The sequence below is a fragment of the Rhodopirellula islandica genome (assembly GCF_001027925.1).
Taxonomy (GTDB): domain Bacteria; phylum Planctomycetota; class Planctomycetia; order Pirellulales; family Pirellulaceae; genus Rhodopirellula; species Rhodopirellula islandica.
Genome location: NZ_LECT01000015.1, coordinates 57,672 through 173,014, shown reverse-complemented (window position 1 = coordinate 173,014; position 115,343 = coordinate 57,672). Strand labels below are relative to the sequence as shown.

Below are 115,343 nucleotides of genomic sequence, written 5' to 3'. Positions count from 1 at the left end.
CGAACGCGTCTGGGAATCCGGCCTGACCGCCGACGTCGCCGCGGCGGGAATCCGCTACACCGTGCTGGACGATTACCACTTCAAATCCGCTGGGATGGCGGAAGAAGAATTGCGCAGCTACTTCGTCGTCGAAGACCAAGGCCAACTGCTTCGCGTCTTCCCTGGCAGCGAACAGCTTCGCTACACAATCCCGTTCCGCCCCGCTCACGAAACGATCGACTACCTGCGCGGGATCGCTCATTCCAATCCCGGTGCCGTGATGACATTCGGCGACGACGGCGAAAAGTTCGGCACCTGGCCCGACACCAAGTCGCACGTCTACGACGAAGGCTGGTTGCGTTCGTTCTTCGACGCGTTGACCGAAAACCAAGAGTGGCTGCACACAGTCACGTTGGCCGAGTCCATCCAAAACGCTGCTCCCGCCGGAAAGGCTTACCTGCCCGATTGCAGCTACCGCGAAATGACCGTTTGGTCGTTGCCCGCCGAGTCACAAGAGATTCTCGACGACGTTTCCCACGCGATGGAAGAAGACGAACGCTGGGGCCACTTGGAATCCTTCGTGCGTGGCGGTTTCTGGCGGAACTTCAAGGTGAAGTACGAAGAAACCAACGAGATGTACGCTCGCATGATGCACGTCAGCGATCGCCTGGCCAAAGCCGAAGCCAGCGGACACGACGCCGGTGAACTCGCCGAAATTCGCGATCACCTGTATCGCGGTCAATGCAATTGCCCGTACTGGCACGGTGCCTTCGGTGGGATCTACTTGCCTCACCTTCGCAACGCGATCTACGAGCACCTGATCCAAGCCGACACGCTGCTGCAAGAAATCGAAGGCACGCTGCACACGGTTTCAGCGACCGCGGGTGACTACGATTACGACGGGCAACAAGAGATCCGATTGTCCAACGAATCCATGGTCGCTTGGATCGATCCCGCCCAAGGTGGCCGGATGTACGAGTGGGACTTGCGAGGCATCAACCACAACTTGTTGGCCACCCTGCAGCGACGCCCCGAAGCCTATCACCGAAAAGTTCTGGCTGGGCCGAGTGCCGCTGGTGGCGATGTGGCCAGCATCCACGACCGAGTGGTGTTCAAACAAGAAGGCCTGGATCAAATGATTCAGTACGACCGTTACGCTCGCAAGAGCTTGATGGACCACTTCTTTGACAACGAAGCCACCCTGGAATCGGTCTCGCGTGGCGAATCACCCGAACGAGGCGACTTTGTCGATTTGCCGTTCGAAGCCAAACTGCGTCGAGGCAGCGACCGTGTGCAAGCTCAACTGCGTCGCGACGGCAACGCTTGGGGGATCCCAATCACGCTGACCAAAGCTGTGACGCTCCAACAAGACAGTGGCAACTTGTCCGTGACCTACTTGTTGGAAAACCTCCCGCCGGCCAGCCCACTGCACTTTGCCGTGGAATGGAACTTCGCCGGTTTGCCCTCGGGAGCCGACGACCGTTACTTCAGCGATGTGGACGGGAATCAACTGGGGCAACTCGGCGAACGCCTGGACCTGCAAGACGTTCACGGACTTTCGCTGTCGGATCGCTGGCTCGGCGTCGACATCGACTTGCGGACCGATCGCGAAAGCGGTGTGTGGGCGTTCCCCGTGGAAACGGTCAGCCAAAGTGAAGCCGGTTTTGAGTTGGTTCACCAATCGGTGTGCGTGATGCCTCACTGGATCATCACCGCGGACGCGGAAGGTCGCTGGGCGGTCACGATCGACATTGCCACTCGCTGTGAAAGCACGATCGAAGTCCAACAGCACGATCATGTGAACGTCTAAGCGGGTTGGCAGGAATGATGGGACATCGCCATGTGAGCCGTTTGGGCGTTAGTCCCGGTTGTGCGTTGAAAAAGTAAAAGGCTCACAAACCCGAAGACTCCTGCCTGCTGGCTTCGAAGATGGAAAAGTTGGTTCGTCAAAGATTGGCTGATCAGCGACTTGTTTTTTCGACAAACGATTTGGTTGTGATTTCGATGGGTCGGCACGAGCCCTTCGCCGTGCGAATTCGATTTCTCTTTTGAGGCAACGCCCGTGACGGCACGTTTGAAATTGGTGATGGACCCCGGCGAATCAACGCGTCGCCTTCGCGTCGGCATGCGGTTGGACAAATACCGGCTCGTCAAAAAGCTTGGCGAAGGTGGTTTTGCAACCGTTTACTCCGCGCACGACACGATCGAAGATCGTGACGTGGCGTTGAAGATTCCGGAGGCCGCGTCTTCGGACTCTCACCAATCGGCAGACGACCTGCAGCGTGAGGTTCGCATCATGGCGAGTCTTTCTCACGACAGCATTTTGCCGCTCAAGGACGCTCGCTACATCGACGGCCACTTCGTGATGGTGTTCCCGCTCGGGGAAGAGACCTTGCACGACCGCTTGAGTCGCCGCATGGCTCGCGCGACCACGCTCGACTACGTTCGCCAAATGACCTCGGCCATGGCCTACGCTCACGAGCGACGCATTCTGCACCGCGATATCAAACCCGAAAACTTCATCCTGTTTCCCAACTCAAAAATCTGCTTGACCGATTTCGGGTTGGCGCGGATTGAACGCGGCCGACATGCCGTGTCCGCATCGGGAACCCTCGGCTACATCGCTCCCGAACAAGCGATGGGGAAACCAACCTATCGCAGCGATGTGTTTTCGCTGGGGCTGGTGATCTACCGGATGCTGTCAGGTGCTCTTCCAGAGTACCCGTTCGAAGCACCGTTGCCGTCGTACGCCAAACTGCGTCGTGGCTTGAACCAGGAGTTCGTGGATTGGATCCGAAAATCGATGGATCCCAAACCCCTCAAACGCTTCCGTGACGGAGTCGCGATGGCCAACGCCCTCGACCGGATCAAATCCCTGACCGTCCCCGGCTCCACATCGGGAACCACCGTGACCCGAACCACCCGCCGCCGATCACGCCGCGTCGCGTAGCCGGATTCGCCAAGAATCCCAACGCGCCACAGTAGCCGGATTCGCCAAGAATTCGGATGGTTCCATTGCTCTAGAGGCCTCCCCCGTCGTGCAGCGCAGAGCGATGGAGTGTCCTTGACGCAGAGACGCCCAAGCCTCTGCGCCCCCGCGCCTCCCCGCCTCTGCGTCAAAACGGCTTCCCATTCGCGTTGCGTTTCGCGAAAAAACCAAGCCAGCACGCAAACAGTTGAGGACAACGGTTCTACTCTGGTGCACCCCAATGTGGCCGAACCACGATTGGTCTGTCAGGACTTGTTTTTAGGGTAGTGGACGAGGCCACGAGTCCTGAACTGGCGTCAAATCCAAGGACTCGTGGCCTCGTCCACTACGATCACCCCTCACTTTTAGCTGTGACAGACCAATCGTTTAGGATTGAGCCACCATCACAAACCTGCTTGATCCAGCCTGCGACCACCGACAAGAGCCCGAACAGAGGACTCGTTGCCTCGTCCACGACGTCCGCGATTGGCCGGCGTTCAATACCCAAGCCCTGGCCCGTCCAAGCAGCTCGTCGGCACGCTGCCGCCGCGGACCTCAAACATCGGCCCGAACTTCGCCATCCATTCCGCGTTGCCCTCGGGGCAATACTGACGCCCATTGCTCTCCACCGCGGCCACGCCAGGGATATGAGCCGACAGCGACGCCGAGTGCAGAAGCGACGCCCCCACACACGTCAGATCCTGCACGCACAAGAACAAATTCTCGTGCACCGCGACCGCCCCCAGCAACAACGCTTCCGCGTGCCCCTTGCACGCCTTCAGCGCAATGCCGCTGTACCCCTGCGAGACCGCCAAGTGCAAACTTTCCAACCCCGTCAATGACTCATCGATCACAACGGGAATCCGCGCCGCCGCTTGATGCATCGTCACCGCGCCCGGCCGTTTCAAATCACGATGCGTCGGCTGTTCGATGTACTGAATCCGCTCAAACGCTTCCGGACATTCGGATTCCAAGCGGTCCAACAAACCCAGCACATACGCTTCGTCCTTGCAGCGTTCGTTGAAATCCAACGAGAACCACCACGGCTTGCCCGTCGACGCGCCGCGGTCAGTCGTCTCATTGGCGACTGCGTTGATATCACGAACACGGCGGAAATCCCAATCCGCATCGTCGCCGTTCAGCTTGATCTTCAAATGAGTCAACTCATTGCGAGTGATCCACTCGCCGAGCGTTTCCGGCAACCCATCGCCGACAGGCTTCGTCAATTCAGCCTCCGTCAACGGATCCAACGCCCCGACCAAGTGATACAGCGGCAACGTCGCGACGGGTGCCTGCGAGATGAATTGATCCAATCGCAAACCCGCGTAGCGATCGTCGCCAGTCATCTCAGCCAAATCCGGTGGAAGATGCTCCGCCGACAGCAATCTGTAACTGCTCTGCCCGGCCGCTTTTCCGTGAGCGTCAAACAAAGCGGCTTCGATCGGCGACGCGGCCAACAGGATCGCCAGTTCCGGAATCGGCGACGTCAGCTCGTGACCACTCGCCACCGCTTCCACCAACTCGTCGCGGCGACTCGCCAACTGCAAACAAATCTCCATCGGGTGGCCGGTCAACGTGCCCGACAGCTCATTGGCCTGCGCCGCCATCCGGCTCGCCAATTCCATCACCACTTCCAACTTCGCGGCATCCGACAAAGCCGCGTCCGGCCACGCCCAAGTCACTCCCATCGTCATGCTGCCCACCCCGATCTTGTCGCCATCGGCGACTTGACCGGCTTGGTTCGTCGCGGTGCACTCCGCCGTCAAAACCGTCACCTCCTCCACCACTCGCCCGCCGAATTTCATCGGCGTTCGGTAGCGATAGGACTCGGATTGCAACGTGAATGCGAACTGTTTCAGAGCGGTCGGGGCAGGATTCACGGGGAAAGAAAGTGGCTTTGGAGCGGACAAGGCGGGACTCGAGGTGGAAGGGACAAAGTGATTTCGCCAGCAGTTTAACGCACCCGATCGCATTTCAGTGACCTCCGGCAATGCAGAATTTCGGCGAAACGATTGCCTTCGCTCGCCGATCTGGTTTACAATGAAACGCAAGTGACCTCCTAAGAATCAACGTCAACTCCTAGGCCGGTCCGATCGCCCCGCCTTCTATCCCAACCCACCTGCCCACCACCACGCCATGAACGCATCTCGATCAAGCCGTCCAGGGAACTTTTGTGGTCGCACCCGCCGCGAATTCGTGTGGGAAACCGGCTGTGGATTCGGTGCAGCGGCACTGAGCTCGATGCTGGCTTCCGATGGATTGTTGCCACAGGCATCAGCGGCGACGGCATCCCCCGTCGCTGGATCAGCCGGACCGATGGCGATCAAACCACCGCACTTCGCCCCCAAAGCCAAGACGGTGATCTTTCTGTTCATGTATGGCGGGCCCAGCCACATCGACACGTTTGATCACAAGCCCGCGATGAAGGGCATGGATGGCAAAACCGTCGACGTCAAAACCTTCGGTCGTGGCGGGCACAAAGCCGGTGGCCGAATCGTTGAGCCGCGTTGGGATTTTGCCCCGCACGGCGAGTGCGGCAAAATGGTCAGCACGCTGTTCCCCAACGTCGCCAAGCATGTCGATGACATCGCGTTCTTGCATTCCATGACCGCGGACTCACCGATCCACGGCTCCGCCATGCTGATGATGAACAGCGGCAAAATCCTGTCGGGCTCGCCAGCAATGGGATCGTGGTTGACGTATGGTCTGGGCAGCGAAAACCAGAACATGCCGGGCTTCGTCGTCATGCTGGATCACACCGGCGGCCCAATCAGCGGAGCGAAGAACTGGTCGAGTGGCTACATGCCCGCCACCTACCAAGGCACCGTGTTCCGAACCGAAGGCAATCCGATTCTCGACTTGAACCCGCCTTCGGATTTCCCGCCCGGACTGCAACGTCGCCTGATCGATTCCATCCAAGACGCCAATCGTCGCCACTTGGGTCAACACGTCGGCGAAGAACCTCTGGCATCGCGAATTTCAAGTTACGAACTGGCGTACCGAATGCAATCCGCTGCACCAGAAGCCGTGGATCTTTCCGACGAAACGGCAGAAACGCTCTCGATGTATGGGGTGGACAACCCCAAGACACAGGCGTTCGGCAAACGCTGCTTGTTGGCCCGCCGACTGGCCCAGCGAGGCGTCCGGTTCATCCAGCTCTACAGCGGCGGTGCCCACAACGATGACAACTGGGACGCTCACGGCGACCTCGAAATCAACCACAACAAACACGCCGGTGCGACCGATCAACCCATCGCGGCGTTGCTGGCCGATTTGAAACGAACCGGCATGCTGGATGAAACCTTGGTCGTTTGGGGCGGCGAATTTGGACGCCAACCCACCGCGGAATACGCCAACGGCAGTGGCCGCGACCACAACGCCTACGGATTCACCATGTGGATGGCCGGAGGCGGAATCAAGGGCGGAATCAGCCACGGCACCACCGACGAACTTGGTGCCGCGGCCGTCGAAAACCCGCTGCACGTTCGCAACCTGCACGCCACGATCTTGCACCAAATGGGCCTCGACCCAAACCGGCTGTCTTACTTCTACGGCGGCCTCGATCAAAAGCTGGTCGGAGTCGAACACGTCCGCCCCATCCACGAGATCATCGCCTAACCCACCGCAGCCGAATCCGCCCGTAGCCGGATTCGCCAAGAATTCGGATCACCACCGCCCCTCCGTCCCAACCCACCCCGTAGCCGAATTCGTCAAGAATTCGGACCACCACTGCCCTGGGCTGTCAAAAGGTTGGTATTGACACGGAAAATGCGACGTTGATTTTTGTTCTGTCCTACGCCCCAACGGGGCAGCTCTAAGATAGCCCCAGGCATCGCCTGGGGTTTCGTTACGGAGATTCCGACACCAGCCCCAACGGGGCGGCCCTAAGAAAGACTCCCCAAAACCCGCTAGGACCGCCCCCGTTGGGGCTTTGTAATCTTGGTCCCGCCACAACCCAGGGGCATCGCCTGGGCTGATAAAGATGAAATCAACCAGGCGATTTGGGCGGTTTCCGACGAATGGTATTGATACGGCGCTTGTCGCGATTGAAAAAGTGAAAGTGCAAATTGGCAATTGTAAAATGCCGGAATGCGTGGATGAAATCGCATCAATTTGCATTTTTCAATTGTCAATTTAACTTTTTCAATGAGCTGCATTCGGTTGGCGCACTGACCACCCTGTCAAGAATCCGGACCACCACTGCTCCTCCATTCCCAACCCGCTGCATCAACTCCCCCGCACTGCCCCCATCAACGCTGAAAGCGTTTCATCTCACCCGCCAGCCCTGAAACAGTTGCACCAGCCAGCTTGATCCCCGAAGATGACGGGGGAGCCCCCAGCAACACCCAAGCATTGGAACCGGATACCGGTCACCCAAGCGGACGAAGTCCATTTTCACGGCGCACCGATGGAACGCATCGCCACCCAAGCTCACGCCCCGCATTGGGATACTTCCGGGACAGCGCAAAGGGCAGATACACCTTGTCATATCCCTCCTCCAAATCTTGCTGGTGTCGTTGAGTCGCCCAAGCAATTTGACGCTTCAAATCTGGAATCACTTGTTTCGGCAAGAACGTCATCCGGTCTTTTTGCCCCTTGCCGTTGCGAACGAGCAAGCAGCCTTCATCAAACCAGACATCCTTGATCCTCAGTCGACGACATTCTTTATGCCGATTCGGGTCCGATCGCTTCAAAACCAAGTCGCGATAGCACTCCGGTGACCGCACCGCTTGCCATCGCTGCCACGCCGGCGCCCCGGCCTCCAGTAAAGAACGCAAAAATCGCAGGACCGTCTCACGATTCACGGGCAGTTCGTTCGTCAGCCCTTTGGGATGCGTGAGTGCGTACCGCCGAAGCCACTTCGGAAACCGTATTCGGTCACTTTTGCTGACATCGTCCGCCGACGCCACGTCCACCTCAAAGCCCGCTAAGCAGGTACGCAGGTGTCATCGGGTATGTGAGCCGCTGGCGTTAGCCACGGTTTTCACGCACAACCGGGGCGAACGCCCAAACGGCTCACATGGTTGTGCTTGATCACTCCTGCCGACCTGCTTAGTGGGCTATTTTTAAGGTAGTGGACGAGGCCACGAGTCCTGAACTGGCGTCAAATCCAAGGACTCGTGGCCTCGTCCACTACGATCAACGCTAACTTCGAGCTGTGGCAAACCACTAGAACACGAACACGAACTCGTTCCAGTTCAGCACGCTCAAGGCGTACAGTGCGTTTGCCCGATCGGGGCCGACCTCGTACTTGGTGATCAATTCGTCGATCAGTTCGACGCCTTCTTCGATTTCAATATCGAGTGCCGGACGCATCAGGACTTGTTCGATCACGGCCGCGACAAACGATTGGGCGTTGGCTTCGCCAGGCAGTCTGGCATGAACGGACTTGGCCAGTTTGTTGGCTTCTTCGTGAATGAAGTCGCTGTTGAGCAGCGACATCGCTTGCCCAGGTTGCAGAGTCGCAAATCGGGCTTCGCAAGTCGTGTCCGGTTCGGGAAAGTCGAATGCTGAAAGGAGCGGAGTGAGCAACGAGCGTTTGACGTGGATGTAGACGCTGCGTCGGTTGCGTTCTGCTTCACTGGAGTTTCCCCAGCCCTGGCCGGGCTTCGACTGGCCAGCCATGACTTCCGCAGAAAGGGTTGGGTAGAAGCTCGGCCCGTAGCTTTCGCGGTTGAGTGAATCGTTGACGGCCAGGATCGAGTCGCGAACTTCTTCGGCGCTCAAGCGTCGAGCATCGAATTTCCAGAACAGATCGTTGCCTGGATCGATGGCAGCGGATGCGTCCTTGATCTCAGAGGACATCTGGTACGCTTGGCTGGTGCAGATCAAGCGGTGCATGTCTTTTAATTTCCAGCCGCCATCAACCAAGCGGTTGGCCAGGTAGTCCAGCAACTCCGGATGGGTTGGGGGAACACCGAGGCCGCCAAAGTTGTTTGGCGAGCGAACGATGCCGCGGCCGAAATGGTGCTGCCAAATTCGGTTGGCCATCACGCGAGAGGACAGTCGGTTTTCAGGGCTGGTCACCCACTCGGCAAACACACGCCGTCGTTCGTTGGGAGTCATTTCCGGCGGCGATTCCTGAAAGACTTCCGGGAATCGTGGTGTCACTGAATCCGTCGGGGAGTGTGGGTTGCCTCGGAAAAGCAAGAACGTTTCTTCGATCGGGTGCAGTTTGCCGAGTCCGAGAACCTGTTGGCGATCGGGGAGTTCGTTGCGTTGCTTGGCGATCAGCTTGAGTTCTGATTTGATCTCGTCGTATCGTTTGCGTTGTTCTTGGGTCAGCAGCGGACGAAGCTTGTTCTTCAAGATGCGATCGCGTTGACGCTTGGCGCCTTCGGTGGCCCGTTGATCGGGAGCCGACATTTTGGTGATGCCGTCTTGTTCAATTTGGGTGGCCTCTGCTTCCAGTTTGCGTTGCTGGTCATCCAGTTTTGCGTAGGCTTCGTTCAGGCCTGGCGCTGAGACATCGATTTGGTTGTTGCTCACTTGGTCGCCGCGAGTCCCATACCGGCTGATGTCCGCGAAGAACGCCAGCATGCCGTAGTAGTCTGTTTGCGGGATCGGGTCAATTTTGTGATCGTGACAGCGAGCGCAGTTGATGGTCAGACCCAAGAAGGTTTGTCCGGTGACGGCGACCAGATCGTCCAGTTCGTCATAGCGAGCTTGCAATGGATCGGCGGGTTCGTCGTCCCAGATGCCCAGTCGGAAGTAACCGGTTGCCGTCAGCGATTCCGTCGTGACTTCGTCCAGCAGGTCACCTGCGAGTTGTTCCTGCACAAATTGATCGTAGGGTTTGTCTTCGTTGAATGAGCGAATGACGTAGTCGCGGTATTTCCAGGCGTTGGGTTTGGGATTGTCTCGTTCAAACGAGTTGGTTTCCGCGTAGCGGACCAGGTCCAGCCAGTGGCGTCCCCAGCGTTCACCGTAGTGAGGCGACTGAAGCAAGCGTTCGACCAGGTTTTCGTACGCGTTTGGATCGGAGTTGCGGACGAATTCGGCGACCTCCTGCGGTGTGGGTGGCAATCCTGTTAAGTCGAATGTCACTCGGCGGATCAGGGTGTGACGATCCGCAGCGGCGTTTGGCGTCAGGCCCGCCGCGAGCAGTGAGTCCAGCAGAAAGGCGTCGACCGGGTGGTCTGATTTTTGCCAAGCTTGGACGACGGGATCGATTTGGACCGCTTGGTCGTTGGAGGTTGCCTGAGCACGGAGGTTTTGGATCGCGTCGGTCATGCTGGGTGGGGGCACGTCCTGGACTGGTTCGTAAGCCCAGTGCTTGGTGAATATCGCACCTTCTTCGATCCAGAGCCGAATCCGTTCGACCTCGGCTTCACTGAGCGGTTCGCCTTCTGGTGGCATCAATTCGTAGTCGTCGTTGGCCACGATTCGTTCCAGCAAGTGACTGGAATCTGGATCACCGGGCACAATCAGACGCTCCCCCGAGTCGCCTTCCACGAACGAAGTTTCCGCTTGGTGCAGTCCCAGTCCGCTCTCGGCTTGGTCGGGGCCATGGCAGGAATAGCATCGTTTGGCCAGCAGCGGTTTGATGTCGTTGGCATAATCGACCTCAGCTTGGGCTGGCAGACTGAATAAGAACGTGCAGCCCACGGCGACCCAGACCATCCGGGCCATCGCTTTGGCTGGTTGGGATGACCGGAGGAAGTTGAGGGGCGATTCGGCGAGCATGAGGGCGGGGCCGCAAATTGCGTTCATGCGAGACTCGTGAGGGCGAGATGGGCGGGAGGGTTGGTTGTGACGCTATTTCTTAGAAGGGATCGCGTCAGACGCAAGCCAGTATATCCTATCCGCGGTCGTTTGCGAAACGAAAGATCTGAATTGGAACGCTCAATTGGGGATGGCAAAAAAACTGGTTCGCTTATACTCTGCGCGCTTTCTGAACCAGCCAACCGGATGTTTTTCCGGTCAGCCCGTGCCTGACGACGTAGCGTGCGGCGGATTGTGGACCAGCGGGAGTCCCTGTGATCGGTCCCCAACCCCTCTGACGCCCGTCGTTTTGGGGCTGTTTTGAAGTGTTGGTTCATTCACCACGATTGAGAGACAGAAGCAGTGTCACAAGTTGAAACGACAAAGTTGCCTTACAAGGTCAAAGACATTTCGCTGGCCGATTACGGTCGCAAAGAAATCGAATTGGCCGAGAACGAAATGCCGGGTTTGATGGCACTTCGGAGCAAGTACGGTGCGGAAAAGCCCTTGAAGGGGGCCCGCATCGCTGGTTGCTTGCACATGACCATCCAAACCGCGGTTCTGATCGAGACGTTGGTCGAGCTGGGAGCCGAGGTGACTTGGAGCAGCTGCAATATTTTCAGCACGCAAGATCACGCTGCTGCTGCCATCGCTGCCGCTGGAATCCCTGTTTACGCCTGGAAGGGCATGTCGGACGAGGAGTTCGATTGGTGCATCGAGCAAACGTTGGATTTCCCCTCCGGCGAAAAGCTCAACATGATCTTGGACGATGGTGGTGACTTGACCGCCATGGTGCACGATCGATTCCCTGAACTGCTCGACAACATCCACGGAATCAGCGAAGAGACCACCGCCGGCGTTCACCGCCTGGAAGTGTTGAACAAAACGGGCAAGTTGCGTGTGCCTTCGATCAACGTCAATGACTCCGCGACCAAGAGCAAGTTCGACAACCTGTATGGTTGCCGCGAATCTTTGGCGGATGGTGTCAAGCGTGCGACCGACGTGATGTTGGCCGGCAAAGTGGCCGTGGTTTGCGGTTACGGCGACGTTGGAAAGGGCTGTGCACACAGCCTGAAGAGCTATGGCTGCCGTGTTTTGGTCACCGAAGTCGACCCCATCAACGCATTGCAAGCGGCGATGGAAGGCTTCGAAGTCACCACGATGGAAGAGGCCTGCAAAGAAGGTCGTTTGTACGTCACCACGACGGGCAACAAAGACATCATCTTGGGCGAGCACATGAAGCAAATGCCCAACGACGCGATCCTTTGTAACATTGGTCACTTTGACACCGAAATCGATATCGCTTGGGCTGAGCAACAAGTTGCCGACGGCAAAGCGACGTTGAGCGAAATCAAGCCATCGGACATTGGTGCCGTGGACCGCTTCACGTTCAGCGATACCGGCCGAAGCATCATCATCTTGGCCAAGGGCCGTTTGGTGAACTTGGGTTGTGCCACCGGGCACCCCAGCTTTGTCATGAGCAGCTCGTTCACCAACCAGGTGCTGGCTCAGTTGGAGCTTTACCAGAACCGTGACAACGACAAGTACGGTGTTCAGGTTTACTTGTTGCCCAAAGAGTTGGACGAAGAAGTTGCCCGCCTGCACTTGGACGCTATCGGCGTGAAGTTGACCAAGCTGACTCAAGAGCAAGCCGATTACATCGGTGTGCCAGTGGAAGGTCCCTACAAGCCCAATCACTACCGCTATTAAGCCGCGAATTTTCGCAGGTTGAACGGATCAAAAAACAGCCGGCTGGATTTTTCCAGTCGGCTGTTTTCGTTTCTCAGCTGTGCGATCGCGTTCAGCTCGGATCGCCAAGGCGATGGGCCATTTTTCACAACCCGAATGCGTCAGCGAGGGACCGGGAGTTGTTCACGAAGTCCCTCGCTGACGCATTCGGGTTATGAAACCGCCTGCAAGCACGGCAGTGAGGTGCTTCGCCGCGTTGTCCGGTCGCTGTTCTGCCAGGTTGCTTCTGTATCGGGTCGCTGTTGTCTCGGGGCGCGTCTCGGCTGGTTCGGTGGTTCTACAATTCGGCGGCTTCGATCGCCAGTTTCACATCTTCGTTGCCGTAGATGATGGACAGAAAGGCGGGGACGTAGCGATCGACCATTGCACCGCCCACGTACAGGATGTGGTCCAGCACATCGTCGTCGGGAAAGTCGTCGCTCAGCGGGATCGATGTTTGGTACCGCAGTTCGCCGTCTTCCATGTCGAGCTCGAAACTTCCAATTTTCAGCCCGTAATTCGCGCGGCAGACGGCTTCGGCGATGGAGCGTCGGTTGTTCTCGGGGATTTTATTGGCCGGGTGAGAGAAGGCCTGAATCAGAGCGTCCTCGACCACAATCAGCACACGAATGTCACCGTGTTTTCCGTCGAACATCATTCGGAAGAAGTTGTTTTCGCTGTCCTGTTCGTAATTGATCCCTCCACGGTCCAAATAAGCTGAGAACTGGTCGACTTGGGCAGACATCCCGGCGGCTCCTCGCTGGAGTTGGTTCAAACAGAAAGACGGGCCAGCTCGGCCAGGCTCCAGTCTTTCGACGGTGTTTTGCCTTGGATGGTTCGCGACCAGGGCAGCTTCGTTCCCGATTCATCATGACGGGCAATCCGAGTGGAGTCGACCCACATCAGCAAACCCCCTGACAGTGGCGTCGTTTGGTGGGACGCAGCGGGTGGTGTGGGGGGCGGAGGCCGTTCATTTCCGCTGATCGGCACGATTTACCCAACGAGCCGGATGGATTGGAACCAAATGGGCTCGAAAAACGTCGAATGGAGGACGTGAAAGTCCCCTTTTCATTGAGGCGTGTCGTCATTGCTGCGGCATCGACTCGCTCGGCAAGCGTCAAAATCGAAACATTCCACACGGTTTTCACGGAGAAAACGGGGGAAGTGTCGGTTGAGTTTGGATCCTCGTCGGTGCTGCCTTTAACCTGAAACGATGCGTTAAACCGTACCGGTTAGCTTGACCGGCGCGGCTGTGCCGAAAAACCTTGTCACAACGACTGCCTGTCGTCGAATAACCACCGATATCCCCCAGATTTTTGGGCCCTGGACTTTCAGGGGCAGCGACCAAGTCTGGAACTCCTTCAGCTGAAGAAAATTCCGCCGATGAACTTCGACAATTCTTCTCGCCGTCCATCCGAATCCAAGCGATCGTTCCGAACTCAAGTTCGGCACCGTTTGATGTCTTGGATTCAAGGAACGTCCCCTTCCCCTGTTGGCGAGGCTGTCCAGCGAGGACGCTTGCAGTTGGAATCGCTGGAAAAACGTCAGATGATGGCGGGTGATGTCGAGCTTTTCGCAACCGAAGGGTTCTTCGGTTCAGCGGGCGAGTCGTCGGCTGCCGTGGAGAGTTCGTCCACCGATCGCGGGACGTCAGACCGAGCTGCCGAAGGTGAGCCCGGCCAAGACTTGGTCCAATTCGCGAAGGACTTGGATGCGGCCGGGGTGACTTTTTACGGTGCTCACTGGTGCCCTGCATGCACGCAGCAAAAGCAATTGTTCGAAGATGGTGGCGATGATCTGCCGTTCGTGGAGGTCACGCTTCCCGATCGAACGCAAGATTCGCAGTTTGCATCGTTGAACATCAGCGAGTATCCAACCTGGATATTCCCCGATGGAACTCGGCTGACGGGGGTTCAATCGCTGGAAACCCTGAGCACTCGCAGCGGCGTCGCCATTCCGACGTCGGACAACGAAAATCCATCCTTCGAGACCATCGACGCGCAAACCGTTGAGCTTGGTTCGCCGCTGCATATTCCAATCGATGGTTACGATGCCGAAGGTGGTCCGCTGACCGTGACGGTTTCGGTGGCCAATCCAAGTTTGGTGGAAGCGACCGTGCTGAGTGGGAACCGCTCGCTCCGTTTGGACATGGACGGATTTGGAGACATGGTCTTCGAATTGTTCGAACAGCGTGCCGAGCGTCCCACCGAACGAGTCATTGAGTTGGCCAACAGCGGCTTTTACGACGGGATCATTTTCCACCGAGTCGTCAACGGTTTTGTGATCCAAGGTGGAGATCCCACCGGCACTGGAACGGGCGGTTCCGACCTGGGTGACTTCGATGACGAATTCCATCCTGATTTGCAGCACAACCGAACGGGCGTTTTGTCGTTCGCGAAATCGTCGGATGACACGAACGACTCGCAGTTCTTCATCACGGAAGTGGAAACGGATTTCCTCGACTTCAATCACTCGGTGTTTGGGCAGTTGGTCGAAGGAGAAGACGTTCGTGAAGCGATCAGCAACATGCAGGTCAACAACAGCACGTCGAATGCTCCCACAACCGACATCGTGATCAACAACGCGACGATCTTTGATGACACCGAGAATTCGGTGATCATGTTGAAAGGATTGGGGGGCACGGGCAGTACCACTGTGACGGTGACCATCACCGACTCGGATGGAAACTCCTATGATCAGGTGGTTCCAGTGACGATCACGGATCCAGCATCGGATCGTCGCAACGCTCAGCCTTACCTCAAGGACATCAGCGTCCCGGCATCCTCCTCCAAGACAGCTCCGGTGGAGTTGCAGTTGGAGAGCTTTGACCTCGAGGACGATGCGGTTCAGTACTTCATCAGCGGTGGCGTGACCGGAGGCACCGCCACGGTCAACGCATCGACCGGACTGCTGGAAGTGACACCCACCGCCGGCGTTGCGGGAACGCAAACGGTATCGCTGACCGTGGGAGTGGCAGCCGCTGCGAGCACGGATACGAGTTCCGACTTGCAAAGTTTGGTGTTCACTTTCACGGACGACAACACGCAAGCACCGGCGGCGCCGTCTTCGCTGGACCTTCGGTCGTCATCGGACACGGGGAACAGCAGCGGTGACAACTTGACCAACGCGGCGTCGTTGACCTTTGATGTCAGCGGTGTGACCACCGGGGCGACGGTTCAGATCATCAACACGGCGGACAACACGGTGGTCGGTGTGGGAACCGCCTCGGGCGGATCGGTCGCGATCACGACCAGCAACTTGGCCGCGATTGGCGATGGCACCTACAGCTTGGCTGCTCGTCAGATCGTCAATGGTGTGACTAGCGGCACGTCGACGGCATTGTCTGTCACGCTGGACCGCACGGACCCATCGTTCACGTTGCCAGCCAACTCGTCCACGGGCAATGTGGGAGCGGCTTATCAAGCGAACCTGTCCAGCAGCGAAGAAGGCAGTGGTGCCACTTACAGTTTGACGGTTTTCCCCGCTGGAGCCACGATCGGTTCGTCGACAGGGATCATCAACTGGACGCCCACCGAAGCTCAATTGGGATCCAATGACTTCACCGTCGAGATCCGTGACTTGGCCGGCAACACTTACACGGAGTCGTTTGCCGTCACGATTGCCGAGGAGGCTTTGGCGCGACTGGAGGTGCGGCTGACGGACTTGGATGGCAACACGATTGACTCGGTTGATGTGGGGCAAGAGTTCTTCCTGCAGTTGATCGGTGTCGACGCTCGGCCACGCGAGGATCTCGGCGGGATCTATTCCGCTTATGCGGACATCGAGTTTGATTCCTCGATCGCTGATTTCGTCGTAGGCACTTCGATTGAATACGACAGCGACTTTGACTTCTTGCCTCGGGGCACGTTGACCAGCGGGCTGTTCAACGAAATCGGATCGGCGAGCAGTCGATTCTCGCCGACCAATGAGGAAGAGTCCGTGATGGCGACGGTTCGCATGGTCGCGATTGCGGACGGTTCGCTGACGTTCACGACCAACCCCGCGGATGTGAGTGCCAACGAGACATTGTTGTTCTTCAACAACGATCGCTTGCCCGCCGGTTCAATCAACTATGGCAGCACCACGCTGACCGTTGGTGACGTCAGTGCGAACAATCCACCCGTGGGCGTGGATGACACGTTCACTGTGATTTCGGGATCGGGGCAGAACACGTTGGACGTGTTGGCCAACGAAGCATCCACCGCTGATCCTGGCGAGACCCTCAGCATCACGGCTGTTGGCACCGCCTCCAATGGTGGCACGCTGAGCATTGCCTCCGATGGTTTGTCGATCAACTACACGCCTCCAGCCAGCTTCATTGGAACCGACACGTTTCAGTACACGCTCAGCGATGGAACCAGCACGGACACCGTTCAGGTGACCGTGAACATCCAGAGCGATGACAACGCGCCGACCGCCGTCGATGATTCTTTCCCAGCCTCGGGAACGATCTTGGAAGACTCCGCAGCGGTGACCTACGACGTTCTCGCGAATGACACGACCGACGCGGACAACGAATCGTTCACGATCACTGGCGTGGGGTCGGCATCCAACGGTGGTCAAGTTTCGATCGCCAACAGCGGAACGGGACTCTCCTACGAACCCGCAGCGAATTTCAACGGCACCGAAACGGTGACCTACACCATCCGAGATACCGGCGGTGGACTGTCGACGGCGACAGTGACCTTCACGGTGACCGCGGTGAACGACGCGCCGGTTGCCGAAAGCATCACTGTCGATACCGTGCGGGGCACCAGCAACGAGGCCGTGATCACGCGAAGCGATCTGCCGACCAATGTCGATGTCGGCGAGGTGTTGCAATTCGTCAGTCTCAGCACGCCAACGGCGGGCGGGACGGTGACCGTGAGCTCGGACGGTTCCAGCGTGTTGTACACGCCACCAAGCGGAACCTTCACCGGCACCGACACGTTCACTTACCAAGTACAAGATGCTGGTGGACTGTCCAGTTCCACGGCCACGATCACGGTGAACGTGGCGGACTACTTGGCCCGGACGTTCAACTTCACGTTTGATTCGATCGGTGCGTTGTCGAGCAGTTTCTATGACGCCGCCATTTTGACTGGCACCAACGCTCGCGGTGAAGCGGTTTCAATTCCACTGTCGGATTCTTCCGTCGTGGTCTCGGGTGGCACGGTCAGTGTTCCGGATATGTTGCCCGGTTCGTACAAGCTGAGTATTCCTGCGGTGCCGTTCTTTGAAGGTGGAGAAGAGGCTCGCGAGATCGACATTGAAAGTGCTGCGGATGAGTCCGACGAAGACGTTTCGTTGAGCTTCGGGCGATTGCTGCCGGAGTACATTCGAGTGAACGACTGGTTCGGATCCGCACCGGCGCTGCGTGTCGTCGCGGCAGTTTTGCCTGGCAGCAATGCCTTGTACATGCAGTCCAGCGACGCGGCGGATTCACGTTTGAGCGAGTTGGAATTGTCGCTCAACGCAGCGGCCACCAGCATCACGGTCAATGCGACCGAGTCGACCACCACCGATGGAGCGACCACCACGGCTCAGGTCAGCGGCATCGCGGATTTAGCCGATGGCAACGCCTTGGAAGTTCGCGGCCAGGTGGGTGATTATCGGTTGGTGATCCTTAACTTTGACGAATCAGGCTTTGAACTGGAAACACCGTCGTCCAGTTCCACGGCAGCGGCGAGCACGCAATCGACGCAAGCCGCAGGGGAACCGTTGGCATCAGCCGTGACCGTTGCGGATGCGATGGTGCCTGTCAGCGACCTCGGAACCACGCGTGTGCAAAGCAGCGTGGAACCGTCCGGCGAGCCCATCGAGATCCTTTCTGAGGGGTCTCAAAAGGTGGTTGCAGGGGCCGATGAGGCCAGCCAAATCGATGCCGCGATGCCCGATGTTGGCACCAGTTTGACACGAATTTCTGGCACCGAAGAGGTGGTTGCCAGCGGCGTCACGGGCCAACCTCAATTGCTCGGCGAAGCCGTCGATGAGGTCTTGACAGGCACTTCTGGGGCAAACTGACCCTGATTCGACCCTCGAAAACCGAAAAAGGCTGAAAATCACGGTGTTTTCGGCCTTTGGAAGGGTTGCGGCCGGACCATGCGGGACATAACACTTGTGCCGCATCGGAGGGGAATCCCAACGTTCTAACTCCTATTCACTATTTAGTTCACCCATTTTTGCAGGTGCCGCTCATGGCCAAAGTACCGCCCAAACCACCGACGAAGACTCAAATCATCGCCAACATTGCAGAAGAGACCGAACTGACCAAGAAAGACGTTGCTGCTGTCCTCGATTCGTTGGCTGGTGAAATCGAGAAGTCGCTGCAAAAGGGTGGCCCCGGACAATTCGCTATCCCCGGTCTTTGCAAGATCGTGTTGAAGGACGTTCCCGCCAAGCCAAAGCGAAAAGGTCGCAACCCTGCGAACGGCGAAGAAATCTGGTTGGCACCCAAGCCCGCCAGCAAGAAACTGACCATCCGCCCACTGAAGGGCCTGAAGGAAATGATCTGATCGGTGGATCAGCTTCCTTCGAAGTAAGAATTGGCTGCCCTGCAACGTGTTCTGCGTTGCGGGGCAGTTTTCGTTTGTGCTTGGTTTGTGTGAGCCATGAGTTTCCGTTGGACCTCGGTGGGCATTGATCGGGATGCCAGCGAGACGCAATCCCGCTATACTTCATCCACTTTTCATCCGTGATCTTTTCTCGGCGGCAACATGATCGAAACCTCCTCGAATGCCACCGCCCCTGACGTGGCCGCGAAATCTGTGAACGAAGAATCCCCCGCCGAATCGACGAACGCCCCACTCGAAACTGGTCCCGGATCGATGCCTCAAAAGAAGGCCACTCGCGGCCGGATGGGCAAACTGAAAGGGGTTCGGGTCGCCGGAACGGGATCGTACGTTCCCGAACGAATTGTCACCAACGAAGACTTGGCCGCCTTGGGTTGCGACAGCGACTGGATTGTTCGTCGCACCGGCATCCGGCAACGTCGACATGCCGAACCCGAGCAAGCGACCAGCGACCTATGCTATGAAGCCGCGCTTCGCTGTCTTGAGAATGCCAAGGTCTCGATCGACCAGATTGATTTGATTCTGGTTGCCACCATCACACCGGATCATCCCACGCCTTCGACCGCGTGCCATCTGCAACGCCGGCTCGGGGCGGTCGCACCGGCGATGGATGTGGGCGCCGCATGTGCTGGATTCATGTACGCGTTGGTCACCGGAGCGCAGTTTGTCTCCAACGGCAACGCTCAAAACGTGTTGGTCATTGGTGCGGACTTGATGAGCCGCACGGTGGATCCCGAGGACAAGAAAACCTACCCGTTGTTTGGTGATGCCGCGGGCGCGGCCTTGTTGGTTCCTTCCAACGAGGATGACGGCCAGTCCAACGATGGCGAGAGTGCCTCCAGTGACTCAGGCATCCAAGACACAGACATCCAGACCGACGGGTTTTTGGCGTATCAGCTCGGCAGTGAAGGTTGCGGTGGCGAGATGCTGTGCATCCCTGCTGGTGGTTCGCGAACGCCAATCGCGTCCGGCACCGATCCCGCCGCCAGTCGCTATTTGCAGATGGATGGTCGGGGCGTGTTCAAGTGGGCGGTGCGAATCTTTGACGAGAGCGCCAAAGATGTGTTGAATGCAGCCAATGTTTCCTCCGATCAACTTGGCTTGGTTGTCTTGCACCAAGCCAACCAGCGAATCATTGACTCCGCGGTGTCGGATTTGAACGTGCCGCCTGAGAAGGTGTTCGTGAATCTAGACAAGTACGGCAACACGTCGGGAGCGAGCATCCCGCTGGCATTGGACGAAGCCGCTCGCGAGGGACGCTTGAAAGAAGGCGACCTGTTGTTGCTGTGCGGGTTTGGTGCCGGATTGGCTTGGGGCACCGCACTGCTGCGTTGGTAGTCAGTGCGACCGCTGGCGATCACGCCCGGGGGTGAAATTCTCGGTGCACGCGTTGCAATCGCGAGTGTTCGACGTGGGTGTAGATTTGGGTCGTTTGGATGCTGGCGTGTCCGAGCATCTCTTGGACCTGCCGAAGGTCAGCACCACCGGCCAGCAAGTGCGTCGCGAAGCTGTGACGCAAGCTGTGCGGGCTGATCTCGTCTGAGATCCCCGCCCGCTTGGCATAGCGTTTCACCAACCGCCAGAGTTGGATTCGGTCCAGTGCTTTGCCGCTTCTTGAAAGGAACAGCTCGTCGACTTGACCGGGGTTGCGGTCCGCCAGGAGTTGCCGGCTCTCTTCGAGGTAAAGCTGAATCGCTCGGATTGCGCCGCCGCCGATGGGGACCATGCGTTGTTTGTCTCCCTTCCCGTGACAGCGGAGGGTGCGTTCCTCGAGCGTCAAGTCTCGAACGCGAAGCGTGCAGACCTCGGACGCACGGCAACCGGTTGCGTAGAGCACTTCCAGCAACGCACGATCTCGCTGCCAGAAGGAATCGGATTTTTTAACGGCGGAGAGGAACGCCTCGACTTCGTTGGGCGAGAGCACGCCCGGCATGCGCTGCCAAGCCTTTTGCGTCGCCAGCAGTTCGGCCGGGTTGTCGACCGTGATGCCTTCGAGTTGCAAGTACCGGAAGAATGTCCGGATCGCCACAATCGCTCGGGAAATGGACGCGGGAGCCAGCCCTTCGCCGTGCAGTGAGGCGACGAAGTCCGACAATTCGGTGATCGTCAGGTCCGCGGGGCGGCGTCCGTCCATCCAGGTGACAAACCGTTTCATGTCTCGCCCGTAGGCGGAGATGGTGTTGTCGGCGAGATGACATTCGCGTTTCAAGTAAACCAAAAATTCATCACAAACCGCTTGACCGGCCGAAGGAGCAGCCGATTCTGTCTGTCCAGTCTGCAATTGCTGCAGTTTTGTGCGTCGTTTAGCCACTCTAGTGGTGCTCCACGGCGTTCAGGGATGCACTGTGGATGTGCACTTCATCGAAACGTTTCCAATGAGTTATCGTCTTGGAGGCGTGTTGCCGCCAATGTCAATTCTTCTCGAATCATCTCCATCGCAAGATTCTTCCCATGAAAGTTTTCGTCGTCGGCGGTGCCGGGTACATCGGGTCCCACGCGGTCGCTTTGTTGCTCGATGCCGGTCACGAAGTGGTTGTGTTTGACAACTTGTCACGCGGCCACGCCAAATCGGTCCCAGAAGGCTTGCTGGTCGAGGGAGACCTGAGCGATCAAGCGAAGCTGACTTCGCTGTTGAAGGAGCACTCGATCGACGCGGTGATGCACTTCGCCGCGTTCGCCGAAGTCGGTGAATCGGTCCGTGATCCGGCGATCTATTACCAGAACAACGTCGTGGCAACGTTGTCCTTGTTGGAAGCGATGCGAGCAGCGGATGTCAAAAACATTGTGTTCAGCAGCACCACGGCGACCTACGGGCAACCTGACACGGTGCCGATCCCAGAGACCACGCCGCAGAACCCAATCAATCCCTACGGGTTCTCGAAGTTGGTGATTGAAAAGGCGTTGGCGGACTACGCTCATGCCTACGGGTTCGCCTACGCGGCGCTGCGTTACTTCAACGCCGCAGGAGCACGCCCAGACGGAACGATTGGCGAGCACCACGATCCCGAGTCGCACTTGATCCCGATCGTGTTGCAGGTGGCTTTGGGGCAACGTGAATCGATTTCGATTTTCGGCGATGATTATCCGACGCCAGATGGCACGTGCATCCGCGATTACATCCACGTCGACGACCTGGGAGATGCTCACCTGCGGGCTCTCGACCGGTTGGTTCCGGGGGAAGGCATCAAAGTGAACCTGGGGACTGGCCGAGGCACCAGCGTTCGAGAAATTGTCGATGCATGCCGGTCCGTGACCGGGCATCCGATCCCTGAAGTGATGGGGCAGCGTCGCCCAGGAGACCCAGCGGAGCTGATTGCCGACGCGAAATTGGCGGGGGAAGTGCTGGGCTGGAAACCCCGCTACACCGAGATCCAGGACATCGTGAAGACGGCTTGGAATTGGCATCAAGCACACCCCCAGGGTTACGACACGGTTTGATTGGATCGCTCTGAGAGCTGCTCCGACTGGTTGTCGTTGTCGAATTGAATCATGATGATAGAAGTCCCGGCGGGTTTGGTACGCCACGTTCTGTTTCATTGTTAAGTCGTTGGCGTCAATTCGTTCATGTTTCCATTGCGACGTTCCACAAAAGATCCGTCGGTGGATTGGCCGGCGTTGTTGTCTTTGTTGGAAGACGATGATCGACGAGCGGCGGTGGCACGCATCGCGCCCTCTGAGGGGCGAGAAAGTTATCTGACGGCGCTGCGGCGGATTGAGAACGCTCAATCCCTCGCCACGTTGGCGGCCGGCCGGCGACTGCACACGGCTTCGAAGTTGGTCGACCGACCCACGATCGCTGTTTCAGGGATGTTGAACAGCGGCAAGACAAGCCTGGTCAGTTCGTTTCTCTCATCCGCTGGGCAACGACGCACGTTGCGTGGGACCAGCAACCGGCAGGGGACACATCGGTTTGTGCTGTGGCTTCCGCAGAGTTGGCGATCGGACGTGGAACTGTGGAGTTTGTTGATCACGCGAATTGGCGATTCGTTGGGGAACGCTCCCGAGGAATTGGCTCTCGATCCAGAGCAGGCGGCAGAACAGTACAACAACCGAGACGGGGACGCGTCGTTGTTGTCGGTTCCGTTGCTCGCGACCGACCCGGGGCTCGATGAAGTGGGCGTCGGTTTGCTGGATTGTCCCGACATCGTTTCTGACGAGGAGTTCGGATTGGGGTCGCCCGAGCAACGACGTGAGTTGTTGGGCCGTGCGGCGACGTTGTGTTCTGCGTTTTTAATTGTCACTGGAGCGGAGTCTTCACGTGACACGACCTTGGCGGACTTGCTGCGAATCGCGTCGGATTTGATGCCCGGTGTGCCTCGCATGTTGGCGGTCAATAAAGTGCGGCCACGCCAAACACCGGATCAGGTTCACGAAACATTCGATCCGCTGGTCAAGCGGTACGGTGTTGCCACGCTGTATGCCGCCTACGATTTTGATGTTCCATCGAGTCGTCCGTTCATACCGATCGTGGGCGAGCAGCACACGCAGCGCGATGCGATGGTACCGGCAGAATCTGATTTGCAACGCGAACACGAACCGGAGCCACTTCCAGTCTTTTTCGCGGTCAGTGAAGACCCTGACAACAATCCACCGGCGGTCATCGAAGAGGATCGTTTGTTGCAGACGTTGCCGTCCAAACTGGATCGCGGTGTGCTGTTCTCGCAGTTGCATCAGGCTCTTCGTATCAACCTGGAAGATGCGATTTGGAATCAAGGCGTCGAATCCATTCGTCGTGATGCTGACGAGTCCTTTGAGAAAACTCGCCAGTGCCAACAGGTGTTGTTGGACTCGGCGCTGGAGTACTTCGCTCATCGAAAGATTGGCGGTGAAGTGATCGAGCTGCGATTGCACCAAAGCGAACGAATCATACGACAGCTCAGTGAATCATTTGCAGCCACCGCGCCGTGGTACGCCCGCTGGGGCGTGCGGCTCAACTCGACGCTCCGACGAGTGGTCGGCGGGGCGGGGGACTTCATTCGCAACCTGACACCAACAGCGGTTTCGCGGCGCGCTGCGGACGACATCAAGGGGCGATTTCGAAGTGGCGAATACGGTGGCTTGATCGAACCGACGGGATTGATCAACGAGATCGAACGCCACGGGGGAACGACCGTGCTGACGCATCTCGCGTCCGAATCCGGTGGTCGTTCAGCGTCGGAGGCCGAGGTCTCAGTTTTTCGGGAACCTGTCGAGCGAGCGGTTCTGCGATTCGAACAAGACGACTTCACGACGTTGGATCCTCGACGACTCGACACGGCGGTTCGCCAAATGTGGGCGGAGGTTCCCGTGCATCGGAAAATCGCGACCGGGCTGACTCCACTGGCGGCACTGTTTGCAACCTTCGGCGCAGTCCTCATGATCCCGGTCGACCTGGGAGCCAATGCGATTCTTGCAGCATCGATTCCGGAAATGCTCGCCGCCGCAGGACTGACCATCATGTCGACGATGTGGGCCGCCAATCGCGGAACGCAAGATGTCAGCCAACAAGCCGCCCGGCAACAGTTGGCGGATTTCTTGGCCGTGTTGTGTGACGAACTGGGGGTGGCCCGGCCAGATCCACCGATGGACGTGCGAGTGGGCAACACCAATGTGACGTTGCCACCCTCGCGAATTACTAGCGGCGAGCCACCTGAGAAGATGGTGTCATTGTTTCGTGTGCGGGATGAGTTTGTATCCGAGCTGAAGCGATTGCTGCCCCGACCCACGGGGGCGAAAACGCGTGCCGGTGACTCGTCCAACGAATCAGGAGCCAAGCGATGAATGCGGTTGTGATGGATGACTCGGGGGATCGGTTCTTGCAGCGAGTCCATCGCGCGGCTGATCGTGTGCTTGGGAACAGTCAAACCGGCCGAGAGATCGGCGAGCTTTGTCGCGATCACGCGGAAGCTCGCGAGATGATTTTGACCGATCGGGTGTCCAGTTCGGTGGTGGTGGCCGTGGTGGGAGCCACCGGTCAAGGCAAGTCTTGGTTGGTCCGGCAAATGATTCGTGGTGGTCCGGTCGATGCCATTCGCAGTGGCAATTCGCTGGACGAAGCCACGGAGAAGTTGACTTGGATTGGTCCCAAACCGCCCGCTGACTTGGACGCTCGCCACGAACGGTTCATCGCCTGTGACGCCGGGAAAATGCGATCGATCGGTTCGCCGTACTTGTTGGTCGATGCTCCAGGGGCAACCGACGACCGACGAGCAATCGCTGGCGTTGCCCAGCGAGCTTTGTCGACCGCGTCGGTTTTGGTGATGGTGGTTCGTCGTGATCAATTGCGGAGCCAAAGGGTTTCGGGGTTGGCAGCGGCCTCGGAAGGTTCCGTTGTGATTCCCGTGGTCAACATGGCGGACGTCCATGATGATTCGCTCGATGCCGACGTGGAGGCGTTGGTGGCTCGGTTGCGATCGACTGCCCCGCAGAGCCAGATTGCTCCTGCCGTGATCGTCCGTGATTTTGAAATTGATGAGCAGGGCGAAGACGAAATCGGAATTCAGTTGGCGGAAACATTGGGACGCCGAATCGAGGAAGCCATCTGTGAGTCGGGGGGAGGCGATCAGCGTCGCAGCACACGGTTGTCCGCGCTCGACGCCCGTTTTTCTGCCGCAGTCGCTTCGGTGTTGCAAACTCAGTTGCCAGAACTGACCAACGCGGTGGACCGATTAAACGCGGAAGCCACTCGGTTGCCATCGGAAGTGGCCGGGACGCTGCTCGGTGGGACGACGCCACTGCGGGCTGCGATCCGGAGTCGACTGCGATTGTCGTTGATGGCGGACACCGCCGCGATTTGGTTCCCCTATCGAACGGTGTTGTCGCTGTTGAACTTGACCCATGGAGCCTGGGATCGTGTGCTGCTGTCGTTGTCGGGGTCCTTGCCCTCGTTGATCGGGGCGGTCTACGCCGGAGCCCGTAATCTGAATGATCAACGTGCTGCGGACATGGACTTGCGCAGTGGGTTGCGGCAGCGAACAGCGGCGTCGGTCGCAGATCGACTGGGGCCCATGGCGCGGCGATTTCGAGCGGAGTTGAATCAGTTGCGTCATGGTTCCATTGAAGCCGACCTGGAGTCATCTCCCGACACCCCGGTTGCTTCCTTGGCGGGGATCGAAACGCTGCAAGAGTCCTCGCAGAAATCGTTTGATACTGCGATCACTCAGGGATCCACGACGACTTGGTTCGCCAATGCCGCTGGGCTGGCCGGGACACTGCTGTTTTGGTTGTTGATGACCGGGCCGCTCGTGGCGCTCTATCGAGGCTACTTTGACGCCAGTTATTCGACGATGCGAGATGTGCTGCAAGCCGAAGGCGTGGCCGGCGACTTGAACAAGTTTCCCCGCCCTGACATGTCGATGATGCTGACCAGTTTGTTGTTGTCGGTGTTGCCCATGGCTGTTTTTTCGATGTTGATTTTGTCTTGGGCGCAAGCCAAGGGGCGAGTCGATCGGATTGAAAGTCGGTTGCGAGACGAGCATGAACACTTGGTTCAGAAACTGCAACGTGATGGGGTGCTGCGGTTGGCGTGGAGTGATCCACTGCTCGCGGATGCAGAGTTTTTGTTGTCGGTGGGCCGAACCGGGGAGGAGGGGCAATGATGGGAACCGTGCTTCGCGATCTGAATGACAACATGCTTTTCTGGCAGCTTCTGTTGCAGGGAGAGGTGCCGGCACCAAAGCCGGATTCCATTTGGTCGATTGTGACCAGCGGTGGAATCCCGGGCTTGATGATCTTGTTCGTGTTGCTCGCCTTCAGCATTGCGGCGGTCTACTTGGTGGTCGATCAATCGTTGGCTCTGCGGCGTCGTGATGTTGTGCCGGACAAGCTCAGTGAAGGAGTCGCAACGGCGCTCCAGTCGTCGCGATTGGCGGAAGCGGAAACCTTGCTGCGTCAGAATCCAAGTGTTCTGGCGGGGGTCATCGCGGTTGGATTGAACCATCGCGAATATGGATGGCCGGAAGTCGAAAAGTCGGTCGAAGACGCGCTGGTGGATCAGTCCTCTCGCATGCTGCGGCGGATCGATTATCTGGCGATGATTGCCAACCTGGCTCCGATGGTTGGGTTGCTGGGAACGGTGACCGGAATGATTTTCGCGTTTCGCCAAGTCGCCGCGACTCGTGGTGCTGCTGGTGCGGGAGATTTGGCAGAGGGGATTTATCAAGCACTGGTCACAACGGTTGGTGGATTGCTGGTGGCGATTCCAGCACTTGCCGCGTCGGGCGTGCTGCGAAATCGAGTGGACGCGTTGTTGTCCGATGTCACAATGCATGCGGATCGAGCCTTGGCACCGCTTCGCCGCCGTGCTGCGGCGGCGTCCCGACTGGTCTCAGCCAGCACTCCTGGTGGCGGCCGGATTGTCGCCGTGCCGCCTGCTCAAATGCCCGGCCGAAAAGCACCGCCTCCCGAACAGGATGGAACCCGATGAATCGACCAACGGATGGATCAATGGTAAAGCGAATGGGCCAAGGATCATGGAGCCAACAACCGCTTGCTCAAACAAAGTGCTGGTGTGGCAGGATCGTGCCGGGAATCTCTTTGGCACTGATCGCGACATTGGCGATCGCTCAGCCACCGGTTGATGATTGGAAAAAGTTGGAGTTGCCAACAGTCGACACGCCGGTGGTTCCGTCTTCCGACCGGGCAACGGAGAAAATCCAAAAGGCTCTTGAGGGCGTCGCTCCCGTTCCAACCGGCGATGGGATGTTGGATGACGTGTTGAACATCATTCAGAGACGTGGAAGCGTGCTGGATGGGTCGGTCTTGGATTCCGAAATCGATCCGCTTTCGGATCCGGCTGATCAGCGGTCAAAGGTCTCTGGAGCTGGCAAGAATGATGTCGATTCATTGTCTGGTCCCGCTGCCTCGTTTCGTTTGGCTGAACAATTGTTGGCGACCGCACGAAGATTGGAGAGGGCGATTCCTTCTGAGAAAGCCGAACGAATTCCGCGAATCGTCACCGGCGAAGATCTCGCGAAACCGCCGGTCGAAATGCTGCCGGTCGAGACTCTTGTTTACCAGATGCGGTTGCGTGCGGTTGAGCTGATGAAGAGTGGTTTGGAAGCCTCCCGCGAGTAAACTCGAAGATCCCGCCTCGCCAAGGACCGGATCACTTGTCGGTTGGTTTGATCTGTCCTGCCCCACCCTCCCCTTTCCTTCCCTGTTCGGCCTTCATGTTGCTCGCCCTTCGAAATCAACTCAAGCGACCGTTGACGCTGGTCTTCGTTTCCGTGGTCGTGTTGATCGCTGGCGCGGTTGCCGCGGACTACTTCACGGGACTGCCTGATTCCGCCGTGGCCACTTATGTCGGCCGAGATGCCTGCGTCGAGTGTCACCAGACGGAGTCGTTGGCCTTTCAGGGTTCGCATCACGATTTGGCCATGGACGTGGCCACGGATGAAACCGTGCTGGGCGATTTCAACGACGTGATCTTCGAGCATGATGGATTACAGAACCGGCTGTTTCGTGACGGTGGACGGTTCATGATCCACACCGAAGGTCCCGATGGTGAGATGCAGGATTTCGAGGTGAAGTATGTGTTCGGAGTCGATCCGCTTCAGCAATACATGGTCGAGTTCGATCGCGATCCGAAGGCCAGTGAGGATGAGATCGGACGCCTGCAAGTCCTGCGGATCAGTTGGGACACGAATCGAAAAGAGTGGTTCTACTTGCGTCCGCCGGACGTGCCGGAAAAGCTCGAGCCAGGCGATCCATTGCACTGGACGGGCGTGGCCCAACGTTGGCAAACGATGTGTGCCGATTGTCACTCAACGAATTTGAAAACCAATCATGACGTCGGAACGCTGACTTATCACACGACGTTTTCGGAGATGGATGTCAGTTGCGAAGCCTGCCATGGTCCCGCCAGTCTGCATGTTGAGATGGCGCGTGGGAATTCGTTGTTCTGGGATCGGCACCACGGATATGGTCTGGCCAAACTCAAAGGGGAAGATCCAACCGGGCAGTTGGAAGCTTGCGCTCCGTGCCACAGTCGACGCAGTGTGCTGGACGCGGACTATCAAGCGGGCGATCCGTTTTGCAGTCACTTCAATTTGGAACTGCTTCGTGGTGACACGTACCATGACGATGGCCAGATCAAAGACGAAGTCTATGTGTATGGATCGTTTGTGCAGAGCAAGATGTTCCACAAGGGAATCCGATGCACGGACTGTCATGACCCGCACTCTTTGGAACTGAAGCATCCTGGCAACGAAACCTGCACGTCTTGCCATCAGCACGCAGCGGGGAAATACGATGTGCCATCGCACCATCATCACGCGGTGGGTTCGGAAGGTGCAAAGTGCGTCAATTGCCACATGCCTCACACGACGTACATGGAAGTCGACCCTCGGCGCGACCATAGCTTGCGAGTTCCCCGGCCGGATCTGTCTGTTTCCATTGGGACGCCCAACGCATGCAGCAGTTGCCATGTGAAGGATCAGCTCGAAAGCATTTCCGCGGACAAACGTGACTCGCTGACGCTGTACCAAGATTGGCTGCTGGCCGCTTCGGAAGGCGACGAGGAGGTTGCCGAGGCGATCTCGAAAACCGATCAGTGGTGCGACGAAGCTTGTGAGAAGTGGTATGGCGACAACCGTCAGACTCCGGCGCACTATGGCGAGATCTTGGCGGGACTGCGAACGGGCGACTCTGCCATCGTTTCCAAAGCACTGCGGTACGTGACACAGCCGCCGGAGATCGCTCCGGTGCTGGCACGTGCGACAACGCTGGATGAATTGCTTCAAAACGGTCGTGGCCGAGAGGCGATCTCCGCTGCGAAAACGGTGCTGAAGGATCCGAGTGAACATCCGATTCTTCGGGCGACGGCGGCGCGCGTGATGGGAGCAAGCAGTCCATCGGACGCGGTGAAAATTTTGACGCCACTGTTGAAGGATCCTTCTCGGTTGGTTCGCAGCGAAGCGACCAAGGCATTGGTTTCGTCGGGCGGCTATCAGACTCTTTCGGGAACCCGGCAGAAGCAGGCTGATGCAGCGATCGATGCGATCAAAGAGGAGCTGATGGTGGCTTCGGATCGAGCTGGTGCTCACATGGCGTGGGCCTCACTCAGTGAACAACGCGGGGACTACTTGGAAGCGGTGCAGTCCTATGAGAACGCGATTCGGGTTCAGCCGGAAATGTCCGGTCCGCGGACGAATTACGCCGCAATGCTGGATCAATTGGTGGCTGCCGCTGGCCAGTCCCGAGCGGCTCAATCAGCGATTGTGCAATTGTTTGGTGGCAGCGGGACGCTCGATGCGTTGCAGAAGCAGGCCTCTGAGAAAGCCAACCAGCTTCGACTGGATGAACTGCCTTTGTTGGGGCGAGACGCCAAGTTGGCTTCTGACAACGCCGACGTTCAGTACCGATACGGACTGGCGTTGTACTTGTCCGGTGATTTGCCCGCGGCGGAAAAACAACTGCAGCGAGCCGCCGAGCTGGCTCCCGACGTCGAGATCTTTTCGACCGCCCTGAAATTGCTACAAGAACGGATGAACGAAACGGGGCAGTGAGGAATGGATTGTCGTTGAAGGCCAACTGGTTCACGGGTGGCATTCGAAGGTACCGCCCCGCGGCCGATGAGTGGGGGCGAAGTTGCCGAGCGACGAAGGTTGGGCGGTTTCTCCAGCCGGCTGCCGCCGCTCCGCGGCTTGCCTGAAGGGCTGGGTGCCCCCGGACCTCGGGTTGAAACCCGAGGCTTTCGGATTTCACCGCTCCGCGGTTCTGCCTGGCAGTGCGTCCACCTCGAGGAAAACAAGTGGAAAGCAATTTCGTCCGCTAGGCAGCGATGAAACCGGTAAGGTGGCTGGCACCTTGCGCAGTGGCTGGCACCTTGCGTAGTGAGGCGGCAGGCCGTACGTGGCTCAGGGGCGGTCGGTGGCGCTGTGGACCTGAACGTTTGCTCAGGCGAGCCTTTGATGACTTGGGTATTCAGTCGATTGACCTGATTGCTTTTGTGTTCGGCGGTGCCTGTGCGGCACCCCTCTTGTGGCGTTTTGGTGGATGGTTTTGTTGGGAGGGAGGCTCTTGCGCAGAGGTGGTGCTATTGTGCAATCCCAAATTTCCTTGCATTGAGGGCTGGTGTGCTCTAGAACTTCTTGGGTCCTGGTTCCACCCAAATGGGAGACAGAGGAATGCGATTCAAGAGCGGTCAGGAAAGTGACGCCGGTAACGAGGTTCAGAAACTGTCCCGCCGGCAGTTGGTCCACCGGCGTTTGCTGCGAGTGGAGATGTTGACGCAGCGGCTGATGCTGGCGGCGGACGGCACGCTTGCCGACCCAACTCCGTTTCCCCTGTCATCCGGGGTTCAAACGTCTGACGCCTACCTTTCCCGTGGTTGCCCGGAAGGGACAATCATGACTCCCGCCGATGGTTGTCGGCCCGATACCGGTGCGGGGACTCCATCATCAGATGACATGACGTCGTCATCTTCAGCGACAATGTCTGGGACCTTGAGTAGTACGATGTCTTGTGGTGACGCGGTGGACTCAATGGGCACCGGTTCGCCGACCTGGCAGGAATGGGACTGGTTGGCTCACGTTGGCTCGTTCGACCGCGTGAGCACGGGGGGCGTTTGTCAACCAACTGATTTTCCTCTACCAACGCTCACTCCAACGCAGTGGACGGATCCTGGCGAGTCGGGCCCAGACGACAGTCCTTCTAATCCGTCAGCAACTTCACAGCCTACTAGCCAGGGTCCCAGTCCCACATCAATTCCAGAATACCCCAGCGACCCAACTGACGGCGGGCCAACCGGTGATGGACCAACCGGTGACCCGACTTCTCCGGACCCCACGAGCCCACCGGATCCTACCTCCTCCGGACTTCCGGAGAACGATCCGAATCCAACCCAACCGCCATCGCCGACAAATTGGCCGGTCCCGCCGGGGCCTGAGCCAGTGCCTTCGCCCTCACCCTCGCTTACGCCGAACCCGAGTTCAACGCCTTCGTCGTCATCCTCGTCGTCATCATGCGAGGGTGACTTCGCCATTGAAGACATCGGACTTTATAACGTTGACCCGTCCAAGGGGCTTCGTGAAGGTGACAGCATTGAGTTGCATGTGACCCTGGAGCCATACTGTTCGAGTCGAACTCCGGACCTGACCATCAAGATCGACTCTGATTTTGACGGCACGTTCAGCGAGGCTGAAATCACTCGTCATCGCTCCGAAGACTATATGTTGCGGCATGGTTTCACTAGCTTCTACGCCTACGCGGTGTTCAAAGACGATGGTCCATCCCCTGGGAACGCGACCCCGAGTGACGAGGTGCTGGTGGAGGTTGCCTTTGGTGAGGATCAAAGAAGCTACACGCTTGAAGTCGCAAACGTTCCGCCGGCGATGTCAAACTCCCCTGTGTTTCACGCAGGGGAAACAGAAGAAGGAATGCAATACTACGAAATGACCGCATCGTGGCGTGATCCGTCGGCAGAAGAAGTTTTCCTTCTTTCCGTCGAATGGCCCGACGGTGTTGTTTCAGAGCAGGCATTCACGCCCGATGACTATCGAGACAACCTGGGTTGGTACCAATCCGTCACGGGCAAGGTTCGGAGGTACTTCGAAGAGGGCGAAAGTCGACCGGGCTTCTATCCAGCGACCGTCACAATTGCTGATGATGACGGGGGTGAAAGCACTGTGGTCATGCAACAAGTGGAGCTTTCGCTGAACCACAATGATAGCAACGAGAATGACCAGGACGACATTTTTGACTATGGAGGTGTTTCCGACCCCGATTTGTTGCGATTCAACTTCGGGCAATTCAAGAATGAGCTCATGGACGAGGAAACAGGATACTTCTTTTTGTATCACCCCGACCAGACCATTCGGCTGTGGGACTCACCCACGAAAGAACAACGAGTGATGGGAAACGAGTCCATTGGTCCCTATCAGAATGGTTCTTCTGGGTTCCTTGACGACTATGCTCGCGAGGAAGGTCCGCTTCCTTACACCCTGGTCTCGTACAGTGACCAAGACACACTTTACATGGAAGGATTTGAGCTCGGGTCCAGTGAAATTGAGTTTTACTGGGCATGGGATTACGACAAGGCGGCGGAGAGTCACGGCGGAGACTATGTGGGCCAGCCATATCATCCCGTCGTATATGGTGGGAAAATCAAAGCGACATCTTGGGGGATCGACTACGACACTGACAGTGACAATCAAGGTGTGATTGAATTTAGCGAATGGGAGGACGAACTTGAAGACAATGACTATGCGATTGGGAAGATTCTTTGTCTGCCGGATGGTGTCACTGCATGCCGCAACAGGCCATTGGCGCTTTCTGTTTTGAGGATGCCTCCTGGTTTAAGCGAAGCCAACGGTGCGGTCCGCGTTCGATTCGATGAACTCACCGGCAAGACATCCTCCGGTGAAATCCGAATGACAGTTGGTGGGGTGCTGCTACCGAATGCAATTCCAACGGCGATCGAAGGCGGCGGCACAGTGATCACTCCAGGTCATGCGTACGATCTGAATCAGTTGTTGTACAACCAGAACACCGGGCAAATTCACGTCTATCTCCAAGCTTTGACAGCGAGTGGTGGTAATCGAATGAAGAAAACGATTGAGATGTTGGGCAAGCCGGTTGATCGGATCAAGGCAACGGTCGCAGTCCCGGGGCGAGGGGAAAGGACGGACACCATCCGGAGAATGAATGTCGAACCACAATCGTTTTACGAACACCTCAATCGCCGCGACACAACTGGCATGGAGGACCATGGAACCAATGGCCAAGCCATTCGGTCTCTCCTCGCTTCTCAGTTGGTCTACGATCTCAAGGGCAGCACGGATTGGTCCCTGCGGATGTTAGGGCGAGAGGAAATGGAGTTTTTGAAAATCCCTGAAGATATTCAAGAAGCCATTCTTGATCACAATGTTGATGGACTGAAGGTCGCATTGTACATGGACTATGTGTCCAAGTCATTCATCGTGTCTTTTGCTGGTACTGAGAAAGAAGAAGCCGATTTTTATACGGATATTAATAACGCGCAGGGTGAGTGGACGGATCAGTACCTGAAAGCCTTCGAGATCGGACACTATTTCAAATTCTATTCAGCGACGCAGAAGTATTCCGTTTTGTTTACTGGCCACTCGTTGGGAGGGGGCCTTGCATCAGCGGCTTACGTAACCTCCGGCTTCAATGCCGACACGTTCAATGCTGCCGGGCTTCGGCGAGAGGCAATGTATCACCAAGATGGCAATGGGAATGTCCTGTTTGGTGCCGATGGGGAGGCTACGGAATTGTACCCTGGTATGAAAGAAAGGTACTTAAATGCAGCACATACGGTTGAGCGATACTACATGGAACATGATTTTCTTAGCTATTTTCAAAACCATTACAATACAATCCTGGACGACATTCGGGTCGTGAGCAATGTTGCGGTTTTGATTGGGTCGGGGCCATTGGCTCACATTGGAAAAGAGAAGCTTCTTGCTTGGGTTCAAGACTTGTTCCACCCGGCACTCGGGGCACCATATCAAATCGACGGGCCCTACAATCTCGACTTGAGCGGACGGATCAATTGGAGTTGGTTGAGTTTTGTTCCGGTTGAAATGGGTCTGAGTCACAAGGGTACCGTCCTAGATTACGGCGTGTTCACCGAAGAGGACGAGTCATTGCCCTTGGATGCGGAAGATCGCCTTCGCTGGAACATACTGGGAGAGTTCAATGCGTTATGAGAAATTTCCGTGGAGATGTTTAGTCCATGTTCTGGTGGTCTCGCTGGGGGGCTTGGCGGCGCAGGCAGATGATGGATCAGACAACACGGCGAAGGAGCAGGAATATCGGCGGGAGTCTGGATTGCTTGCCGGAAATTATTTTCACCATCCGCTTGATATTCAATTGTGCGAGGCGATCGAGGCCAATGACTTGACGGCAATCCGCTCGGCGATTGCAAGTGGTGCGAATGTCAATGCCTCGGGTCTTGGAGGTGTGTCCCCACTGATCTGGTCCAGTCTCTACCAGCGATTTGCGAGGTTTGAGTTGCTGCTGGTCCTTGGGGCTGATCCGAACGCACCCTTCACCTCGGAACCAAGTCTTTCAATTCACCGCAGCGTCATGCATGATTTTCCAGGGGAAACGGCGACTTGCTTTGCTGCGAAGACGGGGTACGACGGCTACCTGGAGTTGGTGCTGGAACATGAGGCTGATTTGCGAACCATGGATGACAGTCGGCGGTCGATTCCGTTGCAGATCATGTGGGCCAGGGGCGGGAATCGAATGGGGCGGATGAATGCGTTTGTCAAGCACGGAGGAGATATCAACCTCCCGAGTGGCTGGGGAAACAATGAAACATGCTCCGTCCATGCAATTACTCGCGAGGCTTTCAGTCTTGCTGTGATGTTATTCGAATTGGGGGGGGATCCCAATCTTCCAGTCCGTTATGGACCTGGATGGGGGCTGCCGATTGATTTAGCGGTTTTTCCTCTTTCGGACGATTCTCTCGTTTTTTCAGTGCCGTTTCCCATGACTCAACGGACTCACGACCGAATTCTTCAAAATCGGCGAGCATTGAAGCGATTGATCGCTTTCCTCGAAGCCGCAGGGTTTTCGTCCGAGGAGGCAATCCAGCGGGCAAGAAAACGGTTTGACCCAACATACGGTGACCTGAGCCCCGACGGGATTGCTGCATTGCTTGCCTCGACGGAGATGATTCCGAGAGAGGAAGAGCACGTGACGACCATCAAGGACTTGAGAGCAAGCAATGTTCCGTTGCAGGTGATTCGGTGGCGAGAAGATACGAGTCATGTTGGTGAGCGGGCGCGAGGTGACGAAGGCATTCAGCGGCCGCTGTTCCCACTGACCGAAGCCAAATTTCGTCAGCACTACGGCGTGCGCGCCGAGCGTTTCTTTCAATCGCCCAGCACGTTGGAACTGTGTGCTGCGATCATCGCCAATGATCCCGGTCAAATTCGTGAGGCAGTGAAAAACGGCGCGGACGTGAATGATGTTGGGTTTGCGGGAATGACGCCACTTTTGTTTGCTTTCCCGTTTCAACGGACGGAAAGAATCCAGGCGCTGTTGGACTTGGGGGCCGACCCAACGTTGAGATTGACGAGTTACACCGGGGTTCCAGGATTGACGATGCCGGGATTGAGTGTGCTGACCGAAGCGTCCACGTCGTCATCAGCCGAAATTTTCGAGCGAATTGTGGCGTCCTGTGAGAGTCAAGGTCTGCACTGGACCACCCATAAACATTGGAGTGGAATGCCAATGTTGCATGCGATCGTTTCCGGATTGGAGTCGGAGCGGATCGCAAAGATCAAACGATTCCAGGCTGGTTCGGGCGATCTGCATCGACTCAATGAGGATGGGTGCGACGCTGCGATGCTGGCTATCTTTTTGTCTGACTGTGCAACTGCCCAGCATTTGATCGAGGCGGGGATGGATTTGAACCGACGGAATCAAGCCGGGGATCATCTCCCAAACGTGTACTATCGCTATGAAAGCGCGTCTGCAGTTGAGAAGCACAATGCGGCCCAACTGAAATTTGAGACTCGGCTGGTTGCCCCGGCAAAGGAACTGAAAGCACTGTTCCAAAGGAAGGGATATCGATTCGATGACCAAGCAGGGCGGATCCGGAGGGGCGAAATCGAAGATGACATCAGGCGGGAGGCGGATGAGATCGGAAGAAAAGTCAGGGGCAACGCGGAGCGACTGCGTTTCAATTGGTACCCACGTCAAGAGTTTGTCGGGTCGGGTGACCTTTTTCGTGACGATCGCTATGACTTACGGAAGGTGTTCGACTGTCAAATGCCGGTGGTGCCGGAGCATGTGCCAGGGCAACTCGCCTCCAAGGTTGGCTTGGATCCAAAGGCGGTCCAGGAATGATTCGCTGGTTGGCGTCGTACCCGAAGTCGGGGAACACCTGGGTGCGAATTTTCTTGTGGGCCTATTGGAATGATGACGGCACAGACAAGGAGGTGGCCCTGGACCGGATCCCCGAAATCTCGCATTCGGAAAGTCGGCTGAAACGTTACGAAGAGCTAGCGGGCCAGTCGATTGCATCGTGGAACGCGGCGAGGGTCGCATCACTGCGATTTGCCGTTCAGAAATCGGTCGCTATGCAACTGAAGCCGCACCAAGTTGTCAAAACGCACAGTGTCAGAGCCAGGATCGCGGACGTGCCTTTGATTGTTCCGCAATGGACGGATCGTGCCATCTATCTGTTGCGTCATCCGATGGACGTGGTCGACTCGTACGCAGATCATTGCGGACTCTCAATTGATCAAACGGTTCGAATGATGTGCAATCGAGCGCATCGTGTCGGCGGGGATGGCAAGATGGTCGTCCAGTACCTCGATTCCTGGTCTGAACACGTGCGGTCTTGGACGGAGAATGTGTTTTTCCCCACGCTTGTGGTTCGCTATGAAGATCTGGTTGCAAACCCAGGTCGATTCTTCGAAGCAATCCTTTCGTTTCTAGGATACCCTGTTGATGAAGATCGATTGCAACGGACGATTCAGCGAACGTCCTTGACGAGGCTGCAAGGACGCGAAGCCAAGGACCATTTTTGTGAACTGAGCGACCGTAGCGCTGGCGGTCGCTTTTTTCGGCATGGCGTTGCCGGGCGGTGGATGTCTGTGTTGTCGGATGAACAGGTGAGTCGAATGGATGCCGACCACAGCGAGATGATGCTGCGTTTCGGGTACCGGAGTGACGGCATCGTCCCGGAGTCAGACGTGCACGTCCTTGGAACCGATTCGTCACCCAGTCGGGTCGAACTGCCGATCGACCATGGTTGCAACGCGGCGTCAACGACGCAGGCGAATTCACTCGCGTCGAGCCATGCCATCCGGCGTTGGCTTGTCAGCAACCTGATCCGGGGTGTATCGCCAAGCCGTCTTGCAGAAATGAGTTGTGAGCATGGGATCGAGCCCGAGGAAATCGAAATCGAGCTGGATTTCGCTCTGCACCACCCGTACGTTCTGGGAGCTCTGGATGCTCTCTCCGTGAAGTCCTGCTGCAGTTGTGCCTCGGAAGGCTCGATGAATTCGCTTCAATGCATTTGCGAATGAAGTGACCATCCTTCAACTTTCAACAATTATTGGAACGCTACCTTTTTCCTCTCCACACGCCTCTTTCCCGCTATTTTTCGCTCACATCACCCGGAGTCTGAAACGTATCAAGGACTGGCAAACCTTGTTCGAGTGGATCGGTTAGCTGAAAGAAGTCCGAAACTGAGTCAAGCATCGACAGCGATGTGAGCTTTGGATCGATCTCTTGGTTGATGGAAATCCAATGCAACTGCACGTTTGTCTTGGTTTTGAATATTCGAATTTGCTTCGCAAGTTCCTCACGCGGCAAACCCTCCATGGCCAATGGTAGTTCCGGTCTATTGTGCTCGAATGATGCTAGTATTGGAACAAAAATGCCGCTGTTCTGTTCCCACCCAAAAATCTCCTTCGCCCAGCACATTCGTGTCGTCTCCAGCAGCCGAAAACCATTTGCTGTAGCTGGGCAACAAAGTGTTTGGGTCAAATCGGAAACTGTAACCGATGCCATTCTCAAACATCATGCGAAACGACATTGCATCGGCTGACGTGAACTTGACCTCGGATGCCTGTTTCGCGAACAAGGTGTACGATTCGAAGCTGTTATCTTGCCACAATCGCCCCCGTCGAGAGTCAAGGCTGGGGAAAAGCATGATGCGAACATCAGGCAAATGAAGTTGATCGAAGACCTCTTCACGCTTCACTCCGGTTTCCTTCACAACCGAATTTCCTCTTGACCCGAGCCGCCGGACTGTGTCTTCATTCAGCACAAATCCTTCACGAAACGAGTCGACCTTCTCACCCGTCATGCTTATCCGTTGCCCGCGACTAGCGAACAGATAGCGTTCGCTGTCGGAATCAAACACGATCCTCTGGAACGTTGTGACAACTTCAGGCGTTTGAAACTGCGACTCTTTCGTGATGTCTGTTCGAATGAACAGATCGAACTGTTCGATCGCTTCAAAATTTGTCCTTGCCGCCGAAAAATAGGAATCCAAAACCTCTCGCGGAGTCTGGCACCTTGCTTCACTAGAAACCAGCCAGCAAGTGCAATAGATAACAACCAACATCTGCAGGGGCAGTGGTTTAACCATGCGTCAGATCTCCGTTTGAGGAATTAGCTTATAACGTAAGGACTTGTTTTTCGAGGGGCTTAAGCAGGTCGGCAGGAGTCTTTCGGCATTTGGGCTGTTTCGGTAATCGCCGTTGCTCCCACGTATAACCGGGGCTAACGCCCAAACGGCTCACATGATTATGCCCGATCATTCCTACTGACCTGCTTAGGAAGAGGAAGAGGTGTCGGACACCGGAAGAGGAAAAGGTGTCGGACACCGAATTGGCTGATTAGGCAAGGAGAAGGGGGGATTCTTCTTCGCTTGGGAAGACCGAAACGAGCCGGCGCGGCCGGCCACTGTGTTCACATGCTCAGCTACAATAACGGAGTGAGCGAAACACGGGCGTACAACAACGACAACACGCTGGCGAGCATCAGCTTCAGCGGCGCGTCGATCGGCAACCTCAGCTACGGCTGGGACGCCAACAAGAACAAGACCAGTGAGGGGATCACGGGAACGATGAGTGGTTGCGGGTTTGATGTCGAAACGAGCGGCTGCGACGTCAGCCAATTCGGTGTTCGACACCTTTTCCAGTCCCGGGATGATGAGCGGACGCTCATGCTTCCGCTCACCAATTTAAATCGGTGACTAACGTGCTGGACATTGTTTCGCAAACGCGATTGTTTTTGTTGACAGCGAGTTTTGAGCGGCGTAAAACTCTCTCGCCTTGATTGGTGGTTTGGTGACAGTCAGTTGGGACTAACGGAGCGGCGCGGTGAATACGAGGATTCGGATTGCGTTTCTTTTGGCTTTGGTTTCCTCATGTTGCATGGCGCAGGATCGGGCCAAGCACAAAACCCTTGCTGTTTCTCTTCGCCAGACGACGCCATTCAATGTACAAGCGGCATGTGACGTTGACCTGTCAATAGCCACTGACAATGTCGTGCGGCTGGAGTTGAGTAACGAGACTGGAGGGATAATCTACCTGGGTAATCCCGAGACTTCTTGCGGATGCGTAGGGGTAGAAACTGCGCAGTCGCAACTCCGTCCTGGAGAGTCTTGTGAAGTGGTTGTAAAGCTACGCCCGGACGGGAATTATGCGAAGCACGTTTGGGTCCAAAGAATTACATTCCCGCCCCCAAAAGGGAAGGAGGGTCGTACGGCTAGCCTTGTTATTAGTTCAAAGCTTCGGGGCCTGCTTGCTTTCAACCCAACGAGTCTGGTTCTCATTGCGTCTTCTTTAGAGTCTCAAGCAGACGAGCCAGTTAAAACCAGCTTCAAGGTTCTGTACAGCTCGCCTAATGATCCGGAAAACTTTGAGTTCAGCGGATCGCCGTGGATCAATCTCTTAGACATTGATCAGAAGAAGCCGTTAGAAGATGGCGTGGCCGAATATGTCGTGCAGGCCAAGTCAAGTGAAATCCCGATCGAGGGCACTCATGGACATCTTCAGATAAAAGATAAACGCACCGGAGACTTCCGTGTTTTGCGGTTGTCAATGGTCCGGCGGCCGCCAATTAGGATCGTTCCTTCAATCCTCGTTTTCCGAGAGTCGCGTGAGGCTGGAAAAATGGAGGCCTATGCTTTGCTGATTCGCGAGAGTTCCTCCGAGACGGATCGACAGGCGAAGTCTGAACAACAAATGCCCGGCAAACGCGAGCATTTCTCAAGTGAAACCCCGGTTCATTTCACAGCCACTATCGGACGACAATCTGTTGAGGCCAGAGTGCTGAGTGGGGCGGAGAGTTTCCGAAGAGTGCATCTCAGCATGAGCGTTCCGGATTCTGAGGAATTGCTTGTCGATGGAGCGAAGCCAGTGATGAATTGGCGTGCTTTGTGGGGTGATCTAAGCGTGAACGAACAATCTGATGTGTTGTTTCCTTCGATTCCAAAAGGGAGGATGTGATGGCTGTAAATTGTGGACTTGTGTTTTTGGCTGTGATCGCGTTGGCGACTTCGTCGTTCGTATCGGCGGAAGTCCCGTGTTACGGAATTGCATCGCTAGGATGTTGGGAAATACCAGGTAATGACTACGTGGCCTGTGGATACACGCCATGCGAGAACAATGCCTGTCCTGATGATACCGTGGAGGAGGGGCCTACGATGGAGTATTTCGAAGAAACCGTTTCGGAAGCGGAGTTCGACCCTTTTGTTGATGACTGTTTGTACGAAACGTTCACTACGAACAATCAGCATGTTTCATGTCACTATTCCATTGATTGCGACAAATGCAAGGCAAGTCATACCGCCAATAATTGTCATGCGGACATTAGCTACATCGACGATGGGAACAACATCTTCATCACATACAGCATGTCAAAGCTGGTGGATATTCAAGGGGATGAGTTTTGTGAAGAAATGTGGTGAGCGTTGGGGATTCTCTGAATGAGAAAACGCCAAGTCCTTTGGATGACCTGGGATTCGATCTTGGGTCATAGAGGACACTGTGACCCCTCCTTGCAATTCCCGTCGTAGTGAAAAGGTTTACCAGTGAAGCATCTCTTACTCTGCATGCTCGTTCTGCTGACTGTCGTAGGGGCACAAAGAACGCACTTGCATGCTGATCCTCCGGTTTTTTCTGATGGTGATGCAGGGGAGTTTGCTGCTTCGCTGCTTGAGGGACTGATCGTGAATAACCAGTCAATCAAGTCATACTCGGTAGCTTTCTCGCTCGAATATTCTGTCATGCCCCCAGGTCGCGTACAGGTTCGCAATGAGTTGGTCCGATGTGTGCGTGACGCTAACCTCGGACGCGCGCTTCTGGGGCGAATCGTAGTTGCAGATGTGATTGGTGCGGATGGCAAGATGGAAGCGTCTAAGTCAACACATGTCTTGCAAGTTGGCGGGCGTGGAGAAGCCATTGTCATTGATGGCGTTGGGAAGCGACGACTGGATCTGCCTCCCAATATTCCATTCAGTCGATCAGTAGGGATGCCGACTTTCCATTCCTTGGGGGTGGTTGGCTTTCCAGATTCCAGCTCCCTGCATAGATCGAATCATACTGCTTGGATAAAGCAGACCATAGCGGAGGACGGATTTGAAGCAAAACTCAGTGGTGACGATACGGCAACAGTTACTCGTGTTGTCGTACGTAATGGCCAGGAGACGCTAGCACACGCCTGGATATTCGACATCAAAAACATCGTTCCGCAAAGACACAGAGTCTTTTACTTCGATACCAACTTGAAAAAGCGGGTGCTAAAAGAGGAGGAAGTCTACACTTGGAGGGACTTTGAAGGAGTCCAGGTTCCGTTGACAATCAGATATCAGAACAAGCAAAAAGCACGGGCTCCGGAGTCGGGAGAATTGGAGGAGTACGTGGAACTCACAGACACGGATTTCCACTGGGATTCTGTTGGTGGGGATCTGGAAGAGCCCCAGACATCTCTAGAGCAATTCAAGACAATTGAATCGGTTGCAGAATGGATCCATGCTGGGTTTCCAAAGGGCAATGCAGATTGAGGGCTACTGGAAGGTGTAGCTATTGAGGAAGACAGGGGTTTGGCACGAGGAATTCTGGTGGTACTGAATGGACGCGATCAAAGGTGTCGGACACCGAATAACCAGTAGGTGCACAGGGAATGAGGGGCAAGCGGTAGCCGAGAGGCTGCCGAGTTTCGTTGGCGAGACGTCTCAGCCAGCTCGCACCTTTCGCGAATCGGGTACGGCGGCGACCGTGCCAGCAACCGAACCTGGCGTGAGAACCCGTCGGATCCCAACCGCCAACACGACTGGTTGTACCCTTGCGATGGCCTGGACCGCTGGCAGAAAGTCGTGCCCTTGCAGCATCATCAGATCAATGTCGTTGATGTTCTCGCCACCACGGAAACAATGAGCCACGCCGTCTTGCAGAAATGAGTTGTGAGCATGGGATCGAGCCCGAGGAAATCGAAATGGATTTCGCTCTGCAACATCCGTACGTTTTGGGGGCTTTGGATGCTCTCTCCGAGAAGTCCTGCTCCCGTTGTGCTTTGGAAGGCTCGGTGAATTCGCTTCAATGCGTTTGCGATGGAAGTGACTGTCCGGATTGGGCATGATTCAAATGGGATTCATGCCAAAATTGCGAGAAGAAACCGGTGGGAAGTGGCAGGAGGCTGCTGTCGAAGCAGCGAATCAGGTAAAACGGGCGAGCGACGGCCAGTTCGCTGGATGACTTACACCTTGGACTTCAACACGGAACTCGATCATGCTTCACGCGATCATCATGGCAGGTGGCAGCGGAACTCGTTTTTGGCCTGCTTCTCGCAAGGCCAAACCAAAACAACTGCTTTCATTGGCGGGCGATCGCACGATGATCCAAGCCACGCGGGATCGGCTCAGTTCGGTGATTCCGGCGGAGCGAACGCATGTGTTGACTTCGGTCGCGTTGGTGGAGCCGATTGCGGAACAACTGCCCGAGCTTCGCCGCGAAACGATCGTGGGCGAGCCATGTCGACGTGACACCGCACCGTGTGTTGGACTGGCAGCTGCCCTGGTGGCTCACGAGGACCCTGACGCAGTCATGCTGGTCTGCCCCTCGGACCATGTGATTTTGCAACACGACAAGTTCGCCGAAGGCGTGCGTCGTGGCGAGGCGATCTTGGCCGAGCATCCCGATGCGATTGTGACCTTTGGGATCAAGCCGTCTTATCCCGCGGAGTCGTTTGGCTACATCCAACGCGGCGAAGTGATCGACGGCCACGAAGCTTGTCAGGTCAAGACATTTCGCGAAAAGCCGGATGCGGAGACGGCGAAACAGTATCTGGCCGAAGGCACTTTTTCTTGGAACAGCGGAATCTTCCTCTGGCGAGCTCAGACGATTTTGGATGCGCTCAAGCAGCACGAGCCCGAAATGTACTCGCACATCGAGACGATTTCCAAGGCCATCGGCACCGACAACTACGACGAGGTGCTGCAGAAAGAATTCGCGGCGATCGAAGGCAAATCGATCGACTACGCGGTGATGGAACGGCACTCGCCAGTCGTGGTCATCGAGGCCCCGTTTGATTGGGACGATGTGGGAAGCTGGCAAGCGGTTTCTCGCTTGCATCCGGCGGATGAATTCGGCAACGCAGTGGTGGGAACGCATGTGAGCGTGGACTCGACCGGTTGCATCATCCATGGGACGCCCGGCCACACGATTGCCACCATTGATGTGCACGATCTGATTGTGGTGCAGACTCCCGATGCGACCCTGGTGGCTCCCAAATCTTCGGAAGAACGCGTCCGAGAAATCGTCGCTGCCTTGCAGAATGGCGGGGCGGAAGAGCTCACCTAAGGAATCGTTCGGAATCAAGTTCGGCTGTAGCGGAGCGGCGTGAGCCGCACGGTGTGTCACCGGAGGGCTCGCGCCCTTCCGCTACTTTTGAATCCCGAAGTTGTTTCCGAATGGTTCCTCAACAGATCGACAGGAGTCTTTCGGCTTCGATCTGTTTTCATCCCGGTAGGGATTTCAGACGGTAGCCGGTGGTCGCTGCAACGCAGCAGACCACCGGAAAACGAGGGCACCCCAAACACTCCGCTTCCCGCCGTGGCCGAGGGACGTCGATTTTATGACTGACGTTCTTCGAGGCGTCCTTCTCCCAGGACCTGAACCGTGGAGGCTCGGACGGCTTCGTGAATTTGTTTGATGTGCTGGATATGATCCCCGGTGAGCGGCTTGACGAGGTAGTCCTTTACAAACGGGTACCGCATGGCTGGGTCACGGTCACGTGGATCTTCTGAGCTTGTGAGCATCGCAACGACCGGCAGGTTGCCGGGGTCCGTTTGGGAATACTCCTGCAAGAATTCGTGACCGTTCATCCGGGGCATGTTGATGTCAACCAGAATCACATCTGGTTTCGTCTCACCGTCTCGCAGGATTGCCAATGCCTCCAAACCATCGAAGGCGGTGGTGAGATCGACGGCTTCCCCGGCGCGTTTGAAGGCCATCTGGCAGAGGTAGTGGAACGCTTCATCGTCTTCGATGAGGAGGATTCGCACTGATCAGGCTCCCAGGCTGGGGAAATGGATTGTGAATCGGGATCCGTCTGTTGTTGGACGGTAACCGACCGATCCGTCGATCGAATCGACGTTTTTAGACACCAGATACAAGCCCAGTCCGCTTCCAGATGAGACGTGGGGGTGAAAGCGTTTGAACATCCCGAAAATCTGGTCGTTGAATTTGGGATCAATTCCCAGGCCGTTGTCGCAAATCGACAATTCAAAATCATTCTTGGCGGTTATCACTTCAATCGTGATTCGGGAGGTCTGTTTGTTGATGTCTCGATATTTGACGGCATTGCTAACCAGGTTCTCGATCGATTGTTTCAGGGGCACCCGTTTGGTTTGCACTTGAAGCTGTTCATCGCAAATGACTTGAAAGTCAATCACGTCACCACCGGGCAAATCACGGCTGTGTTGCACCGCCTCTTCGATGATGGAGCGGAGGGGAACGGTCTCAACGAGAGGGTCTGTCATGCTTTGTTTGACCAGGCTAACGATATCTTGAATCGTGTGGGACAGTTTCGTCAACGAAGTTTCAGCTCGGCGCATGGCTTCCTTGGCCTCTTGCGGATCATCTTCGTCGAGCAGCTTGATCGCGAGTTGCGAAAGGCAGCGTGATGACACCACTGGCGAACGAAGGTCGTGCGACATTCGGTAGGTGAACTCGATCAGTTCCGCGTTTGATTTTTCGAGGTATTCCAGGTTGTGGGTGACCAGTGCGACGGTGGGTTGGAATACGAACCAAACCAAGGCGAACAGGGTGCCCAATGAAATCAGGGTGAGGACTGCCTTGTAGGTTCCAAACGCCTGGATCCGGTTCTCTGCATCGGACTGGTGCTCCGTGACCACTTGATCCAGCAAGCCCAGCATTGGGCCATCGAAGGCGACGCGAGCCAGGTGATCCGTGACGTTTCGATTGCTCGTTGCAAGTGCTTCTTCAGCGCTGCGAAGGTAGTCTTTTATTTGGGAGTCGAGTCGACCTTCGCCCAGGTAAATCGCATTGCGTCCGGGCGAGGTCTGGACATCTTGGAGCAGGAACTCATGCGACTGCCGCATCAATTGAATCGAATCGCTCAGTTCCGTTCGGCAGCTTGCCTCAAATCGAGGGGAATCTGAAAGCAGCAGGGCGCGAGACGCCAGTGCAATGCGTTGAGACAGCATCCGTTGTCGACCGCTGACGTTGACCAGGAACGCATCTTCGTCCGCTTTCCGAATTTGTTCGGATTCGCAGATGAATGCGAGGATGATCGTCGCGAAAATGATGCCGATCGCGATGCCAAAACGCTTGATGAGAATCTGCCGCATTCTCAGGGCGTTGATTTGCTTGGTTGTCATGTTTTGCCCCAGGACGTGCTCTGCCGATCCAACCATAGCACACAAAAACACCAATCCATGGAGGGGTGTGAGGCAAGTCCTTTGGAGAGAGTCCAGGGGTGAAGAAGGCTGTATCGATTGGGGAGATCACACCGGCAAGGCAGCTGGAGGCGGCTCTGCCTGATGTCTCGCGATTGGGCTTGTCGCGAGAGGCCAAATCTCGCTATCGATCGGTGTGATGCCCTGGTTTCAGGTGCATCGCCGTCGGCAGGCTGGTCTGTGGACGGTACCTCCCGGTTTTCCGCGTCACACGCAGTGTTTTGATGAACGAACACACCGCCACCTCTCCGTCGCACGAAGGGACGCTGTCGTCTCTGGCCATGAAGCTCCTCTGGGGCGGTCTGGCTTGTCTCACGACCTTCGTCGGTTCTGCGGACGGCCAAGACACCTCTGCCAACACGGTCAACCAGCCCTACTTGGTGTTTGTGTCCGATACAGAGGCGCATCTTCGTTGTGGGCCGTCGGGCGAATACTACAAAACTGATCCTGTTCGGCACGGGCAAGAACTCGAAGTTTACGTTGAAACCAGCGACGGTTGGTTGGGCGTACGCCCGGTCGAAGAAAGCTTTTGTTGGGTCGCCGCGGATGCGGTCAAACTGAAACAAGGAAGCAACTCAAAGCAATCATCCGGGGCGGATGTGCTGGGGACGGCAACCGTCACCGAAGATAAAACGGTTGCTTGGATTGGAACCAATCTCGGACGAGCCCGCCGCTATCGATGGCAGGTTCAACTGGGCGAGGGCGAAGAGGTCACCATCGTTGGCAGCAGCCAACGCGAAGGCCCCGATGGACCGCAAACCTGGTATCGCATTGTGCCTCCTTCCGGCGAGTTTCGTTGGATTCACCAGGACCAAACGGCTGCCACGGCGGAAGCGTTGGTCGCGAGTCTGAAACGACCGGAGCCGGCCCAGCACATGTTCATTCCTGATGGCAACACCGAACCCGCACCAGCCGGGGAGCAACCGCGCATTGCCATGTCGCAATTCGAAGCGGACGTGGCCGACGAAGAGTGGGAATCGAGGACCGGCTCTCAATCTCCAACCGAAAGTCTGGAACGCTCTCACCCTCGCCGTGAATTGGCGGATCGTGTGGCTCGGTTGAGCCGCGGTGAAGAACAGGCTCATCCTGGCGCAGAAGTGGCTGCCAAGGCGGATCATCATCCTCGTAGCCTTTCAGATCGGATTGCTCGCGGCTTGGAATCACTGGTCGGTGGAGGCTCCAAAGACGTGGCTGACTTGGAACCTGTCACTCAATCGAGTCGTCGCATCCCTGATTTGGTACCGATCGAAGATCACCGGGTCGCCGGCGCAGGCTCAATGTCGCAAGCCATCGCCATGGTGGGTCATGAAGAACCAGTCCGCAGTGATGTCGTTGGCAGTGGTGTTGCTGCCAATCCGGGACCCACTGCTTCTCAATCAGCTGCAAACCTCGCTGCGTTACCATCGCTCGCTTCATCCACCCCTCCTGCCGAATCGAGCATGCGTGATTCACGAATGACGATCACGTCGCGTCCCCGGATGGTTGACGGAAACGGGGCCCTTGCAATGACCGGTGGGGGATGGGATCAAACATCGCCTTCGGGAATCCAGCAGGTCTCGGCAACGTTTCCTGCGGCGCCTCCAAAGTTACGAACCATCGCAGCGGCTCAAATCGAACAGGTCCAACGAGATGTCGCTCAAGCCGATGTGAGCATGTTGCCGGTTCTGTTTTCCAAGCTGATGGCGCGAGGAGCATCGGCACCTGAGGTGGCACTGGTAGCCGAAGCCGCTGAGCGATTGCAGTTGCATGCCTTGGCGACTCGTTGCCGCGAATATCAGGTGGTTGCTCAACGACGTGATGGGGAGACCGTCGTGCAGACGATGTCGCTTCCCACGCCGATGACACCCGTTCTCTCGATTCCTTCGCCAGTCACACCGATTTCCTCCATGGCGACCGCAGCGGCGGGAGTCAATGGTAGCCTGTCAGGTGCGGCGACGAATCCAATTCCGTCTCCGCAGCTGCCTCAAGAGATTGCAACGGTTTCCCATGAAGTGCCCCATGCGGCACCCGTTGCCTTGCCGGTTCACGAAGGAACGCTGGTGGAGGTTTACTCCGCCGATCCAAGTCGTCCCCCGTACGCCATCACGGACCGTGGCGGCCGAACGTTGGCCTATCTGACGCCAGCGCCCGGTGTCGATGTGCATTCGCACTTGGGAGCCACCATTCGAGTGACGGGCGAAAGTGGATATCTGAAGGGGATCGACACGCCTCACGTGTTGGCCACCTCCGCCGCTCGAATTGTTCGCTGAGCACACGAGTGGCAACCGAATCAAAACGAAAGCAGGCACGGTGAAAATCACCGTGCCTTGTTTCGTTTGGTCCATGACGGTTTAAACGCTCAAGCAGGTAGGCAGGAGTCGTTCGGCATTTGAAATGTCTAGGCAAACGCCGCTGCTCCCACGCAAAACCGGGGCGAACGCTGGGCTGTTCAAAATTTTGTGTTGATGGCTTCTTTTAAACGTCTGTTTCTATTCCGACTTCTGTCTTTCTTCATCCCGGTAGGGATGTCAGATGGTAGCCGGGGGTTGCTGCGTAGCAGCGTACCCCCGGAAAGCGAGCTTCCTAAAAACACTCTCCATCCCGCCGTTGTCGATGGCCACGGCGGGATGGAGAGTGGCGGCGTGGGGTTTGCATGTCCGTCGGTAGCGCTATCGCTTACCGACGGCTACCATCTTGCATCCCTACCGGGATGAAAACTTGCGCAAATGAATGGACACTCCCCCCAAACGTTCAGCAGTCCAGGCCAACGCCCAAACGGCTCACATGATTCTGCCCCCAGCATTCCTGCTTAGCTGAGCCAGCTGGGCAGTTGGCCGGCCTTGGGCATGTCGATGACTTGGCATTCCGTGATCGCGTCAATCGCGAGCAAGTCGTCGAGTGCCGCTGCGGGCACGTCGCCGTCCAGGCTGAGCACGCCAATGGCAGCACCACCGGGGGCATCGCCTTCGCGTCCGACTGCCATTTGGGCGATGTTGACGCCATGACTGCCGAACGTCATGCCGACGCGACCGATGATCCCTGGGACATCCTTGTGGACGAACACCAGCAGTTTGCCGTCCAAGAACGATTCGAGGCGGTACCCGTTGACCAAGATCAAACGCGGCATTTCGTGGCCGAGGATCGCGGCACCGGCTTGGACGGTTTTGCCGTTGCCGCTGACTTCCGCGGTGATGCTGCTGGTGAACGCGCCTTTGTCGCCAACGCGTTCGCAGGTCAGTTCGATGCCACGCTCGCGAAGCAACATTTCCGAGTTGATCACGTTGGCGTCTTCGACCACACGTTCGAGCAATCCAGCGCAGAATGCATTGTTGAGAACTCGCGTGTCTTTGCTGGAGACTTCGCCGCGGAACGTCAGGCGAGCGTGGTCGATGCCACCGCCGTGCAGTTGGCTGAGGAACAATCCCAAGCGGTGAGCCACGTTGAGGTGACCACGAAGCTCGGCCAATGTCTTGGGGTCCAGCGAAGCCACGTTGACGCTGTGGCGGATCTCACCGGTGCGGAGATAGTTCAGCAGCAGGTGAATGCCTTCCACGGCAACTTGCGTCTGGGCTTCTTCGGTGCTGGCACCCAAGTGTGGTGTGCAGACGACGCCGGGCATTCCGAACAGCGGGCTGTCTGTGCAGGGTTCGTTTTCGTAGACGTCGAGCGCGACCCCACCGAGCTGGCCCGATTTCAAGCCTTCGACCATTGCTTCGGCATCGTAGATGCCACCGCGAGCGACGTTGATGATTCGCAGGCCCGGTTTGACCTTTTCAAGTTGCTCCATGCCGATCAGGCCGCGAGTTTCGGGCGTCAGCGGCGTGTGGACGGTCAAGTAATCGATTTGCGGAAGCATTTCGTCGACCGTTCCGACGCGGCGAACCTTCAACGATTCGGCTTGGTCGTCCGTCAGGAAGGGATCGAAAGCGACCACGTCCATGTCAAACGATTGAGCACGCGAGGCAACTTCGCGACCGATGCGGCCCATGCCGACGATGCCCAGGGTTTTGCCGGCGACCTGGGTGCCCATGAATTTCTTGCGGTCCCAACGGCCTTCGACCAGGCTTTGGTTGGCCGCGGCAATGTTGCGGCTCATGGCGAGCAGCATGGCGAAGGTGTGTTCGGCGGTGCTGACGGTGTTGCCGGCGGGCGTGTTCATCACCACGATTCCGCGCCGCGTCGCGGCTGGTTTATCGATGTTGTCGGTTCCGACGCCAGCGCGAACCAAGGCTCGCAGACGCGTGTTGCCTTCCAGTGATTCCGGTGTGATGGTCACGCCACTGCGAAGGATTGCCGCATCGAACTCGTTGAGCGACTGGCGAAGTTCTTCGCCTTTGAGTTTGGTGCGAACTTCGTATTCGATGCCCTCGGTGGCTTCGAGCAAGTCGATGCCTTCTTGGGCGATATCATCCAGAACGAGAATGCGATGCATGGTGGGGATTGAGATTGAAGGTTGGGGATGGATGGTTCAGGGAGGCTGACTAGCTATTCTTGCTGGCGAAGTCGTTCATGAACGAAGCCAATGTGTTGACTCCTTCACGAGGCATCGCGTTGTAGATGCTTGCTCGGATACCGCCGACGCTGCGGTGGCCTTTGAGTGCGGCGAGTTTGTGCTCCGCCGCTTCCGCGATGAATTTCGCGGTCAGTTCGTCGCTGGGCAAGTTGAACGTCACGTTCATCAAGCTGCGGCAATTGGGTTGTGCGTGGCCACGGTAGAAGCCATTGCTGGAATCGATCGTCGAGTAGAGATGCTGTGATTTTTCGCGGTTGATGGATTCCATTTTTTCCAGGCCGCCCATGTCATCACGCAGCCAACGAGCGACTTTGCCGAGCACGTAGATCGCGAAGGTCGGCGGGGTGTTCCATTCCGAGTCGTTGTCGTGATGGTTCTTGAAGTGCAGGTAGCCGGGGATGTTGGGGTCGGCTCGGTCGAGCAAGTCCTTGCGCATGATCACGACAGACACGCCGGCAGGTCCTGCGTTTTTCTGAGCACAGGCGTACAGCAAACCGTATTTTTCAATCGGCAGTGGGCGACAAAGAAAATCGCTGGAGGCGTCGCTGACCAAGGGCACCGAGTCGGGGCAGTTTGGTTCGGTAGGGAACTGAACGCCTTGAATCGTTTCGTTGCTGCAGTAGTACAGGTAGGCCGCGTCGTCGGGGCACACCAATTCGGACGCCGAGGGCACGTGGTCGTAATTCGATTCCGCCGCGTCGAAGAGAACATCAACGTCGCCTTCTTTCTTGGCTTCCTTGATCGCTTTTTTGCCCCAGGAGCCCGTCAGGGCGTACTGGGCTCGTTTGCCACTGCCGCGAAGCAAGTTGGCAGGGATCGCTGAGAACTGCAGCGAGGCTCCCCCTTGCATGAACATCACCGAGTAGTCGTCGCTGACGTTCAACAATTCACGGATCGTCGATTCTGCATCATGCAGCACATCGACGAACAGCTTGTCGCGGTGGCTGATTTCCATGATCGACGCGCCCGCGCCGGGGTAACACAGCATCTCATCCTGAATTTCCCGCAGCACCGATTCGGGCATGGTGGCCGGACCCGCCGAAAAATTGAACACCCGTTCGGGGTTGCTGGCGGAAGATTGGCGGGTGGGAGTGGTTTGCACACCTTGGGCTGATGCAGTCATTCGAGGCGGCTCGGTTGCATAGGGGTGATGGGGAGGAGGTTCCGGGGCAAAACGCCTGTTTTCGGAACAAGTTTTGGCGGATTCTAAACTTCGGTGCCCAGATGCGGAAGCCAACCCGAAAGCTCGATGGCGGCGGAATTGGCGGGGAGCGACTCCGTCGCTGGCTGCGTCTCGCAAGAACAACTGGGGATCTGGCCATGCATTGCCAGGTGAGATGCCAGTCTGGACTCAATCGGGTGGGGACTTCGGCAGCAACTCAGAGATTCCCTCTGGGGAGGCGGGGGAGCCTTGGCTGATGGTCCGCTGGAGGGTTCTGCCAGCAGTCGGGGCTGGCAAAACAGAAGAAAAAGGCGGCGGAAAATGTTTGGGCCGACGAACTTCCAAACACGCCTGCGAAACGAACCCGACGCCAATTATGCTGGGGGCACCTTTGATTTGTGATCTCCGCTGATGTTAGTGAGCTAAATTCTCGTCACCATGCTGCAACTCACTCAGCAAATTCGATCGGCATGGAGGAACAGTTCGTATTTGTCCCTCACGTCTTGGTTGGTGGTCGCTCTGTCGACCTTCTTCGGGCCGCTTGACATTGGTTCGGATGCGACGGCCATGACGGTCGGTCTGGACATCCGGGTTGCCTGCAAGTTGGTGGTGGCAGGGGCGGCTTTTCTGGTGGGTGCGTATGGTCTGCTGACTTCTGCGAACGTTCGGCAAACCTTGACGACGATGCCTCCCGTCGTTGTGTTGGCCATTTTGATGCTGGTTGGATTGGCAACGCCGATCGCGATCAGCGGTTCGTCGCTGCCTGCTGCGTTGATCAACGTCGCCTACGTCGTGTTCTTGGTCGTCGCGCTGTTCGCCATTGGTTTGCGTGGGGTCGTCACCGCAGTCTTGGTCGGTGTGACCGCGACAATGGGGCTGGCATTGTTTTTGTACGTGTTTGTGCCCAAGTACGGGATGTTTCCCGAGTTGTTGGCCGATGGTTTGGTGGTCAATCGAATGTCGGGGACGGCGCATCCCAATGCGGTGGGACGAGCGATGGTGCTTGGCGTGATTGCAACGCTGTACCTGTTTCGCAGTGGCACGTTGCGATTGAACGTTGCCCTTCCCGTGGCGGCCTGCTTTGCGCTGTCGGCCTACTTGGCCTGGAGTCGCACCGCGTTGTTAGCGGGGGCTTTTGGAGTCAGCATCTTGTTCTTGGACCATTTGCGAGGTCGCGTGGGAGTTTCTGCCATCGCGTTGATCGCGTTGCTTGGCGTGGTCGGGATGACCTTTCTCTACGCAACCGGGCGGGAGGATCAGTTCGTCGGGAAGGTGTTGGAAAAGGTGTCCAAGTCAGGGGATGCGGAGGAGATCACCAGTGGAACCGGACGTTCCGAAATTTGGACAAAAGCAATCGGTTTGATTTGGGAGCGTCCGATCATTGGGCACGGTTTCAATGCCGCGCCGATCTTGATGTTGGAGTACTCGCAGGCCACGCACAACGCGGTGCTCCATGCTTCTTTGGCGGGTGGATTGATCGCTGGGGCATTGATGGCTGGGTTGTTGTTTTGGAACGTCTGCCTCGTGTTTGTGGGAGAGCACTTGTTGATCCGCGCGTTTTCGGCGTTCACCATTCTGTCGTGCATGACCGAGGACACGGTGTTGGAAATTTTCCCCGGTCCATGCACCCTTGTTTGGATGACGTGCATTTTCTATCCGGTGTTGGTCGATGCTCGGCAGTTGGATGCGGCGGAAGCCGAGCGTTCGCAACGGGACGCTGCTGAAACATCAACCGATTATGCAGGAAGCCCTGGGGTTTGGGGGGCATCATGAAGCGAGCTTCCACTGCGACGGTCGTCAATCTACGCAACTTTTTCGCGCCTGATTCAGTTGCCATTGCTCAAGCCTGGGATCAGCGCGTCGGGCAATTGATTGTCCTGATCTCCGTTGCCATGGAAGGCAATCGAACGTGGAAGCCAGATGATGGCGGGCTTGATGTTCGGCAGCAGAAAACGTGGACTCGGACTCGAGTGGATCATCACCCGGATGGTTATTCTGATGTCAACTACGTTCACTTTCCGCTCGACACTTTGCGGCAGTTGAAGCGAGCGAAGGCCGATGTCGTGGTGTCGACCGAATTGGGTGTGAGATCCATGATGTCAGCGTTTCACTGCGCTCGATCGGGATGGTTTGGGTTGCGGGAACGCCGGTGCCAGTTGGTCATTGCAGTGAGCACCTCGCCCTGGATCGAAGCCAGTCGGTCCGGATGGTTGCGGCGAATCCAGCGACGATTGCTGCTGTCGCAGGCCGACCGGGTGACCCATCACGGTCCCGAGTGCAAGCAGTGGCTGATCGATTTAGGAGTTCCGGAAAGACGATTGGCACCGTTTGATTACTCGGCCGACCCCACCAAAATTTATACGGGGGAGTTGATCCGTCAGTCGAAGGATCGGGTTCGTGTGTTGACGGTCGGTCAGTTGATCGACCGAAAAGGTGTTCGCGAAGCTCTGACGACCATGATGGAAGTCACCCGGCGATCGCCGGAACTGATTGTCGACTGGACCCTCATTGGGGGCGGTCCGTTGCTGGAGCAGTTGCGTGCGATTCCAACCCCGTCGAACTTGACGGTTGATTGGCGAGGCAATTGCGACGCCCAGCAAATTCGCGACGCGTACCGCGATCATGAAATCATGTTCTTTCCGACACGCGGCGATGAATGGGGGTTGGTGGTCGACGAAGCCTTGCACAGCGGGTTGGTCGTGATCGGAAACGATCGGGCGCAAGCGGTCGTGACGCTGATTCGCAACCGTCAGGAGCGTCCTGAGCAAAACGGTTGGGTGGTCGAGATTGATCAAGCGGACTCGTTGAGCGACGCGCTGAATGCGTTCTCAAGAATGGGCTCCGACGAGCGACTGGAAATGCGGTTGCAGGCGCGACGTTCGGTCGCGGATCGAACCCCGGAGGCCTCGGCGGATCAGATCACAAATCTGATTGATCAGATGTTGGTGGAGCGTCGTAACGGCGATTCCAGCCACCGTTGACGTTGATGTTTTGCCCGGTGACAAAGTTGTTTTCGGGGGCGACCAGGTAAGCAACCGATTCGGCGATGTCCTGCGGTCTGCCCCAGCGATGCATCAGCGATTGATGTTTCGCTCGGTCGTCCCAGTAGCCGGACGTGGTTTCGCCCCAGGCTGTTTGGGTCCAGCCCGGTGAGACCGTGTTGACTCGCACGTGGGGAGCCAAGGTTTGCGCGAGTGAAGCGGAGAACGCCATCACCGCCGCTTTGACGGGCCCAAACATCATGCCAGCCTCGCCTTCCATTCCCAGCGGAGCTTGGTCCCATCCGATGAAGATCATCGAGGGAACGACGCCATCGTCAGTCGCTCGCGCGATGGATTGTTGTTGCAGCTGACCGCCAACCAGGCGAGAGAGTGCGATGGTGCCTTGAAGATCGACGGCCAACAGGTGTTGAAGCTTCGCGTCGAACGACCAATTGGCTGCCTCGCCCGTGAGGACATCCAAGCCGGCGTTGTTGACCCAAGTTTGCACGCTGCCAAGTCTCTCAAAAGCTTCCTTGGCCAATCGGTGCACGTCACCTGAGTCAGCCAGATCCGCGGCGATGATGTCGGCGTCTAGGCCTCGTGATCGAATGGCATCGGCGGTGGTTTCTGCGCCTTCACGATTGCGGCAGTAGTGAACCAGGATCCGCGAATGCCTCTGTGCGGCCCGCTCGGATTCCGCCAATCGGATCGCGATCGCCCGGCCGATCCCGCTGGAGGCACCGGTGACGACGATGCCGGGTGGAATCGGTTGGGCAGCCATGGCGAACTCGGCGAAAGGTGAAGGGAGGCAGAAACCAGGTGGAAGAGTGCTTGGAAGCTTAACAATCCCGACGGACCAAGAAACCGGACCAAGCCGCGACGTGGTTCTTGGGGGAGGTTGAACCGTGATCGAATTGAACGCTCAGGTGGGCGGTTACGAGACTGCCTTGTGCTGTATGATGGCAACCCCGAGGCCCGTCTCCTTCTCATTGAATTCGCTGTTCATGCTTCTGTTGATCTACCTCGTTTCGGCGATTGGCTTTTCTTTCTACTGCAGCGTTGCCGAGGCCGTGTTGCTATCGATCACGCCGTCGTTCATTGCAACGCTGGACAAGACCAAGCCGATTGCTGCGAAACGACTGAGCCGATTGAAAGCCAACATCGATCGGCCCTTGGCCGCGATTTTGAGTTTGAACACGATCGCTCATACGATCGGGGCTGCCGGTGTGGGTGCGGAAGCATCGAAGTTGTACGGCGACACGGTGTACGGCGGTCATGCGGTCGGCATTGCCAGTGCTCTGATGACGCTGCTGATTTTGGTCTTCAGTGAGATCATCCCCAAGACCATTGGCGCGTTGCATTGGCGTGCGCTCGGCCCGTTCGTGGCGGCCTCGGTTGGCTACCTGATCGTTCTGCTTTACCCGTTGGTTTGGTTGAGTGAGCAGTTGACCAAGTTGTTGTCGGGCGGCAAAGGTCATCACACGCTCACCCGTGACGAATTGTCTGCGATGGCGGAAATTGGTGCTCAGCAGGGCGTGTTGGATGATCACGAATCGCGAGTGTTTCAGTCCTTGATGCGACTGCCCGATTTGACGGCAGAAGACATCATGACCCCACGCGTGGTCATCATCGCTTTTCCTGAAACGATGACGGTGGGCGAATTGTTAAGCAAAACGCTGGCCGAACAATCAGGCGAACCCGAGGCGGTCGGCGATGGGGCCTCCGACCCCAGTGCCCCGCCTCAAAGTGATGAGGTCGTGGATCTGCCGGTCTCGCGAATTCCAATTTACGATCAGCAGTTGGATCGGATCACAGGATTTGTGTTGAAAGTCGATTTGTTGCTCGCCCACACGCGAGGTCAATCGAATCGAACGCTGAAAGAATTTTCGCGTCCCGTCGCGGTGGTGCGGCACAACCGTCCGTTGCCAAAGTTGCTGGAAATCTTGCTCGAAGGTCGCCATCACTTGGCGATGGTCAGCGATTCGTACGGCAGCATTGTTGGATTGGTGACGCTGGAAGACTTGGTGGAAACGCTGCTCGGACTGGAAATCGTGGACGAGTCGGACAGGCAAGTTGATTTGCAGCAGTACGCTCGCAAACGATGGGAAGAGCGTGCTGCTCGAATCGGAATTCAGCCGCTCGATGAGCCGCTCGATGAGCCGCTCGATGGAGGTGAAACGCGAGGCGAATCCAACGAGGAATCTTCCGATTCGGGTGATTCCACCAGCTGATCGCGTTGTTGGACCAGCCAGGGACGAAGCTCTGCGGCCAAGAAGAACGAGCCGCAGATGACTAGAACTTCATGGGCGGCAAGGGAGCCAACCGCGTGCTGGATCGCTGTGATGGGCGTCGCGGATTGCGTGATCTGTTCCGGGATCAGCCCCGCCAGGATTGCCGCTTGGTGCAGATCAGCGACGGGCACGAAGCGAGGGTTGCCTTCGTATCGAGTCAGCGTCCAGCAATCGAAGTGAGGCTGCATCCGCTGGAACATTGCCAGCACGTTTTTGTCGGCGCTGGTGCCAAACAAGCAATGTTTTCGACGGTCATGCATGCGCTCGTTCAACACGTTCAGCATCGCTTCGATCGAGTCCGCGTTGTGAGCCGTGTCGAGCAGCACGATCCGGTCGCCAGGCAATTGGAATCGTTCCAAACGAGCTTCGATCTGTAGCGAGGCGAGGCATTCGTGAATGCGTTGCTCGGGAAGAAGTTTGGGCGTGATCTCGGGCAATGAATTCACCAACGCCAACGCGATGGCGGCGTTCTGAACTTGGTGGGCTCCTTCGAGTTTCAGTTCGATCTTGGTTTCCGCGGGCATCCAATCACTGAGCCCTCGAATTCGGAAGCGGCTGCCCCAGTTTGGATTGGTTTCCGCATCCGTTTCAATTTGGATCTCCGACCCCAAGTGACTCAGCGGAGCGCCGACTTGCTCGGCCGTTCGAACGATCACATCTCGCACCGGACCGGGGGGGACGCCATTGATGGCCGGTATACCCGGTTTGAAAATGCCGGCTTTTTCTGCCGCGATCAACTCCACGGTTTTGCCCAGCACGTGTTGGTGATCCAGCCCGATGCTGGTGATCGCGGTGGCGTGACTTTGGAAGACGTTGGTGCTGTCCAGGCGTCCGCCCAGGCCCGTTTCCAGAACCCAGACGTCACATTGGTGTCGATGGAAGTGTTCGATCGCCATCGCGGTGGTCAGCTCGAAAAACGAGGGGCCACCGATGGGAGCCGCCGCCATCGCTTCGACGATCGGACGCATGGAATCGATCAACCCGATCATCTCTTCGGGGGTGGCGATTTCACCGTCGACTCGGAATCGTTCTTCCAGGTGCACCAAGTGGGGAGACGTGTACAGGCCGACTCGATAACCTGCCGCGTGCAGTAGAGCGGCGACCATGGTGGCCGCGCTTCCTTTGCCCTTGGTTCCCGCCAAATGCACGATTTGGACTTGGTTTTGGGGACCTTCGGCCGTGTTTCGTCCAGCATTGGATTGGCCACCTTGCGCATCCGAATGCCCAGCATTCGAGCGGGTGATGGTGGAGGTTGGAACTGACGGGGAGAACCGATTGGCGGGGGTGTTGTCTCCACTGGAGGGGGTGTGTTCGCCTTCTTCCCTAGGATCGACGGTGAGGTGTTGACCGTGGCCCAGTCGCCGGATCAGATCTCGCATCCGTTCCAAGGTGAAACGGTAGCGTGAACCGGGGGCTGCCAGTTTTTCGTAATCAATTCGGTCGACCAACCAGCCGAGGGCTGTTTGGTAGGCGTCGCTGTCTCGCGAGATCACGGTCGATCCATTTTCGGTGTTTGAATCATCGTGATCGTGGGAGGTGGTCAGAGACGCCGGGAGAGGGATTGCCCGCGTGGCATCGAGCATGCGGGAATCGAACAGTCGCAGTGATAAAAATAGAAACCCTGGCTGACAACCCCGAACCGTCTGGGAGGATACCTCGTAGCGTAGGGGACTTCTCGGTAGGCTCGGAATTTTGACGAGTCTCTTTCATTCATTTTATTCGTCTTTTCTCTCTGAGTCGGGATCCTTCATCCGTGAGTACCGAACCCAACGCGGCAGTGGCAGACGCGCCGCAGACCGCGACACCGGATTCTGCCGACGCCTCCAGCTCGATCGTCATCGAAACCCGCAACCTGAGCAAGATTTACCGCGACTTCTGGGGCCGGAAAAAGGTTCACGCGTTGAAGTCCTTGGACATCGAAGTCCGTCCGGGAGAAATCTTTGGCTTGCTGGGGCCCAACGGAAGCGGCAAATCCACCACCATCAAACTGATCCTGGGGTTGCTTTTTCCGACCAGCGGGCGAGTTCTGGTGTTCGATCAAGACGCCAGCGAAACCCGCAAGAACGAGCGGATCGGGTATTTGCCCGAAGAATCGTACCTGTACAAATTTCTGACGGCAGAAGAAACACTCGACTTCTATGGTCGGCTGTTTGACCTATCCGCCTCGGAACGACGCGATCGAGTTTCGCAGCTGATCGAAATGGTTGGTTTGCAGGGTGCCAAGCACCGCCAGCTGAAGGAATACAGCAAGGGGATGACCCGCCGGGTCGGTTTGGCTCAGGCGTTGATCAACGACCCCGATCTGATTTTGTTGGACGAACCAACCACTGGATTGGACCCGATCGGTACTCGCGAGATGAAGGATTTGATCCTTGGCCTCCGCGATCAAGGCAAAACGGTCTTGCTGTGCAGCCACCAATTGGCGGACGTGCAAGATGTTTGCGACCGGGTTGCGATCTTGCACCAAGGCGAACTGAAAGAGTTGGGGCGAGTCAGCGATCTGTTGAAGGTTCAAGACGTGACCGAAGTTCACGCGACCGGGTTGTCCGAGGCGGCCAAGACCGAGATCGCAGATGTCATTGCTCGTCACGGCGGAACGGTCAAGTCGATCGACAACCCAACGGCCACGATGGAAGACTTGTTCCTGAACATCGTCCGTGAGAGCGAAGCTCGTCCAGGTGCTCGCCGATTCTCCCAGGGTTCCGACGCGGCTCCCGCCAATGATGGCAGCGGTGACAGCGACGGAGGACAGGCATGAACCTACAACCGGAAGATTTCTGGTCGTATTCGCAGTGGTTCTTTCGCGACGGTGCTTTCTTGGAAAGTGCGGCGCTCAAGGGAATCGTCCTGTTTGCTCTGGCTATCGTGTTAGGGCTGATCGCAGGCTATGTGATTTCGTCGTCTCGTTACGGTTCGGGGGAAGGCTTCTTTGCCGTCGCTCGTGCGGTTCGCGACTTCTTCAAATTCGACCTGCCGGGAACCAGCTTGCGACGCATCTTCGCACTGGCAAGGCTTTCGTTCAAAGAAGCACTCCGGCGAAAAGTTCTCTACATCGTCGGTTTGTTTGTGGTCTTGTTGCTGCTGGCAGGTTGGTACCTGAACCCGCAGAGCGATGACCCTGCTCGACTCTATGTCAGCTTTGTGTTGACAGCGACGAACTACTTGGTGTTGGCGCTCGCGTTGTTCATCAGTGCGTTCTCGCTGCCCGAGGACATCAAAAACAAAACGATCTACACGATCGTGACCAAACCCGTTCGAGTCACGGAACTCATCGCGGGTCGAATGCTGGGGTTCATCGGCGTCGGCACGATGATCTTGGTTCCGATGGGCTTGCTCAGCTATGTCTTTGTGGTTCGGGGGTTGGATCACTCGCACCAAGAAGTTGTCGAGGTTCGTGAGCTCCCCAATGGCGGATACGAGGGTGAAACCGATTTTGTCCAGTTCCACTCGCACACCTTCGAATTGAATGAGGCTGGTGAAGGTCTGACAAACATTGTTCGTGGGCACCGTCACGTGGTGCGTCGCAATGAAGACGGAACATTCCAGATCGGTCCTCCTCAGGGAGCGTTGCGAGCCCGGATCCCATCGTATGGTTCGATCCGATTTCGGGATCGTTCCGGGAACCTGCAAGAAGAAGGCATCGACGTCGGCAACGAACGTTTGGCCGGTGGTTACAGCAGCACTGGGATCGCACGTCTGATCGGTGTCGCCAAGGGATCTCGCAAGATTGAACACGGCTATGTCGAAGGTGGGTCGCTGGGAACCGCTGAGTTCACGTTTGAAAACGTGACGCAGAGTCGGTATCCCGACGGCATTCCGGTGGACCTCTCGCTGCGTGCCTATCGTTCTTACAAGGGTGATATCGAAACTGGAATTCGCGGTTCGGTCACCATGAAGCACCCTGATAAAGCCATCGAGAGCAACCCGATTGCTTTCATCGTGGATGAATACGAAGTGGACGAAAAGATTCTGCCACTTGAAACGGAAGGCACCGACGGCAGCGAAACCCGCATGCTGAACGTGTTCGAAGACTTGGTCAACGAAGACGGCCAAATCATGATCATCGTTCGCTGCCTGGATCGTGCTCAGTACTTGGGCGTGACGAAGAGCGGTGTTTACTTGCACCCCGCTGACAACACCTTCGGTTGGAACCTCACCAAAGCCTACGGCTCGATTTGGTTGCAGATGACGATGGTGATCGCGTTTGGCGTGATGTTCAGTACGTTTTTGACTGGGCCGGTCGCCATGATCGCCACCTTCGTCTGTGTTTTGCTGGGTTTCTCAGCGGAACAGGTGTTCGACACTCGGCACTACATAGACAGTGGCATTGAACGGGGAGGCGGGCCGATCGAATCGATGGTTCGTCTGCTTCGACAAGATGCGATGACGACCCAGTTGGACGTCGACACGGTCGCGGCAAAGGTGATCAAGACGGTCGATGCAGCCATTGTTTATGGCCTGGATGCGATCGCCACGGCACTGCCCAACCTTCCCAAAATGGTCGAGACGGCAGAGTACGCCGCTTCGGGCTTTGATATTTTCGGTGCGTTGCTCGCGCGGCACGCCACGGCAACGTTCGGGTACGTCCTGCTTGCCTTTATCGTCAGTTATTTCATCCTGAAATCGCGTGAGATCGCGGCATGAATCGCACAACAGTTCTGCGACGTAAATTGGTCTATCTGATGATCCTTGTGGTCATGCTGATTCCCTTGTACCTGTTGGGGCAACCCAGCGGCGGTGGAGGGGAAGGTGGCGGCCGCTTGGCCCAGTTGCGAGGCAAGTATGACATTGCCGAGAGCGATCTCGGTGAAATCAGCCCTGCCAGTGAAACGATGAAGCTCGCTTCGTTGGGACTTCGTGGGGTGGCGGCATCGCTGCTCTGGAAGAAGTCGCACGATTACCGGGTGATGCACGAGTGGGATCGTTTGAAAGCGACCCTCAACAACATTGCTTTGTTGCAACCTCACTTTGATAAGGTCTGGGAATTTCAGGCTCACAACTTGGCGTACAACGTTTCCACCGAGTTCGACGATTACCGTCAACGCTACGAAATGGTCCGAGAAGGCACTGAATTCCTGACCAAGGGTGTGAACCAAAACCGAAAAGCACCTCGCTTGGTTTGGTACACCGGTTGGTTCTATGGCCAAAAGATGGGGATGTCGGACGAGAAGGAGCAGTTTCGGCGTTTGTTCTCGGAAGATGAACAGCTTCATGAGGAACTGTTGAAAGAAGACATCGCCGTCGACAGTCCCGAGGCTCGTGGGCCGACGAATAAGCCGGACAACTGGTTGGTTGGCCGGTTGTGGCTGAACCGTGGTTATGACCTGGTTGAATCCGGCGTTCAGATTCGTCGTCAGACACCGCTGAACTTCTACGAGACCGGTCCGAAGTGGCGTCTGAAACACGCCGAAGCCATTGAGTCGGAAGGTATCTTGGACGAACGTGCCCAGAACGCTTGGCAATTGGCCTCCGCCGATTGGAAGGCCTTTGGCAATCGTTCCGTGCCCACCACCGCGGCGTTCACGATCAAATTGGGGCAGTTGGACGAGTTGATTCGTCAACAGGCCGACAAGATCGAGACGCTGGAAGAAGTCGCGGGTGACGCGTACTTGGCCGCTCGGACCAAAGCGATTGAAAAGCTGGGGCCTGTTCAACGAGACGCCCTGTCGACTCCTGAGGAGAAGCGGACGAAATCGCAGCAGTCGATCGCTGAGAAGGCCGAGGATTCGATCAGTGTCAACTACGACGAGGTCGCTCGTGCAACTCAACAGTCCAAGCAATTGGCAGCTCTGCAGTTGGTCGAAGACATCAAGGATCTGGATGAGCGAATCCTGAAGACCGAAGGCTATCGCAAGCAGATCAACTATCCCTACTGGGACACGTTGGCTCTGGCCGAACAAGAGGAACGAACCGTTCGAGCTCGGCGATTGATCTACGAGGCTGAAAAGGCCAACGCGGATGCGGAACTCGAAAAGGCAATTGGCTTGTACGAAGAAGCCTTCGAGGTTTGGGCCGAGATCTTCGATGACTATCCGATCCTCGTGATTGATGACACGGCTCAGGATTTGTACGAATCCCTGCGTCGTTATCGCATCGCGATTGACTCGGACGAAATGCCCGATGACTTCCCTCTGAAGGCCTTCGTGGAATTGATGGGTGAGTACGGGCAGGTCGACCAAGACATGTACGAACAAGTCCGTCAGACTCAGAAGGATTTGGCCGCCAAACGACAGGCTGAACTGGAAGAAGAGGAGCGGCGACTCGAAGAAGCGGCTGCCGCAGAGGAAGCCGCCAAAGAGAAGGCTGCCGAAGAAGCTGCAATGGAGGATGAGTCGGCTGACGTGGCAGACGACGAAAAGAAAGCGGAAGCCGAAGAGTCCGCTGAGCCGGAAAAAGCTGATTCAGAAGAGGCGGCCGAGGTCGCCGATTCCGAAACGGATCCAGCCGAAAAAGCGGAGATGAAGGAAGAGGCAACCGAGACCGAGTCGGAAGCATCTGAGCCGCAAGTTTCCGGCGAAGAAGAGGCTCCTGCTGAAGATGGGGCGTCGGATCCACCGGCTGAATCCGGCGTGTGAACGACCGAGGTTTCTGAGACTGAAATTTGACGAAGCCCGTCGTGTCCGAGTGGATGCGGCGGGCTTCTCAAATTGAGCTGCAAGGTTCTATGTCGTTGAGAGCAAGATCTAGCTAAACTGCGGGCCTGCTTGCCGGTTTTGGCAGACTTACGTCTCGGCCCTTCGCTCGCTAGTTGCCATGATCGACTCCTTCGGAACCCTTTTGATAGGCGCTGCAGACGCTGGCGCGATAGCGAGTGACGCGCACTCGGGTCCGGTCGAAATGATGCACATCGCAACGACGTTGGGGCTGTTGTTGACCGCCAGTTTGCTGGCTGGTCTGGCCAGCGAGATCTTGCGTCTGCCCAAGGTCACCGCGTACCTGATCGCTGGACTGTTGCTTGGCCCCAGTTTTGGAAATTTGATTCCGCACGAGCATCATTTGGTGCTGGAGCCACTGACAAAGCTCGCCATGGCTTTGGTGCTGTTCTACCTTGGCACCTTGTTCCCGTTCGACCAGATTCGAAAGATTGCTCGGCGGGCGATTCCACTCTCGTTTGGCGAGTTGGCGTTCACGGTTGTTCTCGTCACGGTGGGCACCTATCTACTGGGCATGTCGGCCGCCCAGGCCGCGCTGTTGGGCACGCTGGCGATTGCGACCGCACCCGCCACGACGATGTTTGTGCTGCGAGAAACCAATGCGGAGGGGCCGGTTACCAGTTTGACGGGAACCTTGGTGACCTTGAACAATCTCGTCGCTGTGATCGCGTTCGAGTTGGTCTGGCTCGCAATCGAAGTGGCTGGAGGCGACGCATCAGGATCGCTCAGTGAAACGGTGTTCTTGCTGGTCCGTTCGCTCGGTGGCGCCTTTCTGCTGGGGCTGCTCGGTGGCCTGGTGATCAGCTACGCGTGCGAAATCATGCACACCCGGCGATGGTTGGTGTTGCTGGTTGGGGCTTCCGCCTTGATGCTGGGGCTGAGTGAGACCTGGGAACTGCCATACATGTTGGTGTTCCTGGTCGTTGGCTTGGTGGTCGTCAATTCATCGAGCGGGACGCAGAAAATCACAGCGCAAATGGATTCCATCGGCGGGCTGCTGACGGTGGTGTTCTTCTCGGTTCATGGCAGCGAGCTCGATCTCAATTTGCTGCTGGATGTTGGCATGATCGGCGCCGGTTACGTCGTGTTGCGAAGCGTTGGCAAGGTCGCCGGCATTTGGTTCATGGCTTCGAGAACGGGAGCTTCTCCCGAAGTGAAGACGTGGTTGGGGCCAGCTATGTTGGCGCAGGCTGGCGTCGCGATTTCTTTGGCCGCGACAGCAACCGCACGCAATCCAGAAATGGCCGGGCAAGTCCAGACGATCATCTTGGGGACGGTGGTGGTCTTCGAAATTCTTGGGCCGTTGCTCACCCGTGCGGCGGTGTTGCGAAGTGGTGAAATGCCGATCGCGAATTCGATTCACCATACGTTTGGCACGCCGCTGGGCGCGCTGCGGAATGTGTTCACGCGGTTGGCGGGGTCCGCCGGGTTGCTGAATAAAAAGCAGGCGTTGTCCGAACGCATGCGAGTCGAACAAGTGATGCGCCGCAGCGTCGAAGGGATTGCCGAGAGCGCCGATTTCAACGAAGTCGTTCATTTCGTGGAACACTCCCATGACAACACGTTTCCTGTCCTCAACGAAGATCGCTGCGTGGTGGGATTGATTCGATTCGATCTGCTCAACCAGGCTTTCTTTGATCCTCATTCCGACCACCTGGTTCGTGCGGGCGATTTGTCGACGCCACCGGAGGTCCTGCTGCACCCGGCCCAGCCCGTGCGTGATGCGGTGGAACTGTTTCGCCAAACAACGGATGACTGTGTGCCAGTGGTCACCGATGAACCGCCTCATCGTTTGGTTGCCACTGTCCGCCGCAGCGATTTGACTTCCCTTCTGATTCGCGATCGAAAAGCCGGTTTGTCGTGAGGGAGACGGTCGAGCAGATTCGCGAGGCTGCTCTGTCGGAAGGTTTCGCTGGAATGGGGATCGCACCCGCCGTGACGAGCCAAGGGTTCCACCAGTTGGTGCAATGGATCGAGGCTGGCTATGCGGGAACGATGGATTACCTGGAACGTCGACTGGATGCCTACCGTCATCCAAGCGGGGTGCTGGAAGGCGCGAAGTCGATCATCGTTCTGGCCATGAACTACGACGCGTCTGATCGCGAACCCATCCCTGATGGCGACGTCGGGGATGATTTGGCATTCGGCAAAACGGCTCGCTACACGTGGTCGGGAATCGACTATCACGATGTGATTCATCCCAAGTTGAAACGAATTGTTCGTCTGATTCGCGAGCAAATCCCAGAGGCAAACGCTCGGGGAATTGTGGACACGGCACCGCTGATGGAGCGAGAGGTCGCGGTGCTGGCGGGATTGGGGTGGCGAGGAAAGAACACGTTGTTGCTGAACAAACAGTTGGGCAGCTACTTTTTCCTGGCCTGTGTCCTGGTGGATGTGGAGCTACCAATCGACCAGAGGCACGAGTCGAGTCACTGTGGAACGTGCACTGCCTGCTTGGACGCGTGTCCCACGGATGCCTTCCCTCGTCCTGGTGTGCTGGATGCGTCCAAGTGCATCAGCTATTTGACGATCGAAAGCTCCGAGTTGCCCGAGCGGCACCTGCGAGCCGGCATCGGGGATTGGGCGTTTGGGTGCGATGTTTGTCAGGAGGTTTGCCCTTGGAATCGCCGGCCTGCGCGAGCGCAACACGATCTGTCAGGTCTGCGAGGCCATCGCGAATCGGAGAGCGATTCCAATCATCGGGAGGGGTGGTTGGAGCTGACCGCGCTGTTCACGATGACCGACGATGAGTTCCGTCGGCGATATCGACGAACCCCGTTTTGGCGATCCCGGCGTCGAGGGATGTTGCGAAATGCAATCCTTGTTTTGGGGAACCAAAAGCGTCGTGACGCGATCGAACTGTTGTTCATCACGATGGGCGATTCCGACGCTGAACTGCGAGCGATTGCGGTTTGGGCCATCTGTCAGATGCAAGACGGCGCCGCGCTGGAACGTTTGATGGCATACCGTCAATCGGAGACCGACCCGCGAGTGCTGGCTGAATTTCCCCACTGATTTTGCGGTGGGGTCCAGTTTGGGGTGATTTTCTTCTATGGCGTGCTTGTGCCACTTAGCAGCCCGTGTGTGGCGGTGAACTCGGCTCAGTGAGCGTTTTGTATCAACTGGTCCGGCAAATTGTTTGGATTGCGCCGACTTTATCGGATAAAACAGTGAAGAGACAATGAACGAAAACCTCCGAGACTGCTTATTTTAACCTAGTCTTGACTCTCCCTCCTTTTTTCGAACGAACCATTGGAAGCATTGGGTATGAATCGAATCTGCCGTGTAGTGGCCACGATTGCCGCCGTGACGGTGACATACGTTGGAAGCGCGTTGACCAGTTCCGCCGCCGACTTGCCACCATTCGCAAAAATCTCTGAAGGCTACGAACAGCTTCCAGTGTCTGATCAACAAGCCAAAAAAGGCTTGTTCAATGTTTGGCAAAATGAAAAGGAAGCCTCGGTGATTGCCGAGTTGCCAAAGAATTTTGCTGGCAAGAAGTACTTCGTCGCATTGACTCTCAGCAGTGGCGATCGCTACGCCGGATTGCAATCCGGTGACTGGGTCGTTCAGTGGCGACGCTACAACAATCGCCTCGCATTGATCGCTCCCAATTTGGACATACGTGCGACCGGTGACGCGGAATCCAAAGCATCGGTCAAGCGGCTGTTCACCGACCGAGTGCTTCTCGACGTGCCAATTCTGGCGATGGGGCCCAATGGCGGTCCTGTGGTCGACATGGACAGCCTGTTGATCGGCAACGCGACGACTTTCTTCGGGGCGTCTGTCCGTCTGGCCAACAGTCGATTGTTCACCGTCGAGGCTGCCAAGGTGTTCCCCGAGAACGTCGAGTTGGCGTTTGAAGTGGTGGGACGCGGTGGCCAGCTCCAAACGCTTCACTACTCTTTCAGCGAAGTGCCCAGCAGTTCCAGCGGTTTCAAGCCTCGCGAAGCGGATGAACGCGTTGGCTTCTTCGTGACTTCGTTCTCGGATCTGAGTCAGTATCAGGACGATGAAACCAAGGTTCGCTACATCAACCGTTGGCACCTCGAAAAACGTGATCCAAAGCTGAAGCTCAGTCCTCCCAAAGAGCCCATTCGTTTCTATGTCGAGCACACTGCTCCGGTTCGATATCGACGTTGGATCAAGAAAGGGGTGGACTACTGGAACAAGGCGTTTGAGAAGGTCGGGATCGTCGACGCGATCGTGATTGAGTATCAAGACGCGGTCAGCAAAATCCACATGGAAAAAGACCCCGAGGACGTTCGTTACAACTTCGTTCGTTGGTTGAACAACGACGTTGGAACCGCGATCGGTCCCAGTCGTGTTCACCCCGAGACCGGGCAGATCTTGGACGCGGACATCATCTTGACCGATGGTTGGATCCGTCACTTCAATTTCAACTACAACGACCTGATGCCAAAGTTGGCAATGGAAGGTGTGAGTGCCGAAACGTTGGCATGGTTGGGAAGTCATCCCAGTTGGGACCCTCGTGTTCGAATGGGGGCAACGGAATCCGCCAATTCATTGCGGGCCAAGTATGCTCTCGAAGCACAGCAACCCATGGCGGGATATGCCATGGCGCAAGCCGATCCGGCGTTGTTGGGCGATGATGAATTTGATGGACTGATGGGGCAGGTCAGCCAGAAAAATGGTTTGTGCATGGCTGCATCCGGTCGCAGCATGGACCTGGCGTTCGCTCGCATGAATTGGGGCTTGGCTCTGATGGCGGACGAAGAAGCCGAAAAGAAAAAGGAAGAAGAAGCGAAGGAGAAAGCGGAAGCTGAAAACGTCGACAAGGACGCCAAGGCAGACGCGGATGCCAAGGACGAAGACAAAAAAGACAAGGAGGAAGAGTCGGAAGAAGAAGAGTCCGACGGCGATAAGAAGGACGATGAGAAAAAAGACGATGAGAAAGAAGACAGCGACAAGGAAAAAGACGAGTTGCTGGATGGGATTCCAGAATGGTTCGTCGGTCCATTGTTGGCCGATCTGGTCGCTCACGAAGTGGGACACACGCTCGGATTGCGTCACAACTTCAAGGCCTCAGGTCTGTACACGATCGATGAGATCAACAGTGAGGAGCTGAAAGGCAAGAAAACCTTCACCGCCTCGGTGATGGACTACTGCCCAATCAATTACCGCTACGAAGCGGGTGACGTCCAAGGTGACTACGGCATGATCGATATCGGTCCCTATGACTTCTGGGCGATCGAATATGGGTACACCTTTGAGGATTCCAAGATCAAGGACATCTTGAAACGGTGCTCCGAGCCAGAGCTGCAGTACGCCACGGACGAGGACACCAGCGGTCCGGATCCCTACGCCCGTCGCTATGATTTCGGGAAAGACCCGCTGACCTTCGCGGAAGAGCAAATGCGTTTGGTTCAGTTGTATCGTGAACGTTTGCTCGAGAAATTCGTCAAAGAAGGTGACAGCTGGGCCAAGGCTCGCCGTGGATACGAGCTGACACTGGCGATTCAAACCAAGTCGGTCAGCATGATGGCCAACTGGATTGGTGGCGCATTCGTCAATCGTGATAAGAAGGGGGATCCCGGAAATCGCGTTCCTGTCGAGGTGGTTCCTGCCGCTGATCAACGTGCTGCGTTGCAGTACGTGATCGACACCAGTTTCCGAGACGAATCGTATGGCTTGACCACGGAGATCCTCGAGCGTTTGGGGGTCGACAAGTGGCTCGACAGTGGCCGTGGTGGCATGTCGAATGAAGCGACTTGGCCAATTCACGATCGTGTTTTGGGCATGCAAGCGAGCACCTTGACGCTGATCATGAACCCAACCACCTTGCGTCGGGTTTACGACAATGAACTGCGTCTTCCTGCTGAAACGGATGCTCTGACGTTGCCTGAATTGTTGGACACGGTCAGCAATGCGGTTTGGGAAGAGCTCGATCAGCCGTGCCCAGAGGATCGCAATGATCGCAAGCCGATGATTTCATCACTGCGTCGAAACTTGCAACGCGAGCATATTCAGCGACTGGTGGATTTGATCTTGGAAGAAGGTCAAGACACGGCTGCGTATCATCCGATCAGCAACCTGGCTCGGATGCAATTGCGAACCTTGGCAAGCCGGATGGATTCGACGATTGAGAAGTGTGGCAAGAAGATGGATGCTTACAGCTTGGCACACTTGACCGAGTGCAAAGAACGCATCGAGCGAGCTTTGGAGGCAGGCTACACCTTTGGTGGTGGAAAAGCCGGTGCTCCAATGCTGATGATGTTGATGGGGCAAGAACCTGCTTCAACATCCAACAACGATTGACCCAAGTCCAAAACTTGAAACGCAGCAGCCTTCTCATTTCGGTGAGAAGGCTGTTTTCGTTTTGAGATGCCTGCTGACCGAGAGTTCAGTGACCGAGATGAAGGATATTGAGTCGGTCGGCCGTGGGTTTGTCGAAAGTGCCGAGGCTGGGCGAATGAGTGATGGTGGTGATCAACGCTGTGAAACGCTCGATTTGGGGGAGCAGATGGGATTCCAAAATCGGCTTGATCGCTTGGTCCAATTGACTCTCCGGATTGCCGGAGTAGATCGACGGTTCAGGCACGTGGTCGATGGCGTCAAACACCTCTTTCATCCAACCGTCGATGGCAATCGCCGACACGCCCAGTGAAACCAGTTTGATGCAATCATCCACTGACGCGACATGTTGGTTTTCCCAACGCGGCGGTGTCAACCAAAGTGGCGGGACACTGGGCTGTTGGACCAGTTGATGCAGCAGTTCTGCGAATTGCAGTCCAGGGATTGAGATTTGGCCGGCGCGGATGAGCAAGCAATCCGCCGGGATGGCCAGCAACGTTTCGCGATGGTGCCAAACCCATTCCGGGGTGACACTCACCGAAATGGCTGCTTGGGGAGCCAGGTGTCTTAGCTGGTGGATCTTGCTGGGAAGGTGCTCTAAATCAAGCACATCGGGTGGCAGCGTGAACGCGGAAACCCAACCGCCTCCGGACAGAGGTTGTTCTTCTGGCGTCGCTTCCCAACGCCGAATTTGCTCGGCACAGTAAGCGAAGCGACCGGACGCGTCGCGAAGGGGCGAAAGCCGGAGGTCGATTGCCGTCGCAGTTTCGAAGTCGTCTGCCCTCAGCCCATAGCGTTCACCGCGATAGGGGAGCAACTGAAGTGGATGCGTCACACCCTTGGATTCTTCTGGCTCTTGCGGGGAGTCGGAATCGGCTTCGATTCCAAGTTCACTCTGCAAGTACGATGTCAGAATGCCGAGTTGCTGCAGGTGACTGGCCAGGGTTTGTGCGATCTTGGGAGACCAGCGATACCACGGGGCTTCGTCAAGAAACAATCGCGTGGGGAGTTTGACGGCAGGCCCTTCCAATCGCTGGACTTCGAAGGCCGGAGGCGTCGGTGAGACTCCTCGTCGCCCCGTACCGAATTGAGGGGGCAGCAAGCACAACGCATCGAGCGAACCGTCAAACATGGCAGCCTAGGGGGTGATGGAAAAGACGCCTCAACTCACGCGAATGAGACAGGCCACCGTGACGTGCTCTGCCTGGACCTAGCGGGTGAGTTCAACCGCGGGAAATCAGCGGATTGCTTCGTGATCCAGTGTATCCGCTGAAGGCCCCGCCGGCAGGCTTGTCGCAAGCGGCGGCTCCAGGTTGGATCAACGCTCTTCCATTTCTTGGATGTACATCCGCAGTCGCGTCAGTTCATCGGTGGTGCCTTTGAGCTTCAGCATGTTCTCGACCCGTTTGATCAACTCGATTCGGTTGACGGGTTTGCTCAGAAAGTCATCGGTTCCGGCCTGGACGCCTCGTTCGATGTCTCCCAGTTCGCTGAGCGCCGTGACCATCAAGATCATGATGTTGCTGGTCTGGGGATCTTCTTTGAGTTGCTTGCAAACTTCGAATCCGCTCAGTTTGGGCATCATCACATCCAACAGGATCAAATCCGGTTGGAACGATGCCACTTTGGTCAGCGTGTCTTCCCCGTCCACCGCGGTTTCCAAATCGCATTCGATGTTGACCAAGTAGGCCTCCAGCAGTTCGCGGTTGGCAGTGTTGTCGTCAGCAATCAGGATCCGATGCATCCGAAGCGGCTTTCAATGGAAGGGGAGACAGGAAGATTTCAAAGGGACCAAACCAGCGACGCCGGATCAGGCAACGCTGGCGGGAGATTCAGCAGCGGCGGGAACGGGGAAGGCCTGCACCATTTCGCGAATTTCGGTGCGGATGGTTTCGTGCAACGCAGCGTTGTCCGAATCGGACAATGCATTGTAAATCCATTGGCCGATCCGTTTCATCTCGTCGCCACCCATTCCGCGGGTGGTCAGTGCAGGCGTTCCGATTCGGATCCCAGATGGATCCATCGGTTTTCGCTGGTCAAACGGGATCATATTCATGTTGACGGTGATGCCGCAAGCATCGAGGACCGCTTCGGCTTTCTTGCCGCCCAGGTCCACCGCGGTGACGTCGACCAACATGAGGTGGTTGTCGGTTCCGCCGCTGACCAATCGCAGGCCGCAGCTCATCAGGGTGTCCGCCAACGTTTTCGCGTTGTCCACCACGGCTTGCCCGTAGCTGGCGTATTCCTCGGTCATCGCTTCGGCGAAGCAGATTGCTTTGCCAGCGACCACGTGCATCAACGGTCCACCCTGAGTGCCGGGGAACACGTTGCGGTTGACCAATTTCAGGTGTTCTTGCTTGCACATGATCAGACCACTGCGAGGCCCACGAAGCGTTTTGTGGGTCGTCGTGGTGACATAGTCCGCGTAGGGCACGGGACTGTTGTGGATTTTCGCGGCGACCAAACCGGCGTAGTGGGCCATGTCGACCATCAACTTGGCACCCACTTCATCGGCGATTTCTTTGAATCGATCGTGAGGGATTTCGCGTGGGTAGGCGCTTGCACCGGCAACGATCAGTTTTGGTTTGTGCTCGCGAGCCAGCTTGACGATTTGGTCGAAGTCCAAGCGATGATTGACTTCGTCGACGCCGTAATTGACGAAGTTGTAGAGTCGGCCGCTCATGTTCAGCTTCATGCCGTGCGTCAGGTGGCCGCCTTGGGCCAAATCCAATCCGAGCACGGTGTCGCCGACTTCGAGGCAGCTCAAATACACAGCCGCGTTGGCTTGCGAGCCGCTGTGAGGCTGGACGTTGGCGGCTTCGGCGCCGAACAGTTCCTTGGCGCGGTCGATCGCGATCGTTTCCACGACGTCAACGTGCTCGCAACCGCCGTAATAGCGGCGTCCGGGGTAGCCCTCAGCGTATTTGTTGGTCAGGACGCTGCCGACGGCTTCCATGATCGCTGGGCTGGTGTAATTCTCGCTGGCGATCATTTCCAACCCGTCTTGCTGACGAATCGTTTCGGCTTGGATCGCGTCCCAAATGGCGGGGTCTTGTGACTGAATGAAGCTCATGGCAGGTCAATTCGAAGCGTGTGGGAAAGAGGGCTCGTCGGGGCATTGTCGATTCCGATCAAAAAACCGTCAATGACTGAAAAAAGTCACCGGACGAGGTGAATTGAACGGTTTTCGTGTCCTGCTCTCAGATCCACAAACAATCCCACCCCAGCCCGATGTCTTACAATCGAGGCGGGATTCCACCCCGCGAGAATCGTGTCTTCGAGAAATCCCCCTCCATCGGATGAATCCTGTTTCTGAATTTCGACACAAACCGATTCGTACAAGGCCTGTCTTGCAATCAACGCCGACTCACCGGGGAATACTGCTTTGCGGTCTGATGCTCAGCCTCACATGGGCCGGATGCTCGAAGAAATCGGCTTCGCCGGAAATCGAGCCTCCTGCGAATCAATCGGCCGTTGGTTCGAACACACCCCAGCAGGATCCCGATCCGGTGCCTTCAGGGGCGGAGCCAGAATCGGGATCCGAAGCGGAAGCCATCCAGGAACCGGATTCGAGTCCGAGGGAAGGCCGTGGCACGGCCATGCTGCACAACGCGGTTGGGTCGCAGGCCTGTGTCGCCTGTCATCCTCATCGTGCCGAATCGTTTTTCGAGACCACCCACGCGGAATCCTTGCGACTGGTGGACGCGAAGGTGGAACCCGAATTGCAATCGTTCTTCCATGAACCCAGTTCCCAACAAATGAAGGTCGTCCGCGATGGAGAACGGATTCGTCATCAATCGTGGCAGGAACTGCCACAGACGGACTACGTGATGCCGCTGAGTGACCACCCGGTCGAATTGGTGATGGGAAGCGGCACGTTTGCGAAGTCGTACTTGATTCGTGACGGCGACGCTCTGCTGCAGGCCCCGTTGTCGCACTACACCGAACAAGGCGAGTACGACATGTCGCCCGGATACGACTCGCCGTCCCACTTAGGGTTCTCTCGCCAGGTCACGGACGATTGTTTGTTCTGCCACGCGGGGTCGTTGTCGCGGGTGGATGGAAATCGAAGTGTCTCGGTTTTGCATGAACTCGCAATTGGTTGCGAGCGTTGTCATGGCGGCGGTCAGCAACATGTTGATCTCGCCAACCAGTTGTCGGCCAATTCGACTGATCTGACTGATTTGGATGCGGCCCATGATTGGGCGATCGTGCATCCACATGAACTGGGGCGTGACTCGCTGGAATCGCTCTGTGCCCAGTGCCATCTGCAGGGCGATGTGCAGATGTTTGTCCGCGGTGCCGATTCATGGTCGTTTCATCCCGGGGAGGATTTGGCAGCGACACGATTGGTTTACAAGGTGGGGCCGACGGAGAAGGAGTCTGCTTCGACCAGCTTTGTGGGGCACTTCGGCCAGATGCACGCCAGCGAGTGCTACCTGGGATCCGAGAGTCTGACCTGTGTCACGTGCCACGATCCGCACCAACGAGTCGATGATGCAAACCGTGAATCGATTCACCGAGATCATTGCTTGTCTTGCCACGACAACCTGGATTGTGGCGAAAAGCTGAACATCCGAATGACCACGAACGAGAACTCGTGTCACCAATGTCACATGCCGCGATCGGAGACCGAGGTGCCTCACGTCTCGATCACCGATCACCGGATTGCGGTGCCCAGCGAGCAGGCTGATAACGACGCACCGGCCGAAATGGCGACCGAAACTCCGGTCACCGAGTTGCCGGATGTGGTTGCGTTACTCGACCGATCCCCGGACGGCAGTTGGCAACGAGAATTGAATGAAGCCACTGCGATTGGGCAGTGGCTTTGGATGGGATCCAATCCAAGGTATGACAACACGACCGTTTTCGACTTGGCGACTCAGCGTTTACGCTCCGCGATTCAGACGGCAGAAACATCGAAGTCGGATTCCAGTGTCGCACACGTTTCTTTGGTCGAAGCCAAAACAAGGTTGGCAAGTTTGCTGGACCGAGTCCTGTTGTTCCCCGACAAGGATCGTTCTGAAGCGGATGAGAAGCGTTTGCGGAAGGAAAGCCAAACATTGATGCAGTGGGTTCTGTCGGAAGAGAAACAGCCGACACCGGAACTTCAGGTCGCCCTGGAAAGTTTGGCGAACGCGGCGGCCGCTGAAGAGCAGCACCTCAAGGCGTATCATTTGTACCAGCGTTTGATCAAGCTGCGTCGCCATCCAGCGGATCACTACAACTTGGGGCTGGCGTGCGGGAAACTGCGCCGGTTTGGCGAAGCCGAGCAAGCCTTCATGGAATCGATTCGCATTCAACCCACCTATCCCCTGCCCTACGCCTCGCTGGCTCGCTTGTACCAAACGATTGATCCACGTGCGGCCTCGAACTACATGCAGCTGTCTCAGCGTTTGCGTGTGGTGCAACAAGGGGACGTGAACGTCGGACGTGCCAGTCAGTAGCCAAACGCAGCCGCTTTGCGTTCGTTCAGCAGGTTGGCTGAATCGGCAGCTGCTCGACACGCAGTTTCTCTTCCAGCGATGCCAACACGGCACACGCCGGATCGACGATTCCTTGCGTGATCCAGTCCTGCAGGCGGTCCTCTGAGTCAACGGCGCATGACTTCAGCAGCACCACCTCGCTTGCATCGCATTGCAGTGCGACCCACATTGCGATGGAGTCCGTTGTGGTCGACCACGTCTCTGGCAACGGAGCTTTCGACGCCGAGTGGTAGACGACTTCGGGACGCAAGAATTGAATCGTCGAGGAAGCAGGCTTCATTGAATCGCTTGAGGAGGTCGAATAACGCAGCCAGTCGTCTTCGGTCTCAAGTTTCTCGATCGGTGGAAAACGACCGTCTGATTCAAGGGCCTCTGCAAGATGACGCATCGAGTGTTCTAGCATCGCGACGCATTGCCAGTGAACCGTTTGCGGGTCGCCCGGTCGCAATCGGTCCCATTCACGGACCGCATCGATCAGCTGACCGCCGCCGATGATCAAGCAGTCATCCGCAGGGGCTTGGTTGCGGTACCACTGATGAAAATCATCCAGCAGACTGGGACGGGTCAGCAGGCTGCCGCCCAGTTTGATCACGCGGCGACTCATCGAACCTCTCGTTGGGTGCTCAACCACAATCGAGCGACGGCAAACGCGGGTGCCGATCGCGAAACCTCTGGGCTCAAGCGATCACGCAGGTCGATCGCGTTGCGGGCGGTTGCGGAATGGGTGATTAAATCCTGCCCGTGTCCACTGAGCAACAACGTGGTCTCTTCATTGGAATGGCTGTCGAGCCGTTCGATCTGACGCTGCAGGCTTTCATCGATCTGTTGCTGGGCCGCTGCGAGGATTTGCTTTGCAATCGACGACGCTTGATCGCTGGTGAGCTCGTTTGCGTCCAAGCCAACCATCTTGGCCAGCCGACGGTGTGCCGATTGCCTGTCGCGAGGTCGGCCGTCGGCGGAGTCTCGGTCGTCGGCCGACTCAGGGAGTCGCTTCAGAATCAAACGAGCGTCATCGATGGTCGCGAACAGTTCGTTCATGACCGGGACATCGACTTGGTCGATCGTGAGTCGGTCGACCAGGGCACACACTGGCGTTCGACGACAACCAACGTAAACGAGCGAGCCGTCGCGAAGTCGCTCGTGATCGGTCTTCGCTGCGGTGGCAACCTGTCCGTTTTGAATTGGGATGAGGTCGGTGGTTGTCGATCCGACGTCGATCAAAATCCCGCGGGCGGATATCTGGCTTGCTGCCCAGGAAGCCAACGCGTGCCAATTCGACGCCGCCAATGCGTCGACTTCTGAAGCCACGGCTTCAATCCCGACGAATTTGCCAGCGGTGGAATAGAACCCAAGCTCGGAATCGTGACTCAACTGCGTTGCTGCGATGCGAACTTGTTCGGCGATGTGAGTCACGCCGTGCTGACGGTCAGTGAAACAATCGGCCAGCTCGCCGGTCATGGTGACCGCAATGCCTTGGATCAAGTCCACCTTGACTCGAGATTCAGCCAACAACGCGATCCAATCTGAATGCAGTTGTTCGGCGAGCGACTCCGGGCGTTTCCACATGGGGAAAAAGGATTCCCTGGCCGTCGCGTCCTCGGTTGCATGGTTGACCAAGACCGACTTCAGGTTGGCACCGCCGACATCGACGCCCAGTATGAATGGAGGGGGCGGGTCCGGTGCAGGTGAAGTCGGTGTTGCGGTCAAGGGCTCGTCCATCGATAGGCGGTCAAAGAATTCAAGGCACGGATCAAAATCAGAGGTTGGTCGTTGTTGCTGGAGACTGCCAAGTGAGCCCAGCTGTTCTCGGCGACCTCTTGGGTGTCGACCACCGTGAGCTCACTGGGATTCGCAGCGATCAATCGAAGTTTGCCGTCCGCGCTCAGCGACAGAATACGGTTTTCGTTGCGGACCATCGACCAGTACTTGCCGACGGGCGGCGAGGTCCACTGAATCGAACCGTCCGCGACCGACAAACAAGTGAATCGTTCGTTCTTCAGGTGCAGGTACACATGATCGTCGACCACCACGGGTGAGGACATGTAGCCTTGCGTTTTTTGATTCCAGCGTTCGCCGGCTGTCCAGGTTTTCTCCGCTGACTCGTCGAGTCGGATGTCGAACAGTTGGCTTTTTCCACTGTGGGCTGCCGTGAACACCGAGTCGCCGATCGCCAGCGGTGTCAAAATGTTCATGCCGCGAAAGGCTTCGATGGCTTCTCGCCAGAGCACATCGCCGGTGTCCAGTGAAACGCCGCACAGTTCTTCGCGAGTTTGAACGAGCAATTGTTCTTGGCCCGCGAGTGTGGCGATCGAGGGGCTGCTGAACGCGCCGCGGGACATCATGTCTTCGCCGCCGGAGAGAACGGTCCAAAGCACCTCGCCGGAATCCAGTGCCAGCTTCGTCAGTCCCGCACCGACTTGGACATAGATCGCCCCATCATGAATCAGTGGCGAGCAAGCCGCCCCGAACGGCTGCAAAGACGATCCGGTCTGAGCGGGGAAATCGATCTTCCACCGTTCCTCGCCGGTTGCAGTGTCCAGGCAGACCAGAACATCTCGCATTCCCAGCACGACCAAGTAACCCGGAACACACGCGGGGGTGGCTCGAATCCAATCTCCATTGGCGGCGGCAAAAAATGGCACTGACATCGATCCTTCCCATTGGCGTTCCCAACGCAATTCACCGGTGGCGACCTCGTAAGCGGTCACTCGTTCGAATTGTTTGTTCACCGTTTCGGTTGTGAACACCAACCCGTCGACCATCACGGGCCCGCTGTAGCTGGGACCCAGTGGAACCGACCAAGCCTTGTCAAGGTTTCCGGAAAGACGATCTGGCCAGGCGGTTGGTTGAGCGAGCGTGCCGTCCCGATTGGGGCCACGCCATTGATTCCAGCTGCTTGATTCCAAGCGATCCGGTTCGGCGGAGTTGGCAGGCGTGAGCGTCCCGGCAGGGGCAAGACTGAAACAAAAAACTGCCAGCAAAAGGTGGGAAGCTCGACGACGCATGTCCGGGTCCGATCGGGAAAGAGAAGTGGTCAACCAATCCATAATGCAGCGCGGGCAAGTTGCAGCCACGCTTTGCCGGCCGGATCGGACATGTCGTAGTCCTTGATCGGAATGTAGGCCTTTTGATGATCGACGATGCGAATCGGGATCGAAGCGTTCTTGGCCAGTTGATCCATCCGCGATCGATTGGAGTACTGAATCACAATGAAGCGATCGTTGGTGGTCAGCGAAACCAAGCCCCATGAGGCTGCGTCGAGCCGCAGTTCACACAATTCCAACATTCGAAGCGCCGGGGGCGGTGGCGCGCCAAAGCGGTCTTCCAATTCTTCTCGCAGGGCCTTCACATCAGCCGCTTTCTCGATTCGAGTCATCCGGCGATAAAGATCGATTTTATGCCGCAGGTTGGGCACGTAGTCTTCCGGCAGGTAAGCTTCGATCGGCAAATCAATGTCCACATCGGCGGACAACTTCGGCGGCAATTTTTGAGCTTGCCGGACCGCGTCTTCGAGCAGTTGGCAATACATTTCGTAACCGACCGCGGCAATGTGCCCCGATTGCTGACTGCCCAGCAGATTGCCCGCCCCGCGAATCTCGAGGTCTCGCATCGAAATCGCGAAACCAGCACCCATCTGAGAATACTCTTCGATCGCTCGCAGGCGTTTGCTGGCTTCTGGCGTCAGCCGTTTGTTCGGCGACACCAGCAGGTAGCAGTAGGCTTGGTGCTTGTACCGCCCCACGCGTCCACGCAGTTGGTGCAGATCGCTCAGGCCGTAGCGATTGCCATCGTCGATGAACATGGTGTTGGCGTTGGGAATGTCCAATCCGCTCTCGATGATCGTCGTGGCCAGCAGCATGTCGAACTTGTGATCGATGAAGTCAACCATGATTTGTTCGAGTGCACCTTCGACCATTTGTCCATGGCCGATGCCGATTCGAAGTTCTGGGACAATGGCTTTGATCCGAGCAGCCAGGTCATCCATGTCCCCGATGCGGTTGTGGACGAAGTACATCTGACCGCCGCGGTTGAGTTCCCGCACGATGGCGGAACGCAGCATCTTGTCGTCCCAGCGAGTCACTTTGGTCTCGACCGCCATTCGTTCGGCTGGCGGCGTTTCCAGGTTGCTGATATCGCGAACGCCAACCAATGCCATGTGCAGCGTTCGCGGAATGGGCGTTGCAGAAAGCGTCAGGACATCGACGTTGCTATGCCGAGTCTTCAGGCGTTCCTTCACGGCGACGCCGAAGCGTTGTTCTTCATCGATGACGACCAAGCCGAGGTTGTTGAACTCGACGTCTTTGCTGGCGACGCGGTGGGTTCCAATCACGATGTCGGCTTTGCCTCGCCGGATCTCCTTCACTGTTTCGCGTTGCTCGGCCGCCGTGCAAAAACGACTGAGTTTCCGAATCTCGACGGGGAACTCCGCCATCCGTTCGCGAAACGATTGGTAGTGTTGTTCTGCCAGCACGGTGGTTGGGACCAACACGGCGACTTGGTAACCCGATGAGACCGCTTTGAAAGCCGCCCGCATGGCAACTTCGGTTTTGCCAAATCCGACGTCGCCACAAATCAGCCGGTCCATGGGCCGTGGCGTCTCCATGTCGACTTTCAAGGCGTCGATTGCCGACAATTGGTCTGGTGTTTCCAGGTACGGGAAGCTGGCGTCGAACTGGCGTTGCCATTCGTTGTCCGGCGACATGGGGATGCCGAGTCGTGTGGCTCGTTTGGCCTGCAGTTCCAGCAGTTCGTCGGCCATGTCGGTGACCGCGGCTTCGGCGGCCTTGCGCTGGTTGGTCCAACTGATACCGCCGATTTTGGCCAGCTTGGGTCGATTTTTCGTTCCCCCGACGTATCGCTGAACCAATTGAATACGAGAAGCTGGCACATGGATCTTGGTCCCGCCGTCGAACTCGATGGTCAAGTGTTCTTGATGCTGGCCATTTTTCTCGATGGAGTTCAGCCCGCGGTACAACCCGATCCCGTGGGACAGGTGAATCACCAAGTCGCCGGGGGTGAGCTGCGTGAACGAGTCGATCGGTTTGCCGCGGGTCCGTGTCTTGGCGCGACGAACGGGGCTGCGATGAAAGAGCTCGGCACCGGTGAGCACCAGGATCTCTGCGTCGGTCAAACGGAAACCACCGCTGAGGTCGGCAACCGTCATGTGCAAGCGACCTTGTTTGGCCGCATCGGTGTCCTCAAGCAACTCAGTCAGTCGCTGGCCATCGGCGGGCGTGTCACCCACCACGATGACTTCGTGTCCGGCCGCGACGGAGTCGACCTTGGATTTGGTTTCGTCCAGCGACGTTGCGAAGCTATCGGCGCTGGCGGTGTGCAAGTCGACAACATCCGTTGGGGCTCCTTCGGCCAGCGATGTTCCTGTGACGACTTTGTGGCTCTTCAGCTCCGAAAGCAGTTCCTTCATCGAAACGAAGCGTTCGGTCTTGGCGACCCGAGCGAGCAACGCGTTGGACGACTGGTGGCAATCCGATGGATCGATCACCAGCACCACGGTGTCTTCGGGTAAGTAGTCGACGATGGTGGCTTCGGCCCCCACGCTGTCATCGACAATCAGGTCCAGCGGTTCGTCGTTGTTCTCTTCTTCTGCGAAAGGGCTTTTGACTGGCTGGGTTCCAATCGCGGCGAGTTCAACCTTGCTGAGTGTTTCGCTGCTCCGCTGAGTGGCTGCGTCGAACCGGCGGATGGATTCGATCTCGTCGTCGAACCATTCGATTCGAATCGGCTGGGGTTGGTCCGGCGAATACACGTCCAGCAATCCACCCCGGCTGGCAAATTCGCCCGGCACCTGGACCGCCGTCACGGCTGCGAAACCGGCTTCAGCCAGCCAACGCCGAATCACTTCAGGATCAACGATGTCACCGACCGACAATTCGCGGGTCGCTTTTTCGAGACTCGAAACCGATGGCACCCGTTGGATGGCGGCTCCGATGTACGAGGTCACGACCAGCGGTTGTGGGGAATTCTGATCGCGGGCGCGGAGTCGCTGCAGGACTTGCAATCGAGCGGCGTAGTCGGCGTCGCGAATGGAACTGCCGGTTCCGTCGCCGGCCGACAGCGGCAACGCGACGACGTCTTCGATCCCGAACGAGGAAATGTCTCCCGCGACAATGTCCGCGTCGACGGCTTGCGGAAGCAGGACCAACACGTGCGGGTGATGGCGGGTCAGGGTGGCGGCCAGCAAACCGCGAATCCCGCCCCAAACTCCAGAAAACGCCAGCGGAACCGGATCGTGGGCCTGCTTTGTCTTTCGTTTTGTGCCGCCTTTCGGCTTGCGGCCCAGAACCTCTCCCAGCCCAACTTTCGCGTCCAGGATGGCCGGGACATCACGAAGGGATCGCAGCTTCATCGGGGAGGCGTTTTTCGAAGCGGTGGGCACGGCGATGGAACCTGGATGAAATCGGGGTGCAAAACAGCCTCCGGTGACGAAAGCTGCCATGAAAACGTATCTTGATCGTAGTTTTTCGCCTACCTCAGCGATCCCCACCCTGTTTCCTCGCACAAAAAAGACAAACAACATGAGCATCGGTATTGGCATCGTCGGCGCCGGAATGATCTCCAATTTTCATGCCAAAGCCATCGCGGATTCGACCAACGGGCATTTGGTGGGTTGTTACAACCGCAACACCGAGCGAGCCGAGGAGTTCGTGGCGAAGCATGGTGGTCGCGTGTTCAAGACACTCGAGGAAATGCTCGCGGACCCTGAAATCGGCGCCGTTTCGGTGTGCACACCCAGCGGTGCTCACGCAGAACCCGCAATCCAGGCCGCCGAAGCTGGCAAGCACGTGATGATCGAGAAACCACTCGAAGTCACCCAGGAACGCTGTGACCAAATCATCGACGCTTGCCAAAAAGCCGGTGTGCAATTGGGCGTGACGTTTCAAAGCCGTTTCCACGAATCTTCGCGATTGATGAAGAAAGCCGTGGAAGAGGGCCGGTTCGGCAAAATCACGATGGGTGACGCCTACGTGAAGTGGTACCGCAGCCAAGAGTACTACGACAGCGGCGCGTGGCGGGGGACTTGGAAACTCGACGGTGGTGGAGCCCTGATGAACCAAGCCATCCACTCGGTGGATCTGTTGCTGTGGTTGATGGGCGACGTCAGCGAAGTCTCGGCGATGGCATCAACGATGACTCACGAACGAATCGAAGTCGAAGACATCGTCGTCGCGACGCTAAAATTCAAAAATGGCGCTCTGGGAGTCATCGAAGCCACCACAACCACCTATCCCGGGGCTCTGAAACGCATCGAGATTGGCGGCAGCGAAGGCAGTGCGATCCTGGAAGAAGAAGATCTCACCCAGTGGGAATTTGCCAACGAAACCGAGGAAGACGAGGCCATCCGGAAACGCATGGCTGGGAAGACCGAAACGGGCGGAGGAGCCAGCGACCCGTCCTCCATCGGGCACCACGGTCACACCGAAGTCTTCAATGACTTTCTGGATGCAATCACCGAGGGACACAGCCCGCAAATCAATGGCACCGAAGGCCGACGCAGTGTGGCGTTGATCAACGCGATTTACGAAAGTGCACGCACGGGCAAGACGGTCCAGCTATAACGGTAGGGGAGCGTACGACGGACTTCCGAGTCCGTCGGTGCCAATGACTTTTTGACGGACTTGGAAGTCCGTCGTACGCAAAGTCGATGGCTGAATGATGCACTGGAACATGTTCCGCTTCTCCCCACCCACATCCCACCCTGCCCCACCCCAGCCAAATGAACAAGCTTTTTGTTTGGAGCGTCGTGCTAGCCACGACGCTGTTTGCGTCCGAGTCCTTTGCTCAAAACTCATCGAGCCGTCCCAACGTCTTGATGATCTGCATCGATGATTTGAATGACTGGGTGGAGCCGCTCGGCGGGCACCCTCAAGTCCAAACGCCAGCGATGCAGTCGTTGGCCGAACGTGGCATGACGTTCACGAACGCGCATTGCCAATCGCCCCTCTGCAATTCTTCGCGAACGAGTTTGATGCTCTCCCTGCGTCCTTCGACGACGGGCATCTATGGCTTGGCACCCTGGTTTCGCGATTTGCCAGAACTAAAAGACCGTGTGGCGTTGCCGCAGCACTTCAAGGCAAATGGATACCGAACGTACTCGGCGGGCAAGGTTTATCACGGTCGTTATGGTCGAGACAAAAACGAATTTGATGAAATTGGACCGCCTGGCGTCGCTGGAGTGAAGCCGCCACAAAAGCTCATCCCGGCCACGCCGATTGGCGATCACCCGTTGATGGACTGGGGCGTGTTCGATCACCGCGATGAGGACAAGGGCGATTACAAGGTTGCCGACTGGGTGACTGAAAAACTGGGGGCGATGCCTGACGATGAACCGTTCTTCATGAGTTGCGGTTTCTTCTTGCCGCATGTCCCCTGCCATGTCACGCCGAAGTGGTGGGGACTGTATGACGATGAAACGTTGCAGTTGCCGCCTTATCGAAGCGACGATCGCCTGGATTGTTCCCCCTTCAGTTGGTACCTGCACTGGAAATTGCCCGAGCCCCGCATGAGTTGGTTGAAAGCCCATGACCAACAGAAGAATTTGGTGCACTCCTATTTGGCCTGCATCAGTTTTGTCGACAGCCAAGTCGGCCGCGTTCTTGCCGCGCTCGAAGAGTCGCCGCACCGCGACAACACAGTCATCTGTTTGTGGAGCGATCACGGATGGCACTTGGGCGAAAAGAACGTCACCGGCAAAAACACGCTGTGGGAACGTTCGACTCACGTTCCGTTGATCTTCGCTGGGCCAGAGATCGCTCACGGCCGAACTCAGTCGCCGGCGGAACTGTTGGACATCTATCCCACACTCTCTGAACTGGTCGGTCTGCCCGCACCGAAGGAGGTGGAAGGGCTGAGCTTGGTCCCCCAGATCCAACACCCCCATCAAATTCGGGAAACGCCTGCGATCACCGATCACAACCCCGGCAACCAAGGCATCAAAGGCGAACGGTATCGCTTGATTCGCTACGCCGATGGCAGCGAAGAACTCTATGACGTCATCAACGATCCAAACGAATTCGAAAACTTGATCGGTCAAGCCGAGCATGCTGATGCCGCACAGCGATTGAGACAATTTGTGCGATCGGATCCCGCTCCTTTGGCAAAGAACAGCCAACACCGAGTGCTCGAGAAGAAGGCCGATGGTTGGTACTGGGAACACGAGAAAATCGATCCCAACAACCCGCCGATGAGCATCGCTCCCAACCAACCGTCCGATTTAAGTCCATGAGACAAGAGAGGGCGATCCATTCCGTTGACTGTCCAAGACACAAACTCTTTGGCCAAAGGAGTCAATGTTTTCACCGGTTCCTGGGACGTCGTCCCAGGCTACGTTGAAAAAGGCCTTTGGCCATCAATGACGCCACCTCGCCTCCCCCATTTCAATCTCAATATCGTCATCAAGAGACCCACCATGCCCCCAACAATCCTGCGAAGCATTGCTTTGCTTGTCGCGTTTTCTGTCTTCGCCACGGCAACAACATCAGCCGAAGACAGCTCCCTGCCGAAGTTCCCCGAGTCCGGACCGTATCAGTACGAGCCCAAACCGGAGGACCCTGAGTTCGGCAAGTTCTTCCCTGCCAAGGCTCCTGAAATCGGGCCGCTGTTGCTGACCAAGGGCGATCGCCTGGTGATCATCGGGGATTCGATCACCGAGCAGAAAATGTATTCACGGATGATCGAGACTTACCTGAACGCGTGCATGCCGCACCTGGAAATTGAAACGCGACAACTCGGGTGGAGCGGTGAAACCGCGGCCGGTTTTCTTCGTCGGATGGATTCGGATTGCTTGCGTTTCGAGCCCACCATCGCGACGCTTTGTTACGGGATGAACGATGCTCGCTATCGAGCCTACGACGTCAACAACGGGCATTGGTACAAGGACAATTACCAACACATCGTTCGTCGTTTGAAGGAAGCCGGTGCGAAAGTGGTTTTGGGATCACCAGGCTGTGCCGGGAAAATCGCGACCTGGGTCAAGGCTCCTGCGTGCACCTTGGACGAACACAACCTGAACCTTTGCACCTTGCGGGATTTGGGGATTGAAATTTCCAAGGAAGAAAACGTTGCGTTTGCCGACCTGTTCTGGCCCATGTACGTCGCCCAAATCACAGCCGCCAAAAAGTACGGCACCGATGAAAAGCCTTATCAAGTCACTGGCAACGATGGGATTCACCCACCCTGGGCCGGCCAAGTCATCATGGCTCACGGATTTCTCAAATCGATGGGGATTCGCGAACCCATCGCGAACTTGAAGGTGGACTTGGCGACTGCAACCGCGGCCGGTGGCGACCATCATTCGCTCGTCGAGTTCGCGTCGGATGAATCGGCTCACCAAATCACCTTCGAGAGTCGTCGCTACCCGTTTTGCGCGACTGGAAAGGCCGACAACGAAAACAGCATTCGTTCCGGCATGACACTGGTTCCGTTCAACGACGATTTGAATCGGTTCTTGCTGACCGTCAACGGTTTGGAAACAGACAAGGCAAGTGTCCGTTGGGGTGAGCAGAGCCTTGAATTCACCAAGGAAGAACTGGCCGAAGGGGTGAACTTGGCCGAACACTTTGAGGTCAATCCGTTCAGCAAGGCGTTTCAGGCGATCGACCAAGCGGTGGCCGCGAAACAGGCGTTTGAAACGGTGCAGATTAAGAAGGTTTTCCACGGGGAAGAAGGCAAAAAGGATCTGGAGGCTGCGGTCAAAAGCACCGAAACCAAGCGAGCGGATTTGGTGCAGGCAATCCAAGCTGCGATCGTCCCAGTCACTCACACGGTTGTGATCACGCCAGTGAAATAGAAGTTGTGCGAAACAGGTCGGCAGGAATGATCGGGCAAAACCATGTGAGCCGTTTGGGCGTTGGCCCCGGTTGTACGTGGGAACAGTGGCGTTTGCCATAACAGTTCAAATGCCGACAAGACTCCTGCCGACCTGCTTAGCAGCCCAAGCGAGCACCAAACAGCTTGCATGCCATCCGATTCCTGCTTTCCTTCTTTGGGGATGTTTCTGTTGGATGGAAGAGCAAGAAGCTGACACTTTGATACCCCGATGAGTCGACCGATGCCAGTGAGCCAACAAATCAGAGCGAACTCAATGCGAAACCAGTGGTTGTTCTTCGTTGCTTTTTGGAGTGCGATCAGCTTTGGTTGGCTGAACGTCGGCGTGTCCCAGGACGCTCCCGCCGGCAATGACGAAGTTGCCCGTGTGATGCGGGAATTCGAAGGTCGTGGGGATCTGGGGGACGATTCCGAACCCGCGTCACCCGCCGAGACGATCGCTCGTTTGAAGGTGCCCGACGACGTGCGTGTGGAATTGGTCGCGGGGGAACCCGATGTGACTCAGCCAATCCACATCAGCTTTGACTTCCAAGGTCGAATGTGGGTGGTGCAGTATCGTCAGTACCCGTTTCCAGCGGGACTGAAAGTGGTTCGCTACGACCAGCACTTGCGAGCCGTGTTTGATAGCACGCCGATTGCTCCGCCCAATCACGTCTCCGGGGCGGACTGTGTGACGGTTTGGGAAGACACCAACGGCGATGGTTCGTATGACTCGCATCGAGATGTTATCGAGGGACTGAACGTTGCGACCAGCGTCGCGGTCAGCACGTCCGGAATCTGGGTGATGAACCCGCCGTACTTGTTGTTTTACCCCGATGCGGATCACGATGCGAAGGTCGATGGGGATCCAGTGGTTCACCTGGCCGGCTTTGGTTTGGAAGACACGCACGCGGTCGCCAATAGCTTGCGGCTTGGGCCCGATGGTTGGTTGTACGGTGCCAACGGAAGCACCACGACCGCCTCCATTCGTGCTCCCCTGTCGGACCGACCGGACCAAGCGACCTCGTTTCAGGGCCAATGCATTTGGAGGTATCACCCGGAATCGCATCGCTTTGAAATCTTCGCCGAAGGGGGTGGCAACACGTTCGGTTTGGAGATCGAAGAGAGTGGGCTCACGTTTTCAGGAACGAACCATGGCAACACGCGGGGAATGTTCTATCCACAAGGCAGCTATGGCACGAAGTCTTGGGGCAAGCATGGGCCGCTGACCAACCCACACGCCTACGGTTTCTTCCAGCACATGCGATCCGAGGGGGATGGCCGACGGTTCACACAAGCGTTGGTGGTTTACCAAGACGACGTGCTGCCGCCGCGATATCGCGATCAATCGATCGCCATCAATCCGTTGCAGCGATGTGTGATCAGCAGCGAATTGATCGCGGACACGTCGACGTTTCGGACGCGTGATTTCGAAACCACGATCGAGACCGATGACCGATGGTTTCGGCCTGTGGCGATCTCTGTTGGACCGGATGGAGCGGTCTATTTCGCAGATTGGTACGACACGCGTCTGACACACGTCGACCCACGAGACAACTGGCACAAAACCAGCGGCCGAATCTATCGGCTCACTGCGAAGAATCCTTCCACGTCTTCGAACACGGACGGGTTGCTGCCATCGCGAACGCGATTTGATTTGTTCGCGATGACGGACGATCAGTTGCTGAATTTGCTGGCACATCCCGGTCGCACGATTCGGTTCCTGACGTTGGAGACCATCGTTGCTCGGATCGAGGAATCCCAGGCTCTGCAGGACTCGCTGGCCGGAATCTTGAATGACGAGACGGACCAGCGCCGATTGCTCGCGTTGTGGGCGCTGCAACGCGGGCAGGCCCTCGGCGAAGACGATTGGACAGAGTCTTTGCAGGCCTCCGAACCGAACCCTGATCTGCGACGCTGGGCAGTTCGGCTGCTTGGCGACCAAGCGTCAATGACCAGCGACCAACAGCAGGCACTCATCGAACTTGCCAAGCATGAAAACGACATCCACGTCCGGTCACAGTTGGCGTCCACCGCGGCTCGTTTGGATGCCGAGCAAGCCTTGCCGATCCTTCGCGAGATGATGCTGCGAGAATCAGATCAAGATGACTTGCATCTGCCGCTGTTGATTTGGTGGGGCGTGGAAGCCCATTGTGAAAGCCATTCCGACTCCGTTGCCGCATTGTTTGAAGACGAGCGGCTTTGGAAGAGCCGATTGGTGCGGCAGACGATTCTCGCTCGCTTGATGCAGCGGCTGGCGGCAGATGGGGCCAACGAAAGCTTCCTGGTCGGCGCGAGCCTGTTGGCGATGGCACCCGATGACGATGCCAAAGCGACTTTGATCCAAGGTTTTGAAGAAGCCTTTGTGGGGCGGAAGGTCGAGGTGTTGCCGGAAGCCTTGCGGGAACAGCTCGCTGTCTTCCGCGAGTCACGGCCGGGATCGGATTTGCCGCTGCGTTTGCGTCAGGGCGATGCCGCCGCGATCAAGCAAGCTTTGCAGTTGATCGAGCAGTCCGGGACTCCGATTCAAACCAAGGTCGCGTTGATCGAGACCTTGGGCGAAATCCAAAACGAACAGGCGCTCGCGGTCCTGCGGCGACGGCTGCAGGGGGATCCATCTGGCGCGGTCAAGTTGGCTGCGTTGCAAGCCCTTTCGCGATTCGCTGACGAGTCCATTGGTTCATGGATCGCATCGGCGTATCAATCGTCGATGGATGACGCCGGCAACTTAAGAGAGACCGCGATTCGAGTTCTCTCCAGTCGCGAACCATGGGCGTCGGTGCTGCTGAATGAAATCGATGCTGCCAAGATCAACGTCGAACGAGTGCCCGCGGATGTGGTCGTTCAAATGCAGGCCTTTGAGAACGCCTCACTGCGTGAGCGTGTCACGAAACACTGGGGGACCGTTCGTGCAACTCCGGCGGAAAAGCAGGTTCAGATCGCTGAGTTTCAGTCCGTCGTTCGCTCCACGTCGCAGGCGGATCTTGCTCACGGCAAAGCGTTGTTCACCAAACATTGCGGAACCTGCCACCGACTGTTCGGGGAAGGTGGCAAAGTGGGGCCGGATCTGACGGGGTACGAACGGTCCAACCTGGACTTTCTGTCGTTGGCGATCATTGACCCGTCGGCCGCGATCCGAGAAGAGTTCACCAACTACCGCTTGCTCACCGCGGATGGTCAGGTGCTGAGCGGGTTGTTAGAAGACCAAACGCCCGACACCGTGACAATGCGAACGGCCGAGGGCAATGCGGTCCGAGTCAGCCGGGACGACATCGATGCCCTGCAAGCGTCGCCGGTCTCTCTGATGCCAGAGAACATCCTCGAGGCTTTGTCGGTCGAGGATGTTCGTGACTTGCTGGCGTACCTGCAGCAACCGATGCGAATTCCGTCGACGTCCGATTCGACGGACGTCAACTGAACGCATCACTCGGGCGGCGTGAACTTGGGCGCCGAAGGTTCGTTGGGTTCATCCTCTTCGTCGTCGTACGACGTGGACTTCGCGGGGGGCGTGTCCATTGACATCGTCCGACTCGCTTCGTCCTGAACCTGACGGAACTGCTGCTGAACATCCTGCAGGCTGCGTCGGAATTGGCTGTACGTGGAGCCAAACTTCCTGGCCACTTCCGGCAGGTTGCCACCAAAGAGGACCACCGCGATCACTCCGATCACGGCCAGTTCAAATGGGCTGAGACCAAACATCTCAGACCTTCTCGTCGGTGCGATCCGTTGCTTCGTCTTCGTCGTCGCCCGATTCGGACATGCCACGTTTGAATTCGTTGGCACTGCGTCCCAGGTTCCGCATCAGCGATGGCAACTTGGCACCACCAAACAGAACCAAGCAGATCACCAGCACGATCAACATTTCAGGCAGACCGGGGAAACCAAACGCCAAGAACAATCCGGTCGCCATCGAACTCACAGTCATCAACATTCCATCTATCCCGCTAAACAATGTGGTGTGCAATGCATGCCAACGCGACATGCATCGGGGCCGACCATCTCACGACATTCTGTGCTGATGCTGCTCCGCCAAACCGAACACCCAAGCGATATCCAGTCATACGAATGCAATCTCACCACCACTGGGTGGGGTGACAGCCATCGAATGCAATGAAACGATCATTCGGCGTCGGCGAAAGCGGGTCGGTCATTCGCGGGTGTGTCAGCAAAAAACGTGCAATGCACGCGATTGAATCGCTGAGCCCGTTCGAATACCTCCGGACCGAAGCAACGGACGTCGTTTCCAAGTCCGTTGCCCCATTCTAGCCGGAGGCGTGTGAATGTCAAAGCCGGACGGGGGTGGGATCCAGGGCAATCACGATCGCTGTTTCAGGTCGGATTCAGCCTTTCGATCGGTTGTTTGTCTGGGGCAGAGATTTTCACGAGGGTGCGATAGCAGTGTGCCGATTTGCTGGTCAAAAGGTTCTCGTGGCCCGCGACACCTCCAATCATTTTAAGTAAAGGGGGCACGGTGGGCACCCGAGGGGGTAGGATGAGTGGCAGTGCTTGCCCCATTCTCTTCATCGCGGCCGACCATGATCCGTTCCAAATCAACGTCTTCCTGCTCACGCCAACACCACCGCGATGCCCTGAAAAGGCGTCGGTTGCTGACCGAAAAATTGGAGCAACGTCGGATGCTGGCCGGCGATTTCGGCCTGGAGGCGATCGGTCCGCGGGCGTTGTTTGCTCAGGTCTCGGCGGAGGGGGAAAGCCCGCTTGGCGAGGCGGCGGAGACCATTGATGCGGCGGTCCAGTACGGGAGCGACACGGTGGACTCATTTGCCATGGGGTTGCGTCAGGCCGTCGACGAGATCTCTCGAGTCGTTGCGGCAATCAACTCGGCGCCTGCCCTGGCGGCTGAGATTCCCTACTTGGGATCGCTGGTGCCTGAGAGCATCGCGGGCAGCACGTTGATCGACACTTCCACCGTGCAGTCGTTGTTTTCACTCGCGGATCGTTTCGAGACCAACATTGCAGAGCCACTGAGAACGTTTCTGGAGAGTCACCCGACCGCCACCGCAACCCAGTTGGTCAACCAATTTGATTTTCTGGAGTCGGTGTCGGGGCTGACGGCCGGGCAACAGGGGGTGAAGCTGAACTTCGATCTGCAGGAGCAAATCGAAAGCACGATCGCGGCGTTGTTGGAACCCATCCTGTCTCGCGCCGACAGTCTGTTGGATGCGGTCGACAGTGACGCATTGGCCACCGCCCTGCCATTCAATCTGTCGTTGGAGGACTTTTCATTTGAAGTGGTCCGCAACGCCGTCGAAGAGGTGTCGATCAAGATTCCCGACGTTGTGCTTCGTATTGCTGATGAAGCCAACATCCCGATCGACTTTGCGGCGCAGTCGGGTTTCTTGTCCGGCGGCGTGACGGGAGGCAGCATCCGCGCCGACCTTGGATTGCGGCTGGGGACCAGCGATTTGTTTGGGGGCGAGATTTCACTCGATGACCTCCGCGGGTTTTCGCTCTCGGATGAATTCAGTGGATTGAACACACAGGTCATTGGCAGTGGCATCGAAGTGCGTCTGCCATTTGATTTTGAAATGGCTGGTTTTGATACCGGGGGATTCCTGCCTGTGTTCACGTTGCGGGACACGAATCCGTTTGACTCCGATCTGCCGGAATTGGAATTGGAAGTTCCTCGTGGAGCGGATTACGACGCCGGCGCAATCACCGGCTTCGGATCGATCGATGCGACTTCGATTCTATCGACATTGGAAGAGCTGGGGACCGTGTTTGGCGCCTGGGAAGCGGGGGATGTGCTGAACTACCCGCTGCCCTTGGGCGACGACGTTTCGTTGAGCGAGGTTGCCGGATTTGCCGACGCCTACGCGGGCGGCGTGTTGCAATTCCTGAAAACGGGGGATGGGTTGCCGGCCTTTGGCTCGATTCAAGAGTTGCAGGAGTTGATCCCCTCTTTGTCGGGCGGCGTGGGCGACTTCATCACCTACGACGCAGAAAACCAAACGATCACGATCGACGTCGCGTTGGCGTGGAATCCCGAGGACCTGGTCCGGCAAGCCAACATCGATGTGCTGGCCGGGAGCGAGGACTCACCGATTGCATCGATCAGCATGACACCAGGTGTCAGCGGGACGGACAACCGACTGACGATCTCGCGGGACTTGTCGTTGGATTTCGAGATTCAAATCGGACTGAAATCCGAAACGCGAGAGATCATCGATGTCATTTCAGAGCGGTTTGATCCGACTGGTGACTTCGTCCGGGACGCTCCATTGTGGACACCCATGATCACCATCCTGGATCGGCTTGGATTAACGCATCTGGCCAACGAAGAACAAATGTTGAACGTCACCCTGCACGACGGAAGAATCGTCAGCGCTAACATGGGAACGATCGACCCATGGGTGACCATCGGTGAGTGGCTGGAGCGAGGAACGGTCGTCGACGACAACAACGGCGAAGTCCTGATGACCTTGGAGTACGAACCCACGGTTCTGGTGGGAATGCCCTATGAGGATTTGAACAACCGTTTTGTCGTGGTCGATCATACCGTCGGGGCGGACCGAGTCGAAATCGAAATCGAGTATCGCGATTCCGAGGATTCGGACTTTGGCTTCTTCGATTCAACGCCGATTCGCGATGCCGACGTGCCTTGGGCGACGACGCTCGGTGAAGCCAGGCGATTTGTAGTCGAAGCCGCCGCCGATCACATGGAATCGGTTTTCGCGTCGGTGCCAGGTTACGACACCTTCACCATCAGTGTGGGCTACCGAGACCCCGATCCGGCCGGTTCCAATCCGTTGGCGTCCGCTGGCCCGACCGCTTTTGCGGTTGGACAGACGTTCAACAATGGGCTCAACAACACCACCTACTTTGCAAACTTGGCCAACTACCTCAACGGGGGACCCGTCATGATCGATGGAGAGTTGCAGTCGGGACCGGTGGTCAACGCGACGTTCCTCTCGGACATCAACTGGGATCATGACGTTTCGGGTCCATCCGACCTTGGGCGATACGGGCTTTTCAAAGTTGCGACGCACGAGATTCTTCATGGACTTGGATTCGCGAGCAACATTGTCAAAGAGGGCGGCTACTATGCCACGGGGTGGCATTCTATTTTTGACTCTTTCCTCGTCCGTGGCGACGGGACTCCTATTCAGTCGTTGGGGCAAGCAGAACGTGCGGCCAGTCTGATCAGCGAAGATCTGTTCTTTGCTGGGCCGAATGCAAGCGATGCGAATCCCATCGCCGCAGGCCCCGTCAGGATTTTTGCGCCCGATCAATACAACCCGGGTTCCAGCACGTCTCATGTGGACACGTCAACGTTCGCGAGATACGGCGAAACGATGACCCACGAAATCGGGGAGTATCTTGTCGCGCCGATTGGCGTCACGGCTTTGTCGGTCGGGTTCATGCAAGACCTCGGGTACAACAAACCCACCATCGCGACGACCGAGGTCACGTCGACGGATGGGGTCTGGGAAAAAATCTTTGAACCTGCGAATCCCAGCTTTGGCATTCCCACCAGTGTGCCGCTTAACCTGACGCACGGATTGTTTGATTCTGATCAGGAGTTGGCCGACTTTTTCTCTGTTGATATCGAGGGGCTGGAGGAAGATTCTCGAGACCTGACTTTATCGCTGAGCGATGGGTCGACACACCGAATCGATCTCGGACCGATCAGCGAAATGTCGATTCAACAGCTTTCAGCCAGCTTGCGAATTTTTGACGATGGAGAATGGAAGTCGCACGCCCATTTTGAGAACAACCAGTTGGTGATCACTGACTTGACCGACCCTCAACCTGGCAACGATTTCAAGCTCGAATGGCGTGGCAACGGGTCGGAACTGATTCGTGAATTTGTGCGACCGGCGACCGCGGCCGCGGGGGCCAACCAACTGACGATCGGAGACATCCGCTCTGCTCTGCCCACCAGCCCCGACTCACCGTTTGATCTGAACGCTTCGATTCTGTCACTCGCGTCAACCGAGTCCTCACCGGTCTGGGCAGGTTCTGTGTCAACAGCGACTGTTCAGCTTTCCAGCGGCGAATCATTCAACGTTTCCACGGAGGTCATTGATGCGTCCACCAGCCTTGCGGACGTGCTGGGGACTTTGAGCGTTGGTGAGATCGATGAAGACGTCAAGTCATTTGCAGCACTGCCAATCCGTGATGATCGAGTGCTCATCCATGACAAGACGTTCGAGGCCGGTGGAACTGGATTTCGCATCACGGACACGACCGTTGGCGGAGGTGTCTTTGCTTGGCTTCTGGGAGACGGGGCGGTCATCGATGTGGATCAAAACGGATTCATCTCGGGCCGCTCTCTGCACTCGGCCACGCAGGACGACATCGGCTCTCAGCCGCCTGCAGTGTACGTCGACGTTGATGTCGATGTACCGGGTTGGACATCGATGCTGGTGATCGCTGATCGGCTGGGCCTTCAAAATCAAACAATCACCGACCAGTCGATTTCGTTTCGGGTGCGGAACGGAGATTTGATCCGATTGAGCTTGCCGGGAGACATCGATCGCTACACGATCGACGAGGCAATCGCTTCGCTCCGTTCGGTCAACGAGTTCGGTGAAACAGTTGCAGAACTGATTGTCCGTGACGGTCGTTGGCAGATCCTTGATCACACCCAAGGCTCAGCCTCGCTCGCCTTGAGCTCAGCGACCTCCCTCTTTCGTCACATGTTTGCCGACCGTATCACCAGCCCAGACGACGACCGTATCATCGGGAATCCCGTTGCCGATACCGTGGTTCGGCGTCTTGCGGGGGATGTTTCACTGGAGACCTTCTCACCGACTGGACTGGTAACCGTCACGAGCTATGACGCCTTGCTGATGCAGGATGTCGACGAAATCTATTCGAATTCCCAGCGTGCAGCGGCTCGCTATCAACCCGATGCAGCACCGCTGCAGATCACGCTTCGCGACGGGACCACCCACCAAGTGGCGTTCGGCAACTTGCCCGACACAACGCTCTTGGATGCGCTGAACGAGTTGACCCTTCGTCGAGATGGGCAACGGATTCTGGAAGCCTGGTTTGAAAACGATGCGATTCAATTGCGTGACTTGACAACGTCGTCGTCTGCGGACGCCGTTTTTGAGATCGGTTTTGAAACCGGTTCAACGGGCAGTCGTTGGCCAGCGCAGTTCATCCCGCTTGGACGTGACGCCGACGGAGACGGGTGGGTCACTGGAGACCGAATTCTGCCTGCCATTTCGAGTGATGCGGAACCGCCCATCAACGGACAAACCCCGGTGTCGTTGATCACGCAGCGGAACGGTTGGTCTGACCCCACCGAATATGACCACGTGTTGATCGTCACGCTCTCGACGGGGGCCGAGCACACGATCACCCTGTCCGGTCTGACAACGACCACCACCCTGGACGAACTCGCTGAGATGATCTCGATCGTTGATGGCGATCAGCCCCAGTTGACGGCGCAATTGCTTGGTGACCGACTGGTCGTTCGCGATCAAGCGGAGGGGGATCAACCGCTGCGTTTGCAGTCCTCCGTATCGGGCTTTGGCTTCCTGTTGAGCGAAATGGGACTGGTCGACATTGAACCCAGCATCATTCGCGAATCAATCGAAGTGCCGCGTGAGATCAAATCAGGTTCTCTGGCAAAGTCAAATCGGCAGACAAATTTGCAGTTGGGGCAAGTCTTTGGTTTCGACCATCCTTTGTTGAATGGCGACACAACCGAAATTACCTTTCAGTCCGGTGATGCATCCAACCCGATCGTCCTTGCTCCCGTCACCATTGGCCCGCTGGATGCCAACGATGAATTTGAAACGCTGCTGACTGCACTGACCGTGCAAGAAAATCGGCTCAATCCGGTCAGCGCTCAATGGGTCAACGGACGAATTGAAATCACCCACGGCGGATCGCCCACGGACCAAGTCCCCACTTCGATTGACTTTGGGACCGGTGGCTTGGCAACCGCGCTGGCCGAACTGTTCCCGGATTCAGTGGACGATGATGGTGACGGTCGATTCATCAGTCAATTATTGACACCGCCGCTGCGAACCTCGGTCGTTGACCCGTCGACGACGCTGGCGGCCTACTTGGGAACACAGGCGTTGGCAGAGAAAACAGCAGCGGGAAGCACGGTTCCGGTGACGTTGTCTCTTCGAGATGGAACCACAGAGAACCTCTTGCTGCGTCATGATCCGGAAATGACGCTGCGTAGGTACGCGGAACAGTTCCGGGTCATGCGGGACGGAATCGTGGTCGTGGAGGCCTCCCTGCAACGAACCGACTCGGGAGTTGGTCGTGGGCTGTATCGGTTTGTCATCGTTGACCGTACGACAGAACCAACTGGGGCACCTTTCTCGGTCACGCTGGATCACTCCGGTGGTCACGCGATGTCGACGTTGCCGATTGAACTGGGGGTCATCGGCGTTGATGCCAATGGCTTGGGGCGGCTGGTCGGTGCATCGCTGCGATCCACCAGTGAGACCACTCGTGGACTGGACGTTCGGGTCACGCGGCCGCCAACGTTGCACGCTTCATTTGCTGCGACGGCCAGCAATATCCAAGCGTCTGCTGCGATCGGCCAGTTGTTGTCAGCGGAAGTTCGCAACGGCTACGGGAGTTTCTCCGGTTCGTTGGACTTGACCGTCCCCGTGCCGGCGGGACAAGACTTTTTGACGCTCCAGGATCTGGGCAACGCGATCATTCATCCCTTCACGTCCCTTGATCTGGACTTGGACGCCGACCTGGCAATCGGCGGCGAGTTGATCGTGGATGTCGCCGGTTTGAACACTCAGCCCACCGATCCCAATGAAATCCCTCGCATCGACTTGGTTTGGGACAACATTCTGACCGCCGATCCGCGAGTTCGTCTGCAACCGGAAAACTTTTCACTGACATCGGAGAATTTGGACAATCTCCTGGATTTCTCAGACGTCTCCGTCCAGGACATCATTCAACTCATCGGCAAAGTGGTCGAATTCGTCGAGAACGTCAGCGGCGAAGATTTGATGGACAAACCGCTGCCACTGATCGGCGCGTCGCTGTCCGAAATCCTGAACGTGGCTGAGGATGTCGCCAATCTGATCGAGCAGTTGCAGGACAGTCCTGGCGGACTGCTCAACGCGCTCGAGGCGGAGATCGTGCAGATGTTGGGTCTAGAAGACCATCAGTTTGATTTGCGGTTGGAGCCCGAGAACCGCGTGATCCGGATCGACTTGGACCTGGAATACGATGTCACGACCACGCGAGCCCTGAACATCGACCTGTCCGAAATCGAGGGCTTCGAGACGCTCGACAACTTCGTTGATTTCGAAGGCTCCGGGGTTGTCGGAGTGGAAGCTGGCGCGGCCTTGCGGGCGCACCTGGGGCTGGACGTCAACGCGTTGCAAGGTGCTGACTTCGACGATGCCGTGCGTGTCTATGACACCAGCGGTGTGTTTGCGGAGGCAAGGCTGTATGCAGACGACCTGAACTTTTCGACGTCGATTCTCTCGCTAGACGCCGCGATCATTGGTGGCCGCGTTGCGTTTGATCGGGATGGTCTGAACTTTGATGGGGGGCCCGATTCCACCGAGCCAGTTGGGATCTCGATCGAGGCTGGCAATTGGCCAGGCGGTTTCAAGACACTGCCCAATTTGTCGCCTTCCGACTTTGAACGCCACTTGAATGTCGCTCAGGGTGCCGCCCTCGGCGTTGATCTGCCGACCAGCATCTTGGGGGCGGACTCGCAGTTGCAGTTGCAGTGGACCGACCTGAACAGTTTCGTGTTCCCAACCCAACTCGTTGACACGCCGATCACCAATCAAACGGGCAACGCCCTGTCCATTCCCGACATCACCGACGCGATCAGCGGACTTTCGTTGGGCGACGGAATCGCGGCTTTGGCAGCCGGTTTGCAAGGTTTGTTCGAATCGATCGATGGCTACCTGGGTGATGAAATCCTTGGCATTCCGGTTCCCCTGATCGGCGAAGCGATCGCGGACGCCGTTGACTTCGTGGACACCTTTGTCGGGCCGATGGCGGATGCTTTCAACCAGGGATTTGACGACAACCCACAGATCGGTCAACAGGTCGCCGACGCAATCTTTTTGGTGTTGGGACCTGGAGTCAGCGGGAATGGGTTGAATATCATTCGTGATCGCAACGGCGACGGATCGGTAACTGTCGCTGACATCGGATTGCCGACGTTTGATGGCAACGATCGGAGGCTGGGATTCGACCTCAGCCTCGGCGTTGCCAGTGCCAGTCGTCCCCTGCCGATCGACTTGGATCTCGGCGGTAGCGTGCTGGGTTTGGACGTCGAGGGCGACGTGTCGCTGGAGGCGGGGTTTGTTTTCAACGTTGGGATCGGAATCGACTTGGACGCGGGTCCGTTCGTCACATTTGGTGACGGAAACGACTTGGCAGTCGACTTTTATGCAGGGATCGACCGCTTGGTCGCCCAAGGACGATTGGGACCTCTGGATGTGGGGCTGACCGCGCTCCATGCGGATGATCTGACACCCGACCAACTCGCCGCCTCACGAATTGATCCGCTGGATTCCTCGACGGAAGCGATCAACGCCGTCCGCGGAAGCTTTGGCATCAACTTTCCAGCGGACACGTACACGCTGGCGAATATCGCCGACGCCTTCGCTGGCATCACGGTCGCGACGGAGTTCGTCGGTAGCCTGCACGCCAACGTGAACACGGGGCTGAACACATCGACCGAAGGGTTGCCCCGAATCACCGCGGACCTGCATGTTCAATTTGGAGCGGTGTCCGGCGGAAACGTTGCCGATGTGATCAGCTCGATCACCTCACCTAGCTTCAGCATCACGGATGCGGGACTGGACCTGGGTTCCTTCGTGGCCGATGTGATCGCGCCCATCCTCGGACCAGTTCAAGACTTCTTGGAACCGCTGCAGCCCACGATCGACAAATTGACCCAACCGATTCCTGTGTTGTCGGACATCATCGGGCCAACAACCTTTGTGGACTTGATTGGAGCGTTCGGAAGCGGTGGTGAAACGGTCGCCGAATTTGTCAACGCCATCATCAGTGTCAACGACGCGATCGTCGGCCTGCCTCTGAGTGCGGATGGGCTGATCCTGCCGCTGGGCAACTTCAGCGTGTCGACAAACGCGAACGGTGACGCGGTGGTCACCGAGGACGCCAGCAGCCCTGGCGTTAATTTTGATGACTACCTGGCCCAAGCCGAGCAAGCGACCAACGAGTCAGCGGAGTACTTGCGGAACCTGCCGAGGCAGACGACGAACATTTCCAGCGGTGGCAGCACAACGACCCAACCAGGAAAGTTTCGCTTTCCAATCTTTGAAGATCCCGCTTCAGCCATTGGATTGCTGTTTGGCAACGACGTTGACCTGGTGAAGTTTCAAGCGCCGACACTGGAAGCCGAATTCGGTTTCAACATTGGCGTGCCGGTCTTCCCAGGTTTCCAAATCACTTTCGGTGGCCAGTTCAACGCGATCATTGATTTTGCCTTTGGCTACGACACCCAAGGCATCCGGAAATTTGCCGAGACGGGACAGGGAGTGGACCTTCTGGATGGGTTCTATCTGGACGACTATCGCCAAGTCGGAATCGATGAGAACGAGGATCCCATCTATGCCGATCGTCCCGAAATGACGTTCCGGTTCGCAGTGACCGCTGGAGGCGAGATCAACTTGGCCGTCGCCAAAGCCGGAGTCGAGGCCGAACTGGGCGCCGCGTTGTTGTTGGACCTGAACGATCCTGACCTGGACGGGAAGGTTCGGTTGAGCGAACTGAACGAGAACATTCAGCTCGGCAACGCGCCTGCATTGGGGCCACTCTGGATCTTTGACGCCTCCGGGCAGTTGGACGTCGCTTTGACTGCGTACGCGAAAGCCTTTGGGATTCGCGTGCAAGCTCGGTTGGGGCCCAAGGTGCTGGTCAACTATGAATTTCCTCGGCCCGAACCCGCCAACCCCATCCTCGGTCGCTTGACCGACGATGGCACGTTGATCGTTCACGTCGGTCCCGAATCATCGGAACGCCAAGATGGCGACCTGTCCGATGGCGATGACGTCATCTTTGTCTCCACCAACGAGGACAACGGCAAGACCGTGATCACGGGCTTCGGCACGGACCAGGAATTCAGCGGTGTGACGCGTGTGTGGATCGATGCCGGCGAAGGAGATGACGAGATCTTCATCGAAGAGAACTTTGTTCTTCCTGTGACAGTCCATGGCGGGTACGGAGACGACGACATCACCGGGGGCGCAGGTCCGCTGACGGCCTACGGCGGCCAAGGCGATGACACGATTTTTGGCGGTGCTGGAAATGACCTGTTGATCGGTGAAGGCACCGGCATGCCCGACTGGCGCACCATCACTCCCCCGGGACAATCGGCGGTCACGTTCTATTACAGCGACAATGACCTGATTGATGGCGGAGCCGGAAACGACACAATTTTTGGCAGTCAAGGAAACGATCAACTGCAGGGCAACGCCGGCAACGATCGCATTCACGGCGAAGACGGAGACGACTATCTCGGCGGCAATGCAGGAAACGACATTCTCTTCGGCGGTGACGGCGATGACATCCTGTCAGGTGACGCGGGCAACGACATCCTCCACGGCGAGTCGGAAGATGGCACCGGGATCGGCCGCGACTTTTTGCAAGGTGGCGAAGGCGATGACGTGCTCCGCGGGGGAGCCGAGAATGACGAACTCTTTGGCGGCGCCGGCAGCGATGATCTGTTCGGAGGCGACGGCGATGACTTGTTGGTTGGTGCCGTCACGACCCGTGACAACCCTGACTTCGCGACGCTTCAACCGGTCGCCGATGTGGGCGCGCACACGTTCGATGGTGGTGCCGGCAACGATGTGATTCATGGCACCGCTGGGATCGACGTGGTCACTGACATCAGCGGAATCACACGGGTGTTCACTTACGAATCCAATGACCGTGTCACGACAGGGGATCAGAGTGACCAGATTTGGACTGGAAGCGGTGACGATGTGGTCGACGCGGGCAATGGTGCCAACGTGATCTTCACAGGATCCGGGTTTGACATTGTCGATGCCGGAGATGGGAACGACCTGATCGACTTGCGACCTCCGGCAAAGGTGTCCAGTGCGAGTCAACGTTCAGGTTCTCAGGTGACCGACCGAGGCGGCGACAATCGCATTTTAGGCGATGCCGGTGACGACATCATTGACGTGCTCGGCAGCGGTTCGAACTACATCAATGTGGGCGACGGAAACAACCTGGTCACCACCTTGGGTGGTGGTGATGACACGATCCTGACCGGTGCTGGTGACGACATCGTTGATGCCGGGGATGGGAACAACGAAGTCAGCGTTGGTGTGGGAAATGACCGGGTGACGACTGGTCGAGGCAACGACAACGTGTACCTGGGAAGCGGCGATGACTGGGCCTCCACTGGCGATGGAGACGATGTCGTCATCGCCGGCGACGGCAATGATTTCGTTGATGCGGGAAGCGGGAGCGACTTGGTACGCGGCGGCGATGGTGACGATGAAATCGTTGGTGGGATCGGCAGCGACACGCTTCGCGGCGATGCCGGTGTCGATGTGATCTGGGGTGGACTCAGAATCTATCAACGCAGCGCATTGCTGGTCAGTTTGGTGACGCCGAACGACTACGTTGCCAGTGACTCGGCAATCGAGTTCCCGCCGCTTGTTCCCGCGATCACAGTGGGCGGCCCGTTGGAGGGCTCACTCGCAGACGGTGACGACTGGATCATCGGCGGCGACGGTCGCGATTTTCTGTTCGGTGGCGGCGGACGCGACCGAATTGAATCGGGGGGTGGGGACGGGTACATCGACGGTGGACGCGGCGCGGATGTCTTGATCGGCTCGCCGGGCAGCGATGTGATTCGCGGCGGCGATGGTGACGACCGGATCGAAGCCGGTGCGGGAATTGATTTCAGCTACGGCGACGGTGGCGATGACTTCGTCCTCGGCGGTGCTGGCATCGATGTCCTGGGCGTCCATGAAACGTATGGTCAACGGGCCTATGGTGGCGACGGAAACGACGTGTTGTGGGCCTACGCGCCGACCAAGTTGATGCACGAGGTCAGTTTGCGGGGCGAATACCTCGACGGCGGCCAAGGGCGAGATGAACTGCTGGGAAATCTTCGGCAAGACACTTTGATCGGTGGGGGCGGCGATGACCGTTTGCTGGGGGACGCTCTCGCCGGCAGCAACTACGCACGCAATGACGACTTTCGAACCTTTGGCGGTGATGACCTGCTCGTGGGTGGTTTTGGCGACGACTTGTTGCAAGGCGGTGGCGGAAACGATGTGCTGTTCGGTGGTGCAAACGTGGACGAACTCGAAGGTCATGACGGTGACGATCGGTTGTACGGCGGGCACGGAATCGACTTCTTGCGGCTGGATGTTGCCGTGGAGTATGGCGACGACCTGGATGTGATGGACGGCGGATTCGCGGACACGCCCGATGAGTCACCCTTTGGATTGGACAATTCGACGGACATCATCGTCATCAATGGTTCGGACCAAGACGACGTGATCACCATCGCGGGCAACGGCGATCAAGCGATCGTCAACTACCAAATAGGCGACCAACCCCTGCGGCAAATTGACATTCGCATCCAAGATTCCGACGGGAACACCCTGGTGGAGCAGTATCAAATCAATGGCTTGGGTGGGAATGACACCATCGGTTTTGAGGCCTCGTTTGATACCAGCGACTTGGCTGCACGCAGTCGTGATTGGGTCGGTGTGTTTCAGGGTGGATCGGGCGATGACACATTGACCGGGTCGGCTGGTCGCGATCGGCTCGATGGCGGTCCTGGAAGCGACGAGGTGTTTGGACTTGGCGGTGACGATCGGCTGTGGGGCGATTCCGGTAACGGAATGTCAATCGATGAGGATCATTTGTACGCGGGTGGTGGGAACGATGATCTGATTGGCGGGCTCGGGGTGAACTATCTTTTTGCTTGGTCGAGTGATCCGACCGGTGATGGAACCCATCTCAGCGGACCTGACTATGGGGTTTTCGATGAAAATGGGACCCGTGAAGACACCGGGCTGAACCGGATGCTCGGGCGCGACCAGGATGACTTCCTGTTTGCCGGCACGGGACTGGATTTCATGTACGGCGGCGCCGGCGACGACACGCTGCACGACGTTGACGGTCAACCGCTGGAGAACTTTGGTGTTCCGGCTGGCGACGAATGGCTGGAATATGCTCGCAACAATGATTCAGTCTGGTACTACGGAGGGACCGAACGTGACGACATCATTTCGGTGGACTTTGTCACCGAGCCTGGATTGCTCGGCAATCATCATCTGATCACACGGCTGACCGAAAACAACGGATTCTTCTCGTTCGATGCTCAGGTGCGGTTGGACTTTGCCGCCACCAATCCCGATGGTTCTTTGGTTTGGGATCCAAGCGATCTGGTTCATTCGGTGGAGGAGATCCGAAACGCCGTTGACGACGACGCTCGACGACTTGCCGCGCGAACGCTTGAGTTGTCAGGGGATCTGTTGCCACCCGAAGGAGATTTCACCGCGATCATTGTGAATGCGGGCGGAGGCGACGACCAAGTCTTTGTCGGGCCGACGGTCCAGAAAACGGTTTGGACGGCGGCGGGTGAAGGCGATGACATTGTGGAGTATTCCGCAGGGACCGCGATCCTCGTCGACATCGCGGACGCCGATCCTCGCAACGATGTTTTCGGTGGCGTCGATGATTTCTCGCAGGCCTATGAGCTCTCCGATTCGGAGGCGGGTGATCCATCGCGACTCGGCGAAACCGCTTACTTCACCAACTTGACGCTCGATTCCCCAACCGACGTGGACTGGTTCACGTTCGTCAGCGATGGCATGACACCTGCGGAACAACTTCGTATCGTCGTGGATTCATTGTCCGCGGAAGACCACATCGAAGTTGAATTGTATGAGCATGTGGAAGACGAGGGCATCAACGAACTCGCGTTGTTGGGAACTCTCGAAACGCAAGTGGCGACTCTGGATCCAACCCGCCCCTCCCGGACCTCTCTGACTCGAAACACCGCATCCTATCCTGTCGGACAGCGCGTCTACATTCGTGTTCGCAGCGGCAACGGCAGCCCCACGTCGTACAACCTGGGGATCGACTTGGGTGGTGACACCGCCCTGGGCGTCGCGCGCATTCAGTTGGGATCGCAATCCGACACCTTCCTTCGCCGTGATGTGATTGTCGGTGGACCGGGGGACGACATCCTTCGGGGCGGCCCCAGTGAAGACTGGGTGATTGGTGGGGATGGCGACGACATCATCACAGGTGGCGTCGACGGAGCTGCTTCCGACATTCTGATCGGCGGCGATGGCAACGATGTGTTCCAGATCATTCCGTCGGAGGTCGGTGAACTGGAATTGACGCTGGCAGATGAACTGGAAGGTGGCGAGGGGTATGACCGGGTGTTGTTTTTGGGCGGAGACATTGATGAGCAGGGACGTCCGGTCCCCGATTTTGTCACCCTGCGTTATCAGCCACTGCTTAACACTTGGGAAATGGCCGCCAAGGTTTGGGACACGGCGAACCAGCGTTTTGAGACCGTTGGCAACGAATTCGTGATTCACTCGGCCAGTTACCGCGCACGACAGATCGAGGCGACCGAGTTTGACACTCGTAGCGGCGCCGACCAAGTCAGGCTGGACGAAGCGTCCTACAGCATCCTCGGTGACGATGTCGTGAACGTGTCCGGGTTTCAATTTGACTTGCTCGATGGGAGCAACGACGAACGACAAACCTATGGAATCTCTCCGGGCGACCGGCAAGTTGGCGGTGCGGTGGCGAACTTCATTCTTCGTGGGGGCGCTGGAAACGATTTGCTCATTGGCTCACCCTATGGCGACGTCATCCTTGGCGGCGGAGGTCTGGACCAGATCATCGGCGGCGGTGGCAACGACAATCTTCAGGGCGACGCAGGCAATGACTTGATCGTCGGTGACATGATCGCTTCTCCAGAGTTTGTCTGGGACCGCCTGGAAGTTGTTGCTGGACAGGATCAATTCAACGACGCACCCGCCTTTGCGACGCCTGTCCAGTTCGAAAACAATTCGCTTCAAAATCTGACGTTGCACGATGGCGACGGCGGTGACTGGTACGTCATCCCCGCCTCCGCCGCGAGTGATCCGCTCACTGCAAACGAACTGATCGTTGACTTCGACGAGTTTGAAATGCAGGGCGTCTGGAGCGACATCAATCGAGCCACCGGACGCGGAGGTCCGGAGGTGATCCCAGCATTGGTGGATTTGGAAACCGGCAATTACACGCCGACCGCCGGACAGCCGGATGTGTTTTTAATTGGGATCAACAACCCGGTCGGTCAAATGATTGTCGCGAGATCGGCACCACGGCTGGACCTGATCGGACCGGGGAATACCGTGACCGCCCGTTTCTTATTGGACATTTCCGGTCAACCCACCTTGACGGTTGGCGTGGATGTTTCCTCGGGACAAGCCGGTGGCTCGATTGCCGCGGACCTCAATGCTGAGCTCCAAAACTTGGGGCTGGGAAGCGATGTCCGCGCCCACTACCACACAACGCGAGCCCGGCTGGTTCTGGTTTCGCTGAAGGATCGTCCCATGACGGTACGTTCCGCGGACATCTTCTCGTTTGCCTACTTGGGTTTCGAGGACGGGCAAGTTCCGCAGCAACTTCCGTATGGACTCGGTGGCTATCAAATTTCGGTTGTCGACAACGAGATCTTAACTCAGCCAACGTCGGGACCGTCACTGCCTTCCCAGCGGTTGGAGTACCAGACGGCAGACCGAAGTGCACTGCAACTGGCTCCGAGCCAAGCGGTCGGCCTGAATGACGCAGCTTTTGCCGTGGAGACGGCCGCAAAAATCGAGGGCGGACGCCGTGATGAGATGATTGGTGAAGTGATTTCGTTGGGTGATATCAACGCGGATGGTCGGAACGACTTTGTGATCCCGGGCGCGACACGAGCGTATGTGTTCCTTGGCCACGTCGATCCGAATTTTCTGTTCGGTGACCAATCCGACATCCGTGATGCCGCCGACTACATTCTGAACTATCCCCAAACAGGAAGTGTCGAATGGCTCAACGGCCCCGTCGATGTCGACGGCGATGGATTTGACGATCTGACCTACGCTGTCACCCGCTTCACTGATCTGGCGAGAACGGAGGGAACGACCAGCGTGAACATGATCAGCGGGAGCAACCTGACACAGAATTCTTCCCAATTGTTTGCCATCCCGATGGGCGGTTTCGAGTATCAGGATCTGGACCATCAATTCGACCTCTTCGGCAAGCAACTTGCATCGCTGGATCGAACGCTCGATGTGCCAATTCAAGCGGCGTGGATTCGCTTCAACCAGGATGAGTTCGCCGACCTCGCGGTCTTCAGCCAGGAGCCCAGCATCCGCCACGGGATCACAAGTGTGAACTACGGCGGTGTTTTGGACGGGAAGAAAATCCATGAACAAGTCATCAACAATACGACTGGAAACAAAGACTATCTGATCCTCATTGGATCGGGAATCGAGGATGCGACGACGGTTGCGGAATCGCACTTTGACAATCCTGCGTCGGTCACGCACACGGGCAGTTCGCCAGAAGCGTTCTTTGACTTTGGGGATGTTGATGGCGATGGACTCGATGACGTCGTGACCACTGTCCCTCGAGGCTGGGAATACAGCACAAACGGGAACAACGATCCCGAGGTGGTGATCTCACGCACCTACCTTCACAAGGGCGGAAGCTTTGGATTTGGATATCAGCTGACTTCGCCAATTCTGCAACTGGCGGCCGATACGGCGGGCCTTCGCGACCCCAACCATCCCGAACTGGGAAATCAGGGTGCCCTCAATGCCGAGCTCCCTGTGGTGGTGAGCGATTTGAACAACGATGGCTTTGCGGATGTGATTGCCATCAGTGATCTGGCGGACCCGGGAGATGGATCCGGGGCGTTGTTGATTTACACCGGACAAGAATTGACGGGCGATAACAATTTCGCTGCCCGCGAGGCCGCTGTCACGTTCGCCCCCCTGCCAGGATCCAGACGCACGCTACTGGACGCCCGCGTGGCGATCGGTGACTTCGATGGCAATGGCGAGCAGGATCTTGGATTCAGTGTCTCCGGTTCCTCCCTGGCCGGGACACACATATTTTATGATGCGATCGATGGTGGAAGCCTTCGTTCCATCGATTCGAATGTCGAACGTCTCACTTCCGTGACGTCCATTTCAGCACCAACCGGCTCGAACAACTTTGGATTGGCCGGCGGAAACGCAATCGATCTGAACGGGGACCGCATCGATGATCTCATCCTCGCCGATCCACCAGCGACGACCTCAGCGGGAGATTTGGGGGGCGGGATTTTGTATGTTGTCCCGGGGAGTCAACGGCGCGTGCCTCTTCCCGATGAATCACTGGTCGTGAGTCTTAGCAACGATTCGATCCGTGGGATTGGCGATGTCGCCCGTGACTCGCAAGGGTTGCTTCAAGTTGATTCGACGCTTGCGTCCGACATCGAAACCGACTGGTATCGGTTCCGAACCGTTGGCGATGGGAATGTCGGCGACTCGATCCGGTTGACACCTGACATTCTTGGAACGGACTCGGCGACGCAAGGTGCGTCTGGGATCATTCGCGGATCCGATGCGTTTGATAACGTGCCAAGTGTGGTGATTGATTCCGGTCAGAGCGGAGTCTACGAGATTGATCTCTCCCGATTGCTGGCTCGTTTCGACGACCCTGCGAGCATCGACATCGCGGAACTACGATTGCGTGGTTCGGCGACGGCGACAACCGTCGATTCAAGTCTCCCGCTCAGCTACCCCGAGGAATTGACAGCTGTCCCTGCAGGGAACGGATTCGGAGACCGCGTTTTCTTCGTGGCGGCCAAAGACGACGAAGACAGTGAACTGTTCGTCACCGATGGAACCGCTGCGGGGACACGGTTGGCCTATGAAACGATCCCTGGACCGGAATCCGCCAACCCAAGTTATCTGACACCAATTGGTGATCGACTCGTGTTCGCGACCAGTGTTTACGAACTTCTGCAAGAATCATCGACGGTGAATTTTTTCGTCACCGATGGAACGGAAACCAAGCCGGTTGGCAACCCCGATCAACTGAATCTTCAACCGTACTCTGATCTGATCGAGTTGGATGGCGATCTCTACTTCAACGCGATCGAGCAACGCACCTACAGCGCAGTCTTGGCTGTGATCCGTTTCGAAAGCGATGGTTCGACGGAGTTGAGTGTCATTGAGCGGTCCGGGCAATTGCCCTTCGCAGCAACCTCCAATGCGCTCTTCTTGAAAGACGGTGGTGAGTTGTCGGTGCTCAAGGCTGGGCAGACGTCGCCCACCACATTGAGTGATCAGTTCGGGCGCATTCCTGACGGCCATTTCTCAACAACTTCCAGTGGTGAATTGATCTTTGCTGCGTCCGATAAGTCGTCAGGCAGATTTGGGGTCTACGTGACGGACGGTTCCCGTATCGATCCGTTGCACGAGAGTTCAGACGATTCCATCGATTTGGCGTATGGCTTCCAAACGACTGATTCGGGCGTCTATTTTCTGATTCAAAGTACCGTCTACTTTTACGACGGTTCCAGCGTCGAGGCGATCTCGCAGATTGACGTGCCCATGGCGACCAAGGGCAATGCAATGTTCCGGACCTTCACTGACGGTTCGAACTTGGTGACCGTTGGCAACAACGGCGAAAGTGAACTGCGTCTGACGACCATCGACCAGGACGGCAATCGGGTCGCAGAATCAAGTGTCAAATCCGATCGCTATGTGTTCCTGACGGACGCCATCATGGACGGCGATGAGTTGCTGCTGGGAACTCAATCGCAAGAGCAAGCGTTTGGGGAAGTGAAGGTAAGTTTGTCGACGTTCCATGTCACGAACTCCACGGTCAAACAGGTGCGAGAGTTTGTGGAGACACCCCAAACATCGGGAGTGTTTGAGCAGATGACGGTGAGTGGTGGCGTCGTGGTCATGGAGGGCTATCGAACCGACAACGTGTTCGGGGGCCGGTTGTGGGCAGCTGATGTTCCCGACAAGTCAGCCTCGCCAATCGAAGTCAACCTGAACGGCGGCGGCCCCGCCACCGCAACCGTGAAGATCCAGATTGCGGGTGGTCGAAACGACCTTGTGATCACGGGGGACGAACTCGCAGAAGATGTTGTGATCCAGCGTACGCTCACGGTCCATGACACGTCTGCACTTCAAATCGTTGACCTGACGTCAGACATCGAACGGTTCCGCTATCTCTTTGAGCAGGGGTACCGTTCGCTGGTCGTGCAACTGAGTTTCACCGATGGCGAGGCCGCGTTCGAGCCGATGAATTCCTCGAGTGACACCGGCCTGTTCTTGGGTGACACCGGGCTGGGAGTCTCCGGACAGTTGATTGATTCCACCGGTCGAATGATCGCGGAGGACTTCCAGCATTTGGACCTGCGAAACCTTCTCGCTGGCGAGTACTTGATCGGCGTGTCGCGGATCGCCGACAGCATCGCAACTCGAACGAGCTACCAGCTCGAAATCGACTCGCCACGACTGGGTGATGCACACGATCTGCCCGCCGACGACCTTTTGCATGGTGGCGACGGCGATGACGTGGTGATCGGTGGTCACGGAAAAGATCGCATCCATGGTGACAGTGGCGACGACACTCTGGTCGGTGAATTGTTTGAACTACGAGACGCCGTGAGCAACGACGCAATCGCCAGTCCACTTCCCGAGGAGCGGTTCAGCGATTCTCGTTCGCCACTGCAACGGCGTGATCCTCGAATCGTGATTGGGATTTCAGCCGTCGACCTGGGACCGGGGGAAGTCAGCCTCAGCGAACCCGCCTTGGCCGCGGCAATCGCGGAACAACTCGGCACACAGGTGATTTCCCTGCCCGGCGGTGACCAAGCCTTCGCGACCACGGTTCACGCCAGTGATCTCGGCTCGATCACGCAAATGGATCTCTCCAACCTTGGACTCAAGAGCCTCGAAGGACTTGAGTATCTCGTCGGGCTGATCTTCTTGGACCTTTCCGGAAATGAACTGGAAGTGGACGCGATCGAAGACCTGGCGCCCGGGGATTTCGGCGCCACTGGGGTGACGCGACTGGCGTACCTGAATCTTGATCGCAACCACATTCAATCGGTTTCTCCGCTGAGTCAACTGCTCAGCCTGCGAGCACTCAGCATCGCGGACCAGAGCGAAGGGGCTCTCTCGGACCTTTCTCCGTTGGAGGATCTCACGGAATTGGTTTACCTGAACGTGTCGGGGAACAAGGTCGCGGATCTCGACGCCATTCGAAGCCTGTCGCAACTACGGATCCTGGATGTCTCGGGTCAGACACTTGGTACCAACAACGTCGCGGCAATCGATGTGGGAACGCTGACCACGATGGCTGGAACGGACGCATCGATCGCGAATGCGACTGGACCCTGGCAGGTCGTCAACGATCCCGCAGCCAATGGCGGCACGTACCTGGTCCTGGACACAACCAGCCTCAACGGAAATGAGCGAGTGGACCTGTCCGTCGATGGGCTGGCAGAGAACGTTGAATACGAAGTGTTTGCGCGGTGGCATGGTGACGCCAGCCACACGGAAAACGCCATCTATTCCATCGCGGGGAAGGACATCGCGGTCAATCAACGGGCAGCGAGCGTGGGCACGCAAGACGGCCTTGGACCACAGTGGCAGAGCCTGGGAGTTTTCCGTCCGGACGACGGATCCATCACCGCCGTGATCTCCCCCGGTGTCGAAGGAGGCTTGCTGACCGCCGACGCTCTGGTGGTCCGACCGGTCGATGGAGCTTTGGGGGACCACCTGGTTCATCTCGATGTTCGCGGCACCACGCTCACTTCCCACGGTCGTGAGTTGCTGCTCACGGCGTTCGATGATCGTGGGGGTGTTTTGCATCAAGACGCCAGCGCATCGCCGATCTACATTGGACCTACGGCGCTGACGCTCGGGGACGGCGATGGTTTCGCCCGCTCGTATTCGCTCAATGATTTCTTTCGGGACACTCCAGTCGGACCACTCGTCTTCACGATGCAGAGCACCAACGACTCGGACCTGCGAGCGACAATCAACGGGAACCAACTGGAGATTGAAACCAACGGTGCGGTGGGGAGAATCTTCTCCATGGAATTGACGGCGACCAACGCCAGCGGTGCATCGACCACCGTTTCGCTCCCGATCGTTGGTGGCTTCGGACTTGCCCAAGGGCAGGTGAAAGACACCAGTGGTCGTCCAACAGAAGGCGTGCGAGTGCACGTTGCAAACTTGGCGGGCTACGAGGCTGTCACCGACTCGCGTGGTCGATTCAACCTTTTGACACCGACGGACGAAGTGGAAATCAGCCTGGTCGGCGGACAAAACGTTGGTGTGATCCAATCACCAACCGTTTACGTCGAGGACATCGATGTGCCCCTGGTGCTTGGCGATGTCAACTTCCTTTACGCACCAGCGATTCAACTCTCCTCGCCGAGCAGTGCCCTGGAAGGCGACACGATGGACGTCGAGGTTGATCTCCAGCTTGAAGGTGACTTGACCTGGACTGTCAGCGGCGGGCCCGTGCGTGATGAATCAGGAGATGCGAATGGTTTCCGTTTCACCCCGTTGGACGAGGGTGTCTACACGGTTTCGGCGACTGTCACAGCAAACGGCAACCGCGAGTTTGTCTCCTTCGCCGTCATCCGCGTCGAGGAAGTGAAATCGGTGCTGCAAGTGGGCGATGACCTTGTCATCTCGGAAGGCCAACTGGACCTCACACGGCAACTTGTCCAGGATCCTGGCAGCGATGCCGTCACCATCGTGGTGGACTATGGAAACGGCGACGTCCAGCGATTCGAGCATGCATCGAATCGCCTGTTTGAAATGCAAACCTTCTATTCGTCGGAAGGTCTCTACACGGTCACGGTCGCCATGACCGCGGACGGATCCACGGTGACAGATTCCTTTGACGTCACCGTCCAAGACAGCGTGCCGCAATTGTCGGTGACTTCGCTGCCTGAGTTCACACAAAATCGTGAAGGCGGAGAACTCAACGTTTCGATCGTGGATCTCGCCGGGACACTCAACCGGACCACCTGGTCCTACTCCGTTGACTGGGGTGACGAGACGTCCGCGCAGGACTTTGCCGAGGTCGTCGATGTCTCCCTTGGCAGTGTCTCCGCAACTGCCATGCTCACCCATCAGTACTTCGAAGAAGGCATCTACAACGCGACCGTTCATATCATCGACGCAGACGGACGCACCCTGGAACAGGTCATCGAGATCGTGGTGGTCAACGATGCCCCCCTCATTCAAACCAGCCTTCCGTCCACGGTGTTGGAAGACGGCGTCTTCCTCGCATCGACGGTGATCGCGGATTCGGACTTGGTCGAAGTGCTCTGGGATTTTGGCGACGGGACAGCGTTGCGCTCCGGAACCAACGTCAATCATCAATACGGTCGTCCCGGTGAATACATGGTCACGCTGACGGCGACGGACTTCGGTGATCCCAATGACCCGGACGACGATCTTGTGCGAGTGGAAGTGTATGACATCGAGGCGACTGCGGTGAATGATGCTCCCGTTTTCGTTCCGACGCCAACTGTCCGGGTTGTCGAGACATTTGACTTGGTGCTTCCGATCATCGCGACCGACGAAGATGGCGATGCACTCACCTATTCACTTTCCGGTGCACCCGATGGTGTCACCATGGATGCGGACGGGGTGATTCGCTGGACACCTACCGTTTCCCAAGGCTCAGCGACCTACACGTTTGAGGTTGAACTGAGTGACGGCATTGCCAGCGTGGTACGACCGGTCACGATTGAGGTGCTCGATACCGGATCCATTTCCGGTGAGCTGTTTGTCGACCAAGACAGCAATGGTCGGCGCGAGAACTCGGAGCCTGCTTTGCTGGATCGGATGGTCATGATCGATGAAGGCGATGACGGCACGTTCGAACACACACTGTCCGTGGACGCCGACGGCCGATTCCAATTCAGCCATTTGCCGATCGGACTCTACCGTGTTGTCGCTGACTTTGGTGATGAAGTCGGAATCTCGACGCCTCGCTCGTTTCTGGTCGACATGACAACCACCAACCATGTTTCGTTGACACCAATCGGCTTCAATGATGACATTGACCACGACGGCATCCGCAACGACCTCGAGATCAACTCGCTTGCCGGTTCGGATGCCAACCAAGACGGGATCCTCGACTACTTGCAGAGCCACGTGGCATCCATCGAAACTGCCGGGGGCATGGTGACGTTGATCAGCGGTGTGGGGACACAACTCAGCAACATCGCCGCACAGAAGCCGCTCCGTTCGGAGACCGTTGAAGGCATGTTTCCTCTCGGTCGAATCTTGTTTTCGGTGGAAGGATTGCCGCCAGGTGCCAACGCGACTGTCGAACTGATCACCCCGGGGGACGCGGCGATCAACTTGATCTACACGGTGAATGACCTTGTCGATCCTTTGGATCCCTACTTTGCTGAGTTCGGGAACGCAGCCGAAGAGTCGGTCGATTTCCTTGCCGATCGGGTTCGCTTGACCGGACGTGATGGCGGTGAGGGAGACATTGACGAAGACGACAACGGCATCTTGGCGTTTTCATTGCAACCCGCCTCCGTCGATCCCGTGTGGACGAATCCCGACGATGCCTATGACGTCAACAACGATGGGAAGACCACCGCTTTAGACGCACTCTTGGTCATCAACGCGCTCACGCGAGGCAGTGGGGAATTTGATCTCGACGGGCCGCGTCCACACGACGCCAACTTCTTTGATGTCAACGGAGATGGCCGCATTTCCGCACTCGACGCATTGCAGGTGATCAATCAATTGAGTGGTCGTGAAAGCATTCGCAACGAAGCGGAGGGCGAGCGAGTTCCCGATGTCGGTGCTAGCGCTCAGCCGCTCATCCTCTCCAATATCCCCGATGAAGAGGACGTTGAGGATTCCACGTTGCCAGGGCAATTGTTTTAGTGTTTGGGGTTCTGCTCCATGGCAGCGAAGCAGAATCCGATTGGAGTCGCCCGGGTTCTTCTCGCAGGTGCAGCGAGAGGTTGCCAAGCGAATCCTACGAATCAGAGACGCAGAACATTCTCAGGCGACCAAGACCTAGCTCATTCGCAACTGCGAGTTGAATTCTCCCCCGCAGGACGTTCGTCTTGTCTGCGAGAGGGGAAGGTGTGATTGCCACCTGAATTCAGAGTGAAAAACACCGTCTTTTGCACCCGCGCCTCGGAAGCAGCAAATGCAACCCCGCGTCACAGCACCCTCACGCGGTCGCGCAAGTGCTGCAGACCGAGCCCCATTCAGCTAAAATCAACACCCGTTCTCCCCCACTTCCAAGCATAGACGACACCCTGTCGTCCAGAACCCCGTTACGCGACCTACCGAATGGCGGATCAATCGTGACACCTCGCGACATGCAACCGCCTTGGCTGCGTTTTCCCGACATGCCCGCCGGCGACCTCGGTTGGCGGATGGGCGACGGCGAAGGCTATGTTTGCGACTTCTGGGACTGGATCGGCTCGCTCGGCTACGACGAACGGCTCGCTTACCTCTTGCGGCACAAGCCGCTTCCCGATGCCTACGTTCTCATGGCGGCCGACATCCTTGCACTTCCCGACCTCGATGACGAATCTGTAGATTCGGCCTTTGACGTCCTCGCCGATGTGGGCCTAATCTCGAGGAGCTGACGGTCGCGTAACATGGTTTTTACGCGAGGCCCTCCGGGCACACCTTCCTTTGCACTTCAAGCGGGGCTGGCGTATCGTTAGCCGTTCGTGATTCAAACTCCACCGCTTCGTTTATGGCGGTGTCGTAAAAACCTTCCGTTAGACGACCTCACCGAATTGACAGGATGCCGTTA

Annotated in this window: 61 protein-coding genes (1 of these 61 only partly in view); 39 read left to right on the top strand and 22 right to left on the bottom strand. The window is 57.0% G+C overall.

The genetic code is table 11. From position 1 onward, the window contains the following. Positions 1-1,789, top strand: the 3' portion of a protein-coding gene (locus RISK_RS06345) for an alpha-amylase/4-alpha-glucanotransferase domain-containing protein (protein ID WP_047813429.1). The gene continues 371 nt to the left of window position 1, outside the view; the window shows 1,789 of its 2,160 coding nt (coding positions 372-2,160); its start codon lies off the left edge, out of view; the stop codon is at positions 1,787-1,789. 252 nt (positions 1,790-2,041) lie between these two features. Next, complete coding sequence (locus RISK_RS06340; RefSeq protein WP_047813428.1) at positions 2,042-2,929, top strand: serine/threonine-protein kinase; 888 nt, start codon at positions 2,042-2,044, stop codon at positions 2,927-2,929. A 515-nt stretch (positions 2,930-3,444) separates the two neighbouring features. Here the strand turns inward: RISK_RS06340 and RISK_RS06335 are convergent. Then, the gene (locus RISK_RS06335) at positions 3,445-4,857 is read right to left on the bottom strand and encodes a mandelate racemase/muconate lactonizing enzyme family protein (RefSeq protein ID WP_047813565.1); all 1,413 of its coding nucleotides are present in this window, start codon (positions 4,855-4,857) and stop codon (positions 3,445-3,447) included. A gap of 226 nt (positions 4,858-5,083) precedes the next feature. Here RISK_RS06335 and RISK_RS06330 point away from each other — a divergent pair, with 226 nt between their 5' ends. Beyond that, positions 5,084-6,565: a DUF1501 domain-containing protein gene (locus tag RISK_RS06330; RefSeq protein WP_047813427.1), complete on the top strand. Its 1,482-nt coding sequence runs from the start codon at positions 5,084-5,086 to the stop codon at positions 6,563-6,565. Between the two features lie 752 nt (positions 6,566-7,317). Here the strand turns inward: RISK_RS06330 and RISK_RS29170 are convergent. Together RISK_RS29170 and RISK_RS06315 are read right to left on the bottom strand one after the other, a co-directional pair. Then, positions 7,318-7,752, bottom strand: coding sequence for a tyrosine-type recombinase/integrase (locus RISK_RS29170; RefSeq protein ID WP_201778928.1), 435 nt, complete (start codon positions 7,750-7,752; stop codon positions 7,318-7,320). A 364-nt stretch (positions 7,753-8,116) separates the two neighbouring features. After that, positions 8,117-10,579: a PSD1 and planctomycete cytochrome C domain-containing protein gene (locus RISK_RS06315; RefSeq protein WP_390173925.1), complete on the bottom strand. Its 2,463-nt coding sequence runs from the start codon at positions 10,577-10,579 to the stop codon at positions 8,117-8,119. A gap of 435 nt (positions 10,580-11,014) precedes the next feature. On the opposite strand from RISK_RS06315, the gene ahcY reads away from it, so the two are divergent. After that, positions 11,015-12,361 carry an adenosylhomocysteinase gene (gene ahcY / locus RISK_RS06310; protein ID WP_047813424.1) on the top strand — a complete coding sequence of 449 codons (1,347 nt, stop codon included), beginning with the start codon at positions 11,015-11,017 and terminating at the stop codon, positions 12,359-12,361. A gap of 316 nt (positions 12,362-12,677) precedes the next feature. Here ahcY and RISK_RS06305 read toward each other — a convergent pair whose 3' ends face one another. After that, complete coding sequence (locus RISK_RS06305; RefSeq protein ID WP_236696080.1) at positions 12,678-13,124, bottom strand: YbjN domain-containing protein; 447 nt, start codon at positions 13,122-13,124, stop codon at positions 12,678-12,680. A 638-nt stretch (positions 13,125-13,762) separates the two neighbouring features. On the opposite strand from RISK_RS06305, the gene RISK_RS06295 reads away from it, so the two are divergent. From RISK_RS06295 to RISK_RS06285, 3 genes are all read left to right on the top strand, one after another. Next, positions 13,763-18,382: an Ig-like domain-containing protein gene (locus RISK_RS06295; protein ID WP_047813422.1), complete on the top strand. Its 4,620-nt coding sequence runs from the start codon at positions 13,763-13,765 to the stop codon at positions 18,380-18,382. A gap of 173 nt (positions 18,383-18,555) precedes the next feature. Beyond that, the gene (locus tag RISK_RS06290; RefSeq protein ID WP_047813421.1) at positions 18,556-18,873 is read left to right on the top strand and encodes an HU family DNA-binding protein; all 318 of its coding nucleotides are present in this window, start codon (positions 18,556-18,558) and stop codon (positions 18,871-18,873) included. Positions 18,874-19,074: 201 nt separating this feature from the next. Then, positions 19,075-20,268, top strand: coding sequence for a beta-ketoacyl-ACP synthase III (locus RISK_RS06285; protein ID WP_047813420.1), 1,194 nt, complete (start codon positions 19,075-19,077; stop codon positions 20,266-20,268). A 19-nt stretch (positions 20,269-20,287) separates the two neighbouring features. On the opposite strand, the gene xerD is transcribed toward RISK_RS06285, so the two are convergent. Further along, positions 20,288-21,241: a site-specific tyrosine recombinase XerD gene (gene xerD / locus RISK_RS06280; RefSeq protein ID WP_047813419.1), complete on the bottom strand. Its 954-nt coding sequence runs from the start codon at positions 21,239-21,241 to the stop codon at positions 20,288-20,290. Between the two features lie 140 nt (positions 21,242-21,381). On the opposite strand from xerD, the gene galE reads away from it, so the two are divergent. From galE to RISK_RS06235, 9 genes are all read left to right on the top strand, one after another. Continuing rightward, positions 21,382-22,368: a UDP-glucose 4-epimerase GalE gene (galE, locus tag RISK_RS06275; RefSeq protein ID WP_047813418.1), complete on the top strand. Its 987-nt coding sequence runs from the start codon at positions 21,382-21,384 to the stop codon at positions 22,366-22,368. A gap of 126 nt (positions 22,369-22,494) precedes the next feature. Continuing rightward, on the top strand, positions 22,495-24,690 hold the full coding sequence (locus tag RISK_RS06270; RefSeq protein WP_047813417.1) for a hypothetical protein: 2,196 nt from the start codon (positions 22,495-22,497) through the stop codon (positions 24,688-24,690). Then, positions 24,687-26,507, top strand: a complete 1,821-nt coding sequence (locus RISK_RS06265) for a hypothetical protein (protein ID WP_047813416.1) — start codon at positions 24,687-24,689, stop codon at positions 26,505-26,507. Before RISK_RS06270 ends, RISK_RS06265 begins: the two co-directional genes overlap by 4 nt. Beyond that, the gene (locus RISK_RS06260) at positions 26,504-27,334 is read left to right on the top strand and encodes a MotA/TolQ/ExbB proton channel family protein (RefSeq protein WP_047813415.1); all 831 of its coding nucleotides are present in this window, start codon (positions 26,504-26,506) and stop codon (positions 27,332-27,334) included. Before RISK_RS06265 ends, RISK_RS06260 begins: the two co-directional genes overlap by 4 nt. 95 nt (positions 27,335-27,429) lie before the next feature. Next, positions 27,430-27,984 (top strand): hypothetical protein, encoded by a 555-nt coding sequence (locus RISK_RS06255; protein WP_236696078.1) that lies wholly within the window; start codon positions 27,430-27,432, stop codon positions 27,982-27,984. A gap of 95 nt (positions 27,985-28,079) precedes the next feature. Beyond that, entirely contained in the window at positions 28,080-30,416 is a 2,337-nt protein-coding gene (locus RISK_RS06250; protein ID WP_047813413.1) for a HEAT repeat domain-containing protein, read from the top strand. Between the two features lie 621 nt (positions 30,417-31,037). After that, positions 31,038-34,580, top strand: a complete 3,543-nt coding sequence (locus RISK_RS06245; protein ID WP_160311406.1) for a hypothetical protein — start codon at positions 31,038-31,040, stop codon at positions 34,578-34,580. After that, positions 34,570-36,732, top strand: a complete 2,163-nt coding sequence (locus RISK_RS06240) for a hypothetical protein (protein WP_150122505.1) — start codon at positions 34,570-34,572, stop codon at positions 36,730-36,732. Before RISK_RS06245 ends, RISK_RS06240 begins: the two co-directional genes overlap by 11 nt. Beyond that, a complete protein-coding gene (locus RISK_RS06235; protein ID WP_047813410.1) occupies positions 36,729-37,919 on the top strand; it encodes a sulfotransferase domain-containing protein in 1,191 nt (396 codons plus the stop codon). Before RISK_RS06240 ends, RISK_RS06235 begins: the two co-directional genes overlap by 4 nt. A gap of 70 nt (positions 37,920-37,989) precedes the next feature. Here the strand turns inward: RISK_RS06235 and RISK_RS31390 are convergent, their stop codons facing one another. Continuing rightward, positions 37,990-38,406: a hypothetical protein gene (locus RISK_RS31390; protein ID WP_150122504.1), complete on the bottom strand. Its 417-nt coding sequence runs from the start codon at positions 38,404-38,406 to the stop codon at positions 37,990-37,992. A 910-nt stretch (positions 38,407-39,316) separates the two neighbouring features. Between RISK_RS31390 and RISK_RS06220 the strand changes: the two genes are divergently transcribed. The 4 genes from RISK_RS06220 (at position 39,317) to RISK_RS06205 (ending at position 42,412) form a co-directional block, all read left to right on the top strand. Next, complete coding sequence (locus tag RISK_RS06220; protein ID WP_160311405.1) at positions 39,317-39,598, top strand: hypothetical protein; 282 nt, start codon at positions 39,317-39,319, stop codon at positions 39,596-39,598. A 127-nt stretch (positions 39,599-39,725) separates the two neighbouring features. Beyond that, on the top strand, positions 39,726-40,856 hold the full coding sequence (locus RISK_RS06215) for a DUF1573 domain-containing protein (RefSeq protein ID WP_150122502.1): 1,131 nt from the start codon (positions 39,726-39,728) through the stop codon (positions 40,854-40,856). Then, a complete protein-coding gene (locus RISK_RS06210; RefSeq protein ID WP_047813405.1) occupies positions 40,856-41,317 on the top strand; it encodes a hypothetical protein in 462 nt (153 codons plus the stop codon). Before RISK_RS06215 ends, RISK_RS06210 begins: the two co-directional genes overlap by 1 nt. A 186-nt stretch (positions 41,318-41,503) precedes the next feature. Then, a complete protein-coding gene (locus RISK_RS06205; RefSeq protein ID WP_150122501.1) occupies positions 41,504-42,412 on the top strand; it encodes a hypothetical protein in 909 nt (302 codons plus the stop codon). Between the two features lie 171 nt (positions 42,413-42,583). Here RISK_RS06205 and RISK_RS06200 read toward each other — a convergent pair whose 3' ends face one another. Continuing rightward, positions 42,584-42,790, bottom strand: coding sequence for a hypothetical protein (locus tag RISK_RS06200; protein WP_047813403.1), 207 nt, complete (start codon positions 42,788-42,790; stop codon positions 42,584-42,586). Between the two features lie 346 nt (positions 42,791-43,136). On the opposite strand from RISK_RS06200, the gene RISK_RS06190 reads away from it, so the two are divergent. Beyond that, entirely contained in the window at positions 43,137-44,207 is a 1,071-nt protein-coding gene (locus RISK_RS06190) for a mannose-1-phosphate guanylyltransferase (RefSeq protein ID WP_047813401.1), read from the top strand. A 272-nt stretch (positions 44,208-44,479) separates the two neighbouring features. Here the strand turns inward: RISK_RS06190 and RISK_RS06185 are convergent, their stop codons facing one another. Together RISK_RS06185 and RISK_RS06180 are read right to left on the bottom strand one after the other, a co-directional pair. Next, a complete protein-coding gene (locus RISK_RS06185; protein ID WP_053061077.1) occupies positions 44,480-44,911 on the bottom strand; it encodes a response regulator in 432 nt (143 codons plus the stop codon). Between the two features lie 3 nt (positions 44,912-44,914). Next, a complete protein-coding gene (locus tag RISK_RS06180; protein ID WP_160311404.1) occupies positions 44,915-46,249 on the bottom strand; it encodes a sensor histidine kinase in 1,335 nt (444 codons plus the stop codon). Positions 46,250-46,551: 302 nt separating this feature from the next. Between RISK_RS06180 and RISK_RS06175 the strand changes: the two genes are divergently transcribed. Further along, positions 46,552-48,576 (top strand): hypothetical protein, encoded by a 2,025-nt coding sequence (locus tag RISK_RS06175; RefSeq protein ID WP_047813399.1) that lies wholly within the window; start codon positions 46,552-46,554, stop codon positions 48,574-48,576. Positions 48,577-49,115: 539 nt separating this feature from the next. Here the strand turns inward: RISK_RS06175 and serA are convergent. Beyond that, on the bottom strand, positions 49,116-50,738 hold the full coding sequence (gene serA, locus RISK_RS06170; RefSeq protein WP_047813398.1) for a phosphoglycerate dehydrogenase: 1,623 nt from the start codon (positions 50,736-50,738) through the stop codon (positions 49,116-49,118). A 49-nt stretch (positions 50,739-50,787) separates the two neighbouring features. Further along, complete coding sequence (gene serC / locus RISK_RS06165) at positions 50,788-51,942, bottom strand: 3-phosphoserine/phosphohydroxythreonine transaminase (RefSeq protein WP_083434814.1); 1,155 nt, start codon at positions 51,940-51,942, stop codon at positions 50,788-50,790. A 528-nt stretch (positions 51,943-52,470) separates the two neighbouring features. Here serC and RISK_RS06160 point away from each other — a divergent pair. Then, entirely contained in the window at positions 52,471-53,754 is a 1,284-nt protein-coding gene (locus tag RISK_RS06160) for an O-antigen ligase family protein (RefSeq protein ID WP_236696077.1), read from the top strand. After that, positions 53,751-54,962 (top strand): glycosyltransferase family 4 protein, encoded by a 1,212-nt coding sequence (locus tag RISK_RS06155; protein ID WP_047813395.1) that lies wholly within the window; start codon positions 53,751-53,753, stop codon positions 54,960-54,962. Before RISK_RS06160 ends, RISK_RS06155 begins: the two co-directional genes overlap by 4 nt. On the opposite strand, the gene RISK_RS06150 is transcribed toward RISK_RS06155, so the two are convergent. Beyond that, positions 54,901-55,743, bottom strand: coding sequence for an SDR family NAD(P)-dependent oxidoreductase (locus tag RISK_RS06150; protein ID WP_047813394.1), 843 nt, complete (start codon positions 55,741-55,743; stop codon positions 54,901-54,903). The genes RISK_RS06155 and RISK_RS06150 overlap by 62 nt on opposite strands. Positions 55,744-55,966: 223 nt before the next feature. Between RISK_RS06150 and RISK_RS06145 the strand changes: the two genes are divergently transcribed. Further along, positions 55,967-57,193: a CNNM domain-containing protein gene (locus tag RISK_RS06145; RefSeq protein WP_053061076.1), complete on the top strand. Its 1,227-nt coding sequence runs from the start codon at positions 55,967-55,969 to the stop codon at positions 57,191-57,193. On the opposite strand, the gene RISK_RS06140 is transcribed toward RISK_RS06145, so the two are convergent. Beyond that, on the bottom strand, positions 57,094-58,836 hold the full coding sequence (locus RISK_RS06140; protein WP_236696076.1) for a bifunctional folylpolyglutamate synthase/dihydrofolate synthase: 1,743 nt from the start codon (positions 58,834-58,836) through the stop codon (positions 57,094-57,096). The genes RISK_RS06145 and RISK_RS06140 overlap by 100 nt on opposite strands. A gap of 170 nt (positions 58,837-59,006) precedes the next feature. Between RISK_RS06140 and RISK_RS06135 the strand changes: the two genes are divergently transcribed. From RISK_RS06135 to RISK_RS06110, 6 genes are all read left to right on the top strand, one after another. Further along, positions 59,007-60,011, top strand: coding sequence for an ABC transporter ATP-binding protein (locus tag RISK_RS06135; RefSeq protein WP_047813393.1), 1,005 nt, complete (start codon positions 59,007-59,009; stop codon positions 60,009-60,011). Then, positions 60,008-61,897 (top strand): ABC transporter permease, encoded by a 1,890-nt coding sequence (locus RISK_RS06130; protein ID WP_047813392.1) that lies wholly within the window; start codon positions 60,008-60,010, stop codon positions 61,895-61,897. Before RISK_RS06135 ends, RISK_RS06130 begins: the two co-directional genes overlap by 4 nt. Beyond that, positions 61,894-63,828: an IRE (iron responsive element) gene (locus tag RISK_RS06125; RefSeq protein WP_236696075.1), complete on the top strand. Its 1,935-nt coding sequence runs from the start codon at positions 61,894-61,896 to the stop codon at positions 63,826-63,828. The genes RISK_RS06130 and RISK_RS06125 overlap by 4 nt, the downstream gene beginning before the upstream one ends. A 262-nt stretch (positions 63,829-64,090) precedes the next feature. Continuing rightward, positions 64,091-65,770, top strand: a complete 1,680-nt coding sequence (locus RISK_RS06120) for a cation:proton antiporter domain-containing protein (RefSeq protein WP_236696074.1) — start codon at positions 64,091-64,093, stop codon at positions 65,768-65,770. Beyond that, positions 65,767-66,921, top strand: a complete 1,155-nt coding sequence (queG, locus tag RISK_RS06115; protein ID WP_047813390.1) for a tRNA epoxyqueuosine(34) reductase QueG — start codon at positions 65,767-65,769, stop codon at positions 66,919-66,921. Before RISK_RS06120 ends, queG begins: the two co-directional genes overlap by 4 nt. A gap of 252 nt (positions 66,922-67,173) precedes the next feature. Further along, positions 67,174-70,185, top strand: coding sequence for a zinc-dependent metalloprotease (locus tag RISK_RS06110; RefSeq protein WP_047813389.1), 3,012 nt, complete (start codon positions 67,174-67,176; stop codon positions 70,183-70,185). 85 nt (positions 70,186-70,270) lie between these two features. On the opposite strand, the gene RISK_RS06105 is transcribed toward RISK_RS06110, so the two are convergent. From RISK_RS06105 to RISK_RS06095, 3 genes are all read right to left on the bottom strand, one after another. Beyond that, on the bottom strand, positions 70,271-71,353 hold the full coding sequence (locus RISK_RS06105; protein WP_047813388.1) for a hypothetical protein: 1,083 nt from the start codon (positions 71,351-71,353) through the stop codon (positions 70,271-70,273). Between the two features lie 186 nt (positions 71,354-71,539). Then, positions 71,540-71,965 (bottom strand): response regulator, encoded by a 426-nt coding sequence (locus RISK_RS06100; protein WP_047813387.1) that lies wholly within the window; start codon positions 71,963-71,965, stop codon positions 71,540-71,542. A gap of 66 nt (positions 71,966-72,031) precedes the next feature. After that, complete coding sequence (locus tag RISK_RS06095) at positions 72,032-73,294, bottom strand: serine hydroxymethyltransferase (RefSeq protein WP_047813386.1); 1,263 nt, start codon at positions 73,292-73,294, stop codon at positions 72,032-72,034. A 322-nt stretch (positions 73,295-73,616) separates the two neighbouring features. Between RISK_RS06095 and RISK_RS06090 the strand changes: the two genes are divergently transcribed. Next, entirely contained in the window at positions 73,617-75,668 is a 2,052-nt protein-coding gene (locus RISK_RS06090) for a hypothetical protein (RefSeq protein ID WP_047813385.1), read from the top strand. A 25-nt stretch (positions 75,669-75,693) separates the two neighbouring features. On the opposite strand, the gene RISK_RS06085 is transcribed toward RISK_RS06090, so the two are convergent. The 4 genes from RISK_RS06085 to mfd are packed head-to-tail and all read right to left on the bottom strand — an operon-like array spanning position 75,694 to position 82,164. Beyond that, positions 75,694-76,311: an amino acid kinase family protein gene (locus tag RISK_RS06085; RefSeq protein WP_047813384.1), complete on the bottom strand. Its 618-nt coding sequence runs from the start codon at positions 76,309-76,311 to the stop codon at positions 75,694-75,696. Next, positions 76,308-77,426, bottom strand: coding sequence for a hydantoinase/oxoprolinase family protein (locus tag RISK_RS06080; protein ID WP_047813383.1), 1,119 nt, complete (start codon positions 77,424-77,426; stop codon positions 76,308-76,310). The genes RISK_RS06085 and RISK_RS06080 overlap by 4 nt, the downstream gene beginning before the upstream one ends. Further along, positions 77,411-78,712: a PQQ-binding-like beta-propeller repeat protein gene (locus RISK_RS06075; RefSeq protein ID WP_047813382.1), complete on the bottom strand. Its 1,302-nt coding sequence runs from the start codon at positions 78,710-78,712 to the stop codon at positions 77,411-77,413. Before RISK_RS06075 ends, RISK_RS06080 begins: the two co-directional genes overlap by 16 nt. Before the next feature lie 29 nt (positions 78,713-78,741). After that, on the bottom strand, positions 78,742-82,164 hold the full coding sequence (mfd, locus tag RISK_RS06070) for a transcription-repair coupling factor (protein WP_173442621.1): 3,423 nt from the start codon (positions 82,162-82,164) through the stop codon (positions 78,742-78,744). A 79-nt stretch (positions 82,165-82,243) separates the two neighbouring features. Here mfd and RISK_RS06065 point away from each other — a divergent pair, with 79 nt between their 5' ends. The 4 genes from RISK_RS06065 (at position 82,244) to RISK_RS06050 (ending at position 89,949) form a co-directional block, all read left to right on the top strand. After that, positions 82,244-83,284 (top strand): Gfo/Idh/MocA family protein, encoded by a 1,041-nt coding sequence (locus tag RISK_RS06065; RefSeq protein WP_047813381.1) that lies wholly within the window; start codon positions 82,244-82,246, stop codon positions 83,282-83,284. A 158-nt stretch (positions 83,285-83,442) separates the two neighbouring features. After that, the gene (locus RISK_RS06060) at positions 83,443-84,951 is read left to right on the top strand and encodes a sulfatase (RefSeq protein ID WP_047813380.1); all 1,509 of its coding nucleotides are present in this window, start codon (positions 83,443-83,445) and stop codon (positions 84,949-84,951) included. Positions 84,952-85,134: 183 nt separating this feature from the next. Further along, positions 85,135-86,514, top strand: coding sequence for an SGNH/GDSL hydrolase family protein (locus tag RISK_RS06055; protein WP_047813558.1), 1,380 nt, complete (start codon positions 85,135-85,137; stop codon positions 86,512-86,514). Positions 86,515-86,808: 294 nt separating this feature from the next. Continuing rightward, positions 86,809-89,949: a PVC-type heme-binding CxxCH protein gene (locus tag RISK_RS06050; RefSeq protein WP_236696073.1), complete on the top strand. Its 3,141-nt coding sequence runs from the start codon at positions 86,809-86,811 to the stop codon at positions 89,947-89,949. Positions 89,950-89,954: 5 nt separating this feature from the next. Here RISK_RS06050 and RISK_RS06045 read toward each other — a convergent pair whose 3' ends face one another. Together RISK_RS06045 and tatA are read right to left on the bottom strand one after the other, a co-directional pair. Next, entirely contained in the window at positions 89,955-90,230 is a 276-nt protein-coding gene (locus tag RISK_RS06045; protein ID WP_047813378.1) for a Sec-independent protein translocase subunit TatA/TatB, read from the bottom strand. A 1-nt stretch (position 90,231) separates the two neighbouring features. Next, positions 90,232-90,456: a twin-arginine translocase TatA/TatE family subunit gene (gene tatA / locus RISK_RS06040; RefSeq protein WP_236696072.1), complete on the bottom strand. Its 225-nt coding sequence runs from the start codon at positions 90,454-90,456 to the stop codon at positions 90,232-90,234. Positions 90,457-90,641: 185 nt separating this feature from the next. On the opposite strand from tatA, the gene RISK_RS32125 reads away from it, so the two are divergent. From RISK_RS32125 to RISK_RS06025, 3 genes are all read left to right on the top strand, one after another. Beyond that, on the top strand, positions 90,642-90,797 hold the full coding sequence (locus RISK_RS32125; protein ID WP_160311403.1) for a hypothetical protein: 156 nt from the start codon (positions 90,642-90,644) through the stop codon (positions 90,795-90,797). 338 nt (positions 90,798-91,135) lie between these two features. Beyond that, entirely contained in the window at positions 91,136-114,451 is a 23,316-nt protein-coding gene (locus RISK_RS32785) for a PKD domain-containing protein (RefSeq protein ID WP_150122499.1), read from the top strand. Positions 114,452-114,882: 431 nt separating this feature from the next. Beyond that, a complete protein-coding gene (locus tag RISK_RS06025; RefSeq protein WP_047813374.1) occupies positions 114,883-115,170 on the top strand; it encodes a hypothetical protein in 288 nt (95 codons plus the stop codon). Positions 115,171-115,343: the final 173 nt, after the last annotated feature.

Bases quoted from the DNA above. Each gene is read 5' to 3' on its own strand.
- RISK_RS06120 (WP_236696074.1), top strand. From the start codon at position 64,091: ATGATGCACATCGCAACGACGTTGGGGCTGTTGTTGACCGCCAGTTTG.
- RISK_RS06080 (WP_047813383.1), bottom strand. From the start codon at position 77,426: ATGGACGAGCCCTTGACCGCAACACCGACTTCACCTGCACCGGACCCG.
- RISK_RS06245 (WP_160311406.1), top strand. From the start codon at position 31,038: ATGCGATTCAAGAGCGGTCAGGAAAGTGACGCCGGTAACGAGGTTCAG.
- RISK_RS06105 (WP_047813388.1), bottom strand. From the start codon at position 71,353: ATGTTTGACGGTTCGCTCGATGCGTTGTGCTTGCTGCCCCCTCAATTC.
- tatA (WP_236696072.1), bottom strand. From the start codon at position 90,456: ATGACTGTGAGTTCGATGGCGACCGGATTGTTCTTGGCGTTTGGTTTC.
- RISK_RS06150 (WP_047813394.1), bottom strand. From the start codon at position 55,743: ATGGCTGCCCAACCGATTCCACCCGGCATCGTCGTCACCGGTGCCTCC.
- RISK_RS06145 (WP_053061076.1), top strand. From the start codon at position 55,967: ATGCTTCTGTTGATCTACCTCGTTTCGGCGATTGGCTTTTCTTTCTAC.
- RISK_RS06315 (WP_390173925.1), bottom strand. From the start codon at position 10,579: ATGGCCCGGATGGTCTGGGTCGCCGTGGGCTGCACGTTCTTATTCAGT.
- RISK_RS06190 (WP_047813401.1), top strand. From the start codon at position 43,137: ATGCTTCACGCGATCATCATGGCAGGTGGCAGCGGAACTCGTTTTTGG.
- RISK_RS06180 (WP_160311404.1), bottom strand. From the start codon at position 46,249: ATGACAACCAAGCAAATCAACGCCCTGAGAATGCGGCAGATTCTCATC.
- RISK_RS06235 (WP_047813410.1), top strand. From the start codon at position 36,729: ATGATTCGCTGGTTGGCGTCGTACCCGAAGTCGGGGAACACCTGGGTG.
- RISK_RS06045 (WP_047813378.1), bottom strand. From the start codon at position 90,230: ATGTTTGGTCTCAGCCCATTTGAACTGGCCGTGATCGGAGTGATCGCG.
- RISK_RS06095 (WP_047813386.1), bottom strand. From the start codon at position 73,294: ATGAGCTTCATTCAGTCACAAGACCCCGCCATTTGGGACGCGATCCAA.
- RISK_RS06240 (WP_150122505.1), top strand. From the start codon at position 34,570: ATGCGTTATGAGAAATTTCCGTGGAGATGTTTAGTCCATGTTCTGGTG.
- RISK_RS06250 (WP_047813413.1), top strand. From the start codon at position 28,080: ATGTTGCTCGCCCTTCGAAATCAACTCAAGCGACCGTTGACGCTGGTC.
- RISK_RS06060 (WP_047813380.1), top strand. From the start codon at position 83,443: ATGAACAAGCTTTTTGTTTGGAGCGTCGTGCTAGCCACGACGCTGTTT.
- RISK_RS06270 (WP_047813417.1), top strand. From the start codon at position 22,495: ATGTTTCCATTGCGACGTTCCACAAAAGATCCGTCGGTGGATTGGCCG.
- galE (WP_047813418.1), top strand. From the start codon at position 21,382: ATGAAAGTTTTCGTCGTCGGCGGTGCCGGGTACATCGGGTCCCACGCG.
- RISK_RS06085 (WP_047813384.1), bottom strand. From the start codon at position 76,311: ATGAGTCGCCGCGTGATCAAACTGGGCGGCAGCCTGCTGACCCGTCCC.
- RISK_RS06125 (WP_236696075.1), top strand. From the start codon at position 61,894: ATGAATCGCACAACAGTTCTGCGACGTAAATTGGTCTATCTGATGATC.
- RISK_RS06285 (WP_047813420.1), top strand. From the start codon at position 19,075: ATGATCGAAACCTCCTCGAATGCCACCGCCCCTGACGTGGCCGCGAAA.
- RISK_RS06055 (WP_047813558.1), top strand. From the start codon at position 85,135: ATGCCCCCAACAATCCTGCGAAGCATTGCTTTGCTTGTCGCGTTTTCT.
- RISK_RS06140 (WP_236696076.1), bottom strand. From the start codon at position 58,836: ATGCTCGATGCCACGCGGGCAATCCCTCTCCCGGCGTCTCTGACCACC.
- RISK_RS06290 (WP_047813421.1), top strand. From the start codon at position 18,556: ATGGCCAAAGTACCGCCCAAACCACCGACGAAGACTCAAATCATCGCC.
- RISK_RS06100 (WP_047813387.1), bottom strand. From the start codon at position 71,965: ATGCATCGGATCCTGATTGCTGACGACAACACTGCCAACCGCGAACTG.
- serC (WP_083434814.1), bottom strand. From the start codon at position 51,942: ATGACTGCATCAGCCCAAGGTGTGCAAACCACTCCCACCCGCCAATCT.
- RISK_RS06295 (WP_047813422.1), top strand. From the start codon at position 13,763: ATGAACTTCGACAATTCTTCTCGCCGTCCATCCGAATCCAAGCGATCG.
- RISK_RS06175 (WP_047813399.1), top strand. From the start codon at position 46,552: ATGAACGAACACACCGCCACCTCTCCGTCGCACGAAGGGACGCTGTCG.
- RISK_RS06210 (WP_047813405.1), top strand. From the start codon at position 40,856: ATGGCTGTAAATTGTGGACTTGTGTTTTTGGCTGTGATCGCGTTGGCG.
- RISK_RS06130 (WP_047813392.1), top strand. From the start codon at position 60,008: ATGAACCTACAACCGGAAGATTTCTGGTCGTATTCGCAGTGGTTCTTT.
- RISK_RS06305 (WP_236696080.1), bottom strand. From the start codon at position 13,124: ATGTCTGCCCAAGTCGACCAGTTCTCAGCTTATTTGGACCGTGGAGGG.
- RISK_RS06075 (WP_047813382.1), bottom strand. From the start codon at position 78,712: ATGCGTCGTCGAGCTTCCCACCTTTTGCTGGCAGTTTTTTGTTTCAGT.
- RISK_RS06110 (WP_047813389.1), top strand. From the start codon at position 67,174: ATGAATCGAATCTGCCGTGTAGTGGCCACGATTGCCGCCGTGACGGTG.
- RISK_RS32125 (WP_160311403.1), top strand. From the start codon at position 90,642: ATGAAACGATCATTCGGCGTCGGCGAAAGCGGGTCGGTCATTCGCGGG.
- serA (WP_047813398.1), bottom strand. From the start codon at position 50,738: ATGCATCGCATTCTCGTTCTGGATGATATCGCCCAAGAAGGCATCGAC.
- mfd (WP_173442621.1), bottom strand. From the start codon at position 82,164: ATGGCAGCTTTCGTCACCGGAGGCTGTTTTGCACCCCGATTTCATCCA.
- RISK_RS06065 (WP_047813381.1), top strand. From the start codon at position 82,244: ATGAGCATCGGTATTGGCATCGTCGGCGCCGGAATGATCTCCAATTTT.
- RISK_RS06260 (WP_047813415.1), top strand. From the start codon at position 26,504: ATGATGGGAACCGTGCTTCGCGATCTGAATGACAACATGCTTTTCTGG.
- RISK_RS31390 (WP_150122504.1), bottom strand. From the start codon at position 38,406: ATGGCATCGGTTACAGTTTCCGATTTGACCCAAACACTTTGTTGCCCA.
- RISK_RS06220 (WP_160311405.1), top strand. From the start codon at position 39,317: ATGCTCAGCTACAATAACGGAGTGAGCGAAACACGGGCGTACAACAAC.
- RISK_RS06330 (WP_047813427.1), top strand. From the start codon at position 5,084: ATGAACGCATCTCGATCAAGCCGTCCAGGGAACTTTTGTGGTCGCACC.
- RISK_RS06050 (WP_236696073.1), top strand. From the start codon at position 86,809: ATGCGAAACCAGTGGTTGTTCTTCGTTGCTTTTTGGAGTGCGATCAGC.
- RISK_RS06155 (WP_047813395.1), top strand. From the start codon at position 53,751: ATGAAGCGAGCTTCCACTGCGACGGTCGTCAATCTACGCAACTTTTTC.
- RISK_RS06265 (WP_047813416.1), top strand. From the start codon at position 24,687: ATGAATGCGGTTGTGATGGATGACTCGGGGGATCGGTTCTTGCAGCGA.
- RISK_RS06090 (WP_047813385.1), top strand. From the start codon at position 73,617: ATGCTCAGCCTCACATGGGCCGGATGCTCGAAGAAATCGGCTTCGCCG.